Annotated in this window: 74 protein-coding genes and 1 tRNA gene (1 of these 75 running past the window's edge); 39 read left to right on the top strand and 36 right to left on the bottom strand. The window is 60.5% G+C overall.

What is annotated here, in order from left to right; all coding sequences use genetic code 11:
• Positions 1-218: 218 nt before the first annotated feature.
• Positions 219-965: a TVP38/TMEM64 family protein gene (locus BGE01nite_RS00005; RefSeq protein ID WP_146848204.1), complete on the bottom strand. Its 747-nt coding sequence runs from the start codon at positions 963-965 to the stop codon at positions 219-221.
• A gap of 199 nt (positions 966-1,164) precedes the next feature.
• Between BGE01nite_RS00005 and BGE01nite_RS00010 the strand changes: the two genes are divergently transcribed.
• Entirely contained in the window at positions 1,165-2,139 is a 975-nt protein-coding gene (locus tag BGE01nite_RS00010; protein ID WP_146848205.1) for a DUF3500 domain-containing protein, read from the top strand.
• A gap of 144 nt (positions 2,140-2,283) precedes the next feature.
• On the opposite strand, the gene BGE01nite_RS00015 is transcribed toward BGE01nite_RS00010, so the two are convergent.
• Positions 2,284-3,114, bottom strand: a complete 831-nt coding sequence (locus BGE01nite_RS00015; protein ID WP_146848206.1) for a dienelactone hydrolase family protein — start codon at positions 3,112-3,114, stop codon at positions 2,284-2,286.
• 169 nt (positions 3,115-3,283) lie between these two features.
• On the opposite strand from BGE01nite_RS00015, the gene BGE01nite_RS00020 reads away from it, so the two are divergent.
• From BGE01nite_RS00020 to BGE01nite_RS29670, 5 genes are read left to right on the top strand one after another with little or no spacing between them, the layout of a single operon-like run.
• Positions 3,284-3,967, top strand: coding sequence for a GntR family transcriptional regulator (locus BGE01nite_RS00020; RefSeq protein ID WP_146848207.1), 684 nt, complete (start codon positions 3,284-3,286; stop codon positions 3,965-3,967).
• Positions 3,967-6,375 (top strand): PSD1 and planctomycete cytochrome C domain-containing protein, encoded by a 2,409-nt coding sequence (locus BGE01nite_RS00025; RefSeq protein WP_146848208.1) that lies wholly within the window; start codon positions 3,967-3,969, stop codon positions 6,373-6,375. Before BGE01nite_RS00020 ends, BGE01nite_RS00025 begins: the two co-directional genes overlap by 1 nt.
• Before the next feature lie 17 nt (positions 6,376-6,392).
• On the top strand, positions 6,393-7,724 hold the full coding sequence (locus BGE01nite_RS00030) for a DUF1501 domain-containing protein (protein WP_146848209.1): 1,332 nt from the start codon (positions 6,393-6,395) through the stop codon (positions 7,722-7,724).
• Between the two features lie 45 nt (positions 7,725-7,769).
• Positions 7,770-8,744, top strand: coding sequence for a DUF6807 domain-containing protein (locus BGE01nite_RS00035; protein WP_146848210.1), 975 nt, complete (start codon positions 7,770-7,772; stop codon positions 8,742-8,744).
• Between the two features lie 59 nt (positions 8,745-8,803).
• Positions 8,804-12,208: a S8 family serine peptidase gene (locus BGE01nite_RS29670; protein ID WP_146848211.1), complete on the top strand. Its 3,405-nt coding sequence runs from the start codon at positions 8,804-8,806 to the stop codon at positions 12,206-12,208.
• A 247-nt stretch (positions 12,209-12,455) separates the two neighbouring features.
• Here the strand turns inward: BGE01nite_RS29670 and BGE01nite_RS00045 are convergent, their stop codons facing one another.
• On the bottom strand, positions 12,456-13,274 hold the full coding sequence (locus BGE01nite_RS00045; RefSeq protein WP_146848212.1) for a hypothetical protein: 819 nt from the start codon (positions 13,272-13,274) through the stop codon (positions 12,456-12,458).
• A gap of 101 nt (positions 13,275-13,375) precedes the next feature.
• On the bottom strand, positions 13,376-15,967 hold the full coding sequence (locus tag BGE01nite_RS00050) for a TolB-like translocation protein (RefSeq protein WP_146848213.1): 2,592 nt from the start codon (positions 15,965-15,967) through the stop codon (positions 13,376-13,378).
• A 111-nt stretch (positions 15,968-16,078) separates the two neighbouring features.
• Between BGE01nite_RS00050 and BGE01nite_RS00055 the strand changes: the two genes are divergently transcribed.
• Both BGE01nite_RS00055 and BGE01nite_RS00060 read left to right on the top strand, forming a co-directional pair.
• Positions 16,079-16,807 carry an RNA polymerase sigma factor gene (locus BGE01nite_RS00055; RefSeq protein WP_146848214.1) on the top strand — a complete coding sequence of 243 codons (729 nt, stop codon included), beginning with the start codon at positions 16,079-16,081 and terminating at the stop codon, positions 16,805-16,807.
• A 60-nt stretch (positions 16,808-16,867) separates the two neighbouring features.
• Positions 16,868-20,149 carry a bifunctional serine/threonine-protein kinase/formylglycine-generating enzyme family protein gene (locus BGE01nite_RS00060; protein ID WP_146848215.1) on the top strand — a complete coding sequence of 1,094 codons (3,282 nt, stop codon included), beginning with the start codon at positions 16,868-16,870 and terminating at the stop codon, positions 20,147-20,149.
• Positions 20,150-20,176: 27 nt separating this feature from the next.
• Here BGE01nite_RS00060 and BGE01nite_RS00065 read toward each other — a convergent pair whose 3' ends face one another.
• The 3 genes from BGE01nite_RS00065 to BGE01nite_RS00075 all read right to left on the bottom strand — a co-directional run bounded on the left by BGE01nite_RS00065 (position 20,177) and on the right by BGE01nite_RS00075 (position 32,184).
• Entirely contained in the window at positions 20,177-20,758 is a 582-nt protein-coding gene (locus BGE01nite_RS00065; protein WP_146848216.1) for a hypothetical protein, read from the bottom strand.
• 113 nt (positions 20,759-20,871) lie between these two features.
• Complete coding sequence (locus tag BGE01nite_RS00070) at positions 20,872-22,584, bottom strand: DUF1501 domain-containing protein (protein ID WP_146848217.1); 1,713 nt, start codon at positions 22,582-22,584, stop codon at positions 20,872-20,874.
• A gap of 42 nt (positions 22,585-22,626) precedes the next feature.
• The gene (locus BGE01nite_RS00075; RefSeq protein WP_146848218.1) at positions 22,627-32,184 is read right to left on the bottom strand and encodes a DUF1800 family protein; all 9,558 of its coding nucleotides are present in this window, start codon (positions 32,182-32,184) and stop codon (positions 22,627-22,629) included.
• Between the two features lie 208 nt (positions 32,185-32,392).
• Between BGE01nite_RS00075 and BGE01nite_RS00080 the strand changes: the two genes are divergently transcribed.
• The 4 genes from BGE01nite_RS00080 to BGE01nite_RS00095 all read left to right on the top strand — a co-directional run bounded on the left by BGE01nite_RS00080 (position 32,393) and on the right by BGE01nite_RS00095 (position 37,826).
• A complete protein-coding gene (locus BGE01nite_RS00080) occupies positions 32,393-34,471 on the top strand; it encodes an FAD-dependent oxidoreductase (protein WP_146848219.1) in 2,079 nt (692 codons plus the stop codon).
• 67 nt (positions 34,472-34,538) lie between these two features.
• Positions 34,539-34,793 carry an antitoxin gene (locus tag BGE01nite_RS00085; RefSeq protein ID WP_146848220.1) on the top strand — a complete coding sequence of 85 codons (255 nt, stop codon included), beginning with the start codon at positions 34,539-34,541 and terminating at the stop codon, positions 34,791-34,793.
• A 3-nt stretch (positions 34,794-34,796) separates the two neighbouring features.
• A complete protein-coding gene (locus BGE01nite_RS00090; RefSeq protein WP_146848221.1) occupies positions 34,797-35,204 on the top strand; it encodes a type II toxin-antitoxin system VapC family toxin in 408 nt (135 codons plus the stop codon).
• 69 nt (positions 35,205-35,273) lie between these two features.
• Positions 35,274-37,826: a protein kinase domain-containing protein gene (locus BGE01nite_RS00095; RefSeq protein WP_146848222.1), complete on the top strand. Its 2,553-nt coding sequence runs from the start codon at positions 35,274-35,276 to the stop codon at positions 37,824-37,826.
• A 21-nt stretch (positions 37,827-37,847) separates the two neighbouring features.
• Here BGE01nite_RS00095 and BGE01nite_RS00100 read toward each other — a convergent pair whose 3' ends face one another.
• On the bottom strand, positions 37,848-38,945 hold the full coding sequence (locus BGE01nite_RS00100; protein WP_146848223.1) for a hypothetical protein: 1,098 nt from the start codon (positions 38,943-38,945) through the stop codon (positions 37,848-37,850).
• Between the two features lie 9 nt (positions 38,946-38,954).
• On the bottom strand, positions 38,955-40,064 hold the full coding sequence (locus tag BGE01nite_RS00105; RefSeq protein WP_146848224.1) for a hypothetical protein: 1,110 nt from the start codon (positions 40,062-40,064) through the stop codon (positions 38,955-38,957).
• A 146-nt stretch (positions 40,065-40,210) separates the two neighbouring features.
• Between BGE01nite_RS00105 and BGE01nite_RS00110 the strand changes: the two genes are divergently transcribed.
• The 5 genes from BGE01nite_RS00110 (at position 40,211) to BGE01nite_RS00130 (ending at position 47,634) form a co-directional block, all read left to right on the top strand.
• The gene (locus BGE01nite_RS00110; protein WP_146848225.1) at positions 40,211-41,398 is read left to right on the top strand and encodes a DUF3570 domain-containing protein; all 1,188 of its coding nucleotides are present in this window, start codon (positions 40,211-40,213) and stop codon (positions 41,396-41,398) included.
• 9 nt (positions 41,399-41,407) lie between these two features.
• Entirely contained in the window at positions 41,408-42,379 is a 972-nt protein-coding gene (locus BGE01nite_RS00115) for an FAD:protein FMN transferase (protein ID WP_146848226.1), read from the top strand.
• A 97-nt stretch (positions 42,380-42,476) separates the two neighbouring features.
• Positions 42,477-42,695 (top strand): DUF4266 domain-containing protein, encoded by a 219-nt coding sequence (locus tag BGE01nite_RS00120; RefSeq protein WP_218032853.1) that lies wholly within the window; start codon positions 42,477-42,479, stop codon positions 42,693-42,695.
• 58 nt (positions 42,696-42,753) lie between these two features.
• Positions 42,754-45,969 (top strand): putative Ig domain-containing protein, encoded by a 3,216-nt coding sequence (locus BGE01nite_RS00125; protein WP_146848227.1) that lies wholly within the window; start codon positions 42,754-42,756, stop codon positions 45,967-45,969.
• 186 nt (positions 45,970-46,155) lie between these two features.
• Positions 46,156-47,634 carry a glycosyltransferase family 39 protein gene (locus BGE01nite_RS00130; RefSeq protein WP_146848228.1) on the top strand — a complete coding sequence of 493 codons (1,479 nt, stop codon included), beginning with the start codon at positions 46,156-46,158 and terminating at the stop codon, positions 47,632-47,634.
• Positions 47,635-47,651: 17 nt separating this feature from the next.
• On the opposite strand, the gene BGE01nite_RS00135 is transcribed toward BGE01nite_RS00130, so the two are convergent.
• Complete coding sequence (locus tag BGE01nite_RS00135; RefSeq protein ID WP_146848229.1) at positions 47,652-48,356, bottom strand: pseudouridine synthase; 705 nt, start codon at positions 48,354-48,356, stop codon at positions 47,652-47,654.
• Positions 48,353-49,078: a pseudouridine synthase gene (locus tag BGE01nite_RS00140; RefSeq protein WP_246145622.1), complete on the bottom strand. Its 726-nt coding sequence runs from the start codon at positions 49,076-49,078 to the stop codon at positions 48,353-48,355. Before BGE01nite_RS00140 ends, BGE01nite_RS00135 begins: the two co-directional genes overlap by 4 nt.
• A 94-nt stretch (positions 49,079-49,172) precedes the next feature.
• Between BGE01nite_RS00140 and BGE01nite_RS00145 the strand changes: the two genes are divergently transcribed.
• Positions 49,173-50,150, top strand: coding sequence for a prenyltransferase/squalene oxidase repeat-containing protein (locus BGE01nite_RS00145; RefSeq protein ID WP_146848230.1), 978 nt, complete (start codon positions 49,173-49,175; stop codon positions 50,148-50,150).
• Positions 50,147-50,887: a 3-keto-disaccharide hydrolase gene (locus BGE01nite_RS00150; protein ID WP_146848231.1), complete on the top strand. Its 741-nt coding sequence runs from the start codon at positions 50,147-50,149 to the stop codon at positions 50,885-50,887. Before BGE01nite_RS00145 ends, BGE01nite_RS00150 begins: the two co-directional genes overlap by 4 nt.
• A gap of 116 nt (positions 50,888-51,003) precedes the next feature.
• On the opposite strand, the gene BGE01nite_RS29855 is transcribed toward BGE01nite_RS00150, so the two are convergent.
• The 3 genes from BGE01nite_RS29855 to BGE01nite_RS00165 all read right to left on the bottom strand — a co-directional run bounded on the left by BGE01nite_RS29855 (position 51,004) and on the right by BGE01nite_RS00165 (position 53,663).
• Entirely contained in the window at positions 51,004-51,564 is a 561-nt protein-coding gene (locus BGE01nite_RS29855) for a DUF4262 domain-containing protein (protein ID WP_146848232.1), read from the bottom strand.
• 108 nt (positions 51,565-51,672) lie between these two features.
• On the bottom strand, positions 51,673-51,993 hold the full coding sequence (locus tag BGE01nite_RS00160) for a hypothetical protein (RefSeq protein ID WP_146848233.1): 321 nt from the start codon (positions 51,991-51,993) through the stop codon (positions 51,673-51,675).
• A gap of 212 nt (positions 51,994-52,205) precedes the next feature.
• Positions 52,206-53,663: a DUF1501 domain-containing protein gene (locus BGE01nite_RS00165; protein ID WP_246145624.1), complete on the bottom strand. Its 1,458-nt coding sequence runs from the start codon at positions 53,661-53,663 to the stop codon at positions 52,206-52,208.
• Positions 53,664-53,931: 268 nt separating this feature from the next.
• On the opposite strand from BGE01nite_RS00165, the gene BGE01nite_RS00170 reads away from it, so the two are divergent.
• Positions 53,932-54,408, top strand: coding sequence for a cupin domain-containing protein (locus BGE01nite_RS00170; protein WP_170266488.1), 477 nt, complete (start codon positions 53,932-53,934; stop codon positions 54,406-54,408).
• Here BGE01nite_RS00170 and BGE01nite_RS00175 read toward each other — a convergent pair.
• Positions 54,387-55,409, bottom strand: coding sequence for an archaemetzincin (locus BGE01nite_RS00175; RefSeq protein WP_146848235.1), 1,023 nt, complete (start codon positions 55,407-55,409; stop codon positions 54,387-54,389). The two genes, BGE01nite_RS00170 and BGE01nite_RS00175, sit on opposite strands and share 22 nt — an antisense overlap.
• A 79-nt stretch (positions 55,410-55,488) precedes the next feature.
• Between BGE01nite_RS00175 and BGE01nite_RS00180 the strand changes: the two genes are divergently transcribed.
• The gene (locus BGE01nite_RS00180; protein WP_218032854.1) at positions 55,489-56,688 is read left to right on the top strand and encodes an FAD-dependent oxidoreductase; all 1,200 of its coding nucleotides are present in this window, start codon (positions 55,489-55,491) and stop codon (positions 56,686-56,688) included.
• 111 nt (positions 56,689-56,799) lie between these two features.
• Entirely contained in the window at positions 56,800-57,264 is a 465-nt protein-coding gene (locus BGE01nite_RS00185; protein ID WP_146848237.1) for a dihydrofolate reductase, read from the top strand.
• Between the two features lie 110 nt (positions 57,265-57,374).
• Here the strand turns inward: BGE01nite_RS00185 and BGE01nite_RS00190 are convergent, their stop codons facing one another.
• Positions 57,375-59,165, bottom strand: a complete 1,791-nt coding sequence (locus BGE01nite_RS00190) for a vWA domain-containing protein (protein ID WP_170266490.1) — start codon at positions 59,163-59,165, stop codon at positions 57,375-57,377.
• Positions 59,166-59,401: 236 nt separating this feature from the next.
• On the opposite strand from BGE01nite_RS00190, the gene argH reads away from it, so the two are divergent.
• From argH to BGE01nite_RS00220, 6 genes are all read left to right on the top strand, one after another.
• Positions 59,402-60,766 (top strand): argininosuccinate lyase, encoded by a 1,365-nt coding sequence (argH, locus tag BGE01nite_RS00195; RefSeq protein ID WP_146848239.1) that lies wholly within the window; start codon positions 59,402-59,404, stop codon positions 60,764-60,766.
• Positions 60,766-61,422, top strand: coding sequence for an NUDIX hydrolase (locus BGE01nite_RS00200; protein ID WP_146848240.1), 657 nt, complete (start codon positions 60,766-60,768; stop codon positions 61,420-61,422). Before argH ends, BGE01nite_RS00200 begins: the two co-directional genes overlap by 1 nt.
• A gap of 40 nt (positions 61,423-61,462) precedes the next feature.
• Positions 61,463-62,635, top strand: a complete 1,173-nt coding sequence (tatC, locus tag BGE01nite_RS00205; RefSeq protein ID WP_146848241.1) for a twin-arginine translocase subunit TatC — start codon at positions 61,463-61,465, stop codon at positions 62,633-62,635.
• Positions 62,636-62,819: 184 nt separating this feature from the next.
• Positions 62,820-63,299: a Fur family transcriptional regulator gene (locus tag BGE01nite_RS00210; protein WP_146848242.1), complete on the top strand. Its 480-nt coding sequence runs from the start codon at positions 62,820-62,822 to the stop codon at positions 63,297-63,299.
• Positions 63,300-63,358: 59 nt separating this feature from the next.
• A complete protein-coding gene (locus BGE01nite_RS00215) occupies positions 63,359-64,744 on the top strand; it encodes an APC family permease (protein ID WP_146848243.1) in 1,386 nt (461 codons plus the stop codon).
• Between the two features lie 24 nt (positions 64,745-64,768).
• Positions 64,769-65,947: a glycosyltransferase family 4 protein gene (locus BGE01nite_RS00220; protein ID WP_146848244.1), complete on the top strand. Its 1,179-nt coding sequence runs from the start codon at positions 64,769-64,771 to the stop codon at positions 65,945-65,947.
• 233 nt (positions 65,948-66,180) lie between these two features.
• Here BGE01nite_RS00220 and BGE01nite_RS00225 read toward each other — a convergent pair whose 3' ends face one another.
• From BGE01nite_RS00225 to BGE01nite_RS00255, 7 genes are all read right to left on the bottom strand, one after another.
• Complete coding sequence (locus tag BGE01nite_RS00225) at positions 66,181-67,638, bottom strand: DUF1501 domain-containing protein (protein ID WP_146848245.1); 1,458 nt, start codon at positions 67,636-67,638, stop codon at positions 66,181-66,183.
• Between the two features lie 248 nt (positions 67,639-67,886).
• Positions 67,887-68,750, bottom strand: a complete 864-nt coding sequence (locus BGE01nite_RS00230; protein WP_146848246.1) for an ABC transporter ATP-binding protein — start codon at positions 68,748-68,750, stop codon at positions 67,887-67,889.
• A 56-nt stretch (positions 68,751-68,806) separates the two neighbouring features.
• Positions 68,807-70,027, bottom strand: coding sequence for a M14-type cytosolic carboxypeptidase (locus tag BGE01nite_RS00235; RefSeq protein ID WP_170266491.1), 1,221 nt, complete (start codon positions 70,025-70,027; stop codon positions 68,807-68,809).
• 35 nt (positions 70,028-70,062) lie between these two features.
• Positions 70,063-71,397 carry a carboxypeptidase-like regulatory domain-containing protein gene (locus BGE01nite_RS00240; protein ID WP_146848248.1) on the bottom strand — a complete coding sequence of 445 codons (1,335 nt, stop codon included), beginning with the start codon at positions 71,395-71,397 and terminating at the stop codon, positions 70,063-70,065.
• A 69-nt stretch (positions 71,398-71,466) separates the two neighbouring features.
• Positions 71,467-72,417 carry an SMP-30/gluconolactonase/LRE family protein gene (locus BGE01nite_RS00245; RefSeq protein WP_146848249.1) on the bottom strand — a complete coding sequence of 317 codons (951 nt, stop codon included), beginning with the start codon at positions 72,415-72,417 and terminating at the stop codon, positions 71,467-71,469.
• 74 nt (positions 72,418-72,491) lie between these two features.
• The gene (locus BGE01nite_RS00250) at positions 72,492-74,735 is read right to left on the bottom strand and encodes a hypothetical protein (RefSeq protein WP_146848250.1); all 2,244 of its coding nucleotides are present in this window, start codon (positions 74,733-74,735) and stop codon (positions 72,492-72,494) included.
• A gap of 169 nt (positions 74,736-74,904) precedes the next feature.
• Positions 74,905-74,976 (bottom strand) — tRNA-Leu (locus BGE01nite_RS00255).
• Positions 74,977-75,076: 100 nt separating this feature from the next.
• Here BGE01nite_RS00255 and BGE01nite_RS00260 point away from each other — a divergent pair.
• From BGE01nite_RS00260 to BGE01nite_RS00280, 5 genes are all read left to right on the top strand, one after another.
• Positions 75,077-76,483, top strand: coding sequence for an outer membrane protein assembly factor BamB family protein (locus BGE01nite_RS00260; RefSeq protein WP_146848251.1), 1,407 nt, complete (start codon positions 75,077-75,079; stop codon positions 76,481-76,483).
• A gap of 64 nt (positions 76,484-76,547) precedes the next feature.
• Positions 76,548-78,119 carry a long-chain-fatty-acid--CoA ligase gene (locus BGE01nite_RS00265; RefSeq protein ID WP_146848252.1) on the top strand — a complete coding sequence of 524 codons (1,572 nt, stop codon included), beginning with the start codon at positions 76,548-76,550 and terminating at the stop codon, positions 78,117-78,119.
• 167 nt (positions 78,120-78,286) lie between these two features.
• Positions 78,287-79,870, top strand: a complete 1,584-nt coding sequence (locus BGE01nite_RS00270) for a TolC family protein (protein ID WP_146848253.1) — start codon at positions 78,287-78,289, stop codon at positions 79,868-79,870.
• A 77-nt stretch (positions 79,871-79,947) separates the two neighbouring features.
• Positions 79,948-80,700, top strand: coding sequence for a glycosyltransferase family 2 protein (locus tag BGE01nite_RS00275; protein WP_146848254.1), 753 nt, complete (start codon positions 79,948-79,950; stop codon positions 80,698-80,700).
• On the top strand, positions 80,697-81,368 hold the full coding sequence (locus tag BGE01nite_RS00280) for a class I SAM-dependent methyltransferase (RefSeq protein WP_146848255.1): 672 nt from the start codon (positions 80,697-80,699) through the stop codon (positions 81,366-81,368). The genes BGE01nite_RS00275 and BGE01nite_RS00280 overlap by 4 nt, the downstream gene beginning before the upstream one ends.
• A 123-nt stretch (positions 81,369-81,491) precedes the next feature.
• Here BGE01nite_RS00280 and BGE01nite_RS00285 read toward each other — a convergent pair whose 3' ends face one another.
• Entirely contained in the window at positions 81,492-81,875 is a 384-nt protein-coding gene (locus tag BGE01nite_RS00285; protein ID WP_146848256.1) for a hypothetical protein, read from the bottom strand.
• A 109-nt stretch (positions 81,876-81,984) separates the two neighbouring features.
• Positions 81,985-85,557, bottom strand: a complete 3,573-nt coding sequence (gene dnaE, locus BGE01nite_RS00290) for a DNA polymerase III subunit alpha (protein ID WP_146848257.1) — start codon at positions 85,555-85,557, stop codon at positions 81,985-81,987.
• Between the two features lie 661 nt (positions 85,558-86,218).
• On the opposite strand from dnaE, the gene BGE01nite_RS00295 reads away from it, so the two are divergent.
• The 3 genes from BGE01nite_RS00295 to BGE01nite_RS00305 all read left to right on the top strand — a co-directional run bounded on the left by BGE01nite_RS00295 (position 86,219) and on the right by BGE01nite_RS00305 (position 88,792).
• Positions 86,219-86,731, top strand: coding sequence for an RNA polymerase sigma factor (locus BGE01nite_RS00295; protein WP_146848258.1), 513 nt, complete (start codon positions 86,219-86,221; stop codon positions 86,729-86,731).
• On the top strand, positions 86,728-87,051 hold the full coding sequence (locus tag BGE01nite_RS00300; protein WP_146848259.1) for a hypothetical protein: 324 nt from the start codon (positions 86,728-86,730) through the stop codon (positions 87,049-87,051). Before BGE01nite_RS00295 ends, BGE01nite_RS00300 begins: the two co-directional genes overlap by 4 nt.
• 166 nt (positions 87,052-87,217) lie before the next feature.
• A complete protein-coding gene (locus BGE01nite_RS00305) occupies positions 87,218-88,792 on the top strand; it encodes a hypothetical protein (protein ID WP_146848260.1) in 1,575 nt (524 codons plus the stop codon).
• Positions 88,793-89,101: 309 nt separating this feature from the next.
• Here BGE01nite_RS00305 and BGE01nite_RS00310 read toward each other — a convergent pair whose 3' ends face one another.
• From BGE01nite_RS00310 to BGE01nite_RS00320, 3 genes are all read right to left on the bottom strand, one after another.
• A complete protein-coding gene (locus BGE01nite_RS00310; RefSeq protein ID WP_146848261.1) occupies positions 89,102-90,193 on the bottom strand; it encodes an acyltransferase family protein in 1,092 nt (363 codons plus the stop codon).
• Positions 90,194-90,290: 97 nt separating this feature from the next.
• The gene (locus BGE01nite_RS00315) at positions 90,291-90,965 is read right to left on the bottom strand and encodes an SDR family oxidoreductase (RefSeq protein ID WP_146848262.1); all 675 of its coding nucleotides are present in this window, start codon (positions 90,963-90,965) and stop codon (positions 90,291-90,293) included.
• Positions 90,962-92,320: an MFS transporter gene (locus BGE01nite_RS00320; protein ID WP_146848263.1), complete on the bottom strand. Its 1,359-nt coding sequence runs from the start codon at positions 92,318-92,320 to the stop codon at positions 90,962-90,964. The genes BGE01nite_RS00315 and BGE01nite_RS00320 overlap by 4 nt, the downstream gene beginning before the upstream one ends.
• Positions 92,321-92,447: 127 nt before the next feature.
• On the opposite strand from BGE01nite_RS00320, the gene BGE01nite_RS00325 reads away from it, so the two are divergent.
• Entirely contained in the window at positions 92,448-93,002 is a 555-nt protein-coding gene (locus tag BGE01nite_RS00325) for a YqgE/AlgH family protein (RefSeq protein ID WP_146848264.1), read from the top strand.
• Positions 93,003-93,250: 248 nt separating this feature from the next.
• On the opposite strand, the gene BGE01nite_RS00330 is transcribed toward BGE01nite_RS00325, so the two are convergent.
• From BGE01nite_RS00330 to BGE01nite_RS00340, 3 genes are all read right to left on the bottom strand, one after another.
• On the bottom strand, positions 93,251-94,063 hold the full coding sequence (locus BGE01nite_RS00330) for a TatD family hydrolase (protein WP_146848265.1): 813 nt from the start codon (positions 94,061-94,063) through the stop codon (positions 93,251-93,253).
• 168 nt (positions 94,064-94,231) lie between these two features.
• Positions 94,232-95,833, bottom strand: coding sequence for a hypothetical protein (locus BGE01nite_RS00335; protein ID WP_170266492.1), 1,602 nt, complete (start codon positions 95,831-95,833; stop codon positions 94,232-94,234).
• A gap of 48 nt (positions 95,834-95,881) precedes the next feature.
• The gene (locus BGE01nite_RS00340; protein WP_146848267.1) at positions 95,882-97,312 is read right to left on the bottom strand and encodes a DUF1501 domain-containing protein; all 1,431 of its coding nucleotides are present in this window, start codon (positions 97,310-97,312) and stop codon (positions 95,882-95,884) included.
• Positions 97,313-97,421: 109 nt separating this feature from the next.
• Between BGE01nite_RS00340 and BGE01nite_RS00345 the strand changes: the two genes are divergently transcribed.
• A complete protein-coding gene (locus tag BGE01nite_RS00345) occupies positions 97,422-100,622 on the top strand; it encodes a PVC-type heme-binding CxxCH protein (protein ID WP_246145625.1) in 3,201 nt (1,066 codons plus the stop codon).
• Between the two features lie 448 nt (positions 100,623-101,070).
• Here the strand turns inward: BGE01nite_RS00345 and BGE01nite_RS00350 are convergent, their stop codons facing one another.
• The 3 genes from BGE01nite_RS00350 to BGE01nite_RS00360 form a co-directional block, all read right to left on the bottom strand.
• Positions 101,071-101,745, bottom strand: a complete 675-nt coding sequence (locus BGE01nite_RS00350; protein WP_146848269.1) for a hypothetical protein — start codon at positions 101,743-101,745, stop codon at positions 101,071-101,073.
• Positions 101,746-101,774: 29 nt separating this feature from the next.
• Positions 101,775-105,413: a WD40 domain-containing protein gene (locus BGE01nite_RS00355; protein WP_146848270.1), complete on the bottom strand. Its 3,639-nt coding sequence runs from the start codon at positions 105,411-105,413 to the stop codon at positions 101,775-101,777.
• 454 nt (positions 105,414-105,867) lie between these two features.
• Positions 105,868-108,066 (bottom strand): DUF1549 domain-containing protein, encoded by a 2,199-nt coding sequence (locus tag BGE01nite_RS00360; RefSeq protein WP_146848271.1) that lies wholly within the window; start codon positions 108,064-108,066, stop codon positions 105,868-105,870.
• A 112-nt stretch (positions 108,067-108,178) separates the two neighbouring features.
• Here BGE01nite_RS00360 and BGE01nite_RS00365 point away from each other — a divergent pair, with 112 nt between their 5' ends.
• Positions 108,179-108,652 carry a GxxExxY protein gene (locus BGE01nite_RS00365; RefSeq protein ID WP_146848272.1) on the top strand — a complete coding sequence of 158 codons (474 nt, stop codon included), beginning with the start codon at positions 108,179-108,181 and terminating at the stop codon, positions 108,650-108,652.
• A gap of 108 nt (positions 108,653-108,760) precedes the next feature.
• Here the strand turns inward: BGE01nite_RS00365 and BGE01nite_RS00370 are convergent, their stop codons facing one another.
• Together BGE01nite_RS00370 and BGE01nite_RS00375 are read right to left on the bottom strand one after the other, a co-directional pair.
• Positions 108,761-110,140, bottom strand: coding sequence for a DUF1501 domain-containing protein (locus BGE01nite_RS00370; protein ID WP_146848273.1), 1,380 nt, complete (start codon positions 110,138-110,140; stop codon positions 108,761-108,763).
• 229 nt (positions 110,141-110,369) lie between these two features.
• Positions 110,370-115,343, bottom strand: the 3' portion of a protein-coding gene (locus BGE01nite_RS00375; RefSeq protein ID WP_170266493.1) for a carboxypeptidase regulatory-like domain-containing protein. The gene runs 384 nt beyond the window's last position; only the last 4,974 of its 5,358 coding nucleotides appear in the window; its start codon lies beyond the right edge, outside the window; it ends in the stop codon at positions 110,370-110,372.

Raw genomic sequence — 115,343 nt, forward strand, 5'->3', positions numbered from 1 at the left:
CGACCATCTTACATGGTCTCCCCGACCCCGCAAATGCTTTCTGCTCTTTTTTGAATGTTTTTTCACTCTTCAGGGGTTGCCGGGGTCTTCCGGGCTGTGGGCGACCCACCCCTCCTCATGCGCCTCCAGGCCTTATGGATACTTGGTTCCAGCGTATCGAAGTTGGTTATTCCTGGCATTGCATAATTGGTTACGCCAGTCCAGGGTGCTGCGATTCTTTACCGCACTTTAAGTTGGCGCGTTTTGCGCCAGACGAGCCATCCCACAATGTTGATTAGGGCAAGCGCGGCGCACAGCTGCACCAGTGTCTTCACCAGGCTGTCCTTGCCGATGCCGCTGCCCACCAGACTGAGGGCAATGTTCAGCGGCAGGTAGCCCAGCAAAGTGCCCAACAAAAAGGTGCGATGCCTCACCGTTGTCACGCCCAACAAAACATTGAGTACAAGTCCTGGGAGCATCAGCTGCCTGACCCAGAACACCCGGAGCCAGGAAGGACGCTCCAGCAACGGTGACAGCCAGGACCACTGCGAGACCCGGCTGAGCACAGCGCGACGTCCACCCCGGCGGGCGACCAGAAAGGCGCCGTAGGATCCCAAGGTGGAGCCAAGGAGGGAAAGTGTGAGTCCCTCAGCAAAGCCAAAGATGAGCCCGGCGGCGCCACAAAGGGCGAGGCGGGGGATGCCAACCATGACACTGATGGTGACCACGAGTCCAAAACCGAGATGGGCCACCCAGCCGAGCTGATCCACATAACCCTTCCAGGTTTGCACATTCGTGATCCAACCGCGCAGCGGGGTGAAGTGGGAGATGAGCATGAAGGCGGCGACGCCGAGGACGAGGACGAGGATCTTCCGGTTCTCCTTCTGCCAGGACTTGCCGGCTTCCTCGCCAAGACGTGTCTCTTCCGATGCTGGTGGGAGTGTGGTGAGTTCGGGATGCGCGTCTTCCGTGTCAGGCTTGGACATGGAAGTACCTCTGACTGCCGTCGCCGCTTTCTCAACCCGGGTTCCGTGTATTTTCAGTCATCTATATAGAAAGGCTGATATTTAACCGTCGCGAGTGGTGGCTCGGGATCTGTCGATTCGTTTCGAGCTCGAAGCTTCGGCTCTAAAATGAGCTTCCCTTCGGACGTATGTTTTTGGTAGCCTCTTCAGTCTATCCACCATGAACACGCCACTTCCTTCACGCCGTCGGTTTCTTCAACAAAGCAGCCAGGCTCTGGCCGCTGGCTTGCTCGGCTCCAGCTTCGCTGAGGAGGGCGGTGCGAAGATGCCTGCCTCCGAGACGCTGGTGCAGCAGCTCTATGGAAGTCTCGATGAGGGTCAGCGCTCTGCCATCTGCCTGCCATGGGAGGATCCGCTGCGCCTGAAGGTGGACAACAACTGGCACATCCGCCCGAAACGGCTGCGTGATGTGCTGAAGCCAGACCAGCAGGACATCGTGCGGCAGATCTTCGATAAGCTGCACAGCGATGAGTACAAGAAGGAGGTCTGGCGCCAGTTCGATCACGACAACCAGGGCGACGGTGGTTTCGCGAGCGCTTCTGTGGCCATCTTTGGCACTCCGGGCAGCGGCAAGTTTGAGTTCGTGCTGACCGGCCGTCACTGCACACGCCGTTGCGATGGTGACAGCGAAGCGGGCACGGCTTTTGGCGGTCCCATCTTCTACGGTCACGCGGCGAAGAGCTTCAATGAGAAGCCAGACCATGAGGGCAACGCCTATTGGTTCCAGGCAAAACGGGCGAACGAACTCTTCCAAGCCCTGGACGGCAAGCAGCGTGAACTCGCGCTTTGTGACACAAGTCGTGACGAAGAGGGCAATGATACGGTGAAGCTCACCGGCAAGACCCGAGGCCTGGATGGCATTCCGGTGGCGGACCTGACGGCTGATCAGAAAGGTCTGGTCCGTGGCGTGCTGAAGGATCTTCTGGCGCCCTTCCGTGCGGAGGACGCGACGGAGTCCATGAAGTACATCGAGGCAGGTGGCTTCGACAATCTGCACCTCGCCTATTATAAGAACCAGGATCTCGGCAAGGACAGCGTCTGGGATGTCTGGCAGGTCGAAGGGCCGAACATGGTATGGTTCTTCCGTGGTGAGCCGCATGTGCACTGCTGGGCGCACATCAAGCAGACGGCGTGATTTCCTTCTTGGTAGAGTGACCTCTCGTTCACCGAGAGGTCGACCCTGAAACTTCCGCGTCCACAGCTCATCTCTCGGAGAGAGATGGCTACTTTGCTGGCGCCTGATCGTAGGCGAATGGGTCTACTATATATAGAGAGAGCCTCACTTCTTTCCCTCATCCAGGAAGTCGAGGGCCTTCTCGAGCCACTCTTTGGCGGGGGCGCCGTGGCCTTGGCCGGGGATGTCGAAGAGTTTGACGTGCTTGAACTCGTTCGCCTGGAAGCCCTGCTCGTAGATGGCCTTGGTGTTGTCCTGGTTGAAGTCCTTGTCGCCAGTCACCAGCACGATGCGTGATTCCGTCTGCGCCTGAGTAGCAATCTCGGGGTGCGGGATATAACGGGCCTCATACATGGTACCGTCCCTGCCCTTCGTGGGGAAAAAGAAATTCACGCCCATGAAGCAGACTGCGCCGCTAAACATGTCCGCATAGGCCACGGCCAGCATGGAGGCCACGCGGGAGCCGCCGGAGTGGCCGCTGACATAGACGCGGGCGGGGTCGATGTCGTAGAGCTGGCGCATCTGGTCGTTCGCAGTGATGGCGAGCTGCATACGGCTGAAGACCTCACGGTTATTCCCCCCCTTCAGGGCTCCGACAAAGATGAGTTTGTGATCGGCCAGCACTTTTTCCCAGTCCGCTGGCAGGGCGCACTTATCATTGGGGCTGATCCAGATGAAGAGGCCATGAGGGGTTCCTTTCTTGTAGGACTTTGGAATCAGAACCTCATAGCCTTCCTTGGCCAGGTCCAGGGCCCCGGGTGCCTCCACAGAGCGAAGCCGCATTTTGAGCTGATCCGCCCCGGCCATGGGAGTGCCCTCTTTAAAGGAGACAGGAGCTCGCTCACCTGGTTTGATCTTGGCGTCGGCGCCCGCGGGCTGGGCGGTAGCAGCGGCGGTCAGGGCCAGGCAGATCGGCAAAAGGGCGAAGAGTTTCATGTGGGAGGGGTATCGAAGCGGCTGCGTAGGCGTGTGTCGATGGTGTTCCTATCGCAACGGTCACAAAAGGGGCGGCTTTGAACTTTTCACTGGCATGCCAGTAAGATTCCAGTGGCATTTCGCGTTTTGACTCCAGTTCCAGCGCTTCTCATTCCCTTTTTAAAAGACCATGGCCTCCATTCTTGATCCTGTTTCACCCCCAATCTCCCCTTCCCGGCTGCAATCCAGGGCTTATCAGGAACTGAAACGGCTGATTGTGTCCGGCGAGTTTCCTCCGGGGACCTTTCTCTCCGAGCGCCAGCTCGCGCAGCAGCTCTCGATGAGCAAGACGCCGGTGCATGTGGCTCTGGAACGCTTGGAGGCGGAAGGCTTCGTCACCATCTCCGCCCAGCAGGGTATCGTGGTCCGCGGCATGTCGCTGGATGACATTTTGGATCATTATGAGCTGCGTGAAGCGCTGGAGTCCTGGGTGGTGCGCCGCCTGGCAGGCAAGCTGAGCGCGGAACAATGCCAGGCGCTGGAGACCAATCTGGCGGGCCAGCACCAGGCCCTGGCTGAAAATGATCTCCGCCAGCTCATACTCCTGGATGAGCAGATGCATTTCCTGCTCTGCAGCTACCTGAACAACCGCGAAATCATCGCCACCATGGAGCGTCTGCGGGACAAGGTGCACCAGGTGATTCTGCGTGTGACGGACACCGACCGCACGCGCCCTCTCGAAAGCACGAACGAGCATGTGGCGATCATTCAGGCTGTCATTGCCGGCGATGGCGACCGCGCCGCGCAGCTCATGATCGACCACCTTGAGGCTGGCAAGCACCGGATCCTGAACCCTGAGCGCTTTGCCCGCTGATGCGCCGCTGGTTTCCAGTTCTGCCTCTGATCACGCTGTCCATCGCGACAGCGGAGACACCTGACTTTGTTCGCGATGTGCGGCCGATCTTTGAAGCGCATTGCCTGAAGTGCCATGGACCCGAGGAGCAAAATGGCAGCCTGCGCTATGATCAAAAGGCCGCCGTGTTTAGCCAAGCTGACTCGGGCAAGCATACCGTGGTCGCAGGCCAGCCGGAGCAAAGCGAGCTCCTGAAGCGGATCACCTCATCACATAAAGACGAGCAGATGCCGCCGAAAGGCAGCCGCTTGAGCGCAGCGGAGATCGAAACCCTCCGCCAATGGATCGTGGGTGGCGCACCATGGCCGGAAAGCGCATCGCCTGTCGCTCAAACCAAGCCCACGAGCACTCATTGGGCTTTCCAACCTCTTCGCGAGCATCCTTTGCCAGCCGTGAAGGATGCTTCGTGGGCCCGAAACCCTATCGACCACTTCATTCAGGCCAAGCGAGAAGGCGTAGGGCTGACGGTATCTCCCGATGCATCGCCGCAAACCTTGATGCGCCGGCTGGCTTATGACCTCACAGGCCTGCCGCCCAAGGTCGAAGAGCTGTCCGAGCAATCAGACATCCCCTCCTACATCGAGAAGCTGCTTTCCTCTCGTGCCTATGGCGAGCGCTGGGGCCGGCACTGGATGGACTGGGTGCGCTATGCGGACACCGCGGGGGACAATTCAGACTATCCCATTCCGCAGGCTTATCTGTACCGGAACTACATCATCCAGTCACTCAATGATGATGTGCCCTATGACCGCTTCATCACGGAGCAGCTCGCCGGTGATCTGCTGCCTTCCTCATCGCAGGAGCAGCGCAACCGCCAAGTCATCGCCACCGGTTATCTCGCCATGGCACGGCGCTTTGGCTCATTGGTGGAGCGCTACCCCTGGCATCTGACGATTGAGGACACCATCGACAACCTCGGACGCACGGTCATGGGCCTAACTCTAAGTTGTGCACGCTGTCATGATCACAAATTCGATCCCGTCTCCGCCCGCGACTACTACGGCATCTATGGCATCTTCGCGAGCACTCGCTATCCCCAGCCCGGTCTCGAGCTCTTCCAAACCCAGCACAATTTCGTGCCACTGATCCCCGAGCATGAACGGGCGGAGAAGATGAAGCCTTTTGAAAAGGACACGACCAAGCTCACTGCGGATCTGGAGAAGATCCTGGCCGAATGCGAGACCAAGAAGCTCGACAACGCCGCGCGTGACCGCACCGCCACGCTCGACGAACAGCGCCAGATGAAGGACGAGCTCGACCGAATGCTGCGTCGTGCGCGTGATGTGGGTGAGAGGCTCGCCGATCATCTCAAGAAAACCCCCGTGTTGCCTGCCGCTTATGCCGTGAGGGATGACAAACCTGTCAGTGCCCGCATTCAGATGAAGGGCGAGCCTGATCGCCTCGGCGCTGAGGTGCCGCGCAAGTTTATCGATGTTCTTGGCGGCCAGCTTTTACCGGCGGAAGCTCAGAAGGGCAGTGGCCGTCTCGAGCTCGCTCATTGGGTCACCAGCTCGCGGAATCCGCTCACCGCCCGAGTGATTGTGAATCGTGTGTGGCAGCGCCATTTCGGACGAGGCCTCGTCTCCAGCACCAATGACTTCGGCCTGCGGGGCGAGAGGCCCACGCATCCCGAGTTGCTCGACTGGCTCGCGCTCGACTTCATCCAGCACGGCTGGTCCTTGAAGCATCTGCATCGCCGCATCGTCAGCTCGCGCACCTATCAAATGGCGTCAGATGCGATGCCTGATTCTGCAAACGGCGATGCTTCGGAGCAGCTTGAGAAAGCGCAAGCCATCGATCCAGCGAATGCGCACTACTGGAAGTTCAACCGCCAGCGCCTCGATGCTGAATCTCTGCGTGACACACTGCTCGTCATCAGCGGCGCCTTGGATCCCAAGCCGCAGACCGAGCCCTATCCCATTCCGCCAAGCAAAGAGTGGACCTACACCCAGCATCACCCATTCAAAGAGGACTATCCGAGCAACAAGCGCAGTGTCTATCTCATGACCAAGCGCCTCACCGCGAAGCCCTATCTGCAAACCTTCGATGGCGCGGATCCCAATGTCTGCACCGGCACACGCGATAGCTCTGTCACCGCTCTGCAAGCACTCTACTTTGTGAATGACACCTTCCTGCATGATCAGGCGGAACTCTTCGCGAAGAAGCTCGTGCAGCAGTCCAGTGATGGCTCCCAACGTCTCGATCAAGCCTTCCGCTCCACACTGGCAAGGTCTCCGACCACCGATGAGAGCGCTCTGATGCTCCAGCATCTTCAATCCGTGCGCGGCAAATCGAAAGACGACACCGCCGCCTGGGCCAGCCTCACCCGCAGTCTCTTCCGGGTAAATGAGTTCATGTATCTCGACTGACACCTTTCCATTTCCCCATGAATCTCACCCGTCGCTCCCTCATCGCCCGCAGCTCGCTGCTCATGCCGGGATTGCTTTCCGAGTTGATGGCTGCGGAGGATCCGCTCGCGGCACATCGCTCGCACACGAAGGCCAAGGCGAAGCGCATGATCATGATCTATGCGACCGGCGGTGTCTCGCACATCGACACCTTTGATCCGAAGCCGATGGCGAAAGGGCGCGATGGCACAGGCAAGGAGCGCCTCATGGGCAATCTCTTTGGTTCCGAGCCGAACAAAAATTGCGGAGCCGAGGTGAGCGGCATCTTCCCGCATGTGCGCGGTGTCATGGATGACATCTGCCTCATCCGCGGCATGAAGGCCTCCCACTTTGATCATAGCGAGGCCACGCTGGGCATGCACACAGGATCGCCCACTTTTGCGCGGCCCAGCATGGGCTCGTGGATCAGCTACGGCCTTGGCACCTTCAATCAGAACCTGCCAAGCTTCATCGTCATCTGCCCGCACCTGCCCTATGGCGGCACGCAGGTTTATGGCAGCGACTTCCTGCCTGCCTGCCACCAGGGCACACGCGTGATTCCTGGTGACACACCGATCGCCAATTTGCGCACGCCATCGTCTTCCAAGGATCTTCAACCCATGGAGCTGGATCTGGTGAGCAAGCTGAACCAAAAGCATTTCAGAGAGCGCCCGCATGACACGGCCCTCGCCGCGCGCATCAAGTCTTTCGAAACCGCCTTCCAGATGCAGCAGGCGGCTCCGGAAGCCTTTGATATCTCCCAGGAGCCCGAGCACATCCGCAAGCTCTATGGTCTGGATCGTAAACTCAAAGGTGCGGGCGCGGACTTCGGCTGGCAATGCCTGGTGGCACGTCGTCTCGCGGAGCGCGGGGTGCGCTTCATCGAGCTCATCGATACCGGCTCACGACCCAACTGGGATTCTCACGGTGAGATGAACGAGCATGCGGATCTCGCCCGCAATGTGGACCAACCGACAGCAGCGCTGCTGATTGATCTCAAGCAACGCGGCATGCTGGATGACACCATCATCTTCTGGGCCACGGAGTTTGGCCGCACACCGACTCGTGAAGGCAAGAACGGTCGCGGCCATCATCGTGACTGCTTCAGTGTGTGGCTCGCCGGTGGTGGCTTCAAGCCCGGCCACGTCCACGGCAAGACGGATGACATTGGCAAGTACACCATCGAGAACCCCGTGGAGGTTCATGATCTGCACGCCACCATCCTCCACCAGCTCGGCATGGACCATGAGAAGCTCACCTTCCGCCATGCGGGCCGTGATTTCCGTCTCACGGACGTGCATGGGCGAATCGTGACTGACTTGCTGGTGTAGCCTGACCTCGGAGAAATCCGGGCCTCTCAGTGCGTTGGTTGAATCATGCGATTTCTCCCTGCCTTCCTCGCGCTGCTCCCGCTCGCCGTCTCCGCGCAGCTTCCCACGGCCAAGCCCATCCCGCGTGTGCAGGCGGTGCCGATGCCGCATCACATCACCTCTTTTCAGCTCGATGGCCGCGAGCTGACGGCCATGCACTTTGATCCGCAGGACATGCGGCCTTTCTGGCATCCGATCCATGCTTCCAAGGATGTGAGTCTCACACGCATGGGGCACCCGCATGATCCGCTGACCCACAGTCATCACAACAGTGTCTGGATCACCCACAACACGGTGAACGATCTCGACTTCTGGGGCGACTACGCGAAGAAGCAGGGCCGCATCATCAATGTGGAAGTCTCCCGCGAAGGCTATGAGGACACGGACGAGTTCGCCTCCATGCGCATGGTGAACCACTGGATCAGCGAGGCGGACAAAAGCATCCAGCTCATCGAGGTACGCCGCACGGAGATCCGTCCCATCGAAGGAGCGAAGAGCTGGTTCATGATCGTGGACCTCGAGTTCACCCCCCCGAAGGGCAAGATCACCACCTTTGGCGCCACCGGCTTCGGCTTGATGGCCGTGCGCGTGGCGAAGAGCATTGGCGTGCATGATGGCGGAGGCCGCATCCTGAACTCCGAAGGCCTCGTCAATGAAGAGCCGATGTTCCGCAAACCCGCCCGCTGGTGTGACTACAGCGGCCGCATCACCAATGATGCGGACGGCTTCGGCGGCATCACGCTCATGAACCATCCCATGAACCCGCATAACCCCACCGCCTTTCATGTGCGCAATGACGGCTGGATGGGTGCCTGCCTGAGCCTGGATACCCCGGTCGAGGTCACCGAGGAGAAGAAGCTCCGCGTCCGCTACGGCCTCTGGGTGCATGATGGCGTCAGCAGCCTGGAGCAGAGCGAGGCGCACTGGAAAAGGTTCACCGAGCTGCCCGTGGTGGATTTGAACCCGCCGAAGAAGAAGTAGTCTACTTCCCTCCTGGCAAGCCTGCGGAGATTCGGGCAGACTTCGCTTCCCCCATTCTCATGCATCTGCGCTGGCTTCTCACGACCTTTCTCTTTCTGCTGCCTGCGGCACACGGGCAGATCGTGGTCAGCGGGAAGACCTTTGTCCGCTCTCCGAACGAAACCGGCAGCCGTGGCGAGTGGGTGGTCTATGAAAAGAATGCGCCTCATGATGATGCCAACCGCCGCTGGCTGACCCAGAAGGTGCTGGTGGAGCTATCCGGGGCCTCCTTGCAAAGCCTGCGCCAGCTTCCGGAAGTGGCCCAGGCGGAGCAACGTGGACGTTATGCGGTGGTGACTCTGACGGGAGATGCAGGCATCGCCATTTCAGGCGCGAAGAAGCTGCGCCGTGTGCCAGGTGTGAGCTCTGCAGAACCTATGCTGGCCCGGCAGCTTCATGCGAAGCTGATTCCCGACGATCCCTTCTTTGCCTACAATGCCACCAACGGGGGTTATCAGTGGCATCTGCGAAACACCGGTCAGAATGGCGGAGTCAGCGGCGTGGATCTTCAGGTCACCAATGTCTGGGACACCTGGCTCGGTCGTGGCATCCGCATCGGCATCCTGGATGACGGACTGCAGACAACACACCCTGACCTAACCACGAATGCGGACACGGTGAATGATCGCGACTTCAATGATCTCGATGATGATCCCTCACCCACCTCCAGCGATCCTCACGGCACCTCCTGCGCCGGCTTGGCTGCGGCCAGAGGTAACAATGGTCTCGGTGGCAGTGGTGTCGCGCCAGAGGCGCAGCTCGTGGGAATGCGCTTGATCGCTGGCCCCACCACGGATGCGGACGAGGCGGATGCCTTTGCCTGGCACAATGACATCATCCAGGTCAAGAGCAGCAGCTGGGGTCCGTTTGACTCTGCCTTTGGTGCCTATGGGCCGGGACCTCTGAGCCAGGCCGCTTTGGTCGATGCCACAACGAATGGTCGCGGCGGCCGAGGCACGGTCTTCCTCTGGGCTGGTGGCAATGGCGGGGCCAATGGCGATGACTCGAACTATGATGGCTGGTCAGCCTCGCCCTATGCCATCGCGGTGGGTGCGGTGGGCGATGATGGTGAATCCGTGTGGTATGGCGAGCCAGGAGCGAACCTGCTGGTCTGCGCTCCTTCCAATGGCGGCTCGCAAAGCATTACCACGACGGACCTGATAGGGGCCAGCGGCTATGCCAGCACGGAATACAACCACACCTTCGGTGGCACGTCCGCAGCCACGCCTGCCGTGGCCGGTGTGGTGGCGCTGATGCTGGAGGCCAATCCCAATCTCGGCTACCGCGATGTGCAGGAGATCCTCATGCGCACTGCGGTGAAGAATGATGAGAACGATGGCGGCTGGGCCAGAAATGGTGCGGGCTTTAGTTTCCATCTCAACTATGGTGCAGGTCTGGTGAGCGCACAGGCCGCAGTGAATCTGGCCACCAGCTGGACGAATCTTCCTGCGGTGCAAACACGTACGCAGAGTGCCAGCGCGCTCCATCTGGATATCCCTGATGGCGGCAGTGCCGGTCTCACGCAGAGTTTCACGGTGTCTTCCGGAGACAACCTCCGCCTGGAACATGTGACCGTGAAAGTGAAGGCCACGCATCCGTATCGCGGCCAGCTCGAGTGGTGGCTGGTCTCTCCCAGTGGCATGCGCTCAAGACTCGCCAGGGCCAGAACCAATGACACCGGCGCGGATCTCGACTGGACCTTCATGAGCACTCAGTTCTGGGGAGAGCGCTCCGAGGGCACGTGGAAGGTGCAGGTCTATGACACGGATCTCGCCGAGGCTGGCACACTGGAGGAAGCCGCGATCACTTTCTATGGCACGCCGGTGACCACGCCGCTGCCAGCACCGGTCATCACGTCGAACCTCATCGTCGTGGGTCGTGAAGGCGCGGTGATGGATCACCAAATCACGGCTTCCAACTTCGCGACTGGGTTTTTCTACTTCGGTTCGCTACCTGCGGGTGTGACCATGAGCACCAGCGGTCACTTCAGTGGCATGCCGACGGAGACCGGCCCCTTTTATCTGACCATGCTGGCCTCGAACAGCACGGGCACCTCCTTTGAAAACATGGTGGTGTACATCCTGCCCGCGGACCCGGCGCTTTCAGCGGCGGTGGAGCAGCCGGAGACGCTTCAGATCGTTCCTTTTGGTTATGGGAACTGGTTCAGCCAGACGGCGGTCACTCATGATGGTGTGGACGCTGCGCAGAGTGACCCCATCGATCATGAGGAGTATGCTGTCATGGAATTCACGGTGACTGGACCCACGCGCCTGTCCTATCACTGGAGGGTGTCCTCCGAGCAGGGCTATGATTATCTTGTGCTAACCGTCGACGGTTATGTGAAGGCCTTCATCACCGGTGAGGTGGACTGGACCCAGGTGACTCAGGACATCGGTCCGGGTGATCACAACGTGGACATCTATTACTTGAAGGACGAAGCCACCGTGGCCGGCCAGGATGCAGGCTGGGTGGACGAGCTGACGCTGACACCCATCACCTCCGCGCCGGTGGTGACGGGTGGGACCATTCATGCCTATGAAGACACGCTTTTGAAATACCAGATGAAGGCCACGAATGCCCCCACCGCCTACAGCGCCACGGGACTGCCAGCCGGCCTAACGATATCTCCGACCACGGGGCTCATCTATGGCACCACGAATGTGACCGGGATTCATGCAGTGACACTTCAGGCAGAGAATCCGTTTGGCATGGGCACAGCCACACTCAGCCTGGAAGTCGGCAGCACTTCTCAAGGACTCGCTGCCGCACTGGATGCACCTTCCCAGAGCATTCAATCAACGGGCACTCTTGGCTGGCGTCCGCAGAGCCTTTACTCGTCTGATGGCATTGATGCGGCGCGCAGCGGTGCGATTCAAGACATGCAGGACAGCCGCATGAGCACGCAAATCTCCGGTCCGGCGAAGATCGCCTTCACCTGGGGCATTTCTTCCGAGGCGGACTACGACTACCTGCGCTTCCACATCGACGGCATCCAGCAGGAGGCCATCAGTGGTGAGGTAGGCTGGACGAAGAAGACGTTCACCGTTCCCGAGGGTGTGCACACGCTGCAGTGGTCCTACATCAAGGACGAGTTCGTCCGCGGTGGACTGGACTCCGGCTTCGTCGACCAGCTCGGTGTGTATGGCGATGCGGATCAGGATGGTTTCTGGTCGGATGAGGAGATGGCCTTTGGCACCAGCGATCTTGATCCCGGCCTGCTGCCACGCGTCTCCATCGTTCCCTCGGGCGCAAACACGGTCATCACCTTCCCTTCCGTGGCCGGTCGTGCCTACCAGGTTCAATACAGCACGGATCTGCAAACTTGGACAACGGTCAATGTCACAGCCACCAGTAGCAGCACGACATGGACGGATTCCAATGTCACCGGACAGGCCCGGCGCTTCTACAGGGTGTCACTGCCCTAGTTCATACCTTGTTATAAAGAACGTTAGGCGCGCTTATCACAGCTATGCATCTCTAACCGCCGCTCTTAACATGAGAGGCATACGAGGGCAATGCTGACCTCTGGGCTCTTGCGTTAGTCCTTCCTCTTGCGGTGGCTCTTTATGAACACCGCGAGAGAAAGGAGTAACGCAAGAGACAGAAACCTTGACCGAAGACTCTGAGGATCACGCGCTGGCATGCACACCAGCGCTTCAGGATCTATGCCTCTCAGATCCGCACCATGTCCTTCACCATCTGGAACCAGAGGAAGAAGCAGCCGCGCCAGGAGTAGCGGAACTCACCGTCACCAATGAGCTCGATGAGGCCGACGTTGATGTTGTGGTCGATCTGCGCGCTCATGTCGCGCTCGATGTAGGCGGGAAGCTGCTCGGCTTCCACCCCCGCAAAATCCTCGTCCTTCAGGTTCAGGCCGGTGAGATAATCAGCGTGCGAGTTCAGCAGCTCGTCCATCGATTCCGCATGATGGAACCGGTTCAGATGCTGCCGCGGTGGCGGTTGCATCGTCGGCGGGAAAGGATAGTTCGTGGTCGTGTAAGTCGCGCCGTCTTGGGTCCGTGAGGTCACGCTCACATAGGAGAAGATAAAACCCTCCTGTTGCGCCATGCCGATGGCGGCCTGCGCCTTGCGGCGCGGATGATAAAACAGGCGCATAAAGTGGTCTGTGTCACTCCACTTCCAGCCGGTGTCTTCCACGCGCTCAAAGCCGTGGTTCTCGATCTCTTCCGTGACTTCCGAAAGCTCCGGAAACAGGTCTGTGGAAGGCGGGAAGCGACCCTTGATCTCGCTCTTCACCGGGAAGCGCAGATGCCGCACATGCACCACGATCTCCACCCAGGGCAGCATGAACCACAGGGCGATGCCGCAGGCTCCTGCGGCATGGCTGCCGGTCAGGAAATAACCCAGCATGTAGGAGGCCGCCAGAAGGGCCAGCCAGCCCACCTTGCGCAGGTAACGGTTGTTGAACGTCCGGCATGCGAACGCGAACACCACCGTGGCGGCAAGGTAAAGAAACTGCTGAAGATCCATTGTCTGAGGGCTAACACCTTATCATACGAAAGCCCGCCTCCAAGTCCACGAAAGGTTTGCAGTGCTTAACCTTACTTCAGCGGTTTTCCTGACGCCCGGAGCTACTTCACCTGCGCCCACACGGGAGATGACCAGGCCATGTTGCCGTCCGTCTGCTCCACCCGGAGGTAATAACGGTTTTCCCCCGGGAGCGGGGCCTCGTCAGTGAAGGTTTCAGCGGCCTTCAGGGTGTTCGGCTCCCACTGGTGGTAGTTCTGCTCGTTCCGCACCAGGGTCACGCGCTTGATACTGGCGGTGCCGTCGATACTGAACTTCAGGACGGGCTTGCCGGTGACGGCGATCTCGGTGCCGAGCAGTTTGCCACTGCAGGTGAACTCCACGAAAATCTTGTCCGTGGCGGCGATGGTGCGGCGGGCGTTCAGACCCTCGATGATGCCTTCCCGGGTAAAGTCCTTCACATACACCCCGCCGTAGCTGGTGTGCGTGCTGATGTGGTCACTGTCCGCCCAGACACCGAGCTTGTGACCGAGTTCGAGAGCATGCTGATACACGCCGTTGTTCTTCTCCGTGAAGCTGCGGATCGGCTCGCCGACCACGGGCTTGCCGATGACGGTCGAGGCGTGGTTGTAGGGCTCGCCCTCGCGCATGCCGACGGTTGGCTGCGGCGCATTCAGGCCTTCATAACTCACACGCGCTCCCTGGAAGATCTCCAGTACGTTCTCGACCCGATGATCAATCGGCGGGATCTGGTCCCAGTCCGTGCCCATGCTCGTGGCACCGGTGTGGGAGATGGCGGTCACTGGCTTGCCATAGCGGGTCAGCACATCCCACAGCTCGGTGGGGTGCAGTTCAGGCGTGCCCTCCGTTTTCACCGGGAAAAGCTGCTGCCAGGGTGAGGCGAGGTAGTTCTTCCGCTGGATGTAGACGATCGGGCCGCCGCGCTGCGCGAAGACGATGTTGCGGTGACCATAGGGCCACTTCTGCTCGCGCTCATAGGCGTACATGCTCATAAAAAAGCCAGGCGAGTAAAACACATCGACCAACTTTTGGTTCAGCCACCATTCATAGGGCGTGTAGATCTTCGCGATGTCCGTGTGGTCGCTTGTGCCAAGGGTGTCAAGCTTGCCCATGTCCCAGGCATAGCGAAACTGCTCCAGCACGCAGCCATCATTCGCGGTGATGCAGTTCGAGACGTCGGTATGGCGATGGTAGTCACCCCAGTAGAGCTTGTAGGTCACGCCGTCATGAGTCCAGGTGTGGCGGTCATCCTGGGCACGTTCCGGAGTCACGGCATTGATGTAGGCGGGGAAAGGAACGCGCGGCTTGCTCTCAGATGCAGCGACCAAGGGAACCTCCAAATCCGTGGCGACCTTCGCGAGATGAATGCCCGTGTTGAGCTGTAGCTTCGAGGTGCGCCCATCACTCGGCCAGGCGATCCACAAGCTGCCATCTTTTCCCAGCACATGCGCGGTCTGACGGTCTTGGGAGTAGACACTGTCCGGAATCGCATAGGGCTTCGTCCACTGCTTTGTGGCAGCATCATAACGCGTCAGCGCGAGACGCCAGGCATAACTCTTGAAGTAGCGTACGGTGAGCCAGGGACGGCCCGCAGAGTCTAACATGATATGCGGTACATTCACCGCCGCGACTTCATTCGCTGCTGCTCGGCCGACCTCCTTGTCTTTCGCAGCTTTCGCCTTCGCCTGTTGCTCGGCTTTGGCCTTGGCTTTCGGATTGTTGCCGCGTGGTCCTCCCGGTTGCATCGGCTGCGGTCCGGGAAGCTCGGCGAAGAGCGCATCCGGATTCGGCAGCTCCTCCACCTTGCCGCTCGCGAGATCGAGATAGGCAATGACGGTGTCCTTGCGGCCGTTGAGGCCCTGTGGATGACCATGCGCGCGCATGTCGAGACCCCATTGCTGGTTGCCGCGTTCACAAGCGAGCCAGATGCCCTTGCCATCCTTGGCACCCACCGCGCTCACGCGACCTTCATAGCGATCCGTGGCGATGAGTTGTTTCGTTTCTCCCACCTTCAAATCCGCACTGATGGGCGCGGCGTAGATGTTGAATTCATTCCCGCGTGATGAATCAAACAGCACCCAGGCGGCATCACCCGCAAAGGCCACACACGGCTCCCAATCCCCAGCAGCATCGTGGGTGATCTGGATCTCAGCGGACCATTCACCCTTGGCGGGATCAAAGACACGGCAAAACACATCCGCCAGCTTTCCACGCATGCCCTGCCAGACGAGCCAGACTTTGCCGGAAGCATCCGTCGCCGCCTTGGCAAAGGCATTGCCGCCATTCGGCGAAGTGGCGAGCACGAAGATGTCTCCCAGCACTCCCTCGTGGACGACCGCCGTGTGCAGTTCCATGAGGTTCTTGTCATTCACCTGGGACCAGATGACATGCACATCCCCCTTCCCATCCGTGGCGATGGCCGGCTGGTGAATGATGCCCTGCCCGAGTGATTGCACCATCTGCAAAGCACCCCCCGCGAGCTTCGCCACATAGAGCGAGTCGTCCTTCCCATCCCACTGCACATAAGCCACCCACGGCGTGCCATCCTTCGCCGTCGTGAGCGCCGGGAAGTCAGCCCAGCTTCCCTCCGGCTGAAGATGCACGTGCTGCGGCAGCAGCTCCTGCGAGAACGCCGAAAGGCCGAAGGCGAGCGAAAGTAGGGCGGGTCGGATCATGCCTCCTTTAACAGGGTTCGGGGTGGTTCCTTTCAAGGCGAACAAAAGGTGTCGTCGCCAAAAATATTCTCGGCATAACGGGTGCTGTGATCTGTTATAGAAGAAACAGATATGCCGCCTCGTCCCGTCGCCTGTCATTTCCAAACCACGCACTGGACGCTTGTGCACAAGGCCCGGGGTTCATTGGACACGGAAGCCAGGGAGGCGCTGGCAGCGCTGTGCGCGGCCTATTGGTACCCCATCTATGCCTACATTCGCAGCAGCGGCCGCAGCGCGCATGATGCGGAAGATCTGACGCAGGGCTTCTTTGCCAGGCTGCTGGAGAAGGACATCCTGGCCGCCGCTGATCCGGCCAAGGGCAAGCTGCGCACCTTTCTCCTCACCTGCGTCCATCATCATCTGATCAACGAGCATGCCCGCGCCACCGCCCAGCGGCGCGGTGGCGGGAAGATCGTGGCTCTGGATGCGAATTGGGCGGAGGAACGCTATGCCACCGAGCCGGTGGATGACCTGACACCGGACCGCCTCTATCAGCGCCGCTGGGTGCTGACCATCCTGGAGAGCACACTGCAGCTTCTGGCCGAGGAATACGCAGCAGACGAGAAAGGCCGTTTGTTTGAAGCCCTGCGCCCCTATCTGGGTTTCAGCGCTGAGTCCACCCAGGGCTATGACGAGCTTGCTGCCCGGCTGGGCTGCACGACCGGCGCTGTCAGGACCCAGGTGTCGCGGCTTCGCCAGCGCTGGCGGGAGCTGCTTTTCAAACAAGTCAGCATCACGCTGGCAGATCCCACCTCGGATGAGATCCGGGCGGAGCTGGCGGAATTGATGAGCTGCATCTGATTTGCCGTAACACCGCTTTCTCCCGCCTGTACAGACCCGCAGACATTCTACTCCCGCTTCATGAGTTCACCTGATGAGTCCTCACCTCCCGAGCTAGCAGGGCTCCATCCCCACGATCTGCTCCGCATGGGGCTGGAACCGTCTGCGGAACCCGCAGGTGATTCCGTGGACCCGGAGGCCACCGTCAAGCTTTCGCCCTCTCAGGCTTCCATCTCCGCCCGCGGTCAGCCAGACCTGCCGCTGCCAGAGGAGCTGACCACCATGCTGCCGGGCGGTGCCTACAAGGTGGAAAGCTTCCTCGGCCAGGGTGGCATGGGCGCCGTTTACAAAGGCGCGCAGGTTCGTCTGAAGCGGCCCGTGGCCATCAAGATCATGCGGCGTGATCTGGGCAGGGATTACGACTTCGAAGCCCGCTTCGAGCGCGAGGCGCAGGCCATGGCCAAGCTCAGCCATCCGAACATCGTCAGCGTGATTGATTTCGGCGAGGCGGGCCCGGACTACCTCTACATCGTCATGGAGCTGGTGGATGGCGCGGACCTCATGGACGTGATCCGCGGCGGCCAGATGACCCAGGAGATGGCGCTCACGCTGCTGCCGCAGATCTGTGATGCGCTGCAGTTCGCGCATGACCACGGTATCGTTCATCGTGACATCAAGCCCAGCAACATCATGCTCACCCGTGATGGCCGCATCAAGATGGCGGACTTCGGTCTCGCGAAGCGCCTGGACACCGAGTCCACCATGCACACGAAGACTGGTACCGGCATGGGTACGCCTGACTACGCAGCGCCGGAGCAGTTTGATCCGAACGGGCATATCGACCATCGCGCAGACATCTATGCGCTCGGTGTGATGATCTACCAGATGATCACCGGCACACTGCCGCGCGGTGCATGGAAGTCTCCCTCCGAGCGCGCCGCCGTGGCCCCGCAGTGGGACGATATCGTCTCCCGCGCCATGCAGAGTGATCCTGCAGACCGCTACCAGCAGGCCAGCGAGGTGAAGACAGATGTGACCAGCATCCCGCTGGCGAGCACCGCCCGGCAGGACCGGCAGCCAGAGGCCAAAGCTTCTCCACGGGCAGTGTCAGCCGCGCCCACCAAGACGAAGTCCCGCATGCCGCTCATCCTTGGCTTGGCCGCCTGCGCCGTGGTTGCCAGCGTCGGTGCGTTGTTGATGACCAAGAAGCCGGGGGTGAATGCCGCCGCGCAGACGTCTCAGGCGCCATCTTCCGCCCCCGCCAGGGAGAACTGGGAAGATCTGCTGCGCGAGCCCACCCAGTTCGCTTTCACCGGCGGGGCAAAACGGACCTCGGATGGGATTCGTATCGAACGTGGAGGCACAGCGCGCCTCGACATCCAAAAACTGGCCGTCAGGGACGGCGCATTGCGAATGCATGCCGTCTTTGGCAGCAAGATCCAGCTGCGTCTGCGTGAGAAGGATAACCAGGGGCAGTACTGGCTGCATGTCAGCAATTCCAATCAGGCGATCCTGGGCAGGCGCGACATGCTAGCTAGAAAAGATACCCCGTTGACGGTTTTCACCCTACCTCGCACCCTGAAGGACGGCGACGAGTATGAGATGGAGCTGCGCGTCGTGGGGCCTTGCATCACCGCCAAATTCGATGGCGAACCCATGGGCTCAGTCCTCGATGAACTCTATGCTGACGGCAGCTTGTCGGTGGGAACATTTCCTGACAACAGCCGGCCCGCCATCATCAAGTCCCTCGAATTTCTCGATCTCGACAACACGGCTTCCAAGGCTCGCATCAAATCATCTCCCCAGGCCGCTCCTTTCACCAACAGCCTCGGCATGAAGTTTGTGCCTGTACCGGGAACGAAGGTGCTCTTCAGCATCTGGGAAACGCGGGTTCAAGACTACGCCGCCTTCGCGAATGACACGAAGCGTGAATGGAAAGATCCGAGTGTCTCGAGCCGCCCTCCTGCCACCCCTGTCACCAAAGTGGACATCACGGATGCCCGTGCCTTTGCCGCGTGGCTGACGGATCGCGAGCGCAGTGAAGGGCGCATCGGCGCCCAAGACCTCTATCGCCTTCCGCGTGACCATGAATGGAGTTGCGCCATGGGCATCGGTGACCGCGAAGACCCGGCCAAAACGCCTGCGGAGCTCTCCCAATTGCTGCCAGATGTTTATCCTTGGGGTACTGCCTGGCCTCCACCGCCGGGAGCTGGAAACTATGCTGGCGAAGAAGCTGCAGTGCAGCTGCCGGATGGGAAACCCTTCAGCAGGAGTCAGATCACTGGTTATCGCGATCCCTTCGCCACCAGTCATGCTCCAGTCGGCTCCTTCGCTCCAAACGCGCTTGGTCTGCATGACCTCGGCGGCAATGTCTGGGAGTGGTGTGACGACCTGATGGCAACCGCCGGCCAGGAATACGTCAAACGCGGTGGATGCTACGACAACTCGGATCCAGATGCGTTGCGCTCGGCGAGCCGTCGTGCTGGCTTTTTGAACTCGGTAGGGTTCTCCACGGGTTTCCGTCTCGTGCTGGAGTCGGCATCACCTGGACTAACTAAAAATGATATCGTGGCTCCGACCTTCCCTGCCAAGGGCGCACCCTTCACCAACAGCCTCGGCATGAAGTTCGTCCCCGTGCCGGGCACAAAGGTGCTCTTCAGCATCTGGGACACGCGCGTGCAGGACTACGCGGCTTATGCTGCGGCGAGGCCGGGCATGGACGACTTATGGAAGAAGCAGGAGAAGGAAGGTGTGCCTGTCGGACGGGAGGCGGATCATCCCGTCGTGCGAATGACCTGGGAGGATGCTCAGGCGTTCTGCGCGTGGCTCACGGAAAAGGAAACCGCCGAGGGCAAGCTCACGAAGGGCGCGAAGTATCGCCTGCCCACCGACGCCGAGTGGAGCACTGCCGTCGGCATGCCTCCCGAGCAGGGCGCGACGCCGCAGGAGCGGCATTTCAAGAACGAGGTGGATTTCCCGTGGGGCAAAGACTGGCCGCCGAAGGGAAAGGCGGGCAACTACGCCGATGAATCATTCCATAAGAAGTTCCCCAAGCCCGACGTGAGGGACCCGGAGAAAACGACAAACGCCTGGATCGCTGGCTACGATGACGGCTATGCGACGACTTCGCCCGTGGGGGCGTTCCCAGCGAACACGCAGGGCCTCTACGACATGGGAGGAAACGTGTGGCAGTGGTGTGAGGACTGGTTTGACGACTCGCACAAGCACCGTGTGTTACGGGGCGGCTCCTGGAACCACGATGCACGCGGCAATCTGCTGTCATCGAATCGCGCTTACGCCCCACCTGCGTCTCGCAATCTTAACTACGGCTTCCGTTGTGTGCTGGCACAGCCTGCGGATTGACTTCCTTGGCAATACCCATCGAGTCTTTCACTGCCCCTCCAGTGGCGTGACCCCCAGACCACCGGGGCTGGGATTCACGACCACATCATCAGGGGTGAAGAGGTTTTTGTCAGGGCCGGCGGAGCGGACTTCCAGGCTGGAGCCGGAGCTGGGATGCAGCCAGTAGGGGCTGCCCCAGCGGTCCACGAGCTGGCCTTTGACGATCATGGGACTGTCCGGCGGAAAGAGGACACCCTTCTTCGGGTTCTGGCCGGTGATGATGGCGGTGAAGTCCTCATTCGAACCGACGGGAAGACTGCTGAAGCTTTTGCGATACAGGTCGACGAACTCACCGACGGTCTCGAGATCATTCAGCGGTGTCTGAGTCTGCTCGACGAGACGATCAGCGAGCTTCTGGATCTCAGGGTCGATGGTGCGCGGGTCTGTCTTGGGAACTGAGAAAACCGGAGCGCCGCCCGAGGAGGGGCTGGTGGGAGCAGTGCTCTTGACCTGCTTCTGAGGCAGCGGACCGAAGTTCAGATCATCGGACGGCGCGGTCATCATCCAGGTGATGATGAAGGCGGCCGCGACGACCAGAACGATGGCGATGGCGAGGATGCGAGGCTTCACGGTAATGTGAAAAAAGCACGGGGTTTGCAGGGGGCAGGCAGGTGGTGATGTCCAGCCGGTGCCGGACATCACCACACTTTAACACAACGCCTACCCGGCAACACAATCTCAAATCAAACGGTGTAGTCGATGAAGTCGAGGTTGGCGCCAGCGCCGAAGCGGCTGAGGTTCGGGAAGATGGCGTCAATCTGGCCGGCGGGGACGCCGATCCACTGCGCGATCTTCGCTGCATACTGGTCCACAGACGTGCTGGGGATCCAGCGTCCGCGTGAGCCTGTGCAGTCGATGCCGCCATCCACGGTGAGATCGGGGAAGGTGCCGTAGAGCTTCTTGCCCTTCACCGCGCCGCCGACGACGAAGGCGTGACCGCCCCAGCCATGGTCAGAACCACCAGTACTATCTGTTTTGTTAGGCGTGAAGGTGCGGTTGAAGTCAGAGCAGGTGAAGCCCACGACCTTGTCCCACAGGGCAGCACCACCACGTGGATGGTTGATGATGGAATCGTAGAAGCCCTTGATGGAGCGTGCCAGCACGGCCAGCAGCGCATACTGGCCGACCGCTGTGTTCACGGCGTTGGCCGCGTTCACCGCGATCTGCGAGGCGTGCGTGTCATAGCCGCCCTGCTGGATGAAGAAGGTCTGGCGGTTGTTCCCCTTGCCGGTGTCCGTCAGGAGGGCGGCATTGCCGATGATGAGGCGCGCGGCCATCTTGATCTGGTTGGTGAAGTCGTTCGCCACGTTCACCGGACTGCCCGTGAAGGCGGTGTTGAACCAGCCGTCGAGGTTGATGTTGTTGCCAGTGGTCTGGCTGGTGTAGGCCAGCGTGTCCGCCACGACACCCTCGGTGACACGGGCATTCTTGGCCGTGGCCTGGAAGGAGGTGTCAAAGAGATTGGCGTGGTTCATGGCCATCAGGCGCTCGAGAGCGCGCAGACGCCAGCCCTGCTGGGTGGTCTTGTAGTTGGTGGTGCTCAGCGGATCGTAGCCGTTCACCCCGGCCAGGAAGGGCTTCAGCGAGGTGTTCACAAGCGCGTCAGAATAACCAACATTGCTCGGACCAAAGCCATCGAAGTCGAGCGCGCCCGCCGTGCTCATGACGAAGGGCTGCTCGTTGATGCCGACCTGGTAGCTGTTCACACCCGCGATGGAGACGCCCATGGCGAGACCGGCGGTGTTGATGTTGTTCGCCGGATCCAGCAGGTCCGCGATGCGTCCGCCCCAGCCGCTGGTGAAGGGCTGGTCGGCGATGGAGGACTGCCACTGCAGCACCTGGTCGGAGTGGGAGAAGAGCTGCGGCGGCTTCGTCGGCGAGGCGAGGCCGAAGTTGGCACGCGAGACACCGGGCTGGGTCAGCGTGCCCACGTTCGTGACGAAGGCGAGGTCCTGCGAATCAAAGAGGCCCTTCAGCGCCGCGCACGCAGGGTGCAGACCGAAGCTGTTGTTGGTATAACCAGCTGAGTGTTCATAGGCACCGGGGTTGTCCGGAGTGATGGCCGTGGCAGCCAGCTCTCCCAGCGGCACGGCGATGCCGCCGGCCCCGCCCGAGTAGTTGGGCAGGCCGCGGAAGTCCTCATAGTGAGTGCGCGCGGCGCTGCTGCCATTCGGGATGAGCAGGTTGTTGGAGTCATTGCCACCAGCCAGGAAGATGCAGAGCAGCGCCTTGACGTCCGTGGGCCCTCCCGAGGCAGCCGCCGTGCCGGCGAGCTGCAATTGGGAGAGCGTGTTTACCATGCTGGTGATGCCCAGGCTGGCGCAGGTGCTCTGCACGAAGAAGTCACGGCGGTTAGGCTTGCTGCGATCCGTAGTCTTGCGAAGGAAGATATTCATAAGGATGTGTGTTTGAATGTTTCGAATGACGCGGACCGGGGATCAGTGGCTGGTCGTGGCTGTGGGCGAGATGGACATGAGATGCGCGGCGAACCGGCAGCGGTCGCGAACCTCATTGGGGAAGTTCGTGGTGTCCGTGGACAGGCGTGTCAGCGAGTAGCAGTTGTGGATGGCTTCGATGATGACGAGACGCGGGTTGTCCGTGGCGCTGGAGCCGTCAGGCCACTTGGCCTTGTATCGGCCGCCGCCCCAGAGCATGTCGAGTTTGTCGAGCATCGCCTTGGTGCCGGCCAGATGGCCGTTTGGAGCCGTGGTGGTGGTCTCCGGCGCAGCTCCACGATCCGCATGATAGGCGGCGGTGTAGATGGAACTGAGCTCCGTCCAGTCGAAGAGCATGTTGTCCTTCTGCAGGTTGCTGCCCGTGGCTCCGTTCGAGTAGTAGCCATATTGGATGGTGTGCGCGGAGTGCGGCACCACATGCTTCTGGGTGACCACCGTCACGGTGACCTGGGAAGTCGGAGCGGCGGAGAGCTGCACGGTGTAAGTCGTGCTGCCACCTTCGACCACGCTGGTGCTCGTCGGTGTGACGACGAGCTGGCCTGTGGAGTCGTTGTCATTCACCGTGACCGCCATCGTGCCCACGTTCGTCACGGCATAGGTGCCGGTGGCGCTCGGCGTGCAGGTCAGGTTGGCTGTCTGCACGGGCTCGGCCGTGGTGTCGTTCACCGCAGTCAGGGTGAGGATCTGCGGACGGTTCCAGTTGGCCGTGGTGAAGGTCAGCGTGGCCGGGCTGAAGGTCATCTGGTTCGCGATGGCGAAGCTTGGTGTGACCACCACATCCGCCGTGGGCGGCTTGCGCAGGAACACATAGACCGTGTCAGTATTGCCAGGCGTGCCTTCATAGATGCTGGTGCCTGCGCCAGTCGGCACGATGTAGACCTCAGCCGTGGTTTCGTTCGCATCCGAGATGATCACGTTCACGCCTGGTGCGGGGAACTCCTTGTAGGAGGCATCCGTGGTGGTCGTGGTGTGACCCACGAACACCGCGCGGCGTCCATTGTTCACCGTGCTTGTGGCAAGGTTCACCGTCACAGTCTGCGGCGTGTTCCAGTTGCTGGAGTTGAAAGTCACCGAGGCAGGCGAGAAGGTCACCAGGTTCGTGCCACCGATCGCGTTGGAGGCGAAGGGGGTCAGCGTCACATCCGCGGAAGGCTGGAAGCCCAGCACAAGGGTGTAGGTGTCGCTGGTCTGGTTGGTCTCGGCGAGGAAGGTGTAGCCGCCGCTCTCATTGACGGTGATCATGGAGGCGCCAACGGTTTCATTGTCGCTGATGGTCACGCCATTGGCGAGAGCCACGTTGTCGGAGGTCAGGTAACCACCGCTTTCGCTGGCGATGTAGTTGATGCCGGACGTGTGGACGTTTTCCAGATCGAGGTCATCCACCGCGCTCACCGTGACATTCTGCGGAATGTTCCAGTTGGACGGAGTGAAGGTGAGGTTGGTCGGTGTCAGCAGGAGCTGGGCTGTGTTATAGCTGCCAGTGAGTGTGACGTTGGCACTTGGAGCGCGGCGCAGGGCCACCTGGATGACGTCCGTGGCACCACCTTCAGCGACGCGGGTGTTTGTCCCGGTGTGGCTGATGTTGATGAGCGTGCGGCCGAGGTCATCACTGTCCAGGATGCGCACCGGCAGGCTGGCACTGAGGCTGGTGTAGCCAGTCGGGCCGGTGCCAGGTGTGGAGGCCAGCATGTTGTCGACCTCTGGAGCTTCCGAGCCGGTGTCAGGCACTACGATGAGCGTCACGGTTTGTGCGACGGTGTAGTTCGCCGGAGTGAAGGTGAGCACCGCCGTGTCCACGGCACTGCCGTTCACATAGTAACGGAAGTCAGTGCCTGTCAGGCCCTGGCGGCTGAGGTTAACCGTCACATCGGCCGAAGGTGCGGGACCCACGAGGGACACCTGCACGGTTTCAAAGCCAGCGTCTTCCAGCAGCACCGTGGAACCGCTCGTGTGAGCAATGTTGATTCGGCCGGTGGTGGTGTCGTCGTCATTGATGGTGAGGGCGATGTCATTCGCCACCAGGCCATTGTAGCGGGTGTCGGCGGTGCCGGTGACCGTGGTGGCATTCTGCACCGTGGCGGAGAGAGTGGCCTCAGGCACCGTGTCGTTCGCCGCCGTGATCGTGAAGGTCTGCGGTGTGGCGAAGTTGGTGCTGTTGAAGGTCAGCGTGGTGGGGCTGAAGGTGGCCTGCGTACTCGTGCTGTTCAGCAGATACAGCGTGGGTGTGACCACCACGTTGGAACCTGCGTTGGGCGCGATGGAGAGGTTGACGTTGTAGGTCTGCGTGGCGCCGCCTTCCGTGACGCTGCCGGTGGTGGTGCTGGTGATCACCGCAGCTCCTGTGGCCTCGTTGTCACCCACGTTCACCGTGAGCGCGGCTGTGTCGAGCGCGATGTACCCGCCCGTGGCGCTGGCCGTGTAGGTCACCACCACGTTCTGCGCATTTTCCAGCGTGGTGTCATCGATGGCGCTGACAGAAACCGTCTGCGGGATGTTCCAGTTGGACGGGGTGTAGGTGAGCGTGGCAGGGCTGAGGTTCAGATGGCCGTTGGTCACCTGGGTCGGAGTCAGCGTCACGTTGGCGGTCGGCGCACGGCGGAGAACCACGTCATAGGTGTCTGTGGTTCCGCCTTCGACGACGCGGGTGGCACCGTTGGTGACCACGAAGCTGATGGCACCGTTGTTGTTCACCTCATCGTTGTCGAAGATGGTGGCGGTGACATTCGCGGCCAGGGCGGTGAAGGCCGTGTCCGTGCTGGTGGAGGTGGCGTTGAGGGTGTCTGTGAAGACGACCTCCGCAGTGGCATCATTGATGGCTGTGACCGTGATCGGTTGAACGGTGGTCCAGTTGGCGCTGGTGAAGGTCAGCGTGTTACTGGAGAAGCTCGTCTGCGCCGTGTTCGGCAGGTTCACCGTCACGTTCTGCGTGGGAGCGACCGGGCCGGAGAGGCTCACGTTCAGGATGTCCGTGGCGCCGCCTTCCGTGGCTTCTGTGGTGCCGGAGGTATGGGCCAGCACGATGCGCGGACCGGTATCATTGTCTGTGACTGCCACGCTCACATCCGGGATCGTGCTGTTATTGTAGCGCACATCCGTGCTGCCGACGGTGGAGACAATCACGGAGGTGACGGCTGGCTCGGCTGCGGTGTCATTGGCGGCCGTCACCGTCACGGTCTGGGTGGTGCCCCAGTTCTGCGGGGTGAAGGTCAGTGCGGTGGAGGACAGCGTGAGCTGGGAGTTCGCCGTGAGGGTGATGACGACATCATTGTTAGGCGCGCCATTCAGCTTGTAATCCAGCGTGTCGGTTGCACCGCCTTCGGTCACAGCGGTGGTGCCGCCGGACTGGGTCATGGTGATGCTGGCCGCGGAGTTCAGGTCGTCATCACCGATGACCGGGCTGACGATGGTGAAGATGTCCGTGGTGCCGCCGGAGGCGATGTTGTAGCCACCACCGGAAGCGCTGTACCGGATCGGGCTGGCTTTCGTGGTCTCGACACGGAAGTCATTGCGACCCGTGACGGTGATGGTTTGCGGCTGGTACCAGTTGCTCGTGGTGAAGGTCAGGTTGCCGATGCCGGAGACATCACCGTCGTTGCCGGTCCAGTTGAGCGCCACGTTGGCCGTGGGTGCTTTGTTGAGGGCCACGAGGTAGATGTCGGTCATGCCGCCTTCGACCGCCGTGGTGCTGCCCCAGGTCTGGACGATGGTCACGCCGTTCGTGGCAGCGCTGTCGTTGTCATTGATGCGCACATTCAGCGGAGCACAGGGCAGGCCGCTGTAGGTGGCGTCCGTGCTCGTGGTGGTGTGCGTGATCTGGCGGAACACGATGCCCTGACGGATCGCATCATCCACCGGAGTGATATTGATGGTGCGGGCGGTGGTGTAATTCGCCGGAGTGAAGGTCAGCGAGGCTGTGCCACCCGTGGTGGTGAAGGTGCCGTCCGTGCAGGAGAGCGCCAGACGGGTGTTATCAAAGGCAAAGTTCAGCGTGACGTTCTGCGTCGGTGCCGTGCCGGAGGCGAAGGCGACTGTGTAGGTGTCCGGATTGGAGGCGGTGGTGAGACCTTCCGTCACGAGCGCGATGCCAGCAGTGCTATTCGTCGTGGTCGTGCCTTTGCTTGGGACAAAGCGGCGTGTCGGAGTGTCGTTGTCCGTGATGGCGCAGTTGAACTCGTTCGTCTGGCTGCCGTTGTAGCCGGCGTCCGTGCTGGTGATGCCGTGACGGATCACCACCGTGCGGACGTTCAGCGGTGCCGCAGCGACCACGAAGCTATTCACCACGGTGTCGTTGTTGGCGGTGACGGTCACGGTCTGTGCCGTGCCCCAGTTGGTGTCGTTGAAGACCACCGAGGTGGGTGAGAAGGTCACGTCACTGGAGGCTGTGAGGGTGTCTGTGAGCCAGGGCAGAACCGCGCTGGGGGTGACCGTCACCGTGGTGCCGGCGGCCGGAGCGGAGGTCAGCACGATCTTGTAGGTGTCTGTGGTGCCGCCTTCGGTGACCGCTGTGCTGCCAGCCGTCTGGGTGATGGCCACCAGCTTCGCGGAGGTAGTGTCATTGTCATTCACCGTGAAGTCCAGCGGTGCCGAGTAGGTGTTCACATAGCTCGGATCCACCGTCGAGATCTGGTGAAGGATGGAGGTCGTGCGAGTGCCGTCATCCATCAGATTTTCCAGGCCGTGGATGGTGACCGTCTGCGGCTGGTTCCAGTTGGTGGCATCAAAGATCAACGTGGTGACACCCGTGCCAGGATTGGCAACGTTCGGGCCGGCCGTCATGATCTGCGGCGCCATGCTGGAGGAGTTCGTGGAGAAGTCATCGAGACCGAAACCTGGGAAACCACCGGTGAGGCCCATCAGGGCGATCGCCCAGTGACGGTTCACGCGGTTCACCAGCATGGACTCCGTGTTGATCTGAAGCTCAGGACCGTAAAGACCATTCGTGGCCATGAGACCTGGCTGCACATAGTCTGGCAGGAACCAGTTGAACACGCTCGGCGCTTTCTGCGGTGACTGGCCGATGAAGCCTGTCTGGTCGTTGAAGCGGATACGGGTCGGCGTGCCGCTGAACTTCGCCACTTCGCTGGCAGGATATGGCGTGAGCATGGGGCTGTCAGAGCCGCTGAAGGGAATGCTCATGGTGCTCAACGTGGCCAGCGGCGCGCCGGTGGAGGGCTTCAGCGCACGCAGGAAGGAGGCGAACTGGATGAGCGGCTCCTTCAGCTTGCCAGCGCTGACGATGGTGTCGGCGACGTTGAGAGAGCGGGCTTCATAGTCTAGCAGGATGGCCTTCAACGTCTCGCCCAGGTTGCCGTTCGAGTTGCGATAGGCGTTGCTGGCGCGGTAGACATAGCCGGCGCTCGGGTTCGAAGTCACCAGGCGCTGGATGAGCTGACGGGTGATAAAGACCGGGGTGTTCTGGTGGCCGTTGTAAGAGCCGGCGGTGGGATCACCCGCAAGGGCGTTGTGAGCCAGGCGGATGTCGGTGTCTGCCAGAGCGTGGGTCTTCAGGTCGATCAGCGCGGTGATGTCCTGGGCAGGAATGACCGTGCCACCTTCCGCTGGACCCGTGCCGTCTGGATCCAGATAGGTGTGGAGGATGCGCTTGGCACCGAAGTCATGCAGGAAGGCGCCATTGTAGCGGCCCAGAGCCTTCATCGGGTAGAGCCAGGGAGCCTGGAAGTAACCTTCACCAGCACCGGAGGAGAAGTCCGTGAAGTGCACACCCTGGAACTCGATCTGCGGACCGACCTGCGCGGTGGTGGGCACGTTGTTATAACCCTGGGTGCTCAGACGGGTCACCGGCACGGTGGCGTGCCGGGCACCATGGCAGAGGCCGGTGAGAACGCGTGCCAGTTCCGTGATGTCACCCTGGTCATAGGTGGCAATCGGCAGGCCGTTGGCTCCGAGGACCAGACCGCCGTCAGGATGACGCATCACGAGACCGATGGTGAAGAGCTGCATGATTTCACGGGCATAGTTTTCATCCGGGAAGATGTCCACACCGCCGCTGGTGTATTGGGCGCGGTTGCGCAGGTGGGAGAGGTAGATGCCCATCATCGGGCTGTAGGTCACACCCTCGAGCAGGTCGCGATACTTGCCGAAGGCGCCATTGGCCAGCATGTCCCAGTAGTTGGCAGCGCCATAGTGGCGGGAGGCCACCGTGCTGTCGTTTTCCGAAATGATGACGATCTCACTCAGGGCTGCGGCCATGCGCTGGCGGACCTGGGCCTTGGCCTGCAGGGCCATCGTCCACCATTCACGGCGGCGGTTGGCACCGCCATTGCCGGCTCCGTTCGGTGAGTTGAAGCTGGAGATGTTGCTGCTGGTGGTGGTGTAAGGGTTGGTGACGTTGCCGTAAGTGTCGTAGGTGGCGGTGAAGCCGTTGCCCGCGAACTGCTGGTCATTACCGGAGTAGAGCGGCTTCGTGTTACGCATGACGAACTCTTCGTTATCCGCCGCCATGACGAGCGTCAGGAAGCTCGGGTTCGGATTGAGCGTCGTGTTCATCTGGTCGTTCAGCCAGTTGGTGTAACCCGTCTTCATGTTCGCCGGAGTCACACCGTCGCTGATCGCATCGATCGCATCAATCTTGGCCTTCACGGCATTGTAGAGGTCCGTGGTGGCACCGAAGGTGCACTGGTCGAGGAAGCGGTGGATGTCACGCTCAGCCTCCGCTGCGGTCAGAGAGCCAGGAAGCGCGGGTTCGACGAGGTCAGCACGACCTGGATCAAAGGTGGTGCTGCCAGTGGTGAAGTTGAAGTAACCGAGGATTTCACCGGAGGTGTAGTTGACCGTGTTGATGTCACAGTAAATCTGGCCGGCCTCCAGGGAGTTCAGCATCGCCTGGTCAGTGGTGGCGGTGGCGGCGGCGCGCACGTTCCACTGGACGTCCATTAGCTGGCCGACACCCAGGTTGTTGCGGATGTCCTGGTCATTGTTCATGCGCAGATACGTCGTGTTCTGCGCGGAGCTCAGACCGCTGACGGTCACGCTGACCTTGGCATTGTCATTGTCACCTTCGAGCTGCGCCACGGCGATGCCGGAGCCGTTGGAGATCACTCCTGATCCACGGGCCAGATAGGCCACATAGAGGCGGCGGTTTTGCGTGAGGGCGGGGTTCGACTCACAGACTCTCACGGTGCCCTCCACACTGACGATCTGCGGATTCGCGCCGGAAGGCACAGGGCCAAAGGTGACCTTCAGGAACTCAGGCACTTCCAGTGTCGCATCCTGCACGGGAGTGATGTTCACCGTGTGCGTGCTGGCACCGGCTGGGAAGGTGATGTTGCCGCCGGAGACTCCGGAGATCGCATAGTCGCCTGCAGCTGCATTGGACTTCGTCGGATCTGCGCTGCCATTGCTTGGCAGGGCTCTCAGCGTGAGCGCCATCGTGCCATTGCTGCGGCTGAGAAGGATGGACGCATTCGAGGTAACCGGGCTGGCGATCGTCTTGTCCACGCGCTCATAACCGACGGCGGAGGTCACCGAGGCGGTAAGGGACTGCAGGCTCAACAGAGTTTCCCAGTCCGGAGCAGTGCCGCCAGAGGCGTTCGTGGCGCTGGTGGCACTGGTGATGCTGGTCCCCATCTGAGTTTCGATCGCGTCACTCACGCCATCACCGTCTGTATCAGCGACACCCTGGAAAACCAGCCAAGCGCCGACTTCGGCAGCGTGGGTATTGTTGGCCGCGCCAGGAGAGGCGTCTTCTTCCAGTGCCCAGGTCACACCCACAGCATTCAGGCCGCTCTGGCGGGTGGACACGGGATCCAGATCCGCTGGCTGCAGGGTTTCATGATAACCATCGTTCGCCAGCGTGGCACCGAGTTCACCCTGCGGAGCGGCAAAGAAGGAGGGCTGCGCATGGCGGTTCGGGAAGGTGAGGACGCTGTTGGAAGTGCTCAGCGTGTTCGAGACACCGGCATGGAAGCGGAAGTTCGTGTTCGCGCTCATGAACTGGCCGCCACCGCCAGGCATGACGATGTAATGCACCGTCTCACCCGCATGGGTCTGGTCAGCATTTTCAGCCTCCGTCAGACGCAGGCGGAAGTTCATCGGGTAATCCAAAAGTGTGTCCACGGTGTCCACCCGGGCGATCGCTGCTGAAGCCTCCGCAGCGGTCACACATTGGGCGAAGATGGCGGGTTCACGCTCGAAATAAATGTCCGCAGCCCAGTAGCTGTCATTCACATACTGGGTGGTGCCGGTATTCGTCACACCGGTGACGGCACCTGCCTGGACGATCTGGCCGCCGATGGCATACACGCCCTGCTCCATGACCATGTAGCTCACGGTTTCAGCACCGTGGATGCCGTCCTGGAAGTCCCACTCGTCCACCTGATACTCAAAGCTCGCGCGATTGGAGTTGGCGGCGTCCACGTTCAGCACGTTGCGCACGCGGATGTGGGCGGCTGTGCCATCAGCGCGGCTCAGCGGACCAAACACCACGGCGGCGGCGGTGTAGGCAGTGCCCAGGTTCACCTTCGTCCAGTTGCCAGCTCCGGCCTGGGTGATGCTGGCGTTGGCGTAGATCAGCTTGGCCTGGGTTTCACCCGGCATGTCACCGATGAAGATGCCCGAAACCGTTTCCGCCGCGTGGGTCAGGTCGGCATTGGCGGAGATTTCCTCCTGGAAACGGAGTTGCACGCGTGTGGCGCCATTCACAAGGCTCGGCACCGTGCTAAGACGCAGTTCACCAGGCTCGGTGTCGTTCTTGGTCTGGGTCTGGGCGATCGTCACCGGATTGGTGAACGGACCCATGTAGAAAGTCTTGATCGTGTGGCCGACCGTGCCCGGGCTGTAGGCCCAGAGCACCTTGCCATCCAGGTAGCCGATGCCCTCGGAGACAGCCACATAACCCACGCTCTCAGCGGAGATTGCCGTGGTGTAGCTTTGCTGGGTTTCCAGGTTCACATTGAAGCCCGTGGCGGTGACACCGGAGATGCGGCTCTTCAGCGAGCGTGGGTTGTTCGTGGCGATGTTGTTGTTGGTCGTGTAGACCTGCGCCACAACGTGCGGAGGAGCGGTGAAGCCCGTCAGCGAGATCGCGGTGTCGGTGCGGTTCACATTCGTGTTCTTGCCGACCACCCAGCGCTGGCTCCCGAAGACATGCGTGCCTTCCGTGATGGCGAAGAAGTCCACCGTGATGGTGCCCGCGTGGACGCCAGCCAGATAGTCCCACTCGTCGATCTGCCACTGGAAGCCAGTGGCGGTGACACTGCGCACCCGCACCACATGCGGCTCACCGTCCGCGCTGTAGGCCGGCCCCATGATCACGATCGGTGTCAGGCCGTTGAAGTTGCGCGTGAAGGTCACACTCTGCCATGTCGTGTTGTTCGCCTGCCCCGAAATCGTGATCTTGCGCGATTCGAAGTTCACTTTGACCGGCGCGGTCTGCGCGGAGGCGCCGGTGGTGACACCCAGCCACAGCAAAGCGGCTAGGAGGAATGCCCAGCAATGCCGGGCGGGTTGAAGGGCCGAAGGGAGACGGCCCATGACGGAGGTTTGGTTGGCTTCCTGCATAGGTGAAACCAAGGCTGCCATGGGTGCCCGAAATTTTTATACACTCCTCTTGTCCCCCGTTCGGGTGACAGGTCAGGGGGTTTGTATTCACCTTGTCCCCACAACATCCATCAAGTGTGAATCTGACGCGGCAAACGCCACACATCCGATCTCAATTTTCGAAAAATTAAAATGCTCTTCATCAGCAGAGCGATTGAAACCCTGATTCACACGCGTTTGCTGCGGCCCTGTGAAAACAACCTTCCTATCTCTTTCCCTCCTCGTCAGCATCGCCGCGCAGGCTGCTGAGCACGATGTCGTCATCTATGGAGGCACCTGCGCTGCCGTCACCTCTGCCGTGCAGGTGAAAAAGATGGGCAAAAGCGTCATCATTGTCAGTCCGGACAAGCATCTGGGCGGCCTCAGCAGTGGAGGTCTCGGCTTCACAGACACCGGCAACAAGGCCGTGATCGGTGGTCTGGCGCGTGATTTTTATCACCGCATCTACATGCACTACGAGAAGGATGCCTCCTGGGTGCAGCAGAAGAAATCCGAATACGGCAACAAGGGCCAGGGCACTCCGGCCATGGATGGTGAAAACCGCACCATGTGGATCTTCGAGCCGCATGCCGCGGAGCAGGTCTTTGAAGATTACGTCAAAGAATTCGGCATCGAGGTCGTGCGCGATGAATGGCTCGACCGCGCCAAAGGCGTGAAAAAAGACGGCGAAAAGATCACCGCCATCACCACGCTCAGCGGCAAGACTTACGAGGGCAAAATGTTCATCGATGCCACCTATGAGGGCGACCTCATGGCCGCTGCCGGCGCTGACTATCACGTCGGCCGCGAGGCGAACAGCGTGTATGGCGAGGAGCACAACGGCATCCAGGTCGGCGTGCTGCATCATCGCCACCACTTCGGTGCGGTGAAGGAAAAGATCAGCCCCTACAAAGTCCCAGGCGATCCCAAGAGCGGCGTGCTTGCGCGCGTGAGCACTGAAGATCCCGGCAAGCTCGGCGAAGGTGACAAGCGCGTGCAGGCTTATTGCTTCCGCGCCTGCTACACCACCGTCCCTGAGAACCGCATCCCCTTCCCCAAGCCTGAAGGTTATGATGCCAGCCAGTATGAACTACTTCTGCGTGTGCTGAACACCGGCTGGGGTGAGTTCTTTGAGAAGTTCGATCCCATCCCGAATCACAAGACCGACACCAACAACCACGGTCCCTTCAGTTTCGACAATATTGGTTATAACTACGACTACCCCGAGGCCAGCTACGAGAAGAGAAAAGAAATCATTGCCGAGCATCGCACCTACCAGCAGGGCCTGCTCTGGTTCGTGGCCAATGACCCCCGCGTACCAAAAAAAGTCCAGGACGAGCTGAAGACCTGGGGCCTGCCCAAAGATGAGTTCAAGGACAACGGCAACTGGTCCCACCAGCTCTACATCCGCGAGGCCCGCCGTATGATCGGCGCCTTCGTCATGACCGAAAACGAGCTGCGCAAAAAGAAGCCCACACCTGACTCCGTCGGCATGGGCAGCTACACCATCGACAGCCACAACACCCAGCGCCACATCACCGCTGAAGGCTACGTGCAGAACGAAGGCGACATCGGCGTGAGCACCAACGGCCCTTACGAGATCGCTTACGGCTCCCTCGTTCCGAAGAAAGGCCAGGGCAGCAACCTGCTCGTGCCTGTGGCCATGTCCGCCACTCACATCGCCTACGGTTCCATCCGCATGGAGCCCGTGTTCATGATCCTCGGCCAGTCCGCCGCCACCGCCGCCGTCCTCGCCATCGATGACAAGCTGCCCGTGCAAAGCGTCCCCTATGAGAAGCTCAAAGCACAGCTCCTCAAAGACGGCCAGATCCTGCAGTACAGCGGCCCCAAAACCTCCCGCGGTCTCGATCCCAAAAAGCTCAAAGGCATCGTCATGGACGACACCCAGGCCAAGGTCACCGGCCACTGGCAGGAAAGCGCCGCCGCCAAGTCCTTCATCCTCGATGGCTACAGCCACGACGGCAACGCCAAGGACGGCCAGAGCAGCCTGCGTTTCGAGCCCAAGCTCGAGAAGCCCGGCAAGTTCCGCCTCCAGCTCGCCGCCCCGCCTAACAACAATCGTGCCAGCAATGCCCAGGTCGAGGTCCAGTACGCCGAGGGCGTGAAGAAGCTCACCGTCAACCTCAAGTCCCCGAAAGAAGAGGAAGGCGTCTCCTGGATCGACCTCGGCACCTTCACCTGCGCCAACGACACCGCCATCACCATCAGCAACGTCGGCGCGGATGGGTATGTGGTCGTGGATGGTGCGCGCTGGGTTCCGGTGGAGTGAGTCATGTTGCCGGCAGCTGGAAAAGCTTGCTTTTCGTCCGTTTTATCTATAGATACAAAATATAGCTATGACGACAGCCAAGATTTTCCAGCACGGCGGCAGTCAGGCCGTGCGATTGCCCAAAGCGTTCCGCTTTTCCAGTTCGGAAGTGCTCATTGAGAAGCATGGTGACGAGGTCATCCTCCGGCCCGTCACCAACACACAGTTCAGGTCGTTTACCGAGATCGCCCGGCACTTGGCGGAAAATTTCCCCGATGCCGGAGAGTTTCCCGAACCGCCAGCGCGTCCAGCCAAGCATGAGCGCCCAATTTTGGAATTCTGAGTCATGTCCGCAGTTCCTGCCTACCTGCTCGACTCAAGCGCTTGCATTCCTATTCTGAGGAATAAAGCAGGCCTCAGTAAGCTGCCTCATCCAAGCAAAAGCGGAATTCCGGTAATCGTGGCCGCTGAACTATGGACTGGCGTGAAGAAGAACATGGCCACGCATCCTCATCAGGCTGACAAATTACAGGCCTTTCTTGATCTGTTCGTCATTCCGCCTTTCGACATGGGCGCCGCCCTCCATTACGCCGAAATCCGCGCCGAGCTGGAATCCACAGGCAAAACCATCGGCCCTTTGGACATGCTGATCGCTGCTCAAGCCCGCAGCCTTGGTGCCACCCTTGTGACGGGGAATGCTGCTGAATTCAAGAGGGTCAAAGGACTCAAGGTCCTGGCATGGCAGGCCACGTGATGTCGCGTTGTCCTCCGAACAACAACATCAGCCCTTGAAACAATCTCCGTCTAGAAGCGAAATTGAAGGATGTCTTCGACCTCTAAGTCCTCGGCCAGCAGCCAGCCTCCGGTGGGGTTGTTTGATCTGGCGTTGGCGGGGGAGGAGGATTTTCCGGAGGAGGTGAAGGCCGAGGTGCCTGCGGTGGCGGATGAGCCGGGACAGGTGATTGCGGGGCGGTATGTGCTGAAGTCGGTGCTGGGGGAAGGTGGCACGGGACATGTGTGGTGGGCAGAGCAGACGCAGCCGGTGAAGCGGGAGGTGGCGCTGAAGATCATTCGGCCGGGGTTGGTGACGCAGCCGGTGTCGGTGCGGTTCAATCGCGAGCATCAGGTGCTCGCACGGATGGAGCACCCGAACATCGCGGCGGTGCTGGATGCGGGCGAACTGCCGGACGGGCGGACGTATTTTGTCATGGAATTGGTTCACGGATCACCCGTGACCACCTGGTGCAGGAAGCACCAGACACCGGTGCCGGAGCGGCTGGAGATCTTTCTCCAGGCCTGCCTGGCGGTACAGCATGCGCACCAGAAAGGCATCCTGCACCGGGACATCAAACCCTCGAACGTGATGGTCACGCAGGTCGATGACAGGCCGCTGGTGAAGGTCATTGATTTCGGCATCTCGAAGGCACTGGAAGGGGATCTGGCCGCAGGTTCGGACATGACGCTGCGCGGCATGGTGCTGGGCACACCGCGCTACATGAGCCCGGAGCAGGCCGGTCTCACAGGCCAGGATGTGGACACACGCGCGGATGTGTATGCGCTGGGTGTGCTGCTGTATGAGCTGCTCACGGGCAGTACACCGATCGATGAAGCGCATGAGAAAGACACTTCCCTTCAGGATCTGCTACACCGGGTGCGGCACGCGGAGACGGAGCTGCCCAGCCGGCGCGTGACCCATGACAACGCGAAGCAGGCAGTGGAAACAAAGTTTTTGGTTAGGCAACTCCGTGGTGACCTGGACTGGATCGTGATGCGGGCTTTGCAAAAAGATCGCGAGCAGCGCTATCCCACGGTTCTCAGTCTCGCGGACGATGTGCGCCGGCATCTGCGCCATGAGCCGGTGTCCGCAGGACCGCCGGGCATGGGCTATCGCCTGAAGAAGTGGTATGCGCGCAATCATGTGGCCATCACCTCCGCGGCTGCGGTGGTGATCTCGCTGGCCGGCGGCATTGCTGCGACCTCCATGGCCATGAAGCGTGAGGCGGAGCAGCGCCAGGAGGCTTTGAAACAGCGTGAGACCGCCCAGAGCCAGGCTGATCTGGCACGGCAAGTGAGCGACCAGCTTACGGAGCTCCTTTCCAATGCCAGCAAGCATGCAGAAGCCGGCATGAACACGCAGATGCTGCGCAAACTGGCAGATGAATGCGCGGAAGGCATGTCACGCTTCCGAGGCCAGCCGGTGATCGAGGCGCAGCTCGCGGAGCAGCTGGCCCAGCTCTACAACGCGCTGGAGGAGCGGCCACGCGCCCTCCCCTGGTATCAGCGCCGCTGGGATCTGCTGCGGCAGACGGAGGGTGATGACTCGCGAAACACCCTGAAGGCTCGTTTTGAACTGGGCTGGCGTAGTCTGGCGATGAATGCCCGCAATGAGGCGGTCACGCATCTCCGCGGTGCCGCCGCCGGTTTTGCGAAGCTGCCTGATCCAGATGATGACAGCCACCGCCACGCTCTGATGGCGCGCAAGGATCTGGCGCGCGCGCTTTCCGCAGATGGCCAGCATGAGGAAGCGCTGAAACTCTTTGAGGACGTGATGCGCGAGAAGGGCCAGGACGATCCGAGGGAGACAGCGGCCTGGCTGAAGGAACTGGCGGACTGCTTCCGCGCTGCAGACAAACTGGCGGAGTCAGCTGCCGCTCTTCAACGTGCGCTGAGCCTGCTGCCGCAGGATGATGATTATGCGGGCATGCGGGCTTTCATCATGGGCGGCATGGCGACGACCAGCCACCAACAGAAGCACTATGATGAGGCACTGGAGGCTTCCGCGGAACGCCTGCGGCTGTTTGAGGTGGAGCTGGGGCCAAACCATCCGCGGGTGCTGGGCGCGCTGCTCGATCATGCCTTCCTGGCCTGCAAGTGTCCGGGTTGTCCGGGTGGTGAGGAGGCAGCACGCCGCGCTCTGCAGATGGCGAGGACAGCGGGGCATGAGACCCGCCTCTCCGATGCCTGGACAGCCGTGTGCGAGGTGCTGCGCATAAGCCACCGCATGGACGAGTCCGAGCAGGCCGTGCGTGATGCGATCGAAGAAGTCAGCCACACGAAGGCCGAGCACTGGCGGGTGCTGGAGTTTCATCGTCGGTTAGGCGATCTGCTTGTGGCGCGTCGTGATTTTGAAGCTGCGTGGAAGGAGTACGAGACCGCAGCCACGGGGTGGTTTGAGCCGTCCACAGGACGTGCGATCGAGAAGGAGCGCCTGATCTTTGAAAGCATCATGGTGTTCTGGGAACAGGCGAAGCGGGCAGAGTCACCCTTGGCGAGTGATGCGAAGATGGCCGAGTGGCGCGGCAAGCTGGCGGCATGGGAAGCCGCGCAACCTGCGGGGCCCGCAGCCCGTGAACAGAACATGACGCGGGCGCAGTGAGAGCGGACACGCTCCGCGACTTCAATGCGTTTCGAAATTTCGAACAATCATTGGTTGGGCCAGGTTTTTCGTCTCAGACACATCCACCTCAAAGAGCTTCTCAAGGCTGTTTCCCGCGAGATCCTCAAGCGTAGGTTCCGCATGAAGCTCGAACGTCGCGCTTGGCCAAGGTTGTTGAGGTGTCGCGCTCCATTGCAGTCCATCAGCGCTGACTCGAGAATCAGCAAGCACCACATCACTCGCGCCACTCTTCACACGCAGGGCTCCTGTGATCACCGCTGTGTCCAGAGGTTCATCAAAGTGCACCACGAGCGACTCACGAGTGCCGGATTTCGGCGCAGAGATCTCCCAGCGCTTCATGTGAGGTTGGGCATGATCCGCATCCCCAACCTGGAAATCAAAACGCACATCCTTGCCCAAGGCGACTCCATGAGTGCTTCGCCATGAGCCAAGGACCACGAGTGTGTGCTTCATCTTGGCATACAGCACCGGGCCTTCATCTTCATTGAGGTTCACGCCGGTCTTCTGCCGACCGGGATGGAACCACACGGTCAGACGCTTTCCATCAGGGGACCAGAGCTCAGTCTCACGAAAGGGACCGATCACTTCTTTTCCATCCCCATCCAGCAGACGCAACCGATCGAGGAAGATGCCCTGCTCCATCGGCTCGGAGAAGTGCAGGTAGAACTTGAGCGCGTTCGCCGGCAGCACGGCCTGCGGAGCCAGGCGCACGGTGGGATGCTCCTGGGGAGTTGGTTTGATCAGGAACTCCGCCTGTTGCGCAGCCCCGGAGGCATCGACCCATTTCACCACGTATTTCTGGCCCGGAGTGAAGGGCAGCGATGGCACGAAGATGAAGCGGTCCGCCAGGGTCTCGACACGGCCAAGCAAAGGGACATTGCTGGAAGGCAGCATCACTTGCAATTTTGGTTCGGCGATGACTGGGGTAACCAGCTCAACACGTGCGCCATCCTCCGGAAAGATGAGACCGATGGAGACGGGCTGCTGCGCCCCGCCTCCATCAACGAGCTCAGCGAGCAGCGATGCCACCCCCATGCCCACCAGCGGAAGCGCCAGCCAGACCAGCAGCTTGCGCATGTCAGCAGCCTTGTGGTGCATGAGGATGCCTCACGGCAGCTCAACGGCCTCGAGCGAGAGTTTGCCATCCGTATCACGCAGCACCACGGCGCTTTGATCACCCAGCTTGTCGACCTGCACAGCACCAAAAAGAGCATCCACGATCTCGATGCCTTCAGGGCCGGTCTTGGCCTTCACGTCACGCCAAGTGGCCTTCTCATTGGTCTTCTCCGAGTCGCTGGCATTGATGTGGTCCAGGCTCACGCGGGCACCCCAGAACTTGCTCGGGCCAAAGGCGTTGTCCTTGAAGCGCTGCGTGTGCACCACCACCCAGTCCTTGCCGCTCTTGTCCGTGTATTCGAAGAGGTCCAGCGGACGGTTGCCGCTGCCGAGCTCCACCATGCTCACGCCCTTCACCTTCGCGCCACTTTCGATGTCATCGACACGGAACTTCGCCACCGGCGTGCAGGCAAAGGCACCGACGACGTAATCTTCATCACCCTTGTGATAAGGGATGAAGCTCTGGATTGGAGCCTTGGTCTCCCATTTGCGATGCGCCACGTGATAGGTCTCCGCGCTGATCACGCTGGCGGTGCTGCCGTTCTTGATGGGCACTGGAATGGTGAAGATGCGGCTGGCGAACTCCTCATTGCAGGAGCCGGTGGCAAACACGCGCTCACCATCAAAAGCCACGTCCGTGATGTTCGTCACCTTGCTGGCGGTGCCGCCGGGCAGGGTCACGCTGGAGTAGGAGAGCTTGCTGGCATCAAACGGTGTCACCTTGCCTGCAGAATCCACCACGAGGATGAGGGAGGCATTGTCCGGACGACGCTGCACCGCGAGGTACACCTTTCCGCTGGCCGGATTCACCGCCATGTCCTTGATCGTGATGTTCTCCGCCGTGGTGCCCAGACCGGCGGCGATGGTGGCGGCGAGATCCGCCACCTTGCCAGGAGCGGCTTTCGGGCCGGCATCCTTCGTCTCAATAGCGATGACGCTCTGCGATGCCGGATCTGCCACGAGCAGGAGGCCGTCTTTGCCAAAGCTAATGGAGCTAATGCTCTTCAGGCTCAAACCGCCGTTTTGAGGAGAGTCGAGCAACGCGGCGGAGAGCGGAAGCGCGAGGGAACAGGCGGCAAGGAGGAAGGCGGGTGTTTTCATGGCGGCTAGGTACTATCAAACGGCCATCCGCATGACCAGCTATCCTTTTGGGTGCGGTGGTCCGCGAGTGTTCCATCCGCGATTTGAAACGAAAAATTCATCGTCAATCCGCACGCCTTTGGCTAGTGAGGGAGGATATCTTCTTCATGCGCGCACGCCCCAAGCTCTCTCCATCCGCCCTCTCCCTGGGGCCGGGGGCTGTGCTGACACCGCTACTGCTTCCAGCGGTCGCCCTGCCTGCGGCAGAGCAGTTCCGCTTCGACACGAGCTTCCAGACTTATGATGAGTCGGCAGGGCGCATGTACGTCGGGTCCTACTATTATCGGGGCGAGATGTTTCTTTCCGAGGACACAAGCTTCCGCTTTCAGCTTCTACGAGATGCCATCAGCGGCAGCACCCCCATCGGCGCGCTGCCAGGCGGCACGCAGCCTTTTCTGGTGGAAATCGATGACGTGCGCACAGGTGTGCTGGCAGCGCTCTCCCAGCAGATGGGCGATCATCGCGTGGAGCTGGAGGTGTCCAACAGCCAGGAGAGGGACTACCTTTCCCAAGGCATCGCCCTGAGTGACAAGTGGGAGCTGAACCAGAAGAACACCACGCTGAACCTCGGCCTGAACTTCCTGAATGACACCATCGTGGTGCGCGGCACGGATGATCAGAACAAAAAGAGCTACGATGCCTTCCTCGGCTTCTCCCAGCTCCTGGACAAGAACACCATCCTAAGTGCCAACCTCACTGTTGGTTATGCCGAGGGATTTCTGAACGACCAGTACAAGGTCATCCAGCGTAACGAGCTGGTCACGCCACAGCAAGGCCAGCCATACATATCGAACAGAATCTACCGCGAAAACCGTCCCTCCAGTCGTCTCCGTGGCATCCTGCAGTTCCAGGGCACGCACTACTTCCGCAAGACGAACTCGGCGCTGGATGCCGTGCTGCGCTTTGGCGAGGACGACTTCGGCATTTCCTCGCAGACAGTGCAGGTCGAGTGGCGGCAGGGCTTGTTTAAGAAGCGCGTGGAGGTCACGCCCTTCTTCCGCTACTACCAGCAGACCGCCGCAGACTTCTTCCACAACACGCTGAACGAGGTGGACATCGGCACCCCAGCGCTCCACCCCGATGGCAGCGGGCCGAACTACTCCGCCGACTACCGATTGTCCTCCATGGCGACCATGAGCGTCGGCTTGAAGACGCGTCTTCGCCTGACGAAGAACCTCAATGCCTCCCTCACCTATGAGCACTACGACATGAGCGGCATCGGCTCGGATCAGGCTCCTGACCAAGCTTATCCCACCGCAAGCATGTGGACCCTGGGCCTGAACTTCCTCTTCTAAAACTTAGCGATGTCCGGGCCTGTCATTCCCCTGCATGTGGAGCCGGATGCACGCGGGGTGCGCAAGGTGGCCTTTCGCGCCATGGGCACGAACTGCTTCATCCAGTTTCGCTGCGAGGACTCGAAGAAGGCGCTGCAGTTCGTGGCAGATGCGCTGGGCTGGCTGAGCGCCTTTGAGGCGAAGTTTTCCCGTTTCAAACCTGACTCCCTGGTGTCACGCATCAACCAGGCGGCAGGCCAGGACTGGGTGAAGGTGGATGCCGACATGGAAACCATGCTCGACCTCGCAGATGCCATGCACCGCCTCACGGATGGCGTGCTGGACGCGGCCATGCTGCCACTGATCAAGGTGTGGGACTGGAAGGTGGTGCATGAGCGCCTGCCGAGTGAGGAGGAGATCTCGCGTGCGATGTCGCTCTCAAACTGGAAGGACGTGCAGCGAAAGCGGGGGAAGGTCTTTCTGCCGCGTGAGGGCATGGGGCTGGACTTCGGCGGTTTCGGCAAGGAGTACGCCGTGGACCAGGTCATCGGTATCGCGAAGAAGCAGGGCATTCAAGACGTGCTGGTGGATCTGGGGCGGGACATCTTTGCCATTGGCGGGAATGGCGTGCATCCCTTCTGGCACGTGGGCATTCAGGACGGCATCCAGACCGACAAATGCGTGGGCGGGCTGGCCGTCTCAGGCTTCGCCGTCTGTGCCTCGGGCGACTACGCGCGGCGCTTTGAGCACAAAGGGGTGCGTTATGGCCACATCCTGGACCGCCGTACCGGCTGGCCGGTACGGCATGGTCTGCGTGCGGTGACGGTGCTGGCGCCCTCCTGCCTGCTGGCGGGCATTTACTCCACCACCGTCTTCGTGCTGGGTCTGCGGGACGGGCTGCGCTTTGCGGACAATGCCAAGGGCATCGAAGCCTGTGTCCAGGATGACGGCGGGGTGCACGTGACACGGGAGTTCCGGCGGTTTCAGGTGCAGGCCGGGTGAGGGGCTCCTGCTGGAAACGCATCTTTGCCACAAAACAGGTCTGTTCTGTTTCCGCCAGATGAGGTAAAATCCCAGGTTCTACCGACCAATGATGAAAATGCTCCGCTTCCTCGTCATTCCCGCCGTGCTGCTGCTCAGCAGCTGCGCCGAACATCTCACTCGCGTGAAGCAGTATGAGCGGGGCAACCTGGCCAATCCGATCATGGATCCCGCCCGTGACCCGCTCTTCATGGCCATGAGCCAGCATGCCTACTTTTCCCGTGAGGGAACCTTTGGCGGCGGCGGCCTAGGCGGTGGTGGCTGCGGCTGCAACTGACGCGACCTGACCTGTTTTTGATTTTCGCCCTTCACCCCCCTTCTGCAAAAGCCCCTTCATGAATGCCCCTCGTCTCCTCCAGCGCCTGAAGCACCTCTGCAGGCGCGCCAGCTCGCTGCTCATGCTCTTTCAGCGCACGCCTGCCGCCCAGCTCCTGATCCCGGCGGAGTTCAATCTGGCCTCCTCTGCGGCCCTTCTGGACACGACCACAAAGATCGCCATCACCACCGTGGCGGGCTTGAGCGCCTATGACAGCGTGTCCGGGGCCACGACAATTACCCAGGTCAACGGATCATTGAACGTCATCGCGGGCCAGCCAATGTTGGTCAGGTTTGAGATCACGGGCACGCCGGAGCCGCCCAAGTCCTGGCAGATCGTGGGCACCCTGCCTGCCGGGCTGAGCCTGCCTAACGTGCAGGGCAATCCAGCTACTCTGTCGGGCACCACGACGGAAGTCGGAAGCAAGACGGTCTCACTCAGGGCCTACAAGGATCTGGACTTTGGGGGGGATCAGTTTCAGAAAAACATCACGATCAATGTCACCGCTCCCTCAATGGCGGCGGTCATCGACAGCCCGGCCTCCGTGACGATCAACAGCGGCCAGTCAACGACTCTCACAGTGGTGGCAGCAGGCGAAGGGCAGTTGACCTACCAGTGGTACCAAGGAAACAGCGGGGTCACCACCACCCCGGTGGGCACCAATTCAGCCTCCTTTACCACGCCGGTCCTCACCAACACGACGCGTTACTGGGTGAAGGTGACGAATGCTGGCAATCCCGGCGGCGCCAACTCTGACACTGCCATTGTCACCGTGCGGCAGCCGGCGGCCATTCTCACCCAACCGGTACCCATCACCATCTTCACCGGCGAGACCACCACCCTGTCCGTCACAGGCACAGGTGATGCACCGCTGTTCTATCAATGGTATCAAGGTGCGAGTGGTAACACCAGCACGCCGGTGGGCACGAACTCCCGCTTCTTCACCACGCCTTCACTGCAGACCACGACGAGCTACTGGGTGAAGGTGAGCAACGCCGCCAATGTCCTGGGTGCCTTCTCAAACACCACCACGGTCACGGTCGAGGTAGCGTCTGATCCCATCATCCGGACGGATCCCACCCTGCCGCCAGCGCGGACAAGCCTGCCCTACACCACCACTCTGAGAGCGGTGGGCGGCCGGCAGCCGTATACCTGGACGATCCTGGAGGGAGACCTGCCGGAGAACATGACCTTGAGTGAAGGCGGCGTCATCTCCGGCACCAGCACCAGCATCGGCACCAGCATGGTCAATGTGCAGCTCACGGATGGTGATGCCAAGACGGACACGCGCACCTTCACTCTGGAAATCAGCGACCTCGACGTCACCACGGCAAGCCTGCCTGCGGCTACCCATGGGAAGCCCTACACGACCACGCTGGCCGCCACTGGCGGCGGCGAGCCCTACACCTGGTCCTTTCCCGAGGAGACACTCCCCCCGCTGGGCCTCACGCTCAGCCCTGAAGGCCTGCTCTCTGGCACCCCCAATGCTGCGGGGGACGTCAACGTCACCGTGGTGGTGACAGATGCCAATGGGTTCACTGTTTCCAAAATCCTCCCGCTGCATGCAGAGGTGAGTGACCTGAGCATCGTCTCCACGACGCTGCCGATCGCCGTGAAAGGCATGCCCTACTCCGGCACGCTGACGGCCTCCGGAGGAGATGGCAGCTACACCTGGCACGTTCTGTCCGGGCCTCTGCCGACGGGCGTCAGTGCCAGCACGACCGGATTGCTCACCGGCACACCCACCGTCGCCGGCGGAGCGACCGTCACCGTGCAAGTCACGGATGGTGCTGGCGTCATCGTTTCCAAAGCCGTGTCGATCTCCTTCTCTGACAAGGCGGTGAAGCCGATCATGAACACCGTGGAGTTCCCCGTCACCACGGTGGGCACCACCTTCAACCACACAGTGACGGCGCAGTACCACCCGAAGACTTTTGCCATCACCGGACTGCCGAAAGGCCTGAAGGCCGCGCCTAACGGAGCCATCACCGGCATCCCGGACGTGTCTGGCATCTTCAACGTGCAGATCCGTGCCACGAACAGCGCCGGCAGCAGCGCGCTGGTCACGGCCAGGCTCACCGTGAAGGCTTTGCCGAAGAATTGGGTAGGCACGTTTGGCGGCACCCTGGCGCGCCACAGCACCACCAACCGCAATCTCGGCGGCCAGTTCTCGCTCACCATCACCACCAGCGGTCAGTTCACCCTGAAGGTCACCGGCGCCCTGCCTAGCACCAAGGTGGCTCAGGGTGCGCTCGCGGTCACGAGCACGACCGGACGTGTGGTCGCCGGCGCTCCGTCCATCATCACCGTCCCCTCTTTGGCAGGAGCTGCGGTGAACCTGAACATCGACAGCGTCGATGGTGATGTCAGCGGCACCGTGGGTGCTGCTGCCGTGACAGGCTGGCGCTCTTCCTGGAATGCGGTCACCGAGCCTGCGGAGAATCTGGCCGGCTACTACAGCATGGCGCTGGATCTGGCAGATCCCGAAGATGACGGTGTGTCCACGATCCCGCAGGGCAGCGGCTTTGCCACCTTCACCATCAGCTCCGGCGGCACCTATACCATCACAGGAAAAGCGGCCGATGGCGAGGGCATCACCAGCGCTGGTTTTGTCAGCAAAGGAGGCGATCTCTGGCTCTGTGCATCCCTGAACAAGGGTCTGGGCTCCGTTCAAGGCACACCCGTGCTTCATGAGGACGAGGAGGGACTCTTTGCGGGGAATGTGATCGAAGGCGCGCTGACCTGGCTGCGCCCCGCTACGACCACCACGCTCTATCCAGATGGCTTCGGCCCTCTGAACCTGAAGGTCGAGGGCGCCTACCTGGCTCCGTCTAACAAAGGTTTTGTCATTGTGGGTCTGCCTGATGAAGGCACCACGCAGCTGAACTTCACGGATGCCGGCCTGGCGCTCTCCAACACCGATCCGGACATTCTCTTCACCTACACGGATGACAACAAGATCGTGCTGCCGGGCGCCTCGGCCAATCCAGGCAAGGTCACCGTGACTCTCAGCGCCACCACCGGAGCCCTGGCGGGGACCTTCAGCCTTATGGAACCTTCCGGCTTTGCGCGCAACAAGGTGCCCTTTGTGGGGCAGGTCGTGAGAAGGGCGGGCGGCAATATGCGCGCCGCAGGCTACTTCCTGCTCCCGCAGATCCCGGTCGGCAGCCAGAAACCGACAGCAGCGCCCGTGCTCTCCGGAGGTGTGCAAATCTACAACGGCCCACCCGCGTAGCAGGGGAACGTTGTGATCTTGACCTAACGAAAAGAAAGGTAATGCGATCATTGCCTGATCGCTTCAGCAACTATTTTTGAGCATCTTTGAATGTCCGGCTGTCGTGCGGCAGGGCCTCGATAATGACCGCTTTGTCATTGGGCTTTGCCGCTTGTCGCTGCTCTTACGGGCTGTCCGCAGCCCGTCATGGTCGTCACTAACAATCTTCGCTTCAAAACATCTCCGCGCTGGCCCATTCGCGATCTTCTGCGCCTCTGGCCCTGGGTGCTGCCCTTCATGCTGCTGTTTCTGCTCGGCACTCGCGGCCTGAACGAGCCTGATGAAGGCCGCTATGCGGAGATCGCCCGTGAGATGATTGAGGACGGAGACTGGCTGGTGCCGCATCTGAACGGCTTTGCCCACATGCAGAAGCCGCCGCTCATCTACTGGTTCACGGCGGCCAGCTTCCGCTGCTTCGGTCTGAACGAATGGGCCGCCCGCCTGCCCTCAGCGCTCGCGGCCATGGGCAGTGTCTGGATGACCTTCTTCATCACCCGGAGGTTGTGGGGGCATCATCGTGCTCATGTGGCGGCCATCATGCTCATGTCCTCGCTTGGGCTCTTCGCCCTCGGACGGTTGCTGACGCCGGACATGGTCATGTGCTTCTGGATCCTGGCCTCCATCGCCGCGCTGGTGCATGGGCGTGCCTGGCTGTTTTTCATCGCCATGGGGCTGGGCTTTCTGACCAAGGGGCCGATGGCCCTGGTGGTGCCGCTTTCTGCCGCGCTGGGCTGGCGCTTCGCAGGTGGGTTGCGGCCGGGCTGGCCATGGTTTCGCGGCCTGCTGCTGACCCTTGGCCTCGGACTCTCCTGGTTCGTGGTGGTGTGCCTGCGGGATCCCCAGCTGCTGCACTACTATCTGCATGACGAGCTGCTCAAGCGCGTGGCCTCGCATTCGCACGGGCGCAAGCAGCCCTGGTGGTTCTTCATCCCGGTGCTGCTGGTGGCGCTGATGCCGTGGACCTTCTGCAGTCCGCGTGTCATCCGCCAGGCATGGCGCAGGCTGCGCACCGGCACATGGCTGGCGCGTCATGGTCTCCTGGCGGGCTGGGTGCTGCCCCCTCTGCTGGTCCTGTCCATGAGCGGCTCGAAGCTGCCCACCTATGCCCTGCCGCTGCTGCCCGCGCTGGTGATCCTTTTCTGCCCGCCCTTGGTGGATGTCTACCGGCTTTGGAAGATCGGCTCCACAGCGGTAGCGCTCTGGATCACCGTCCTGCTGGCCAGCACGCTGATGAATGATCTTCTCGGCCGGCAGGCCAGTGTGCGGGATCTGGCTCTGAATCTAGAGCAGCGTCTCGAAGCAAAACCCGGTGAGGTCTTTCTATGCGGCACGCGCGCGCACGGCATCGAGTTCTACCTTCGCCAGCGCGTCGGCATCACACTTGGCGAGGCGGACATGATGCTGCCGCCTTCCACTCCGGCCAGCGCGCTGCTTCATGACCATCCCCAGGATTGTCTTCACGACTATGCAGACAAGCAGGCTTACGGGCTGATGCTGGATGACTGCTTTAAAAAACACTTTGCTCCAGCGGGCTGGGTGGCCTCGGAACGCGTCGGTGATTATGTGCTCGCAGTTCATGAGCGGCCGGTGATGACGGCCTCGGCCAAGAGTCCGCCGACACGCTGAAGGTGTCGGCACGTCGTTCACACCCCTTCCAGCGTGGCTTCACGCTCTTCGGGAGTCATCTCGCGCCACTGGCCCGCTTCGAGATCCGCAGGCAGAATTAAACCGCCGATGCTCTCGCGATGCAGCGCTGTCACCAGACAGCCCACGCGCCCAAACATGCGCTTAATCTGATGATGACGGCCTTCGTGAAGGGTCACGCGAGCGCTCTTTTCACCGAGCAAGGCGAGCTCCGCAGGGAGGGTGATGATGTCCTCCGCAGCGAAATGAAAACCTTCCGCAAACGCAGACACGGCCTCAGCGGGAATGGGCACATCCGTCTGCACGAGATAGGTCTTGGGCACCTTGGAGCCTGCATCCATAAACCTCTTCGACCATTTGCCATCATTGGTTAGGATCAGAAGTCCGGTGGACCACCGGTCCAGACGTCCGGCGATGTGCAGGGTATGCCTGTCCGGGTCATCGATGAGATCAATCACGGTGCGGTGCTCCGCATCCACCGTGGCGCTGACCACGCCGCCGGGCTTGTGCATCATGAGGTAAAGAGCGCGCTCTGCCTGCTGCACCACCTCGTCATCCAGCAGCACGCTCATGAAGCGGTCGACCTCGTGCTGGTTGCCCAGGCTGACCTCTCCATCCACGAACACGCGGCCTGCGGCGATGAGGCGATGGGCCTCGCTCCGGCCTAACGAACGATGTTTGGCAATGACACGGTCCAGCTTCATAACTTCACGTTGGCCGGAAGCTCCAGCATCTGCCATTCACCTTCGGCCAGATCACCCAGCGTGTGCGATCCAAAAGTCTCGCGATGCAGCTTTTCCACATGCCAGCCCTGGCTGGCAAACATGCGGCGAACCTGATGATAACGGCCTTCGGTGATGGTGAGACGTGCAGTCCTCGCGCTCACGATCTCCAGCTTCGCAGGCAGGCAGGGCCTTTCCTCGCCGCGCAGCATGAGATCACCCTTCGCAAAGGCCTCGACGAGCGGCGGCTCCAGGTTGCGATCCAGTTCCGCAAAGTAGGTCTTCTCCACATCCGCCTTCGGCGAGGTGTAGCGCTGCACCAGCGTGCCGATGTCCGTGATCAGCAGCAGACCGCTGGTGTCCTTGTCGAGCCGGCCGATGCTTGTCACTGCGGGATTGCGGTCCAGCCACTGCGCGGGCAGCAGCTCATAGATCGTCGGGCCCTCGCCATCGCTGTGCGTGCAGACATAGCCCACAGGTTTGTGAAGCATGGCCAGCAGGCCGTCCGGTGCTTCTAGAGCCTCGCCATCCAGCGTGATCGTGTGCGGATCCACCCGCACGTCATGCTTCGTCAAAGGCACGCCATTCAACTTCACTCGGCCTGCTTTGACCAAGCCGACGACTTCCTTGCGCGAGCAGTAGCCGAGGGAGGAGAGAAGCTGGTCGAGACGGCGCATGAAGAGGCGGTTAACTGCGCATGCCATGCGCGCGGCAGGATGTCATGCAGGATTTGCGGGTCCCGCCTTCAGATAGACCCACCATAGCGCGAACGTTCCTATTCCTAACCAACCCCACGTCATGAAAATGCGTCTGCTTCTCTGCCTGCTGGCCGCCGCCACGGCCGCCAGCGGTGAGGAAGCTGTGGAGATCGCCAAACGCAGTCTGCCCTTCATCAAGGAAAAGGGCCTCGCCTGGATCGAGGACCGCCAGTGCGCGAGCTGCCATCAGATCCCGTCCATGCTTTGGAGCCTGAACAGCGCCGTGAGGGCTGGCCTTGATGAAGGCAAGGAAACCCGTGAATGGACTCCGTGGGCCGCCGACTGGAAGCACTGGAACCAGACTGGCGAGAAGGATGGCGTGGACAAAGTCTCCTCCTTCAATGTCGAGACTATGGCTTGGCTGTTGCTGGGTCGAGATGCCGCTTCACCGGCACCTGCATGGACCACAGACTTCCGCGCGCAGATCCTGAAGAACCAGCAAGCGGACGGTTCCTGGAAGGCACAGGGACAACTGCCGCTCGGAAAACGTCCGACTCGCGAGATCAACGAGGTGACGACCATGTGGACTCTGCTCGCGCTGCAAAGCTACGCGGATCAGGAGATGCCTGCCGATGTGCTGAGGAAGGCGGAGGAGTATCTGGCCAAAGCCGTGCTAGGTCAGAGCACCGAATGGCATGCGGTGAGACTGCTTTTGAAGCGTGGTGATGCAGCTTTGCGCGAGGCCTTGCTGAAGCTCCAGCACGAGGATGGAGGCTGGGGCTGGCTGGCCCAGGAACCGAGTGATGCTTTTGGCACCGGTATGGCGCTTTATGTCCTCGCTCACGATGGCCTGCCTGCCGATCATGCAGCCCGGACAAAAGCCGTGCAGTTTTTGCAGAACACGCAGAAACCCAATGGTTCATGGGCTGTGCCGAGCACTCGCGCACGTGACAAAAACAAGGTGAACAACACCGCGACCTACTGGGGCACGGCCTGGGCCGTGATCGGTCTGCTGGAGACGCCGGGAAAGAACGTGGCTTCTGCCGCCGAATCAGTGTCATCATCCGCATCGCCATGAAACTCAGCCTGACCCTCGCCACCCTTTTTGTTAGCTCCCTCCTCCACGCTGCCGATCCGCAACCTCCGGAAGGCTTCAAGGCCATCTTCAATGGCAAGGATCTCACCGGCTGGTATGGTCTGAATCCGCACAGCACCGTGAAGCTCACCGGCGAGAAAAAGGAAGCCACGCTGAAAACCATGCGTGATGAGTTCGCCTCCAACTGGAAGGTCGAAAATGGCGAGCTCGTCAATGACGGCCACGGCCCCTACGCCACCACCGATGCCGAGTATGGCGATATCGAGTTCCTCATCGAGTACAAGACCGTGGCGAAGGCTGACAGCGGCATCTACCTGCGCGGCACACCGCAGGTGCAGATCTGGGACAAGACCCAGGTCTTTGATCCGAAGAAGCCTGACCGCAAACCACACCTCGGCTCCGGTGGCCTCTTCAACAACACCCCTGGCAAGCCCGGCCGTGACCCTCTGGTGCTCGCTGACAAAGAGTTCGGCGAATGGAACGCCTTCCGCATCCGCCAGATCGGCGACCGCACCTGGGTGTGGCTGAACGACAAGCTCGTCGTCGACGGAGCCGTCATGGAAAACTACTGGGACGTGAAGCGCGAAACCCCACTCCCGGCCAAAGGCCCCATCATGCTGCAAACCCACGGCGGCGAGATCCGCTGGCGCAACCTCTTCGTCCGCGAGATCGGTGCGGAAGAGGCGAAGAAGATTCTGGCGGAAGCAGAAAAGAAGTGAGCCGCCGCTGTCTTCACTCGCCTGCTTGACTCAAAAGCGCATCCACAATTCGGGCAGACGGCCAAGAGCCGTTTTCACCGGCGTTTTGTTCGCCTTCGTTGGCTCGGTGAACTTGGTCATGGCTGGGTTGTCAGTGTGTGGATTGCCGAGAAACGTGCGTCACACTGCATATCATCTGGATAGTATCCATCATGATCAGGCCAGATGATTTGCAGCACGGGAAATCCGAAATCGTGCAGATCACTCCCTTTTCCGAAGAGGCTGAAATAGAAGTTACAGTTACGGCCAAGGTAATCGAGGTATCTCTCGTGCGAGACGACTCGGAAGCGAACTGGTCTGTGATCATCGAACAAATCCTGCCGCACCGAATCAGGTGTGACCGAGGCTCCCTGGGCAGCTTCATCGCGGAGCTTCGTGATGAGGCTGTGAGCAGTGCTGGGATGAAGCCCCATCACAAGGATCTCAGGGTGCAGGAAGTTGAGGAAGAGCCCGACAGAGTATGTGAACTCCGGGCCAGTGGGACAACTCCCAAAAGACAAAATGGAGCAACCAGCAGTCACAACCTCACGATATATACGTTCGTCCAACTCATCTTGTGGAGAAACCAGTCTGAAGCCTTCAATCTTCGGGTGACGCAATGACTGAATGTAGGGTGGCTCCAGATCGCTCGTTTGCATCACGCTGGATTCCGTAGGTTAGGCGAACGACTCCAGCTCAGCGACCCGGCCTGCGGCACGCCACGATGGCAACCGCAGCGCGAGGACCGGGTTCGCTGCAGCGCATGGTTACGCGGCTCGTCGTGATAAAACATACTGGTAAATCAGCAGGCCGATGAAAACTGCAGTGAGGATATACGAAACCTCGCGCTTGAAGAATCCACAATCGCCGCGAGTCGCGCTCACCGTCCATGCCGGATGAACAAGCATGAGCAAGCCGGCAACTGGAAGTGTGAACCTCACGCGACGTGTCCGCACGAAGGCATAGGCGAGAGCAAGCGTGGCGACACCACCAAAAGCTGCGCAGAAATATCCGATGGTAATGCTCTGCTGAATCGCGGCCATCGCTCCCGGGCCGCTGCAAGCGAAGATGAATGCGCTGGTATTCACAGTGTGCGTAGTGCCGCTTAACTATTCAGCATTATGGGCAACAGCTTTGTCGAGTACCGACGGGTTTGAAATTTCATGGTTGTCGACTTCAGCACGAATGGCGTTGATAGGGAACAAAGATGTTGGTTTGGAATCGTAGGCGCGTCATATTTTACTGTTAAATACGATCGGAAAAGTCTCTTCTTGGAAGACGGATTCCGCGCCTTCACCCATCACGCCAGCAACGGCTTCACCACGTGCCCGTGCACATCGGTGAGGCGGTAGTTGCGGCCTTGGAAGCGGTAGGTGAAGCGCTCGTGGTCGAATCCGAGGAGATGCATCACGGTGGCCTGGAAGTCGTGCACGTGGACTTTGTTTTCGGCGACGTGGAAGCCGAGGTCGTCGCTGCTGCCGTAGTCAAAACCGGCCTTGGCGCCGCCACCGGCCATGAAGAGGGTGAAGCAGTCGGGATAATGGTCGCGACCGAGCACCTTGCTCGCGGCGGTGCGGCCTTCGCGGAAGGGGGTGCGGCCAAACTCTCCTCCCCAGATGACGAGGGTGTCCTCCAACAGGCCGCGCTGCTTGAGATCTTTGATGAGGGCGGAGACGGGCTTGTCCGTGGCGGCCATTTTTTTGGTTAAGCCATCCGTGATGCCGGAGTCGGCGCTGGTGCCGTGGAAGTCCCAGCCCCAGTCGAAGAGCTGCACGAAGCGCACGCCTTGCTCGACGAGTCGACGTGCAAGCAGACAGTTGTTGGCAAAGCTGGCCTCGCCGGGCTTGGCACCATAGGCCTCGAGCGTGGCGGCGTTCTCCTTGGAGATGTCCATCACCTCCGGCACGCTGGTCTGCATGCGATAGGCGAGCTCATACTGGGCAATGCGTGTGACAGTTTCCGCATGGCCAAGCTCGGCTGCCTGCAGTTCATTGAGCTCGCGCAGGGCATCGAGAGTCTTGCGGCGCAGGTCGCGGCTCATGCCAGCAGGGTTGCTGGCAAAGAGTACGGGGTCACCCTTGCTGCGGCACTGCACGCCCTGATACACGCTGGGGATGAAGCCGCTGCCCCACAGGCCCTGGCCGCCGCTGGGCTGGGTGCCGCTGGAGATGAGGGTCACGAAGCCGGGCAGGTCCTGGTTTTCCGTGCCAAGACCGTAGGTGACCCAGGAGCCGAGCGATGGCCGCCCCTGGCGCGTATGACCGGTGAAGAGCAGCAGCTCGGCAGGCGCGTGGTTGAACTGGTCCGTGAACATGGACCGCACCATGGTGATCTCATCGGCGATGCCGTGGAAGTTTGGGCAGGCATCGCTCATCCACATGCCAGCCTTGCCGTAGCGCTTAAACGTGCGCGGGGTGCCCATGAGCTTTGGCACGCCGCTGGTGAAGGCAAAGGTGCGCCCCTTGAGCTCGCTGTCCGGGCAGTTCTGGCCGTCGCGCTTCACCAGCTCCGGTTTGTAATCAAAGAGGTCCAGGTGCGGCGGTGCGCCGGACATGTGCAGGTAAATGACGCGCTTGGCCTTGCCGCCTTGGGGTGCGCGCTTCGGAGCCAGGGGATTGTCCGCCTTGGGCAGTGCCGAGGCCTCCTGCTCCAGCGCATGCATGGCGATGGCTCCCAGGCTGAACTGGCCCGCATTGCCCAAAAACTGGCGGCGGGTGCGAAGCTGGAGCTGATCGTGAAACACAGGGGACATCGTCATGCGGGGAGTACGGACCTCTGGCGGGGTTTTATGCTGAATTGCACGAAGTGGGCGGGATTGTGCAAAGGACTGTGGGCTGGCTTCCAGCCACCTCTTGCGGAAATTCCTTTCTCTTGCGGTGCTCTTGATCGGAACCGCCGAAGCTGCCGAACCATTCACCGCGAGAGGAAGGATTCACGCAAGAGGCCCAGAATCGATGAGATGGCACCCGCCTTGCATTTTTCACCTGCACGGATGGGTGGGCCGCTTCATGGTCGCTCACCCTACCATGACCCGCACTCAAGCTGACGACCTTCCCTGGACCACGCAAAACTCTCCCCAAGGCAAATACGGTGTGAGCCGGCGTGCCCTGAGCCAGGCGGCGGGAGGTCAGAAGGACATCGGCACCTGGGGTGGTGGGCATCCGTTTGATGTGGAGATCCACCGCGTGCCGCCAGGGAAGATCAATTTCCCGTTTCACGAGCATGCGGCGCAGTGGGAGGCCTACTACATCCTCAGCGGCAGCGGCGAGATGCGCACGCCGAAGGGGAATGAAGCCGTGAAGCCGGGTGATTACCTCGTGTGCCCTCCAGGCGAGGCGCATCAGCTCATCAACAGCGGCTCGGAAGATCTCACGTTCCTCGTGATTGCGGATCATCCGGTGGCGGACATCATCCACTATCCAGATTCGAACAAGTGGCTGGCAAAGCCGCAAAAGAAGGTCTTTGAGATGCAGGAAGCGGATTACTTCAAAGGCGAGGAGTGAGGCCGCAGCTTGCCGAGGAACTTGCGTGACCAGTCGGCCTCGTTGGTGAAGCTCTGCTCCTCATAGAAGCGCAGCAGGGATTCCTCACGCTTCAGGAGGTCAAAGCGCACATGCAGGTGCAGTTTGCGCAGGCAGACCGGGCAGAGGCGCATGGGCTGGGCGTCGGCTTCATCCAGATGGTTGGAGCCGTTCATGAGGCACTCAAAGAACACGCAGTGCTTGATGCCAAACATGTGACCCATCTCATGTGTGAGCACCTTGCAGCTGCGCTTGAAAATGAGCGTGCTCAGATCAGTGGCGGAGGTATCGCCATAGAAGCTGGGATCATAGCGCGCGAAGCTGAACACACCTGCACCGCCCTGGAGCATGGCCTGGCCAAAGACAAAATTCCAGCTCTCGTCTGGATACAAGTCCTCCATGGTCACGGCGATCACGGCATAAGCCACAGCAGGCTTTTGGTTAGGCAGCCAGCCGAGGATGTCCGTGGTGAGAAGCTGGCGCTTGTTCGTGTTGCTATTGATGCGGGTCTTCGCGGGCACCTTGTCCACCGGCACGGCACGCAGGATGCTGGTGGGCATGGCAAAGAACAGCTCGCAGTATCGGCGCAGCTTTTCCAATGAAGGTGCCTTGGGACCAAACTCGCCGATGGGCAGGATGGCGAGGGCACGCAGATCCGTGCGCGGTTTCACGCGAGGAAGAATGAGCCGATAAGCATCAAAGGTCTGGCCCTTCTCATCATGCTGCGCCAGCCAGTCACCAGGTCCGGCTTCTTTGATGGGCGCATGCAACGCGGCATCATCTTCAAACGCAGCGCGCTCAAGAGGCGTGGCAGTCAGCAAAGAGCCGATGGCATCGCCACGCGAAGGCCACGCGGATTTGCTGGAAGCGGTCTGTGCCTCTGCGTGAAGCAGGGTGAGGCCGAGAAAGATGCCCGCGAGGAACGGGGGGATGTTCCGGGAGGCATGGGAGCGAAAGCGGGGGGAAGGAATCGCTGGGTCCATGACAGGAAGATGTTTTCAGAAGTGGCTTCGCTTGCCAAGCTTCCTCATTACTCCCGTTTCAAATCATCCATCCGCCTCTTTGCGCATCGGCATCGTCGGTTCCGGCACGGCTGGGCCTGCGGCGGCGATCTTTCTGGCACGTAGCGGGCATGAGGTGACACTGCTGGAGAGGGCACCACTGAAGCTGCCGGTCGGCGCAGGTTTCCTGCTGCAACCCACGGGTCTCAGCGTGCTAAAACAGCTAGGGCTTGAGGAGGCTCTGCTGCCGCACACGGCGCACATCACCAAGCTCTGGTGCCGCACACGCTCGGGTCGTGTGCTGCTGGATCTGCCCTACGCGGAGCTAAGCGCGGATCTCTTTGGGGCAGGCACGCATCGCGCGACTTTGCTGGATCTCCTTTTAGATGCTGCGGCACATTCAGGCGTGCGTATTTTGTGGGATGCAGCAGTCACGCACATGAGTCGTGATGCCAATGGTCGACCGATTTTGCAGGACCATCACGGCATCTCGCATGGCCCCTTTGATCTCGTGCTGATCTGTGATGGCGCGCATTCGATGCTGCGGGATCAGTCCGGCGTACGCAGTCGTGTGAGTCGTTATCCTTGGGGTGCGCTTTGGTTCATCGGCAAGCGCACGGCGGAGTTTGATCCGCAGGTGCTGTGGCAATCCGTCGGATCCACGCGGGAGCTCACAGGCTTTCTGCCCACCGGCACGCGTGAAGATCTGCTGAGCATGTTCTGGAGTATCCGGCTGGATCAGATGGAGGCCTGGCGTCACACGCCGCTGGATGTGTGGAAGCAGCAGATCCTTTCGCTGGCGCCGCAGGCGGAGGGTTTTCTGAAGCAGATCGAATCCCACGCGCAGGTCGCCACGGCGGTGTATCACGATGTGCGCCTGCCATGCTGGCACGGCGACCGCGTGGCGATCCTGGGAGATGCCGCGCATGCCCTGAGTCCGCAGCTCGGCCAGGGTGTGAATCTGGCGCTCATGGATGCCGCCACACTGGCCTCGGCGGTGTCACGTCTGCCTTTGAGTGAAGCGCTGGCCGCCTACTCACGCGAGCGTCGTGCGCATCTGCGATTCTACCAGTTCGCAACTCGCTGGACCACGCCGTTTTTCCAATCGGATCTTTTGCCGCTCGGGTGGATGCGGGATCTGGTGTTTCCCATCATTCAAAGAGTGCCGATGCTACGCCGCGAGATGACCGCGACGATGGCGGGCGGGAAGACAGGGCCGTTTTCGAGTTTGAAGAAATTGGCAAATGTTGATCCCACCTAGTTCAGGTCTGTTGTTACAGGATTAACAGGATGGACAAGATTAACATGATTGATTCCTTTCCTGTTAATCCTGTTCATCTTGTGAATCCTGTCGAATAAGCCTGCTTTCCTCATGCCTCGCCTCATCGCCATCGTCGCCATGTCCTCGAACCGTGTCATCGGCCGTGATGGCACGCTGCCGTGGCATTTTCCGGAAGACCTGAAGTTCTTCAAACGCACGACCATCGGGCATCCGATCCTCATGGGACGAACAACGTTTGAATCCATCGGTCGCCCTCTGCCTGGAAGGCAGAACGTGGTGCTAAGCCGCACGATGGAACCGCGCGAAGGCATCACCGTGATTCGTGATGTGTCCGAGCTCGCGCAGGTGTGTCCGGACGCGGAGACCGTGTTCGTCATCGGCGGCGCGCAGGTGTATGCGGAGCTGCTGCCGAAGTGTGGTGGGCTTTACCTCACCTGGATCGAGCAAGCGTATGAGGGCGATACCTTTCTGCCAGCCTTTGAGCATCTCTTCGAACTCAAGGAAGTGCTCGAGAAGACCGAGGCCCTCGAGTTCCGATACTACGAGAAGAAGTGACGAGGCTTTTTTACCACTGATAGACACTGATGAGCACTGATGTCCAAGCCATCAGAGGGCTTGGTCAGTATCAGTGTCAATTAGTGCCCATTAGTGGTTAGCATTCTTGGTTACGCCGATTGAACCTTCGGAACAGGAGCATTGCTTCGTGTCCACCACCAAGATCCAAGGAGAGCCGCGAGCAGAACCAGGATCCAGAGAGAGGAGTGTGGGTCGGACTCCATGGTGGTCTCGACCTGGGTGACTTTGAGTTTGGAGAGGTCCTGAAAGGGTTTGGCGCCGCTGAGATCAGCTTCACGAGCATCGGCGAAGTGCGCGGCGCCGGTGAGGAGAAGGGTGTCGGCCTGTTTAACCTCCAAGAAGCCTGGATGAGCAGGCGCACGCAGCAGATGAGCTTGAGCGACGGGAACGCTGATCTGGCTGGCCGGTGAGCGTGTGGCGAGCACGAGCGGAGCGGCCTTGGCATCCGAGAGATGCGCGAGCACGAGACGCTGGCGGAGATCGAAGTTCGCGGACTCGGGAGCGATCTTCTCATCACGCACGCTTTGCAGGAAGCGATGCAGCAACACAGCGAGCGCGGGGAGCTTGCGCGCATTGCTGCTGAGCAGATCAAAATGACATATGAGCTGCTGCGCTCCGAGCGGGGTGCGGCGCAGACTGATGAGCGGCCGCTCACCCTGCCAGAGCAGCACGCGATCACGCTGATCACGCGGGACGATCATGCCTTCACGCACGAGCAGCGACTGCCAGTTGAGCCCATCAATGAGCGGATGCGACTCCGCGACGATGCTGTCACGCAGCCACGCGACTTTATCTCCCTTCGCCGGTGAGGCAAAAACCACCGCATGTTGATCCTGCCCCAGGGCGGTGCTCGGCGGCCAGACAAGGCCGCGCACATCCGCCTCGTCACTGGACATAACCAAACGTGTGTCAGAGAATTTGCCGAAGAGATCTCGCAGTTCAACACTGCCGTCCTGCACGGGCAGCGCAGGCACCTGCAGGCCGAGGATTTTGGGTTTGGGACGAAGCACGGGCAGCGTGTCGTCTAGCGTGAAAGCATCTGCCGTGAGTTGAAGGGTCAGCTCATCCTCCGTCGGGAAAGGTCCGCTGAGGGTGCGCGTTTCCTGCGCGGCGAGGGTGACCTTCGTGGGTGCAGAAGTCTTGCCACCACTGATCGCGAGCCACTCGCGATCTTGCGGCGAGGCGCTGTAGTTGCGCAAAAGGGCACGCCAGAAGAGCTGGCCGTCCTTTTCCTCCACGGTGATGCCGGCCCAACCAACATTAGGTGTTTCATGCCCGGTGGAGACGACCGCAGCTTCATAAGGCAGTTGATCCGCCAGCACGTGATCACTGATCAAAATCACGCTGCCCTCCGCACCCACGAGTCCACGAGCCGTGCGCAGCGCCGGGGTAAAATCATGCACGCCGAGCAAGGGCTGCCATTTTGAGATGGCGGCTTTCAGATCGGCAGCGGAGGCTCCGTGATAGAGAGCTGGCTCCTCAGGATCCGAGGAGAGTAGGGTTAGTTCTACACGGGCCAGGGGTGAGAGAAGCGTCTCCAGAGTGTCACGCACCGCTGTTTCGGTGTCTTTGCGAAAGGCGGACATGGAGGCGGAGCTGTCCATGACCAGGGCGATGCGCTGCACGGCATCACTTTTCAGCCAGCGTGGTCCGGCGAGCAGCCAGGTGAGCACCAGCACCATCATGAGCTGCAGCCAGAGCGGGATGGAGGGACGCAGGCGCTCAAAACGATTGCCCGTCTCCGACTCGCGCCGCATCTGCTGCAGCAGGAAAAGCGTGGTCACTACCTCCTTGCGGCTACGCCTTTGCAGAAAGTGGATGGCCAGCACCACCGGCAGGCCGAGCAGGCACCAGAGAGCGGCGGGATGGGCGAGGAGCATGGGTTCTTCCACAATGAATCGCGAGAGGCGGGGAGGTAAATGACGAAATCCAAATGTCGAATGACGAAGGGGTCGATCCTTGGAAGGGGTTCGGAAAGAGGGCCTACAGAATACACGGAAGACGCAGAAAAGGGGCACGGAGGGAGGACCTGAACCACGCCTCATGCCTGCGGGATGCGCTTGCCTGAGGACAAACGCGGCCTACTCTCCACGCCCGTTTTCTCCTTCTAAATCCCATGTGGAAAGGCCGTTTCTCCCAGCCCACCAGCCAGCTCGTGCAGAGTTATGGCGAATCCGTGTCCTTTGACTGGAGGCTTTTCGCGCATGACATCCGCGGCTCCATCGCCCATTCCAAGGGCCTCGTGAAGGCCGGGATCATCACGGCGGACGAGCAGGCGCAGATCGAAAAAGGCCTGCTCACCATCCAGCACGAGATCGAAACCGGGAACTTCGAGTGGAAGGAATCCCTCGAGGACGTGCACATGAACATCGAGGCCGAGCTGACGAAGCGCATCGGCCCCGCTGGTGCGAAGCTGCACACGGCCCGCAGCCGCAATGACCAGGTGGCCACGGATGTGCGCCTCTACACGAGAGATGCGGTGGATGCCGTCGTGATGTTGATTCAGAGCCTTCAGCGCGCTCTTGTGGAAGCCTCCGAGCGCAGCGGCGGTGCCGTGGTGCCGGGTTACACGCATCTTCAGCGCGGCCAGCCCGTGCTCTTCGCCCATCATTTGCTGGCCTATGTGGAGATGCTCTCCCGCGACATTGCCCGCCTTCAGGATGCCCGAAAGCGCATCGATGTGATGCCACTCGGCTCGGGTGCTCTCGCCGGATCCACGATCATTCTGGATCGCGAGTATGTGGCCAAAGAGCTCGGCTTCGCCGCCGTGACGCAGAACAGCATGGATGCGGTGAGCGATCGCGATTTTGCCACGGAGGTGCTTTTTGCCATCGCGCTCTGCGGCGTGCATCTCTCGCGCTTGAGCGAGGACGTAATCCTCTGGTGCAGCGCCGAGTTCGGCTTCATCACCCTGAGTGATGCGCACACCACCGGCTCTTCCTTGATGCCGCAGAAAAAGAACCCGGATGTGGCCGAGCTTACCCGTGGGAAGTCTGGCCGCCTTGTGGGCAATCTCATGGCCATGCTGACCCTGTTGAAGGGCCTGCCGATGACCTACAACCGCGACATGCAGGAGGACAAGGAGCCGCTCTTTGACAGCCTGGACACCATCAAGGCCGCCCTGGCGGTGTTTGCGGAGATGATCGCCGGCATGGAGGTGAATGAAACCCGCACCCGTGCGGCCACCAGCGACCCCATGCTGCTCGCCACCGACCTCGCCGACTATCTGGTGAACCATGGTGTGCCCTTCCGCTCCGCCCATGAGGTAATTGGAAAGCTGGTCGCGCACAGCATCTCGGAGAAGGTGGCTTTTGCCGACATTCCACTGGCGAAGTATCAGGAGTTCTCACCGGCCTTTGAGGCAGATCTTTTTGCCTGCCTGAACCTGGAAACCGCCCTCGCCGCGCGCAAGGGCATCGGAGCGCCCTCGCCGCAGAATGTGGCCGCCCAGATCGCCCGCTGGAAGGAGGCGCTTTCGTGATGAGCGAAGGTGGAAAGGATCTTCAAACTTCCGAGGGCAAGCAGGATGCTTGCCCCACCTTCCCGCTCGTCCATGAGCAGCCGCATCCCGGCTGGCAGACCGTCAAAGACGAGCGTGTTTTCGACAATCCGCACATCTCCGTGGACCGTGTGGAGGTGACCACCCCGAACCGCCAGGAGAAGCCCGTGCCCTGGATGGTGGTGAAGCGAAAAGCCGCCGTGGCCATCGCTCCCATCACAGCGGAGGGCCAGCTGGTGATGATCCACCAGGAGCGCATTCCCGTGGCGGAGGAGTGCCTGGAGTTCCCGGCCGGGCAGATCGACTGCCCGGTGCCCGAGGTCACCTGTGATCTCGTGACAGAGACAGCTTTGCGTGAACTGGCGGAGGAGACGGGCTACGGCCTGGCCCCCGGCGGCACGCTGGAACCGCTCGGCTGGTTTTTTCCTTCGCAAGGATTTACCGACGAGCACGTTTATTTATTCAAGGCGGAGCCCGTGTGTGTCGTCAGCCATCCCTCACCGGATGGAAGCGAACACATCAGCCCCGTGCGACTTGTGAGCGCAGGAGAACTGCGGAGGATGATCGCTGCCAATGAGATCACCACCGCCCTGACGCTGGCACTTTACGCGCGGATGGCGGCGAAGGGATCGATCTAAACCCCCTTACATTACCGCACCCTCATCCCTTCACCCCGTTATGTGGCAAGGCCTCCTCAACAAAGCTTTCAAAGCCCGCGAAAAAATCGCCCTGAACCTCAACCCCTCGGATGAGGAAAAGCCGTTCCTGGATCACCTGGATGATCTGCGGACGATGCTCATGCGGATGATCACCACGCTGCTGGTCTCCACCATCGGCACCTTCATCTTCTACAAGGAGTTGTTCCGCATCATCCTGTACCCACTCGTGCTGGCTGGTTTCGCGCCGACGATCGAGGATGCCCAAGGCCTGCTGATCAACACGGACATCGCCGGTCCCTTCATGATGGCGGTGAACGTGGCCCTCATCGCCGGGGTCATCATTGCCTTCCCACTTCTCTTCATCTTCCTGCTGCAGTTCGTGCTGCCGGGCCTGCATAACAAAGAGAAGAAACTGCTCTTCCCCGCCATCGCTGTGGGCACCGGCCTCTTTGTGGGCGGCTGCCTCTTTGCGTATTGGATGGTGCTTCCGCGCGCCCTCATCTTCTTCGCCGAGTTCGCCGGCACCATGGGTGCGAAGCAGATGTGGGAGATCGGTGCCTATGTCACTTTCACCACGCGGTTCATCCTGGTCTTCGGCATCGCCTTTGAACTGCCGGTGGTGGTCATGGCGCTGGTGAAGCTGGACATCCTCACCTTCAAGATCATGAAGAACACCTGGCGGCATGCCTTGGTGGCCATCACGCTCTTCGCGGCGGTGATCACGCCGACTCCGGACGTGCTGACGCTCATGCTCATGTCTGGCCCGCTCTATGTGCTCTACGGCATCTGCGTGGTGATGGCCTACTTCCTGGAGAAGAAGGACCGCGAGGCCTTCCCCGAGTACTACGCGCAGCTCGAGAAGGACGAGAAGGAGCTCGAGAAGCCGCCGGAGAAAGACGAGTGGGACAACGAGAACTACAACCCATGGTTCTCCGAGGACGATCAGGACAAGGACATCGACGACGAATACCAAAAGCCGCGTCCGTCCGCGCCTCCACCGTCCGTGGAAAAGGCCTCGAACATCGTCCCAATGAGCGATGAGCCTGTGCAGGAGGAACAAGGTGAAGACCAGGGTTCCGTGATGCCGGATGAGGATGAAAAGCCTGCCGACACCTCCAAGCCTGCCTCCGAAAAGACCACCGAGGAACTCGCCCGTGAGGACGAGGAGCGCAGCGGCAATCCGCCTGCGTGAGGTGAAAACACGGCCTATTTACCACGAATAGGCACTGATTAGCACTGATGACCAAGCCCTCTGGGGCTTGGTCATTTGCTTTCATCAGTGGCCATCAGCGGGAGAAGGGTTTGGTTAGGGAAGACGTGGCCAATCACATCTTTCCTTGCTATCAGTCTCAATAAGATCTAAGGCTGGTCTCAATATGGATCCCCGAATCAAAGAGCGGCTCGAAGCCCATCTGGTCACCGCCGGCCTCCGCCGCACCAAGCAGCGTGAGGTCATCGTCGAAGCCGCTTTTGCCACGGATGACCATTTCAATGCCGAGGAACTGCTGGAAAAGACCCGCAAGCTCGACCGCACCATCTCCCGTGCCACCATCTATCGCACCCTCCAGCTTCTGGTGGAGTGCGGCCTGCTGCGTGAGGTGGACCTGGGCCGCGACCAGACCTACTACGACCCGAACTTCCTCGACAAGCCGCAGCACAACCACCTCATCTGCCTGGACTGCGACCGCGTGGTCGAGTTTGAGGACGACAACGCCGCGCTGCTCCATGACTGCATCACCCGCCGTCTGGGCTTCCAGCCGAGCATGAAGGCCATGCGCATCGAGGCCAAGTGTGATGAGTTTGCCCGCAGCGGCTCATGCCAGTTCAAGACGGCACGCGAGGCGGCTCACGCCTGATCACAGGCTGTTGAGGATTCCCCTTCCCTCCCGGCGCGCTTTCCGCTAGCAAAGCGGGGATGAGTGACCCCAAGGAGACCCAAAGCCCCGCCCTCGCCCAGTCCATCGGAGGCTGGCAGATCATGTTTTACGGCCTCGGCTCCATGCTCGGAGCCGGCATCTATGCGCTGATTGGCAAGGCGGCCGGAGGCCTCGGCAATGCGGTCTGGCTGGCCTTCCTCATGGCGATGATCGGAGCCATGCTCACCGGTCTCTCCTATGCCTGTGTCGGCGGACGTTATGCCAAGGCAGGCGGCGCGGCCTATGTGACCCATCGCGGGCTTGGCAGGCCACTGCTCAGCTATGTCATCGGCATCGCCGTGATGATGAGCGGACTCACCAGCATGGCCACGGGCTCGCAGGCGATCATTGACCAGATCCAGAAGCTCATGGCGTGGAACCTGGACGAGAACACCATGAAGCTGTGCAGTATCGGGGTGGTGTTTCTGGTCGGTTGCGTCATCTACCGCGGCATCCGCGAAAGCATGTGGCTGAACATTCTTTGCACGGTCATCGAGGCCAGCGGCCTGCTCTTCATCATCGCCGTCGGTGTGAAATACTGGGGCAGTGTGAACTATCTGGAATCCCCCGGAGACACGGCCGCTGGCGGTGCGGGTTCGGGCATCACGCTGATGCTGGTCATGCAGGGCGCGGTCCTAACCTTTTATTCGTTCATCGGCTTCGAGGACATTTTGAATGTGAGCGAGGAGGTGAAGGACCCGGCGAAAAACGTGCCCTTTGGTTTGATTGGCGCCATGGTGCTGGCGACGTGCATTTACATGGCGGTGGCCATCACCGCAGTGTCCGTGGTGCCCTGGCAGGAACTGGCGAAGAGCGGCACTCCGCTGATGGATGTGGCCAGCCGTGCCGCGCCCTGGTTCAAAGGCATCGGGCCTGTGTATGCTGCCATCACCATCTTCGCCATCGGCAATACCGCGCTGCTGAACTACCTCATGGGTTCACGTCTGCTGTATGGCATGAGCCATCAGGGACTGCTGCCCTCCATCCTTCAGAAGGTGCATCCGGTGCGCAAAAGCCCGCACATCGCGGTCTTCGTGCTCTTCATCATCGTCTCCATCCTCATCCTCAGCGGCGGCGTGAAGGCACTGGCGGAATCCACCGTGCTGCTGCTGCTGACCGTCTTCACCACGGTGAACATTTCCCTGGTCGTGTTGAAGCGCCGTCCGGACGAGCCACGCAGCGGCTTCGAACCTCCGGTCGTTGTGCCCATTCTCGGGGCGCTGGTCTGTGCCTCGCTGATCATCGTGCGCCTGCAGACGGCTATCACTAGTGGAGATGAAGCCCAGCGCACCGCGCCGCTCATCGCCGGAGCCATCGTGGTGATCAGCCTCGTGCTCTATAAGGTGCTGAAGCCGAGGAACGTGGTGGCGAAGATCGAGGACTGAGTGAGACCCGAAGTCGCGCGCGGCATGAAAGTCCTGATCATTGTCGAGAACCTGCCCGTGCCGCTGGACCGCCGCGTCTGGCAGGAGGCCTGCGCTTTGCGGGATGCCGGGCATGAGGTGACCGTCATCTGCCCGAAGATGCGCGGCTATGTGGAGGCGGAGGAAGTGCTGGATGGCATCCAGATCTACCGTCACTGGATCAGTGATGAGGCACGCGGCATCCGTGGGTTCATCTTTGAGTATGCCAGCGCCCTCTGGGGCGAGATGCGCTGCGCCTGGAAGGCGTGGAGACGCGGTGGCTTCGATGTCATCCACCTCTGCAATCCGCCGGACCTGCTCTTCCTGGTGGCCTTGCCATACAAGTTGTTCGGCGGTGTGAAGGTCATTTTTGATGTGCATGATCTCTGGCCGGAGATGTTTGAGGCCAAGTTCGGCAGGCGCGGTCCGCTCTACTGGGCTGTGAGACTCGCTGAGCGCTGCACCCTGGCCCTCGCAGATGCCGTGATGGCCACGAATCAAAGCGTGCTGACCGCCGTGAAGCAGCGCGGTTACAAGAAGGATGATGAAGTCTTCATCGTGCGCACCGCGCCGAGCAGCAGCATGAACACGGACGCCCCGGTGGATGATGCGCTGAAGAACGGCAAAAAGTATCTCGTCGGCTACATCGGCGTGATGGGCAATGCGGACGGTGTGAACTACCTCATCGAGGCCGCGCGGCACATCGTGAAGACCCGCAGCCGTGACGATGTGCACTTCCTGCTCATGGGCAGCGGCCCGGAACATGCGGAGCTCGTGAAGCTGCGCGACTTGCTCGGCCTAACGAACTGCATCGACATGCCGGGCCGTGTCTCGAACGAGTATCTTTTCACCGGCCTGCAGACCATGGACCTCGGCGTGGCCTGTGATCCGATCAACGACTACAACGATCACTGCACCATGAACAAGACGCTGGAGTACATGGCCTTCAGCAAAGCGCAGGTGCTCTTCGGCACGCGTGAGGGCCGCTTCTCCGCCGGTGATGCCGCGCTCTACGTCATGGAAAACAGCGCCGAAAAGCTCGGCGATGCCATTTTGGAACTGCTGGATGATCCCGCGCGCCGTGAGCAGATGGGCAGGCTCGGCCGAGAACGTCTCACTCACGAACTGAGCTGGGAACGCAGCGTGCAGGAGCTGCTGAAGACCTACGCGAAGGCCACGAGGTAGGCTTCGTCGTCCCGCCACAGAACTCCCAACCCTGGAGTGTTGGAATGAACATCGTTTCCAAGTCACTTCGCATGCTTTTGGGTGCCCACAAAGTGGGACAGGTTTTCAACCTGTCTGGTGGAAAGGCCCACAAATGCCTAACTAAAAAAAGATCATTCAGACTTCTGCCGCCGTATGGCTTCATAGGATCGTTCAGACTTCCCAGAGACAGGTTGAAAACCTGTCCCACTTTATCAGATCACCTGCTTGATCACATGCTGCTTCTCCACGCCGGTGAGACGGGCATCGAGACCCTGGAACTTGAAGTTCAAGCGCTCGTGATCAATGCCGCATTGATGCATGATCGTGGCATTGATGTCATTCAAGTGCGCGGGATCGGTGGCGATGTTATAGCTGAAGTCATCGCTCTCACCAAAGCTGATGCCGCCCTTCACACCGCCGCCGGCCATCCACATGCAGAAGTTCCGGGGATGATGATCGCGGCCATAATTCTCTTTGGTTAGGCCGCCCTGCGAATAAACGGTGCGGCCAAACTCACCGCCCCAGATGACCAGTGTGCTGTCCAGCAGACCGCGCTGCTTGAGGTCCGTCAAAAGCGCGCCGATGGGCTGGTCGGTATCGCCGCACTGCAGGCGGATGTCACTCGGCAGATTGCCGTGCTGGTCCCAGCCGCGATGCAGCACCTGCACCACACGCGTTCCGCGCTCGACGAGACGTCGTGCAAGGATGGCACTGGCCGCAAACGATCCTGGCTGCAGTACCTCCGGGCCATACATGTCGAGCGTGGCCTGGCTTTCGCTTTTCAGATCCACCAGCTCCGGCACGCTGGTCTGCATGCGGAAGGCCATCTCATACTGCGAGATGCGGGTCTGGATCTCCGGATCACCCAACTTCGCAAAACTGTGCGCATTCATCTGCGCCAGCGTGTCCAGCATGGCCCGGCGATGCGTGCCAGACACACCATCCGGATTCTGAATGTAGAGCACCGGATCTCCCACCGCGCGCAACGCCACGCCGCTGAATTTTCCGGGCAGGAAGCCGCTGCTCCACATGCGGGTAAACAAAGCCTGCGCGGGTGCCTTGGCGCTCCACTTCGGCGTCAGCACCACAAAAGAAGGCAGGTCATTGCTCTCGCTACCGAGACCATAGCTGAGCCATGAGCCGATGCTCGCAAAGCCCGGCACTTCACGCCCCGTCATCACAAAGGTGCAGGCCGGGTCATGGTTGATCGCGTTCGTGTGCACCGTCTTGATCAGCGCGATGTCATCCACATGCTTCGCGGTATGTGGCAGCAGTTCGCTCACCCAGCGCCCGCACTTGCCGTACTGCGCGAACTTGAAAAGGCTCGGCGCGATGGGGAAGCGTGCCTGCTTGCTGGTCATACCGGTGAGGCGCTGACCGCCCTGCACACTCGGCGGCAGATCCTTGTCGTACCACTCCTGAAGCTGCGGCTTGTAGTCCCAGGTATCGAGCTGCGACGGCCCGCCATTCATGTGCAGATAGATGACCGCCTTCGCCTTCGCCGCGAAGTGCGGAAGACCCGGCAATGGCTGATACACCTGCGGGCTGGGTGCCGCAAAAGCATCGCGCCCCATCGCATAAGTCAAACCCAGCCCGCCGAGACGAAGTCCGCTGTGTCCGAAGAACTGGCGGCGCGTCTGAAGGAGGTTCGATTCAAAGATGGGATCCATGCAGGGAGAGAAACGCTCGTTGGTGAGGTGGTGTTTTCAAAAGCCCGGAGGCATTTGGTAGAAACATTAAGGGTAGAAAGATTTCAGAAGGGTTTTTGATGGGAGAGACGATGCAACGCAGCCCTCGAGCGCTCCTGAGAATCTCCACTTCTGCCGATCTCATCCATCAAAGATCAAAGCCAAAGGTCCCCTAATTTTTCTACCCTTAATCTTTCTACCAAAATTAGGGCTCATTGCCCCCAACAACCTCACTTCTCCGCGACTTCAAGGAAGAGCTTCTCCAGCGTCGTGCGCGGATGCCCGGACCTCACCACTTTCGCTCCCTGCCCTTTGCTCTCCACCAGTGCCCGGATCTCCGCCAGCAACTCCGGTGAGGCATCGGCCAGCACCAGCTCCGTCTCGTTTTCGACCGCGATCAGCTCATCCAGATGCCCCTCACGCACCATCTGGCCATGCGCCATGATGCCGATACGATCACACACCTCCTGCATCTGCTCCAGCAAGTGACTCGTGACCAGCACTGTGATGCCCTGCTCTTTAAAACCCAGGATCAAATCACGGATCTTCCGTGAGCCTGCGGGGTCCACACCTGCCGTCGGTTCATCCAACACCACAAGCCGCGGCCGATGCAATAGCGCCTGCGCAAGACCCAGGCGCTGCAGCATGCCCTTCGAGTAACCGGACACGCGTCGATCCGCCGCATCCTCGAGGCCTGTGATGGCCAGCATCTCTTTCGCGCGATCCTTCAACACCGCACCGCTCATGCTGCACAAACGGCCATAAAACAGCAGGGTTTCGAAACCATTGAGGTGCTTGTAGAAATACGGGTTCTCCGGCAGGAAGCCCACATCGCGGCGGCTTTCCACCTCCGTGCTGGACTTGCCAAACACCGTGGTGCGTCCACTCGTCGGTGTGACCAGTCCAAGGATGGCCTTCATCGTCGTGGATTTACCGCAGCCGTTCGGACCGATGAGGCCATACACCTCGCCATCATTCACCGTGAGCGAGAGATCACGCACCGCCGTGAACGGTGCCTTGCCAAGCCCCGCCTTGAAAACCTTCGTCAGGTTTTCCACAGTCACAGCAGGCGTTGTCGAGGCGGGGGGCGGCATCTCTACGATTCAAGGAAAGACCGACTCCCGTGTCAATCCAAGCGTTCAAGAAGGTTTCACTCCCGGCGCGGATTTTCATCGATGTAAGCCCCGAGAGTGCGCCCAAGCCCGGCACCGATCTGGCCATAACCTTCCACGGACATGACCGGGTAGTTCCAGCCCGTCTCGAGCGTCACAGAGATGGTGAAAGGTCCGCCATTTTGCCGCACCCAGCCGCTGCTCATCCGGCCGCGCTCCTCATCCGTGGTCACATACGTGGCGAAGCGATACTTCGGCACGACCTTCAGCGGCTCCGTGATGCTCGTGGCGGCGAGATCCATCCAGCGCTGGTAGTTGCGCTGCTGCATCCCCGTCATGCGCTCAAAGCCAAAGGGCCCGTAAAAATACACGGGATCTGTGGCTCCCGGGTTATGCAGATCAATGAACACATCCAGACCACGCGTGGTGTGGATCTCGCGGATCATGCGCTGCGCCGCCGCCACCTCCGGATAGATCGGCTCCGCAGCCCAGTCGCGATTGTGATCACGCGGGATCGATTCCTTCCCACCGGCACCGACGGCGACGTTATCTACATCCATGATGGGAATGAAATGCAGGCAGGTCTTCTCACGCACGGCCTTCGCTTCATCGCTCGCAAACCAGCGGATAAAACCGCGCCCCACCTGGCTGCCACCGGCTTCCCAAGCATGCTGACGAGCACCGACCCAGACCTGATGCGGGGCCGTGACCTTACCGATGCGGATGCCATTCACCGAACGCCCGCCCTTGGTCTTCGCCAGCTCAAATCGTTTCGCCTCCGGCAGCTTCGCTGCGATCTCCGCGAGCAGCGCCTCCGCATCCGAGGGCACAAACGGCGGCCCCCAGGCAAAGCTCATCTGCGCCGCAGTGGCCTTGACCTTGTAACTCATCGCCTTGTCCTCCGTGCGCGTGCCCGCATCACTCGGCGTCCAGGTTTTGCCATCGCTGCTGATCCACGCCTGCTTTGGCTGGCACCAGGCAGCGGCAAGCACATTCGCTTCGCGAAACGGCTTCGTCTGCGCCTGCACCTCCAGCGTGACTTCATCACCCACCGTCAATCCATCCAGCTTAAAGAACCACCAGCACGGCCAGCCGCGGCCTTCACGGATCGCCGGCATGATGCGCAGGGTTTTCGTGGCCTCATCCAGCTTCACCACCTCCGCATTCCCGCCTTCGAAATCCGTGAGCACACGCAGCTCGGCATGCAGAGGCAGCGCCAGCGCGCCGAGGAGGAGAAGAAGTGGGAAAGGTGATTTCATGACTTCCTGTATACGTTTCAAAACGAGCCGCTTCTCTAAGGCACACCGCGCAGCGGCTGTTCTTTGATGGCGGTTTGGCTCCATTGGGTCTTCTGAAGCTCGGCAAAAGTCTTCCGGCGGGCGGAGGGCGTGCCGTCCTTCGCCATCAGCACGCGTAGGTCCGGGATGTCTCCTTGGATCCGGCCGACCAACTGATTGTTGTAGAGATCCAGGCTGGCATTTTCGTTGGCAAAACTCCAGCCATTGAGGGTGACCGAGAGCCAGTGGATCTCCGCAGACAATCCGGTGAAAGTAAACCTTCCGTCCGCAGGCAGCTCGAGCAACTGATGATCCCAGGCGTCCTCACGCCCGAGCATGATCTTGATGCCCGGAGGAACTTTCTCACCCTCCGGCAGGATCACCCGACCCTTCAAGGTGTAAGCCTGGATCACAGGCAGATCACCGACATCCAAAGTGCTGCCAGTCTTGCCCGGCTGAATCACACGCGCTGGCACCGCGCCCTTGTCCTTGAGGCTGTCCATCATGCCATAAACAAAATACGGCTGCTCTCCGTGCACATTGTAAAACGTGAAGCGTCCCTGCTCATCACAAGCGATGGATTGATCCCCGAAGAACTGCGTGGCATCGCGGTTGTCCTGCACCAGCCCGACCTGGGCACGAGGCACCGGCTTGCCATCCTTCACCACACGACCGGTGATAGTGGCCCCGACCTCCATCGAGATATCACGAAGCTCTTCGTCAGGCTTCAGCTTCTCCGCCACGCGGGGAGCGAGGCCGCGTGACCTAACCATGAGTGAGACAAACTCTAGTGGATCCTTCGCCGTGATCGTGAACTTTCCCTCGTCATCCGACACCGCCAGTGAATCCACATCGTGAAAGCCCAGGCCTTCCCGCTTGTCCGTTTTAAACCATCGCGGGCTGATGACCGCGCCCGTCAACGGCTTGCCTTTGTTATCGAGCACACGCCCCTGCACATAGCGCTGACGCCCCAGCTTCGCGAGATCCAGTGGCTCCAGCGTGGCCCGCATCTCGCCCTTCGCCGGGTCCACTTTCTCCACCTGCACCGGGCGGTGATGCGGCGCCGTAACGAGCACATTGAAGACCAGCTCGGGATCTAATGAGGCAATACGAAAACGCCCCTCTTTGTCCGTGCGCCCGCTCTTGGCGCAGTCCGCATAGCAGCTCGGACACAGCGGGCTGTGACCATGCTTCACCCTCGCCGTGTCCATCATCACCGTGGCTCCCGCGATGGGTGCTCCATCCGCCCCCTTCACCACACCCACCAGATCCGGTCGCGTCGGTTCAGCAGCGAAAACGACCATGCACGGAACAAAAGCGAGCAGAGGCAAAAGCGAGCGGAGATGACGCATGAGATCATGCCATCATAAATCCTGAGGAACGGCAATTTAATCTCTGCGCTGGCGTCTACTTGGCGACGCTTACTTCAAAGGCACGCTCCACAAGTGCTTGCCGGAAGTGATGAAAAGGGTCTTGCCATCCTTTCCGCCAAAGGCGCAGTTGCAGCATTCATCCGGGGAGGTGGGGATGAAGTCGATGAGCTTGCCGGAGGGCGAGAGAATGTAGCAACCGGCCTTGAAGCGCGTGGTCTCGTAGTCGTTCGCGGTGTTCGTGCCAGCCGCGACATAGAGGCGGCCTTCCTTGTCCATCTTCATGCCATCAGGGCCGCGGCCGTCTTTCCAGTCGAAGAGAACCTTGCGTGTATCGTAGATCACGCTGCCCTTTTCATCGAGCTCATAGCGCAGCAGTTTGCGGGAGCCACCGTGGCTGTTGTTATTGTTGTCGGCGATGTAGAGATAGCGGTCATCAGGCGAGATGAGGATGCCGTTCGGACGCTCGGCGCCATAGGTGTTCAGCATCTGCACCTCACCAGACTTCTCGATGCGATACACACCCTCGATGGCATGCCGGGGCACGCCGGCCTTCATGCTCGGCACCGACCAGATCTCCATGCCTTCCCTCGGACCATAACGCGGATCGGTGAAGTGGATGCGGCCTTTCGAGTCCATGCAAAGATCGTTAGGCGAGTTGAAGCGCTTACCATTAAAACGATCCGCCAGCACCGTGACACCTCCATCCTTCTCCGTGCGGGTCACACGACGCAGCCCCGATTCACAAGCCACGAGACGGCCTTCGCGGTCAAACAGCAGGCCGTTGGAGGCATTGTGCCGGAACACCGTGATACGGCCCTTCGGGTCCATGCGGTTGATATGCTTGCCATCGGTGAAGTAAAGCGAGCCATCCTTCCACGCAGGCCCCTCCCCTGCCCCGATGAGACCATGGTCCGTCGGCTTCGCCCCGGGAACAATTGGCGACGGCATGGTGGAGCATGAAGCGAGAACGAGCGGGACAAGCAGCAGGAGGGATTTCATGAGTGGCGCAGAACAGAATGGAATAGAACGCGCATCCAACCGCGTTCTCTGCCTGATGAAAAGCCTGCTTTTCCTCACTCGGTCTTCTGCCGTTCTGTCTCGGCAATGATTCGGCCGATCAGCCAATGGCGGCCGGTTGTCCAACCAAGGAGCAAGTGAGAGTCTGGCGGCGACTCCGGACACTGGCCTTTCATGGCACGCTGCAGTCCAGCAATCAGGGGCTGGAGCACCTCTTGCAGGCTATTTGGCTCAAACGACAAAAATAGCCCTGCGCGGTAAAGAAACTCCCGCTGCGCATTCTGAGTCAGCCCGGACAAGAAATAGATCATCTGGCGCCAGGCGTAGGCGGCGTTTTTGACCATGATCAGGCGCGCATGGTGATTGCCGCTCCTTTGCCTCAGCCGCCGGATGATCCAGAGCCAGCAACGAATGGCCGCTGCTTCGCGATCAACAGGCAGGTTCAGTGTCTCTATCAACACAGAGAGGTTTTGGGTGGTGAGGATCTGTTGTTGCTCGATCACCATGCCATTGGCCGCGGGATGTCCGGCCTTGGAGTTGTCGATCTTCGCACGCTTCCAGCAAAGCTGGCTGAATGGATCTTGTGACGTTCCCATGGCGAGATTCCACCACGAGCGTCGCGCTGTCTCAGGGCTCGGAACTTCCATGGCGAGGACATTGTCGAAATCAGCATTGTAGTAGAAATGATACAGCGTGCCCTGCAGCTCGCCTGCCGCAGCTTTGGCCGCGTGAAGAAACTTGGGCCCGAACTCGCCCATGAAGATGTCGCTGGCAATTTCCTCGACCAGAGGCAGATCCAGTCCAGCCTGCCTGGCAAGGCCACTGAATTCTCGAACAAGGCGATTGGGGAGAATCGCCTGCGGAAAGGCTGTCAGGGCCGTGGACGCAATATCCCTCAAGGCAGAGACGGCAGCCTGACGTGTGTCTTCAGTCTTGGACCGCCACGGTTCAATCACGGCCACCCAAGGAAGTTCTTCGATGCGGATCTGGCTTTCCAGATTGAGCAGCAGCAACGAGCGTCTCTTGCGAAAGGCACGATACACATCTGCCTGCACGCGGCGCAACGCGTCATCCTTGATCTCCGCGGCATGGATCTCAGCAGTCACTTTCGGAAGCACCAAGGCCAGAGAATCTCCAGACGTGAGCACACGTTTAGACACAAGATTGTCGAGGGTGTCACACCGAGCACGCCCCACTTTCCAGACAATGGATTCCGGAAGAGAGCTGCCCTGGACAACATCAGGAAGCTCTTCCGGAGTTACTGGTGCCATCAACGATGAAGTGTCGGTGAGGCCTGCATCTTGGGGGAAGTCTGCCAACCTGCGAGCGATCACTTTGGCCAGATCAGAATGAAGCGACAGTGCCACTGACTGGGCTTGTTCTCGACGTAGCCGCAAACGCTGTGCGGAGCCTGGCTGGCCATGCTTGGCCAGATAGCGCGCCACGATCAGGCGTATGAGACCAAGCTCACGTCTTGGAAGGTTGCCGATGTCGGGAAGGGCACGACGCAGCAGTTCACGGAGTTGGTAGAAGTTGTCGTCACGTCTGTCCGGCTTGGCACATTTTTGATGCGCTCGGCGAAGAACTTCATAGTCCTCCAACAACTCAGATACCCTGGTTTCCCAACGCTGTGGAATGGACTGGAGCGGCCAGCCTCCGACCACAGGAAAACGGCCGTCAGCATTCACGGGCACCGGAAGACCATCACCACCCCTGGCCAGGTCAGGTGCCTCACCTTGAACCGTTTCTAAGACCAGGCCTACCAAACGATCCATCATGGGAATCCAGACAGTGATCATCTCACGCTGCACCATGTATCCTTTATGCTCGCTCATCCCATTGAGCGCGGTCACCAGCTCACCAGTCGTCTGGACTGAGACCTCCGCGCTTGAGCTTCGCGCCTTGTCCGAAGGGACAGGATAGAATCTCAACCGGTCAAAGAAAGGCGAGATCTCATGGAGCACCTTGGCGGCTGCATCAGGCTGGTCCTGCTGCATCAACCAAACGACCACAAGCAGGGCGCCCTCTTCCGGCACTGTGATTTCATAGCGGCCATTCCACAGCCACTCCGAGAGCATGGTCAGGCCATGAACGCTCAAGAAGAACTCGTTGATGATCGCCCGTCCGCTGTCTGGAGCCAGTTCCAGGGCTTTGAGAATGGCCTGCTCATGTTCGAGCATCGGACCTCCGGCCAGCAGGTTTCCGGTGACAAATCCTCCGGTGACAACTTCCGGAGTCGCCCACACTGGCACGCCCTTCGCAGGCTGGCGTGATCCCACCTCAAACGCACCTGCGGCCATGCCCTGAAGCACTGCCCGCCACTGCCCAGCCTTGGCCATGGCACGCTCACGAACGGCCAGATCAGCGTGACTCTCCACAGCCTTCAGCGCCTTGCCCAACTGACCTGCCGCATAACCAGAATTTGCCTGCATCGTGGAAATGGATGGAACTGAACTCATGAAGAAGAGGATCCAGGGGCTGGAGTTGAACCAGCTCCCTCCCGGTCCTGAGCCGAGCGCTCTCACGTTGAGCTTCCCTGGAGTGATGAAATTTCGCTGAGAACTGTGGCTGCGGTGCCACACTTCGCAAGTCTACATACGAGCGATGCATGGATCTCCATGTCTGACGCGTTCTCTGCCTGATGAAAAGCCTGCTTTTTCCTGCTCTGCTTTTGAGCTCCACCTGCCTCGCGGATTCCAACTGGCCGCAGTTTCGCGGGGACGGCGGGCTCGGGCTTGGATCGGGCAAACCGCCCGTGGAGTTTTCAGCGGAGAAGAATCTGAAGTGGAAGGTGGAGGTGCCGCTGGGACATTCATCGCCCTGCATCTGGGGAGACAAGGTCGCGCTCACAGGCCTGGATGGCGGCAAGCTGGTGACCTTTTGCCTGAGCCGCACGGATGGCCATGAGCTATGGCGCGTGGCCGTTCCAACAGAGAAGATCGAGAACGCGCACCGCATCGGCAGTCCGGCAGCGCCGACCTGCTGCACGGATGGCGAGCGTGTGATCTCCTACTTCGGCTCTTATGGCGTGCTGGCTTATGATTGGAGTGGCAAGGAGCTGTGGAAGAAGCCGCTGCCTGCTCCGGTGGTGGAGTTTGGAACGAGTGCTTCGCCCGTCATCGCGGATGGAAAAGTGATCATCGTGGCGGACCAGGACATCGGCAGTTACATGATCGCGCTGGATGTGAAGACGGGCGCGGAAGTGTGGAAGGTGGATCGCACCGAGTTCAGGCGCGGCTTCTCCTCGCCCTTCATCTGGAAGCATGATGGCATCGAAGAGCTCATCGTCTGCGGCTCGCTGTGGACACGCAGTTATGATCTGAAGGATGGCAAGCAGCGCTGGAGCGTGCGTGGCATGGCGCGTGTCTCCAATGCCAGCCCGATCGCCGCGGATGGCGTGCTGCTTTTGGTAAGCTGGAATGTCGGCGGTGATGAAGATGACCGCGTGCTCATGGAGCCGCATGATGTCTTCCTGGCCGCGAACGATGCCGACAAGGATGGCCTGCTGACGCTGGAGGAGTTCCCCAAGAGCAAAATCAAAGATCGTTATTCTCAGATCGATGCGAACAAGGACGGCAAAGTGACCAAAGAGGAGTATGAAGTGCTGCGCGGCATGTTTGCAGACGCCGTGAACCAGCTCTTTGCCATCAAACCCGGCGGCAGCGGTGACATCACAGACACGCATGTCGTCTGGCAGCAGAGCAAGCACCTGCCGTATGTGTCATCGCCCGTCGTGGCGAACGGTCGTGTCTTCACCATGAAGAGCGGCGGCCTCGCCAGCGCCTACGATGCCCAAAACGGCAGCCCCATTTATCAGGCGGAGCGCGTGGATGCCTCCGGTGACTACTATGCCTCCGCCGTGACCGCCGATGGCCGGATCTATCTCGTCTCCCAACGCGGCACCGTGGTGGTGCTGGATGCCAAGAGCGAGACGCTGAACGTCCTCGCCCGCAATGAGCTCAAAGCCCCGGTGTTTGCCTCACCGGCGATTCTTGATGGCGTGATCTACGTCCGCACAGACAAGCACTTGATGGCGTTTGGGATGTGAGACGGCCTACCTTTCTTTGCGCTTCACAACCGGGAAGCGACCTTGTTAGGATCATGCATTCGCCATGGAAACTCCCCTCTCGCCTCTTGATTTCGCGCGTCGTGCACGTCGTCTCTATGCAAACCGGGGGGCGGTGGTGGATGGGGGCCGACGCTTCACCTATCAGGAGTTCTTTGAGCGCTGTGATCGATGGTCAGCGGCGCTTCAAAAACTCGGGCTGAAAGCGGGAGATCGGATCGCGAGCATCGCGCCGAACACGCATGCGCATCTGGAGTCTTTTTATGCCGTGCCTCAGATCGGAGCCGTGGTGGTGCCGATCAATTTCCGCCTAACTGCGGATGATTTCGCCTACATCCTCAATCACAGCGGCGCGCGCATGGTGTGTGTGCATGAGGACTATCTGGACACGGTGGACAAGATCCGCGACCGCGTGCCGGGTGTGGAATACTTCGTGGCCTTCACCGGCAAGCGCGAGGGCTGGCTGGACTATGAAAGCACCCTGGCGGCCAGCGAGCCGCAGTTTGAGCCTGCGGAGATCGATGAGACGGAGATGATCGCGCTGAACTACACCAGCGGCACCACGGCGAATCCGAAAGGCGTGATGGTGACGCATCGCAACACGGCGATGAACATCATGGGCCACCTCATGCACACGCGCATCAGCAGCGCCGACAGCTATCTGTGGGTGCTGCCGATGTTTCATGCGAACGGCTGGACCTTTGTGTGGACGATGACGGCGGTGGGCGGACTGCATGTCTGTCTTCCGAAAGCGGATCCGAAGCTGATTTTTGAAACCATCAAGCACCACGAGATCACGCTCATGTGTGCCGCGCCGACAGTGCTCATCAGCATCGCCAATGCACCTGGGGAATGCCGCAGGCAGGCACCACGTGGCGTTCGTGTTTTCACCGCCGGTGCGCCACCTGCAGCCGCGACCATCGAGAAGGTGGAAGGCGAGCTCGGCTGGGAGATCACACATGTGTATGGCCTAACCGAAGTTTCTCCCATTGTCACCATCAGCGAGGTGAGGCCGGAGCATGCGTTGCTGGATGCACGCACGCGGGCCAGCATCAAGGCACGGCAAGGCGTGGAGTATCTGGCCAATGCCGAAGTGCGGGTGATCGATGATCAAGGCGCCGAGGTTCCCAAGGATGGCGCGACGATGGGTGAGATCGTCATCCGTGGGAATGCGGTGATGAAAGGTTACTACAATGATCCCGAGGCCACCGCGAAGGCCATCCGCAACGGCTGGTTTCACAGCGGCGACGCGGCCGTGGTGCACCGGGATGGCTACATCGAGATCCGTGATCGTTGGAAAGACATCATCATCAGTGGTGGTGAGAACATCTCCTCCGTTGAGGTCGAGGGCACGCTGCTGCGTCACCCCGAAGTCCAGGAAGTGGCCGTGGTGGGCATGCCGCACAAGAAGTGGGGCGAGACACCGCAGGCCTTCATCGTGCCACGGGCAGGTGCATCTCCAGCCGAGGCTGATCTGCGCACTTTCTGCCGCGAGCATCTCGCGCATTTCAAAGTGCCGCACGGTTTCACCCTGGTGAAGGAGCTCCCCAAAACAGCCACCGGCAAAATCCAAAAGTACGTGCTGCGCGGCGGTCGGGCAAACATCACGAAGCAATAGACCAAGGAACTTTGGCAGAAAAATGAGGGCAGAAAGATTTCAGCAAATCTTTCTACCAAAACGGGATGGAGGCGCTTCCACCCAACCCAGGAACTCCCATGAGTTCCTCCGCACGACCCCTTTTCCTTGAATGTTAGACAGGATGCTGAGAGCATGAGCGCTACGGCATGCTGTTTCTTCGACGTCTCACCTTTCTCGCTCTTGGCTTCGCAGCCATTGGCGCACGGGGGCAGTCGTTTGAGGACACCCTCGGACTGCAGCCGGTGCACATCACCCTGGATGAAGCCGTGCGCGGGGTCATGGAAAAGAGCTTGGACGTGCGCATCGAGTGGCTGAACTGGGCCGTGGCCGATGAGCAGACAGACGTGGCCCTCGGGAAGTTCGAGCCGTCTTACTTCCTGACCTCGAACTGGCGTGAGTCGAACCTGCCGCAGAACTCGCTCGACTACGTGCAGACGGGCGGGATCATCATTCCGCTCACTGAGCCGCGCCTCTTCATGCAGCAGAGCCTGCTCACGCAAACCGGCATCCAGGGCAAGCTGCCGCTGGGCACAGAATACCAGATCTACGCCAGCACGGGCGTGTTTCGAAACGATCTCAACCGCCAGCGTCCTCCAGCCATCTTCTACCCCGAGTATGCCGCGGCGGTCGGCTTCAGCTTGAAGCAACCCTTGTTACGCGATTTCGGCCCGTCCGTGAACCTCGCGGAGCTGCGCGTGAGCCGGAAAAACGCCGTGATTGCCGATGCGAAGTGGGAGCTGCAGTTCCAGCGCTCGCTGGGGCAGGTCATCGTGCAGTACTTCCAGCTCATCTTCGCCGTGGAGAATGTGGAGGTGAAGCGCGAGGTCGCGGCCTTTGCCCGCACCCTGGTGGCGGAGAACAAGAAGCGCCTCGAGCTCGGGCTGCTCTCCCCTGCCGATGTACAGGAGGCAGAGGTGGCCGTGGCCGTGGCACGTGAGGAGGTGATCACCGCTCTCGGGCAGGTGGTGGAGAGACAAACCACCTTGAAGACACAGATCCTCGGCACGGTGGATGAAGGCGCTGGCGTGGTGTTTCTGCCCAAAGACTCGCTGCCCATCATCTCGCCCCAGCTGGACCGTGCAAAGCATCTGCAGAGTGCTCTTCAGCGCCGGCCGGATCATCGCGGCGCTTTGGAGGAGGCGGAGAAGCAGGCCATCGTGGTCAAATACATGCGCAACCAGCTCCTGCCGCGCCTGGACCTGCAGGCCACTTTGACCGCGAACGGACTCAGCGGCAGCTATGGCAGCGCCTTTGAGCGGGCTTTCGAGCGCCAGGGCTATGACACGCAGGTCGGGTTCCAGTTCAGCATCCCGCTGGGGAACCGCACGGCGAAGGCGAACCGCAACGCCGCCGAGCACCGCCAGCAGCAGGCCATCCTGAACATCGCCCGAAGTGAGCTGACCATCTCCACGGAGCTGGACACCGTGCTGGCCCAGGTGCGCACGGCCCGCGCCAAGATGGAGTCCACCCGCGAGAGCGAGCGGCTCGCAGGTCAGCTTCTGGAGACGGAGCAAAAGCGGCTGGAGCAGGGCCTGGCACGCACCTTTGACGTCCTCCGTGCCCGCGCTGCCCTGGCCGAGGCCCGCACCCGGCGCCTGGCCGCTCACGCGGACTACAATCAGGCCGCCACCAACCTGCATCTGGTGGCAGGCACCCTGCTGGAGCGTCATGGCATCCGGATCGACCGCGGCAGTTCCCAGCCCAAGGCCGTCCGGACATCCACCAAATAGCGACTCCCCTGACCCGGGATCGGGATGGACAGCGGGCGATTTCTCCCCACCATGCGCGGCCCTTCGCCCGTCCGCTTTTGAAAGTCCTCGTCCTCATCCCCAGCTACAATACCGGCCGCATCCTGCCCCAGACCGTGGCAAACGTCCTGGCGCAGTGGCCGGAGGTCTGGGTGGTCATCGACGGCAGCACGGACGGCAGCACCGCCCTGCTGGACCCGCTGAAGCAAAACCACCCTGGCCTGCGCGTGATCGTGATCGAGAAGAACGGTGGCAAAGGCGCCGCCGTGCTCCACGGCATCAAGCTCGCCGATGAAGCTGGCTACACCCATGTCCTCACCATTGATGCCGACGGCCAGCACCCGGCGGAGGACATCCCCCACTTCCTAAAACTCTCCAAAGAGCACCCCGAGGCCGCGCTCATGGGCTGCCCGGTCTTCGGACCCGAGGCACCGCAGCTCCGCGTGCAGGGTCGCAAGCTCTCCAATGGCTGGACGAATATCGAGACCCTGAACTGGGGCATCCCCGACTCGCTTTTCGGCATGCGCCTCTATCCCATCCCGGCCCTGATCAAAGCCTTCCGCGGCACCCTCTGGGCGCGGCGCTTTGACTACGATACCGAGATCGCCGTGCGTCTGGCCTGGCAGGGCGTGCCCATGAAAGCCGTGCCCACGAAGGTGCGCTACCTCACCGCCGAGGAAGGCGGCGTGTCCCAGTTCCGCTACTTCCGGGACAACACCCTCCTCACCTGGATGCACGCGCGCTTGCTGATTGGCTTCTTCTGGCGCCTACCGTATCTTTTGCTGCGCGGCCGCAATCCGCTCAAGTCATGACACCCGCTCCCGTCGTCGCCAGCTCCCAGGCCCTGGAAGACATCGCCTCCCTGTGTGATGCACGCTGGGACCATTTCTACACCAAGGCAAAGCTCGGCAGCGATCCCGTCTACTCCGCTGTGGTGCGCGAGGTGCATGCCACTCTGCTGCCCGTGCTGGACATCGGCTGCGGCATCGGCCTGCTGGCGCATTACCTGCGCGCCTGCGGCCTCAGCAGCCCTGTCACCGGCTTCGACTACGACCCGCGCAAGATCCACTCCGCCCGCCAGATGGCCACGAAGGCCGGCCATGGCGACATGTCCTTTGCCTCCGGCGATGCGCGCACCGGCCTGCCCGAATTCAGCGGCCACGTGGTCATCCTGGACATCCTCCAGTTCTTCACTGAGGCCGAGCAAGACGCGCTGCTCACCATCGCCGCCAGCCGTGTGGCCCCTGGCGGCAAGCTCATCATCCGCTCGGGCCTGCGCGATGAATCCTGGCGCTTCCGCGTGACCGTGCTCGGAGACTACCTCGCCAAAGTCACCTTCTGGATGAAAGCCGCGCCCACCCGCTATCCCGAGGCCGACCAGTTCCGCCGCGTGCTCAATGCCGCCGGCCTGAACGTGCGCCTCGAGCCCATGTGGGGCGGCACTCCGTTTAACAACTACCTGATCGTCGGAGAGAGGTGAGGCATGCGCCAGATCCCAACGCGGGATCCGCTGGCAGACGAATGGGGACAAACGAATGACAACCAGTCAGGGCCAACTATTCGCCTGTCCCCATTCGTCTGCCAATAAATCTTTACGAGGAGCTCACTTCACAGAGACCCTCGGCCCCACCAGCGCCGCGCGCTCATTCAGCGTGGCAAAGATGTGCTTGGCCTTCGTCGGACCATTGAACATCGTGCCTTCATGCTGCACCTCGAAACCGTAAGCATTTAGCCGCGGCACAGCCACCGCGGTAGCCGTGTAAGTCTGCGTGTCCGTCATCGCACGATCATACCCCGAGGCCACCAGCTTGCTGCCCGGAAGCATGCGGTCATTGACGATGTTCGAGCGAATCACCGTGTCTACCAGTGTGCCCGCCTGGTCCTCGGTCATCTGATACGCATAACCATCACGAATCGTGGAGTGAGTGCCGGAGCAGGAGCAAAGCAACAGACTGGCGAGAGCGAGGAGCGGGAGTGACTTCATCATGAGAGAAGACACAAGAACAAGATCACTCACTCATCGCAAGCGCGGAATGAGAGCACTCCGCAAAACAACTCACGCCCCCAAATCAAAAATCATAAATGGCTCCACCCGCTCACATCCAGATCATCAGCTTCTGCACCAGATCCTTCGTCTGCGTGACCCGGTACTGCTCGCCCACTTCCATTCGCACTCGGCTCCCACCATTGTAGGCAAACTCAAAGATCACCGGCAGCTCACCCGGATGCTGCACCAGCACCTCATGAATGCGCTCAAGATCGATCTCGCTATGCCGGCGTGAGTCAAGCCGCAGTAGCAGCGGCTTCGGGGGTGCGGGAGGCACCACAGGCTTTTCAATCACCTCCGTCGCGGCATTCGGATTGCGCGCCTTCTTCGGCTGCAGCTCCTTGGCATCACTCATCGTCACGCGGTTGCCCTCGCTGCGCTGATCCTTCATGCAGCGGCAGCGCAGACCCAGCACTTTGCCAGGCTGGAGGAACTCTTTAAACTTCTCGTACTCCTCGCTCCAGGCCATCATCTCGATCTGGCCGGTGAAGTCTTCAAAGGTGAAGGTGGCGAAGGGTCGATTGTCCTTCTTCGAATACTTCACCGCGCAGGTGTTGATGATGCCGACGAGGTAAATCGTCTGCGGCTTCTGCGAGGTGTCCACCTCATGGATGGCCATGATCTTGGTGATCTTCGATGAATCAAAGTGTCCGCGGAAGGAATCAAGCGGATGACCGCTGACATAGAAGCCGAGCAGCTCCTTTTCATTATCCAAAGTCTCCGTGGCCGTCCACGGGGTCACGGCCACTTCCTGGGCCTTGGCACTGCGGCGCTTCGGCGCCATCTCGAAGGTATCAAAGAGCCCGCCCTGCCCTGACTTGAGGTCCTTCTGCATCGAGGCAGCGCTGGAGAGCGCCTGGTCGATCCGCGAAAACATAGTGGCGCGGTCTTCCTTCGTGAAATCGAAGGCGCCGGCCTTCACCAGAGACTCCAGGGTCTTCTTGTTCACGGACTTGGTGTCGATGCGTGAGCAGAAGTCTTCGAGGCTTTTGAACTCGCCGTTCTTACGCTCCTCAATGGCGGAGGCCATGGCGCCCTCACCCACGTTCTTAATAGCCGCGAGACCATAGCGGATGGCATTCGGCACGCCCTCAGGCGTCTCGGCGTCCTTGGTGCGCTCCGGAGCGAAGACGAGCAAACTCTTGTTCACGTCCGGCGGCAGGATGGTGATGCCCATGCGCTGACATTCGCTGACAAAGTTGGCGATCTTCTCCGTGTTGCTGACTTCCAGACTGAGCACGCCGGTCATGAACTCGACCGGGAAATTCGCCTTCAGATAAGCTGTCCGATAAGTGACAATCCCGTACGCGGCGGAGTGGGACTTGTTGAAGCCGTATTGAGCGAACTTCTCCAGCAAGTCGAAGATTTCGTTAGCCTGTTTGGGTGGAATTTCGTTGGTCTTCTCACAACCTGCCACGAACACGAGACGCTGCTTCGCCATCTCCTGCATGTCCTTCTTACCCATCGCTCGGCGGAGCAAGTCAGCCTGACCCAGGCTGAATCCGGCGAGCAAGTTCGCCGCCTGCTGCACCTGCTCCTGATAGACCAAGATGCCGTACGTTTCCTTCGCGATCCTTTCCAGCAAAGGGTGCGGATACTCGACCTTCTCCAGACCCTTTTTACGCGCGATGAAGTCCGGGATGAACTGCATGGGCCCTGGTCGATACAGGGCCAGAATAGCGATAATCTCTTCGATCTTGTCCGGCCCGAGCTGCTTGCAGGTATTGACCATGCCACCAGACTCCATCTGGAAGACAGCGGTGGTCTCGCCGCGCTGGATCATCTCAAAGGTCTTCACGTCATCCAGCGGTGCCTCGGATGATCTGAAACCATAGATGCGCTTCTGAATCCAATGCTCGGCTTCGTGAATGACGGTGAGCGTCTTCAGCCCCAGGAAGTCCATCTTCAGCATGCCCAGCTCAGTGAGCGGCTTCATGGCAAACTGGGTGACGATTTCCTCTTCCTTGCCTCGCGTGAGGGCAATGAAAGTGGAGAGCGGCTTGTCACCAATAACGATGCCGGCCGCGTGAATGCCAGTGCCGCGTGTGCAGCCTTCCAGGAAGGTGGCGTGCCGCCAGAGCTCCTGGGTTTGGCTGTCTTCGTCGATGAGCTTTTTGAGCTCGGGATTCTTTTCGACCGCGCCTTTGAGATCGATGTTCAGCTCGTCCGGGATCATCTTCGAAAGACGATCCGCGTCATTGTAACCCCAGCCCAGCACGCGGCCCACGTCACGGATCACGCTCTTCGCGCCCATGGTGCCGAAGGTGATGATATGGCTCACGCTGAGCTCACCGTATTTTTGCCTAACATACTCAATGACCTCAGGCCGGCGCGTCTGGCAGAAGTCGATGTCGATATCGGGCGGGCTGACACGCTCAGGATTCAGGAATCGCTCAAACACCAGCTCGAAGCGCAGCGGGTCGATGTCCGTGATCTCCAGCACAAAGGCGACGAGCGAGCCCGCCGCCGAACCACGGCCTGGACCGACAGGGATGCCATGCTCCTTGGCCCAGTTGATGAAGTCCCAGACGATGAGGAAGTAGCTGGTGAAGTTTTTTTCGTTCAGCAGCGCCAGCTCATAGTCCATGCGCTTGCGCAGGTTTTCATCATTGAGCGCACGATCACGACCATAGCGCTTGATCAGACCTTCTTCACATAGATGGCGCAGATAGCCGGCGCGGTCGCTGCCATCCTCAGGATTGTACAGCGGGTAGCGGTCAATGCTCGTCGCATCGAGCCGGATGTTCAGATTGCATTTGTCCGCGATCTCCAGCGTGGCATCACAGGCCTCCGGAAGTTCGGAGAAGAGCGCGCGCATCTCCTCGGCTGTTTTGAAATACACCTCGGGTGAGTACGTGACGCGGTTCTGGTCATGCACGCTCGCACCCGTGCCGATGCAGATGAGCAGATCATGGCTTTCATGATCCTCTCGGTTCATGAAGTGCACATCATTCGTGGCCACCGTTTTGAGCCCGTAGCTCTTGCCCCATTGGAGCAATTGCTTCGTCACCGTCCGCTGCTGCTCCATGCCGTGATTTTGCAGCTCGAGATAGAAATTCTCCGTCCCAAAGATGTCCACGAACTCACGCAGGCTCCGCTCCGCCTCATCAGGCCGCTCGGTGAGGAGAAGCTGGTTGATCTCCCCATTCATGTCCCCGCTCAGGCAGATCAGCCCCTTGCTGTACTGACGCAGCAGATCCTTGTCCATGCGCGGGTGATCCCACTGGCCGAAGAGATGCGCCTCCGTGACGATCTTGGAGAGGTTCTCATAACCCTCGTTGTTCGCCGCCAGAAGGGTGAGATGCGACGAGCGCTTGCGGCCCGTGATGTCCTTCATCTCCCGCATGGATCCCGGCGCCAGATACACCTCGCAGCCCAGGATCGGCTTCACGATCTTCTCCAGCTGCTCCGGCGTCGCCACCTCATCCTTCTTCAGCTTCGGCTTCGTCTTCAGCGCCGACATGTAGAAGTCGATCGCCGCATAAAGGTTCCCATGGTCCGTGATCGCCACCGCAGGCATTTTGAGCTTCTGCGCCCGCTTCACGAGATCATCCACCCGGCACGCTCCATCAAGAAGCGAGTAATCGGAATGGACGTGAAGATGAACGAATGAGTCTGCCATGTGCCTGGATGTTGGGCGGTTCAGTTTAGGCAGCCAAAGGTCCGCATCAAGACAGCGTCGTCCCTCCCCTCACTAAAAACTCCACACCCCCTCTGCCTCCAACAAAAATCCAGCCTGGATCCACCTTGATCAACCTGGACCGCCCCCGAGTTCCCGAAGACTGCCCTCTCGGACGTACAACCCCATTCCAATGGGGTTTGCCCCGATCAACGCAAGAGCCCCGCACCCTCCCACCACCCACGAACAGGTCGGATCCAGTCGGATCAGCTCGAATCGCCTCACGCGAAGCGCGCCAGCAAAGTAGCCATCTCGCTCCCGCGAGATGAGCCTACGACTCCGCCACCACCACCCGCACCTCTTGTTCCATGAGGTCGGATCCAGTCGGATTGACCCAGATCGGCCTACCGTCTGAAACCACCGTAAACAGCCCCCAGTCCGGCTCCCATCCCTTTCGGGTGATTGTCTCCCCATCTCCAAATCTCCTGTGAAAAAAGCACTCATAGCCCCGCAACTTCCACCCGCCCCCGCATCCTGAAAAGTGACCCAAGCGGACCCTTTGGACACCGCGCTTCCGCCCCTTGAATCAGGAATCAGGATTCAAAGATCAAGAATTCTAGACAAACCTCCCCCGCACATCCGTCCTCCCAGGTAACACCCCCTCATGCTCACCCCTCGCCAGATCGAACAGCTCTACGATGCCCACGCGGCGGGCCTGTTCCATTACATCTCCAGCATCGTCCGCTGTGAGACCCAGGCGAAGGACCTCCTCCACGATCTCTTCCTCAAGCTCCAGCACCAGGGCCTCCCCAACCTGGAGAGCGAGCGCGCCTGGCTCACCCGCTTGGCCCACCATCTCTGCATCGACTGGATGCGCCACCACGGCACCCGCCGCCAGGCCGAGGAGCGCAGCGCCTCCGAGCCCCGCCCCCTCTTCCAGCCCCAGCCCGACCCCGACGCCGCCGAATTCGCCCAGCGGGTCGAAAAAGCCCTCGCCGACCTGCCCCCGGAACAGCGCAGCGTCGCCCACCTAAAACTCTGGCAAGGCCTCACCTTTGAGGAGATCGCCACCGTCCAGGCCATCCCTCTGAACACCGCCGCCAGCCGCTACCGCTACGCGCTCGAAAAACTGCGTTCCCTGCTCCGGCCCCTTTACGACGAAATCCAGCCGCCATGAAACACGACGACCCCACCGATCTCGAATCACGGCTCAGCTCCCTCCCCCTGAGCCCCCTGCCTCCCGAATGGAAGGCGGAGCTCCTCGTCCGCCTCTCCCAAACCACGGCCACGCCAGCATCTGTCTCCATCGCCCCCCGCATCCGCCGCACGCCACCCCGTTGGCTCGCCATCGGCTGGGGCCTCGCCTGGGCCGCCGTCATCGTCCTGCACCTCAGCACCCCTGCCACCCCGGACAGCAAGTCCCTCACCGACCCCGCCACCGCCCAGTCCCTGAAGCAGCGAACCGAGCTCCTCCAGTCCCTCCTCGCCTTCAAGTGAGCCCCCAAACCCTCACGGGTGGGCCCCAACCCACCCCCAAGGCTCCATCGTGCCCATTTCTCAATACTCCACCACTCCCCTCCTTCTCCGCGTCTCCCCTCTCCGAGTCTCCGCGTCTTCCTCATTCCGCCCATCGCTCACTGCCAACCGTCCACCGCTTACCCCCATGTCCCTCCCCACCCGCCTCTGGAGCCGTCGCTGGCTCCGCGTCCTCACCTGGATCCTCATCACCCTCGTCACCCTGTGGGTCCTGCTTGCCGTCGTCCTGAAATGGACCGGCCAGCGCCGCTGGCAGCGCCTCACCCAGGAGCTCGAGTCCAAAAATGAAACTCTCGACTTCGTCAAACTCCAGCCCCCTCCCGTCCCCAACGATCAAAACCTCGCCGCCATCGACGCCCTGAACGGCATCCGCCTCGGCCCCGGTGACACCCCCGAAGCCAAAGCCGCCGAGACCAAGCGCAAGCGCATCGAGGACGCCGAGAGCCTCTTTAGATCCGCCGCCAGCCAGGCGACGCAGACCATCGTTCCTCGCGGTGACCCCCTCGGCAAAGCTCTGCCACCCTCCATACCTGACATCATCGGCCAGCTAGAGGTCTCCAAGCTCCAGCTCACCAAAGAGTCCGATGCCGCGGCCCTGCGTCAGGCCATCGAGAAACACGCCCCCTTCATCACCGAGATCACCCAGGCCGCGCTGACCCGCACGGAGGTGGACTACCTCCCGCGCTGGGACCAGACCCCGTTGCCACAACCTCTTTTCGCCCTCCCCATCCCTTACTGCACCACCACCAATGCCCTGGGCCGTCTCCTGCAACTGCACGGCATCGCCTGCGCAGAATCCGGCGATCCTGAGGCAGCCACGGCCGATGTCGTGACCCTCCTGCGCCTGGCGGAAGGTCATCTCAAAGAGCCGCTCCTCATCTGCCATCTCGTCGGCATGGTCCTTCATCAAAACGCCGCCAGTCTCACCTGGCTGCTCCTGCAAAAACGCGCCCTCAGCGATACCCAGCTCCGTTCCCTCCAAACCGCTTTTTCCCGCCTGGAGATGCCAGCCAGCCTCCTCCAGGCCATGCGTGGCGAGATGGCCTTCGGCGCAGACATGGCCGCACATCTGGAAAAGAATGCCGCCGCCTATGCCATGCTCAAAAACATGACGGAGAACTTTAGGCAATCGCCTTTCGAGGCCGTTTTTGTGAAGATGATCCCCTCCGGCTTCTTCACCCACGCCAAGGTCAGCCTCGTGCAGGCAGAGTGGGACCACCTCGTCCACCCGCTTCAGCACCAGTCCTTCAAAACAGCCCTGCAGTCTCCCGGCCAAGCCGAAGACTGGCTGAAAAGCATCAGCCTCCTCAAGCGCCCCGATCTCCTCCTGGCTAAAATGGCCCTGCCAGCCGTCAGCCAGGTTAAACTCTCCTCCGCCCTCGCCGAGAACACCCGCCGCCAAGCCCTCCTCGCCTGCGCCCTCGAGCGCCACTTCATCCAGCACGGCATTTATCCCGCTAGCCTGGATGCCCTTGAACCCGTCACCCTCGCCGGAGCCACCAAGACCGCCTTCGACGAATCCCCCATGCACTACCTCGCCAGCACCGACGGCCGCTACCGCCTCTGGCACAACGGCCCCGACGGCAAAGACGACGGCGGCGCAGTCGCCAAAGAAAAGAAATCCCCCGGCTCCAGCCCCAGCCCCCGCGACCCCCAATACCTCGGCGACTGGACCTGGCGCTACGAGCCCCTGAAAGAGTAACCCTGCACGCCCCCAACGTACCACCCCATTCCAATGGGGTGGCACCTCGAAAACCTAACAAGAAAGAAGATAAATAAGAACCCCGCTCACCAAAATCCTTTCCGTCCTTCTCTCCACACCACACATTCCCCCCTCTCCCACACCCGAAACCCAAAGGGCTTCCGTCTTACAGCCCAGGGGTGCCGAGCTTTAGCGAGTGCTCCCCTGGGTTATCGACACGGCATTCTCCTTTCATGCCGAACCCCAAAGGGGTTCCGTCCTTTTCCGTGAACGTCGGCACCCACCGCCAATCCACCCCACCACCCGGTGTCACACCTTGATAAAAATCCCGCGCTTGTACAACCACCGTGCCAACAACAACAACAGGCCAAAACTCACACAAGACACCACCCATGCCCATTCCTTCCCCGGATGCCCCACAATGCGCTCGGTCACCGTCCGGAAAAACCCCAGCCCCGCGCAAACATACAGCGTGATCGGATTCGCCCCCACCCACATGAACGGCGTCGTCCAGCCCTTCCACCCGCGCACATCCACGATCCCGTAAAACACGCTTAACAACACCGCGCTCCATCCCCCGGCCACCAGCACAAAGCTCGACGACCAGATCTTCTTGATCACTGGAAAAAACGGATGCCACACCCACCCCAGCGCGATCATCACCACGCCTGCGCCGATCAAGCCGAGCACCCTCTTCGAAGCCGTCGTCGAATTCACCAGCCACTTGCCCGCGAGAATCCCGATCAAAGCCGTCGCGATCGCCGGCAGCGTGCTCAGCAGCCCCTCCGGATCATGATCGCCATCATACTTCCGCCCCGGCAGCCAGATCGAATCCAGATAGTTTGTTAGGTTGTGCCCTTCCGCATAATCCCCGGCGCCAAACCCCGGCACCGGCACAAAGGCCAGCAGTGCATGATACCCCACCAGCAGACCGATCACCGTCGCCACCAGCCCGCGCCAGCCTAACCAAAGAGAGATCATCCCCGCCGCCGCTGAGGCCAGGCCAATGCGCTGCAACACCCCCAGCCACCGGATCTTCTCCCAGCCGTCTCGCAGGCCTCCCGAGAAGAGCACCCCGATCACCACCAGGATCAATGCACGGGCCAAAAGATGCTTCACTGCACTCGCACGCCCCTCCTTCTGCAACCGACGCGGCAGCGCAATCGCCATCGACACACCCGCGATGAACAGGAACAGCGGAAAGATCAGATCATAAAACCGGAACCCCTCCCAGGCCACATGATCCAGCTGCGTGTCCACCATCGTGGTGAACCCACTTCCAGGCGCAAACCGGTTCAGCACCCCCTGCAGCACCCCGCCCATCCCCAGAATCCAGCACATGTCAAAACCGCGCAAAGCATCCAGGGAGACAAGACGTGACGAAGAAGAGTTCTGAGACATGCTGCCCAGGAGACGCGCCCATTCACAGAAATCTCTCAGCCCTCTTCCAGAGGCGCACGAACACTCGTGCCCGCTGTTTGGCTTCCCGCCTCCGATCTTACGTCCACCTCGAAACCCGGCTATCCAGCTGAAACACCTGCCCGCTCACGTTCTCCAGGCTGTGCAGAAACGCGATGAACCTCGCAGCATCAGCCACCGTGTTCAGTCTCCCTAAAGTATGCGCTGAAAGGATGCGCGCACGATGCGCCTCGTCCGCCAGCAGATGCTTCGTCATCTTCGTGTCCAGAAAGCCCGGCAGCACACAGTTCGCTCGCACGCCACGCGCGCCATACTCCGCCGCCGTGGACTGCGTCAGTCCGATCAACCCCGCCTTCGCTGCCGCATAATTAGTTTGGCCAATCGGCCCGCTCAGCGCGCTGAAGGAGCCAATGTTCACGATGTGCCCCGCACGCTGCTTCACCATCAGCTTCAAAGCTGCCTGCGTGCATAGAAACGCGCCTTTGAGATTTACCTCCAGCACTTCGGAGAACTCTTCCTCGCTCATATTCACCATCCGCCGGTCACGCGTGATGCCCGCATTGTGCACCAGCAGATCCAACCGCGGCAAAGCGCTTATCACACGCTGCACCTGCGCCTTGTCCGTGACATCCATCTCACCATGCGATGGCGCATGCACCACCCAGCCCTGTGCCTCCAGCTCAGCACGGACGGCCACGGCCAGGTCACCTTCCCCGCCGGTGATGAGTACGACTGCTGGAGATGCATCACTCATTCAGGGATCATCACGGGAGTCTCCTTGGCCTTCCGGATGCCCAGGCCGAGAAAGTAAACAATCGCGGAAGCAATGAACATGGAAGACGCCAGGAAGTAAAAACCATTGGCATAAGACCCGGTCGCATCCTTGATCTGGCCTAGGATCCACGGCCCGGTCGCACCTCCGAGATTCCCCACGGAATTGATGAGTCCGATGCTGCCCGCCGCCGCCGCTTCAGCCAGGAACAAGCTCGGCAGCGACCAGAAGGCCGGCATGTAGGTCTTGAACCCCGCGAAGGCCACCATGAGGCAGGCCATGGTCAGCACCAGATTGCCCTTCGTCAGCGGTGCAAACAGCATCGCCAGTGCCCCGATGAAGATCGGCACACAGGCATGCAGCCGACGCTCCTGCATCCGGTCCGAGCTCCAGCCGCCAAAGAGCTGCCCAAACAGCGCCAGCAGCGGTGGCAGCACGATGAGCATGGTGAAGTCCTTGGTGCTCAAGGCATACCAGTCCTGGATCACGCTGGGCATGAAGAGCTCCATGCTGTGGCTGCAGGTGGTGATGAAAAAGTACGCTGCACAGAGCAGCAAAACCTTCGGATGAGAAAAGGCTTCCATCAGCGTCATGCGCTTGCCCTTGGTCTTCAGCAGTCTCTCACGCTCAAGCTCCGTCTCCAGCGCTTCGGCCTCTTCAGGCGTGAGCCACTTGGCCTGCTTCGGCCGGTCCGTGAGCAGCCACAGCACGCCAATGCCCAATAACACTGCCGGGATGGCCCAGAAGATATACACCCATTGCCAGCCCACGAGCCCTAGCAGCTTCGGATGGAAGATCACCTCACCCGACTGCAAAGTCTCCGAGCTGCCGAACTTGAGAAACCAGTTGGAGATCGGGCTGAGCATCTGCGCAAACGGTGTCGCGATGAGGAAGTAAGACAGCGCCTTCGCGCGATCACGCGCGGTGAACCAGTGGGTGAGATAGATGATCACCCCGGGGAAGAACCCCGCCTCGGCCAGCCCCAGCAGGAAGCGCACGACATAAAATTGGTTCGGCGTGGTCACAAAGGCCGTCAGAGCGGCCATCATCCCCCAGCTCACCATGATGCGGCAGATCCATTTCCGCGCGCTCCAGCGCTCCACCATCAGCGAACCCGGGATCTCCAGGAGGAAGTAGCCGATGAAGAAAAGCGTGCTGCCAAACCCGATCACCGCATTGGTGAACTCAGGCATGTCCTTCACCATCGTCAGCTTCGCCACCGCCACGTTCACCCGGTCCACGTACGCGATCATGTAGCTCACAAAGAGCACCGGCAGCAGGCGGAAAAAGGCTTTGCGCCGGGCGCGATCAAGCGGGGAGGTGGATTCTTCGGGCATGGGAGAGGTTGGAACGCCCGATGCTAGCGACCTCCATCACGAACACCACATCAAAAGCCATTTCCAAAAAACCGTGCAAACAAAAGCCCCGTGTCGTATGTCTAGTACTGTACTGTAACCGACCGTCATGCCTGAATCCGCTGACTCCAAATCGTTGACCGGCAACCTGCTTCTCGCCGTTCCGTCCATGCGTGATCCCAATTTTTCGCGCACCGTGGTCTTCATGGCCGCCCACACCACCAAGGAAGGCGCCTTCGGCTACGTGCTGAACCGCCCGCTGGATCAGCGCGTGTCAGACCTGCTGCCTGATCAAAGCCTCGGCGCCCTCGGTCAGGTGCGCGTCTACGTCGGCGGCCCCGTCGCGACCGATAAACTCGCCTTCGCCTCCCTGCACTGGAACCGCAAGGAAGGCACCCTCCGCTGCCAGACCCATCTTTCCGTGAACGATGCCCTGCACGAGCTCAGCATGGGCCACGATGTGCGCGGCTTCGTCGGCTACTCCGGCTGGTCCAAAGGCCAGATCGAAAACGAGATCAAGCACCGCTCCTGGATCGTCACCCCCTCCCGCAAGACCATCCTCACCACCCAGCCCGTCACTAAGATGTGGACGGCGGTTCTCGAAGAAATGGGCCCCGTCTACCAGCTCATGGCCCACACGCCCGAGAAGGTGGAGCTGAATTAGATTCAACACCGCGAAACGCTATCAGACGTGTCTTTCGGGCCAACAGCCCGATACTCCTCAGCCCTGGGCAACGCCCAGGGTTTCAAAAGTGCATGCGTCGTCTGTCACCCAGAGCACTGAAAGTGCGACACTCGACTCCTCGGGCATTTCATCTCTGTGACCCTGGACATAGATCGCGGCATTCCAGTACTCAAAACATTCGTCTGCCCCTATTCGCCTGCCAATCGAGATGCGAAGGGCACTTACCACTAACTAAACCGCCCGCTCTTGGCCTCGCCAAACAACCGCCGGTAATTCTCCTCAATCCGCGCCTCCAGCTCCTCCACGCTCATCCCGCGCACCTTCGCCAGCAGCTCATAGCTCACGCGCAGATTCGCCGGATGATTGATCGCCTGCCCCTCATGCATCAGCGGATGCGGATTCAGCTCATCCGGCGGCCGCATGTCCGGCGCATCCGTCTCTGCTAATAACCGGTCCAGCGGCACCGCTGCAAAGGTCGCGAGCTGCTGCGCCTTCCGCGCATGCCCGAAATACGGCGACAGCGAGAAGTAGGCCCCCATCTTCACAAACCCCGGCACCATCTCCACCGGGCCGCCATACGAGTGCAGCAAAAAGCCACGCTCTGGTAGCCGAGCCGCACGCAACTGCTCCTCCAGCAAACCCCAGGCGCGCAGACAATGGATGCTCGCCGCGCGATCCAGCTCCACCGCCAGCTCAAGCTGCGCGCGAAAGCACTCCACCTGCGCCTCGATGTCCGGATTCTCAATCCATCGATCCAGCCCGATCTCACCCACCGGTGCCTTCGGAAACTCTGTGAGATAGTCCCGCAGCTTCTCCAGCCACTGCGCCCCCCGCTCCTTCACATACCACGGATGCAGGCCAAACGAAGGCCGCACCCACGCATGCTCACGCGCCAGCTGCGCCACCTCCTCCCAGTCATCTTCCCCCGACCCATCCACTACCACCTCACCCACACCCAGCCCTGGCAGCATGCGCATCACCTCCCCTCTCACCGCATCCAGCCGTTGATCCTGAAAATGATTGTGCGCATCGTAGAGCATGAGGCTGCCATCTTAGCATGGACACACCGTCGATGCATTCAAACTCACCGATTCATCGCAAACGAAACCCCATTGGAATGGGGTTCAACGCCAGCCCCATCGTACCACCCCATTCCAATGGGGTGGATCGTTGGAGTCCAATCAAGATCGAACTCCTCACCAGACCTCTCACCGATCCGTCGCAATCAACCTCAGCGCCTTCTCTTTCTCCGGATCCTTCCTCAGCATCGCCGTCTGCAGCATGGCCAGCGCCAGCGTGTCACACCTCGATGCCGCCGAATAGATGTTCTCCTTCACTGAAGCCCTCGGCAGCGGATGCTCATCCGGCCAGAACTTCTTCACCGCCCACGCCGCATACCACTCCGCACGTGCGAGGTACTTCTCCTCCTTCGTCAGCTTGTGCACCTCATTCAAAAGCACAATCACATTGCCAATCGACCCCGCCTCGATGTCCGGCCCGCGCTCACCCTTCTTGGAAGGTTGTCCCAGCCCTGATTCCGGATCCGCCGTGAGATAGTTGTCCGCACAGGCCACCAGCAGTTTCTTGTAACCCTCTTTGTTAGTCTGTTGATACCTCGCGATGAGCGTCGGCACCACCCACGTGTGTGGATGCTCGCCCGAATAGGCCGAGCGCCATCCACCCGTGTATGGCACCCGCCTTGGCGGCTTGCCGCTGTCCAGATCCTCCTTCGTCATCCAGTACTCCGCAGGCTCCAGCGTCGTCGGATCACAGAAAAGCACGAAGCCCTTGCCACCCGGACCCGGATCATGCGGTGTCGCGAGGAAGCAGGTATCAATGCCATCCGCCAGCGCCAGCATGCGCTTCTTTAGATCCTCCGGCATTGCATCCGCCGCATACCCAAGCTCGATCGCCAGCGCCACCGGACTCTGCGTGTACACATAGTCCGTCTTCTTCCCACTCTTATCGATGGCAAAATCCCCCGAGCCATGCGGAATCGCACCGGACTTCGCATTCCTGCGCCCTTCATAAAACGCCACCAGCTTGTCCACCGCCTCCAGGATCTCCGCATCCTTCGTGTGCCGGTAATCCGCACCCCAGGTGCCGATATAGAATCCACCATGACGCGGAAAATCATGCCCGCGACGGCTCGTCGACTTGCTCAAGATCATCGCATGTCGTGAGAACGAGATCGTCCCGCCATCATGATTGATCTGGTTCCGCCACAGCGCCTGCGCGAAGCGATGACAAGCCTCCGGCGCCAGCTTCCATGACCTCTCCCAAAAGATCCACGGCCGGTAAAACTCGTGGATCATGCTGTCCTTCGGTTTGTCTAGCAGATAGCCGCCTGGATCATTCCTCAGCAGATCCCAGCCCAGATGCTCACCCCAGCAAAAGAAGCCGTACTGCGGCTCCTGGCAGTGCTTCAAGAACCAGCCGATCACCTTCTCAGACTCCGCCGCATACTTCGGATCACCGGTGATCACGCTAAGCGCATCAAAGATCTGATACAGGTTCAGATCGTGGTGAATGTTCGCCGTCGTCTTGAACTCCTGCGGCACGCGTGCATTGACGAGATTACCCACCTTGATGCGCGGGATCTGGTAGCTGTCCCGCAGCAGCGTCAGCGGAAACAGCGGAACCTCCTTGTGTGGCAGGTTCTCTCGGCTGTGATCAATCATCGCATCCGCAAAGCGCTTCACGATTGCCATCGAATCCGGTGCAGCGGCCTGAGCATTGGCATTTCCACCCAAAGCGAGAGCAGAGATCAGCACCAGAAGCCCGCCAAAGCTCTGGCGACGGGAGGACATGGATTCCATCAAGGACGTCATCATCATAAAAAGATACCTAACGAATTTTCAAACAATCTCCCGGATCACCTCGCCAAAATCCACCTCCAGCCGCTTGCGTCCCGGGTACTCCAGCCGGTGTGAATCCATGCCGAGCTGCCTCAGCAGCGTCGCGTGAATGTCCGTCACATAGTGCGGATGCTCCACCGCATGAAAGCCCAGCTCATCTGTGCTGCCATGCACCACGCCGCCCTTGATGCCACCACCGGCCATCCACACACTGAAGCCATACGGATGATGATCCCGCCCATCCGCGCCTTGAGATCCCGGCGTGCGCCCAAACTCCGTCGCAAACACCACGATGGTCTCCTCAAACAACCCGCGCTGCTTGAGATCCGCGATCAGTCCCGCGATCGGCTTGTCCACCTGCGCCGCCAGCTTGCTGTGGTTCTCCCGCAGCTTCGAGTGGCTGTCCCACGCACCTGCCGCGCCATCGCCATGCATGATCTGGATGAAGCGCACCCCGCGCTCCGTGAACCTTCTCGCCGCCAGCAGTTGCTGGCCAAAGGGCCGCGTCACCTCATGATCCAGGCCGTACATCTTCTTCGTCGCCTCGCTCTCGCGGTCAAAGTTCACCACGTCCGGCACATCCTTCTGCATGTGAAAGGCCAGCTCATAACTCTTGATGCGCGCCGCCAGCGTCGGGTCATCTGGATACCTGAGCGCACTCAGCCGGTTCAGCTTCCCGGCGAGTGAAAAGCGTGCTGCCTGCTCCATCTCGCTCATCGGGATCTCCGGCCTAGCAAAGGCCAGCGGATTCTTCGGATCGATCTTGAGGTTCACCGCATCATACGCTGGCCCCAGATAATGCCCGTCCTTCAGGTCAAAGAAGCGCGGCCCGATGTTGATAAACTGCGGCAGATTGTCATTCAGCGATCCCAGCCCGTAGTTCACCCACGCGCCGATCGTCGGATGCCGGCCATCCAGCATGTGCTTGCCGGAGTGAAACTGCACCTGCGCACCGTGATTGTCATCCGTGGTCCACATGCTGCGCACGATCGCCAGATCATCCACGCTATCTCGCAGATGCGGAAACCAGTCACTCACCTCGATGCCGCTCTGGCCACCTTTGCGGAAGCCGATCTGCAAAGGGTACACCTTGTTCCGCTGCTGCCCGTTCGCATCATTCACCACCACCACGCGCACCTTCTTCCGCCGCTCCGGATCCAGCACATGTTTATAGGGCGTGTCCGCGATGCTCTGCCCCGCATACTTGTTCAGCAGCGGCTTCGGGTCAAAACTCTCCATGTGGCTCACACCACCGCGCATAAAAAGCCAGATCACACTCTTCGCCCTCGGCCGGAAGTGCGCCTTCCCGTCTGGAAACTCCGGCAGCTCCGTCCCGCGCGCCTCGCGCTGCAGCATCGCCTGCAGCGCCACACCCGCAAATCCCAGCCCCGTGTGAGACATGAACGTGCGGCGTGGAAAAACAGAGGGCATGGGAGACTCATACGTTCACTGGCTGCACCCCCTTTTCTCCCTTCCACAGAGATTTCTTGTCCGGTTCCCGCTTTTGCGGTGGACTAGCATCTCCACCCCCAACCCCTTCATGATCCGCCCCTGCCTTCTAACCCTCGCGCTGGCTGTCTCAACGGCCCAGGCCGCTGACAACACCGCCCCGGCAAACGCGCCGCATGCCATCATGCCCGTGCCGGAGGCTGCCACTGCCAAGCGTGATCAAGCCGTGGCCGCTCCATCCAAGGGCGAGCGCATCATCTTCATCGGCAATGGTCTCGCTGAGCGTGATGTGCACTACAGCCGCCTCGAGACCGAGCTGCATCTGCGCTATCCAGACAGCGACCTCTTTGTGCGCAACATGGGTCACGTGGGTGACACCCCCGGCTTCCGTCCGCATCCCTCCCGCAAGACCCAGTGGGCCTTCCCCGGCGCGGAGAAGTTTCATCCGGACAAGAACGTGCACAATGGCAAGGGCTTCTTCCCCATGCCGGACGAGTGGCTTGCCCACCTGAAGGCGGACACCATTGTCGCCTTCTTCGGCTTCAACGAGTCCTTCGACGGGCCTAACAAAGTGAAGAATTTTGAGGACGAGCTGGATGCCTGGGTACAGCACACCCTCAGCAAGGCCTACAATGGCAAGACCGCCCCGCGCGTGGTGCTCGTCAGCCCCATCGCCTATGAAAACCAGTCCGCGAAGCGTGACCTGCCGGATGGCGAGAAGGAAAATGCCAACCTCATCCTGTATTCCGCCGCCGTGGAGACCGTGGCGAAGAAGCATGGCCTAACCTTCATCGATCTCTTCTCACCCACCAAGGCGCTTTACTCGAAAGCCGAGAAGCCGCTCACCACCATGGGCTTTGTGCCTAACGAAGAAGGCTACCAAAAGATTGGCGAGATCCTCGCCACCGGCCTCTTCGGTCATCAAAGCCGCGAATCCAAAGCCGATCCGAAGCTTGTGCATGACGCTGTGAAGCAGAAGGACTGGTTCTGGAACAACGACTACAACCTCCTCAACGGCGTGCACTCCCACGGCCAGCGTTACGAGCCCTTTGGCCCGCAGAACTATCCGGATGAAGTGAAGAAGACCCGCGAGCTGGCTGCGCTCCGTGATCAGCTCATTCACGATGTCGCTGCCGGCAAGAAGCAGGACCTTACCGTGGATGACAGCAAGACTCACGCGCTGCCAGCAGTGCCCACGAACTACATCCAGAGCCCGAAAAACGGCAGCAAGGAGTACCTCTATGGCGAGGACGCGCTGAAGAGCCTCACCGTGCCCGAAGGCTACAAGGTGGAGATGTTTGCAAGCGAGAAGGAGTTCCCCCATCTGGCGAACCCCATGCAGATGAGCTTTGATGACAAAGGCCGTCTGTGGGTGGCCACCATGCCCACCTATCCGCACTATCGTCCGGGTGATGCCATGCCGGATGACAAGATCCTCATCTATGAGGACACCAATGGCGACGGCAAAGCTGATAAGGAAATCGTCTGGGCTGACAAGCTGCATCTCCCCATCGGTCTCGAGTTCGCACCTGAAGGTGTTTACGTCTCCCAGGAGCCGAACCTCATCCTCATGCGTGACACAGATGGTGATGACAAGGCCGACAGCCGCGAGGTCTTGCTCGGTGGCTTTGACACGCATGACACGCACCATGCCATCAGCGCCTTCACCGCCGATCCCAGCGGCGCCATCATCATGTGCGAAGGCGTCTTTCTTCACTCGAATGTCGAGACACCCTATGGCCCCGTGCGCTGTGTCGATGGCGGCTTCTTCCGCTACAGCCCACAGCGCGGCCACCTGGAGCGCACCATTCAGATGGGCATCCCAAATCCCTGGGGTTATGTCTATGACCAGTGGGGCCAGGACTTCCTCCTCCACACCTCCGGCACCACTATGAACTGGGCCCTGCCCGTGCAGGTCAAACCCACCTTTGGCAGCAAGACCCCATCCACACCTGACCTCGTGCCTGATGGTCATAAAGTGCGCCCCACCAGCGGTCTCGAGATCGTCAGCAGCCGTCACTTCCCGGACGATGTGCAGGGTGACCTCATCTACTGCAACGCCATCGGCTTCCTCGGCATCAAGCAGGTCCAGATTCAGGACAATGACGCCAAGACCGGCTGGAAGACCAGCCACCGCCATGACCTCTTGAAGAGTACGGATGGCAATTTCCGCCCCGTCGATCTCGAATTCGCACCTGATGGTTCCCTCTACGTCATTGACTGGCACAACGTGCTCGTCGGCCACATGCAGCACAATGCCCGCGATCCCCTGCGTGACCATGTCCACGGCCGCATCTACCGCATCACCTATCCGTCACGCCCTCTTGTGAAACCCGACAAGGTGGCCGGAGCTGACGTGAACACACTTTTGGATAACCTGAAGGAGCCCGAGCTGCGCACCCGCTACCGCAGCCGCCGCGCCCTGCGCGCTCTTCCGAGCGATGAAGTCCTCGCCGCCACCAAGGCCTGGGCCGCGAAACAGAGTGACACACATGCCAAGCTCGAAGCCCTCTGGACCACCTGGGGCCTCAACAAAACGGATGAAGGTCTCCTTCGCGAGATGCTCGCCTCCACCGACTTCCACGCCCGTGCTGCCGCCGTCCGCGTGCTGCGCTATAACACGCACAAGATCGCCGATCACGCCGCGCTGCTTGAGAAAGCCGCCAACGATGAAAACGGCCGCGTGCGCCTCGAAGCCGTCGTCGCCGCGTCTTGGATCAAAGACACCGCTGCCGCGAAGAAGATCGTCGCTGCCGCCAGTGCCAAGCCTCTCGATGAGTGGACCAAAAACGCTGCGAAGACCGCTGCCGACCGTCTTGCGGGCATCGCCGAGAAACCCTTGATCGAGTATGTCGTCGCTCCCGCGCCGAAGCATCTCGATGCCGCCGCGCAGAAGCAGTTCCTCGCCGGTCAGGAGATCTACCACCGCGAAGGCAGCTGCATGACCTGCCATCGTGGCGATGGCAACGGCCTCGCCCCGGCCTTCCCGCCCATCGCCAACAGCGCTTGGTTGAACGACAAAGAGCGTTCCATCAAGATCGTCCTCTACGGTCTCATGGGCCCCATCGAGGTCGACGGCAAAAAGTTCGACGGGCAGGTCCCCATGACCCCCTTCGCCGGCATGTTGAAGGATGACGAAGTCGCCAACGTCCTCACCTTCGTCCGCAACCACTTCGGCAACAAACACGGCACCACCACCACGGAGGACGTGAAGAAAGTCCGCGCCGAGCAGCCCGGCCGCATGTCCTTCTACATGGCCGACCAGCTCCTCAAAGAGCATCCCTTGAAGTAACCGCCACCTAGCTCAACTTCAGCAAATCTCATGGCCTGCGGTGGTCCTCCACTCGCAGGCCATTTGATTTTCAGATGTCGAAGTCGCGATAGCGTCTCGGAGTGCGGTGGCAGAGAGGCACGGGCCACCCTGCCTCGGCGACACCGCTTAGGACGAACGGTGCATCAAGCACACGGCCTAACAAAAATAGCGCCAGCGTCCAAACCCCCGGTAAGGCCGCGCCTCGTTCTCCGTAGCAAGACTGCGAAGGATGAATGCGTCGCGGCCGACTTCCTCTCCCACCGCTTTCTCCCGACTCGCTTTCGCCTAACAATCCCGAAGCCGCAAAGCGTCCTGGACTGCGCCGGCCCTCCGGCGCTCTTGAAGTCCACATGATCACCTTCACCTCAAAGCAAATCGAACACCTGACAATGGATGTTCAATCCACCATAGCCTAGGCGCCCCAGTCTCACCCCACCATAAACTCCAGCGTCCTCGCGAGGTGCTCCCCGATGGGAAACGCATAATAAAGTCCATCCGTCTCCACGTACACTTTGCCATTCGCGATGGACAACACATGACCCACAACAGTCTCATCAAATGGAGTCTGCCGACGTGGCAGCTCGAGATAGTGAACCGTCCAGTTCGAAGTAATCGCGTCACGTTCAAACACAATGTGCCGCATGGGATTGCCCGCACCACTTAACGATTCCTCGATCAGCACACATCCGCTGGCAGGGCAATAGACCACCTTGACCATGCCTTGATGAGGTCCTGTCAGAAGGCTCTCTGCCCGACCGAGTTCTCGTCCACCCAAAATCCTGAGCACATATCGTGACTCTGTGCGCCATCGCTCCGGCGCTCTTCGGGCTGCATACGCTTTTCCAAACTTCAAGCTTAGCTGAAGCTCGCCGGAAAGTAACCATGACGGCTTCGGAACATCATCTCCGAGCGTATGGATGTCTGCCCCAGGCACACCATTCTTCTCGCATCGAAAGGCAGCCCATCGGCGAGCATAGTCTTCTCGATGCTTTTCACTGAGCGCTGCTTCGGGAGTCGACTGTGGATGAGATGAAATCTCCGGCGAAGGTGTCCCGCAACTGACGAGACACAGAAGAAGCAGCGAAAGGAGAAGTTTGGTCATGAAGCACGTAGCCTAGCATAGGCAGCCCATCACTTCACCGCCACACCCACCGGCTTCCGAATCTTCATCAGCACCGGAAAGCTCGTCTGCAGTCCCGCGCTGTCATGCTCATTGCGCGCGGAGCTCAGTGCGGCATGACAGAGCTTGTCCTGGTCCTGCACCCACTTCGCGGCACGGAACACAATCGGGCGCTCGTTTTCCTTCTCGCGGATCTGCACGCCGTTGAGGCCGATGTCATCCACGATGACCCCATGCGGAAGGCCATGCACATCGAGGCTGAGAAGACCATCATTGCCCATGCGCACCGCGCGGATCCAGGCCTTCACGGTCTGCCCAGGTGCCAGTGTCAGCTCCAGTGGCGTCGTCTCATCCCTCAGCTCGCGCATCACCGGCTTGCCGCCCATGTCAGGCTCCAGCACGACAACAAACTTCGGTGCCGCACCCAGCGTGACCTTGCCAAAATTCCCGCCATCATGCGCCACATCCTGGCCGCGGATCTTCGCCCTGGCGCTGATCTTCAGCTTGCTCCAGTCGGCATTCGCCGGTGCGTCCGGCAGCGCATGCAAACTGCCGCTGATCAGATCATGCCCGCCTTCAATGATGAGCGGCGAAGTCGTGTGGTAACCCTGCGGCACACCGGTGATCTCAATCTGGATCGGATCATCGAAACCATCCCGGCGCTCAGCACGGAAAGAGAAACCCTCCGAAGCACCCGGCATCACCGTCGGGTTCATGCCCGCCAGCTTCACGCTGAAGTCCGGCTTCGGTTCACGGATGCTCAACGCATACACAAAGCGATCCCCACCCCAGTTCCGCGTATCGGTGACACGCACGACATAGCGGCCATCCGCAGGCGCGGTGAAGGTCAGGCGTGAATCACGGCCCAGCTTCCGATCACCGCTATCATCATTCGCATAGTTCAGCGTGAAAACCGGCAGGCCACTCGGCACCAGCTCCGTGCCCAGCGGCTTCGGCTCCACCACATAGCAAGGTTCATCCAGTGAATGCGCCGTGGCGCTGGTGTCAAAGTAAGCGCGGCGCATGCCGCCATTGATGTAGAAGAAGCAACCACCATCCGGACCACGTGGCATGCGCACGATGCGCATCACATCCCCGTTGAAGTACACATACTCGTTCAGCTCCATCTCCTCCCAGTTTTGCAGACGGATGTCCGGGTTGTTCGCATCCACGCTGCGGAAGTTGTTATAACTGTCACGCACCGCCTGCAGCAGCATGCGCCCCACTGGCTTCCCATCCGTGTGCAGCACCTCGATCTTCGTATCTGCTGGCGATCCTGCCTGCGCCGCCGTGGTCTCGATGATCCACGTCTGACCCTTCTTCGCATCAAACGCGAAATGATCCGCATCACCCGCCTTCAACAGCCGTGCATTCACCGTGGATGGAATGGGCACGACCTGCGCCTTGCTGATGTCATTGCCGCTTTCCACATCTTCCACCTGCGTCATCTGGCTCACCCGAAGCATCGGTACCGAGCGGAAACGCAGCGTCTTGTCATTCACCGGCACGGGCAGCGTGCCTTCCTCGCCCGGCTTCACCGGAATGACAGCCTTGTCACCCAGATGGTGCCCAATGAGCGTGACCTTCGCCTCCTTTCCAACTTGCGCCGCCAGCGGCGACCAGCCGGTGACATAGGGCAGTGTGCCGATGGTGAGGCGATACACATGCTCCGCACTGCCATCCATCGTCGTGTTGCTCACGATCATGACGTAGTCACCCTCGACCGGCGCCTTCCACGCAATGAACGGATCACTACCGCTGTCGAGGCCACGATTCACCGCCAGCACGGTCTGGTTCATGTCCATGATCTCCAGCGTCGGCGCCTTCGCCTTGCTGCCCACCTGGGCGACCGCGAGATCCAGCACCAGCTCTTCACCCGCCTTCGCGTGAATGCGATACGCATCATGCTGGCCAATCTCCGTCAACGTGCCCCAAAGGCTCGCAGGCAATGCCGCGACAGCCACAGGACCCCCTTTGAACTCCATCGCGTTGCTCACAGCAGGCTTGAGATCATCTGCATACACTTTGAGCCGCGCTGACTCACCCGTCGCACCTTTCAGCCAAACATCATAAGCACCCCGCGGCACATCCGCCGTCGCCGTGATCTTCAGTCGAGCGCTCGCAGCCTTGATGGAATGCTTCGCAATCTGCACCTTCAAGCCAGGATGCGAGGCCACGGCCTGCATGTCGTCGGTAAAGCCCTTGCCCGAAAGTGTCACCAGCAGCTCACCGCCAATGTGCGCCGCTCGTGGCGCAATGTTGGTTAGCTCCAGCTTGGCTGGCTTGGCAGCTTTCGCCATCGCCGCAGGCTTCGCTGGGGCCGGAACCATCACCACCTTGCCCGTCGTGGATTCATAGAGCGCCAGACTGCCATCCACACGTCCGGCGATGAGTTGCGCCTTGTCCGTGAAGGCCAGCGCTGAGGACCAGTCCGGCTGTTTCTCGATCAACTGCTTCTCTGTCAGATCCACCGTGTGCCAGATCTTGAGGGACTTGTCCGTCGCCGTGGAGGCCAGCAGCTTGCCATCACCCGACAGCGCCAGATTCAAGATGCCACCCTCATGCGCAAAGCGGCTGGTGACGATGCTGTTCGTGCCTTCCTTGGCCTCCATGCTGATGTTCCAAAGCCGAATGCGATTGTCCGCACCACCCGCGAAGAGAGTCTTGCCATCCGCACTGAAGACCACGCTGGTCTGCTCCTTCGTCGGCTGGGAGAGTGTCTCGAGCCGCTGGCCGCTTGGAATGCTCCAAAGCTTCACCGTGCGATCCGAGCTCGCACTTGCCAGCACCTTGCCATCCGGACGAAACGACAGACCGTTTACCGCGCCGTTGTGACCTTTGAGCAGGGCCAATTCCTTGCCGGTCATCACATCCCAAAGCCGGATCTTCTGATCATAAGCACCGCTGGCAATCATCTTGCCATCCGGCGAAACCGCGAGCGCATACGCCGCATCGAGATGCCCTTCAAAGGACTGCTGCAGCGCACCATCGCTCGTCTTCCAGCGCTTCACTTCACCCACAATGCCTGCTTCACCACCGGCCGCATAGACAAACTCACCATCCGGCGAGAATATCACCGCATTCACCTTGCCTTTGAAGCCTGTGAGCTTTCTCACCACCGCACGTGTGACCGGATTCAGCAGTTCCACCTCACCATAGCGTCCCACCGCGATGAACTGCACCTTCGGCGAAAACGCCACTGCCTGGATCGAACGCTTCAGCGTCACGGTCGGCGTGATCTTCGGCGTGATCACCTCCTTTGGCATCGGCTTCGCATCCGCCACAATCGGTCCTTTCGCTCCTGCATCGATCCACGTCTTGATCAACGCGATCTCCTCCGGCTTCAGCTTCTCACGCTTCCCCGGCGGCATGGACTCATTCTTCCCACCACGTCCCGAGCGGCCTTCCAGAAACTTCACCAGCATGCTGTCACCGCTCTTGCCCGCGACCACCGCCACACCTTCCTCGCCGCCCTTCATGAGCGCCGCAAAAGTATCCAGCGCGAACTCCCCGTCCGGATCATCCGCATTGTGGCAGTCCACACAGTACTGCTCAAACAGCGGCACGATCTGCTTCGTGTAGTCCACGGTTTGAGCGTGGGCAGACACCGTGAGCAATGTGAGAATGAAGATGGAGCGAAGAAGAGTCATGCGACGTGTGAAAAAGGATGAGAACACAGGTGTGAGCCCTGCGAAGAAATGGTGCCGGCATCATGAAGCCCAACGGGCTTGCGGAATTGAGCCCAGGGTTGGAACAACCCTGGGTTAGGCGACACCCCGCGTGCCGCATCGACAACCAACCCTGAAAGGGTTGCGTCCACACGGCGACAACTCGGCGGAATCGTGGACGTTGGCGATCGGCCGTCCATGGACAGAACCCCGTTGGGGTTCGACGAAATTAAAACGTGATGCGTCTCCACCCCCAGGGTTCTGCGAACCCTGGGCTTAATTCCACAAGCCCGTTGGGCTTGGGGCATAGGAGCCGAAGCGGATGGTGGAATCCAACGACGCCAGCCCGCCAACCGGTCGGCGCGGTTGGAAAAGCCTCCGTAATTATAGGGCCGTTGCATCATGGCTTAGAGCGAATGCTATCTTCCCAAACGCATCAGTGATTGAACAAAAACTCCTTCGAGCTCATCAGGCTCCAGAAAAGGTCTTCCAGAGTGACGCGGCGTTCCTCGGGCTTGGCAGTGGCGAGCAGTTCGGTGGCCTTCTGTTTCTCCTTCATACTCGGCGGACGGGTGAGCGTGAGCAGATAAGCTTCTTCGACGACCTTCTCATCGGGCTGTTTGGAGGCGAGCAATACATCGAGACGATTGTTCTTCTCGGAGAGCTTCGCGTTCATCGTGTCACCATTCGCGATGTGCAGGGCCTGGGCCATGCTGGGCTCGTTCGTGCGTTCGCATTCACAGGTCGCCACGCGGTCTGCGCGACCGAAGCTCTTCAGGAAGTAGCTCGCGATGTTCGAGTCCGGAAGCTGCAGCGCGCGGAAGCCCATGGGGTAGCTGTCAGCAGTGCCACGGTTCGCATTACGACGATCAATCTTGAAGGTCGTCGGAGCAGCAGTGGCCTGCGAGATCGTATCCAGCAGCACCTCAGCCTTCAGACGACGTGGCACATAGTGCGAGCCATAGCGAAGGTCGTTGATGTTCTCCGGCACGGTCACGCTGCTGCGCTGATAAGTCTCGCTCTGCAGGATGGTGCGCATGAGCGCCTTCAAATTGAACTTCTGCTGCACCAGATGATCACAAGCTGCTGCGAAGAGCGGCTCGTTGCTTGCCGGATTCGTCACGCGCAGATCATCCACCGGCTCCACAAGGCCTGAACCAAAAAAGTTCGCCCACACCCGGTTCACGATCGCTCGTTGGAACAGTTTGTTATCCGCACCTGTCAGCCACTTCGCCAGGGTGATGCGTCGGTCTTCGGTGGAGGTCATCGACACCGCTGTCACTGAATCAAGCGGACGCGGCTCCTGCGGCTTGCCCGTCAGCGGTGTGACGATATCACCTTGTGTGTCAGAGAACAGCACGCGTTCATCAGCTTGTGCACCGTTCTTGGTACGCACACGGGCGAAAAGATTCGCGAAAGCAAAGTACTGCTCGTGAGTCCATTTCTCGAGCGGATGGTTGTGGCACTTCGCGCAGCCGATGGAGGTGCCCATGAAGGCCACGCTCACGGTTTCCGCACATTTGGTGGGCTCATCATTGAGGATGAAGAAGTTCCCCGCGCCATTCTCCAGCGTGCTGCCGGTGGCTGTGAGAAGATCACGCACCATCGCATCCCACGGTGTGTTCGCGGCCACATGACGGCGGATCCAGTTGTAGTAAGACCACATGGAGGCAGGCATGAGCTTGTCACCATTCACCAGCAGCAAATCACTCCAGCGATGCGCCCAGTAGTCCACAAACTCAGGTCGCTTCAGCAGCGCGTCGATCAAGCGATCCCGCTTGTCCGGCGCGGTGTCGGCAAAGAAAGCGCGCGCTTCTTCTGCCGTCGGTAAGATGCCCAGTGTGTCCACAAACACGCGGCGGATGAACTCATGATCATCAGCGCGTGCAGAGGGCGGAATGTTCAGCTCGCGCAGCTTGGTCAGCGTGTGCTCATCCACAAAGTTACGCGGCTTCAGCGCCGCAAAGCTCGCAGGCTGCACCTGGACTGCATTCGGAATCGTCACCGTGGAGATGGCGAGTCGGCTGAGATACCATGCACTCACTGTGCCTTCACCACTGCCCGTGGTTTTGATCAGACCATTGTCGTCCACCGTGGCCACACTGGCATTCGTGGCAACGTATTTGGACCAGCGGGTCACATCCTCGGTATGACCATCACTGAACTTCGCGGTCACCTTGAGCTGCACCGTCTGCCCCGGCTTGCTCACCACATGCGGATGCGAAACCTCGAGCGAGGTGATGCGCGCATCATCTGCCTTCGGTCCCGGCGCTCCCGCTGCGATCCAGTCCACAATCGCTTTATACTCCGGCGAGTTCGCTTCAAAGCGCTTGTCGCCTTTGTGCGGCACCGCTTTAACGGCCTTCAGCAGAAACAAACTGCGCGCCGGATCCTCCAAAGTGAGACGACGCCCCTTCGCGCTGCGCGTGATGGAAAGCCAGTCCCCCTCATCATCAAACCCTCGCAGCGAAAGACGAAACCCGCCCTGTCCCGCCGCAGCACCATGACACGCCCCCATCGCGCAACCATAGCGCGTGAGGATCGGCTGGATCGTGTTGCGAAACGAAGGCACTTCGGCGGAAGCACTGGCAACCGCTGATAGAATGAAGAGAAAAGTGAAAAGGCTGCTTCGCATGGTTCGAGTGCCTGGATGAATCGGGGAGGTTTTTGAACCGCTAATGGGACGCTGATGAGACGCTAATGGATGAAGATTTGACAGGGAGATCGGAACTTGGTTTGTCTTCATCATGTTGAGCACTGACGACTATGTCACCGAGGAGGAATTCAATCCGCTGGCCGATGAAGGCTTTGAGCTGATGGGGGCCGCGTTTGAGGTTCATCGAGTTGTTCGTGGAGGCTTGTTGGAGGAAGTCTATCAGGAGAGCCTGGAAGAAGAGTTGCGGTTAAGAGGCATCCCGTTTGTGCCGAGGCAGGAGCTCGCAGTCTTTTACAAAGGGCGGGAGCTCAGGCAGCGCTACATCCCGGATCTGTATGTTCACGGCGAGATCGTCGTGGAGTTGAAATCGGTTCGTGCGCTGGCTTCGGAACATGTGGCGCAACTGCTGAACTACCTTCGTCTGGCGCGGAAGCCTGTGGGTTATCTGATCAACTTTGGTCCGCTTGGGAAGGTGGAGTGGAAGCGCTTCGTGTTGCGTGAGTTTGTGCAACCTTGGATGCTGCTGCCAAAAGGGGGCCGCAGGCCTAACAACCAGAATGTTTAACCGTTGATGAGACGCTAATGGGACGCTGATATCAGCAGAATGAACATCATTCCTTTCTGTTTTTATTAGCGTCATATCAGCGTCAAATTAGCGGTTAAAAAACTCTGCTTACGCAAACAGCTCCTTGATCGCCTGCGTGCCAAAGTCGACGACGGGATACGGACGTCCCTGCGGCCCAGGAAGCTCGGTGGTGAGGTCCACACCGAGGGCCTGGTAAATGGTCGCCACAATCTCTTTCGGCGCGACGGGGCGCTCGGTGGGATAACCACCGATGTCGTCGCTCTTGCCGACCACGTGACCGCCCTTCACGCCGCCACCGGCAAAGTTCACGGTCCAGCAGTTTGGCCAGTGATCACGACCACCGGCAGGATTGATCTTCGGCGTGCGGCCAAACTCGGCGAGGCAGGTCACCATCGTATCATCCAGCATGCCGCGCTGGAACAGGTCCTCGATCAGCGCGCTGTAACCCTGGTCATACATCGGCGCGACGATATCGCGCATGCCTTCGATGCTGGTGAAAGGCTTGCTGCCGTGGATGTCCCAGGTGATCTCGCCAAACACGGTGATGAAGGTGTTCACGGTCACAAAGCGCACACCACGCTCTACCAACCGGCGTGCCAGCAGGCAGCTCTGGCCAAAGCGGTTCATGCCATAGCGCTCGCGCACTTTCGTCGGCTCCTTGGTGAGGTCAAAAGCCTCGCGCGCCTGCGTGCTGGTCATGATACGATACGCTGCTTCAAAGTTCGAATCCATGAGCTTCGCCTGCTCGCTGGCTTCAAAGTTCTTCACGCTGCTGTCCACCAGCTCGCGCATTTGACGACGACGATCCAGGCGCACCTCGCTGATCTCCTTCGGCGGCAGCAGATCCGGCACGCGGAAGTCCGCAGCGGACGGATCACTGTTGAGCACGAAAGGGTCATACGACTTGCCCAGGAAGCCCGCATCCTGGCCATGCGGCATGTTGCCACCGGTGGGTCCCATCGTTTCGGGAAGAATAATATGCGCGGGCAGATCACTCCGGCGGCCTTGCAGGAACTCCAGCGCGCTGCCCACATGCGGCGTGTTCACACCACCGGTGAAAAGACGGCCCGTCTGCATCATCTGATGCCCTGTGTCATGCACCGCCGCTGCGGTGTGATAGCAGGAGCGCACGAGAGAAAATTTATCCGCGATCTTCGCATGCAGCGGCAGGATCTCAGAGATCTCAAAGGCATCACTCTTCGTGCGGATCGGTTTGAAAGGACCGCGAATCTCGCTCGGCGCGTCCGGCTTCATGTCCCACAGATCCTGCTGGCTCGGCGCGCCGAGATTGAAGATCATGATGCAGGCCTTGTTGCTCTTCTTCGGGTCCACACGGCCCTCGGCCTTGAGCTTCGCAAAAGCAGGCATGGTTAGGCCGATGGCCCCCAGGGCGCCTGCCTGCAGGAAATCACGACGCGTCACACCATCACAGGTGGTGACAGAGCCTTGGCCAGAGAACTTGAACATGGTGGTTGGGGGCTAACAGTGAATGTGACAAGATCTAGTACGGCCTTCGCGCACTGGATCTGTTTCGGAAACGCGGCTGGAAGGTTCAGGTTTTGCATCACGCAGAACCTCCAACGTCCACAGTATACAGTGCCTCTTTCCACTATAGAATGGACGATCCCGCTTTGTTCGATGTGCGTTCAAATCCCCTTCCCAGGGGGAAGTTTCCTTCGATACTGGAAGATTCAGCTCAGGGAGTGCTCCCAAAAAACTCGACCAGACCGGAGTGCAGCGGGGTGTTGGTCAAGGTCTGGCCGGAAGACACGGGCAGATCGGGCAGGAGGAAGAATCCGTAACCGCGCAGCGCCTGGTCGGTGTCGCGCACGATCTGCCCCTGGAAGGCAGCAGGACGTCTGGCCTCCCCAATAATGTTGTTGGGCTGAACCAGGGTAAAGCTGCCCGCAAAAGTCCCCGTCGCAGGTGTGACGGTCACCTTGGTCCCGGCAGGATTGTTGGCAGCCAGCGGAGCGACAAAGCCGCTGGCCTGTTTCAGCCGGAACGGGATGTCCGGGTTCATGGTACCTAGGTCCGCCCCGGAGAAGACGAGCTCAGCGTTGTTGCTGCTGAGGTCGTCCACGATGCCCATGACAATGCTGGTGGCGGGTGAAGGCGGCACATAGCGCCCCCCGACAGCCGTCAGGTCATAAGGGCCGAGCTTCGTCGGATACAGGCGGCCCGGGATGTCGGGCCGCAGCCAGCTCACCGTCCCGGCCAGGGTGCCGTTCCCAAACGGCGGCACAAACCCCGCCGAGCCCTGGGTGATGACCAGTTTGCCCAGAATGCTGCCTTTGTTGCCATGCAGCGGCTGGAAGATCAGCACCTCGCCATGCGGACCCGCAGAGGTCACGCAGGCAAACGTGGTGCCATCCGCCAGTTTGCCCCCGGCGGTCAGCGTCCCCGTTTTCGCGGCCACGGTGAAGGAGCCGATGCCGCTGCCCTGAGGCACTTCAGGCTGTCCGTCTGGCGCATGCAGCACGAAGGTGTGCAGGCCCAGATACGGCGTGAGGGCCGAGGGATTGGCGGCCCAGATGTTCCGCCAGGCCTCAAAACTGGCATGATCGTTGCCGTCATGGATGTCACCGTTGATCACCAGGTTGTTCGCGCTGTCGATGGTGAAACTCACCTGCAGGGCAGGAAGCGGTGCCGTGCGCGCGATGGTGAACGCAGCGGTGGGCATGTCATTCCCCAGGGTGGCCTGCAGTACGATGTTGGGCGGGAAAGGGTAGCTCTTGGTGGCAAAGATCAGCTTCCCGGTCAGCCCGCCGGCGGAGCTCGTGGTCATCTCAAACCGTCCCCCGAGACCCTTGTTGTCATCCAGATCGAGCTGGCGTGCGATGATGCCGCTGAAGGTTCCGACGGCCCCTGCTGGCAGCGGCAGGATGGTGACCGGGACGACCAGGGTCGTGGAGGCCCCGGCGGTCGTGAGCCCGGTGACGCTCATGTTGAAGGTGCCCGCGGCCTTCGGCTTGCCGCTGATCACCCCGGTGTCCTTATGAATACTGAGCCCGGGCGGCTGACTGCTGAGGGTGAACTTCACTCCAGGCTGCGAGGCAGGAATCGTCAGCTCATAATCCGCGCTCACCCTGCCCTGAGGCACATTTTCGGGCTCCTCCAGGGTGAAGCCCAGGATCCCGGCCTGGAGAATCACGTGGGACCGACCCCCGATCGTCACCACACCGCGGCGGGAGGTCTTGGCAGCGTTTGCCTGGAGGGTGAGGGTCACCTCTCCAGGGCCCGTGCCGGATACTGGCGTGACCGTGACCCATGGCAAGGCCTCGGCCACCACCCATGCCTCCTCCGTCCCGACGGAGACAGGATAGCTGGTCGCGGCCGCGAGCACCGAGGCCGAGTCGGGATCCAGCTCGCAGTCACCCAGGCCGACATTCACCGTGCCCTTGGCGGTTTTGCCAAAGCCATCACTGATCGTGTAGGTGAAGCTGGTGCCGGTAAACCCGGCAGCGGCGGCAAACACGATGTGACCGTTCACGATCTTGGCCCCGCCAGCCTTGGCCGGAGGTGGCGTCACGACGGTGAGAGTCAGGACATCCGCATCGCCGTCCGTGTCATTGTCCAGCACATCCAGAGTCAGCGTTCCGCCGGGCAGGGCGGTGGCGTTATCCGTTCCGGCCACGGGCGCGGTGTCCAGCGTGGTGAAGATCTGGTTGGCCCCATTGGCGGCCCCCATCACTCCGCTGGCCTTGACCCGGAAGTTGTACTTCGTGTGCGGCAGCAGGCTGGTCAGAGCAGCGCTCACCGGCTGCACCGCCGAGCCATTCACCGAGCCAGGCGTGGCCATCACCGTCGTGCCATAGGCCGTCGTCAGGCCGTACTCAAAAACCACATCCCGCGCCGAGCCCTTGGCGTTCACGGTTCCGTTCAGTGTCGCCCCGGTCACGGCCAAGCCGCTCGCGGCCACCGTCGCCACCACCGGCGGCACAGCGGCCACCCCGGAACCTGAGAGCGAGATGTTATAAGGGTTCTCGTCCCCGTCATTGTTGGCGATGGAGAGCGCCGCCGACTTCAAACCGGCGCTGGTGGGGGCAAAGCGCACCGTGAAGTTCGCACTGCCTCCCGCCGCGATGGGTGATACCGGCTGGGCGATCACCGTGAACCGCGCGGCGTCCGCGCCGCTCACGGCCACCTTCGGCGTGCCGGTGAGCTGTAGATTCACCGGGCCGGTGTTTTTGATCGTCAGCTCCACATCCTGGGTGCCGCCCACCAGAGTGGCATCAAAGGTGGCCGATCCCGCGTCTGCGATGCTCGTCAGCCCCTTCTCCACCGCGATCTCAGGCACGCCCAGGCTGCTGCTCGTGGTGAAGCTTCCAGACACGTCGGAAGGCAGCGCATTGCCCGCCACGTCCTTGAAGTTCTGCGCCTGCGCGGTCGGATTCAACGTCCAGTTGATGGTCGCATCAGCAGGCAGGCTGGTGCTGTAGGTGCAGGTCAGTGTCCGGCCGTCCACGCTCCAGGAAAAGGAGAACTGGTTCGCCGTCACGTTCGGGCTCCAGGCGATCGACACGCCCGTTTGCATCCGCTCGCTGAAGGTGAATTTGACGGTGGTATCCCGCACCACACCCGTGGCTCCATTGGCTGGGAGGCTGGAGTCCAGGGACGGAGCCGCCGAATCTGTGGCGACAAAGTTCGCCACGCCATTGCTGCCGGAGATGACCACGTTCTGCGATTCGACGGGGTTGTAACCGTGGTTCGCGAGATCGTCCTGACGCACTGAGACCTCCCAGCTGGCATTGAGCACCCGCAGGGTGTAGGCACCATTCGCATCCGTGGCCACACAACCAGGGAAATAGCGGATGTTGCCGACCACCGCCCCTGCATCCACCTGCACGCCGGCGATGGGGTTGTTGGCCGTATCCTTCACGGTACCGGTGATGACAAAGGTCGAGCGCGGAAAGGTGAGCACCATGCCGTTTTGATCCACACCGTCCGTCACCGCGAAGTTGAGGTCCGCGACATTCACGAAGCTCTTCTCCTGGGATTCCACACACTCCAGCGCGATGTTCCAGGTGCCCGCATAGACTCCCAGGTCAAAATTGCCGTTCGCGTCCGTGCTCGGGTAGCTGGAGCCAGCACCGCTGGGGGTGATGGGAAGCTTCTGCAGAACGAGGGTGATGTTCGGAATGGGCGCTCCCGTGTCGTCACGGATCTGCCCGCGCAGATGCGCCGTGACGGCACTGACCACCAAGTTCGCCTCCAGCGCCTGGCCTGCGATCACCGTCACCTCGGTTCCGGGCCCCGCGCCGGCATAGCCAGCAGGCAGGGTCTCAGGCAGCACTCCCACGGACCAGGTTCCTGCCAGCACACCGGCCGCGTAGCTGCCATTGGGCGCCACGCTCACGCCGAAACCTGTGGCCATCTGATCGTTATCGTTGGCCTCCACCTGCACGCCGTTCACCGCGGTGTTGGACTGGTCTTTGACCGTTCCATAGATCAGCGCGGTGGCCTTGTTCAGGTTGATGTTCACATTCGTGGCCGCAGCGCTGCTGGTATCGGCACTGGCATGTCCCTCGTTGTCGGGAATGACATAACCCAGGCGGCTCAGGGAAGCGTCCGCCGCCTCGAGCTGCCACTGCCCGGGCACCACCTGGGCGGAGTAGTTGCCATTGGCGTTCGTGCTCAGCAGGGTCACCAGCCCCGTCATGGACTGCGCAAACAACTGCACCCCTGGCAGCCCGGTGCTGGTGGCCGCATCCGCCACTTTGCCGGAGATGGATGTCGTCGCGGCTGTCAGCGTCACGTTCTGCGTGGGAGTCGCGCCAGCGGGCAGCGCCACCGTGGGGGCAGCACCCATGTCGCTCACGAAGCCGTTTTTCACCGCCAGAACCTGGTAACTCCCGACTGGCGCATTGATCGAATACTGCCCGCTGGCATTCGCCGCGACCGCCTGAACGAACTCGGCATCGTCATCGCTGTTCTCCAGCAGGACGACGAAGGCAAAAGGCACCGCATTGCTGGCCCCATCCCGCACCGTGCCGGAGATGGACTGGGCATGGTTCGGTTGGGTGAAAGTGAGTGTGCGGTTGATCGTTGTGAAGGCCGCTGTGGGGCTGGAGACACGCACGATCTGTGATCCCGCTCCACGTCCCAGTTCAGGCCCGGATGCCGACCGCAGATGAATCGTCATCTGCCCGTTGGCAGCGAGGTCCTCATCACCGGGGATGTTCGTGTTTCGCACCCCGCCGATGGTCGTCACCTGGCCATCCGTGACGGTGAATCTCTCAATGAGAAACTCACCCGCATCCAATGTGCTGTCACCGTCCACATCCAGGAAGCGCTCGACGATGGCCGATCCACCGGGCGTGAGGTTGGTCACACTCACGACCACGGGCGCGATGTCACCCGCCACCTGCGTGCTGGGAGACAGGGTGGCATCCACAGTGGGAACGACACCAATCGGCGTGCTGGCACCGCTGTTCTTGGTGACCGTGGCAGGCTCGGCGCTCAGGGCATAGTCCGCCGAATTGGACGTGCTGGGAGCGGAGGCCGCCCCCTGGAAAAGCAGCCCCTTCAGCCCGGTGGTGGGCAGTCCCTGGCCAAAAGCCGGCCCGAAATTGCCATCCGCGTCATTGGTGGTGGTACCAGTGACACTCCCGGTGTAGGACGCACCGCCCCAGGCGACCATCCAATAGATGGTTCCGCCATCGTCCTC

It is taken from the genome of Prosthecobacter gellanilyticus (genome assembly GCF_007992435.1).
Lineage (GTDB): Bacteria > Verrucomicrobiota > Verrucomicrobiia > Verrucomicrobiales > Verrucomicrobiaceae > Prosthecobacter > Prosthecobacter gellanilyticus.

Coding starts and splice junctions, on each gene's coding strand:
- BGE01nite_RS00005 (WP_146848204.1), bottom strand. CDS start 965: ATGTCCAAGCCTGACACGGAAGACGCGCATCCCGAACTCACCACACTC.
- BGE01nite_RS00010 (WP_146848205.1), top strand. CDS start 1,165: ATGAACACGCCACTTCCTTCACGCCGTCGGTTTCTTCAACAAAGCAGC.
- BGE01nite_RS00015 (WP_146848206.1), bottom strand. CDS start 3,114: ATGAAACTCTTCGCCCTTTTGCCGATCTGCCTGGCCCTGACCGCCGCT.
- BGE01nite_RS00020 (WP_146848207.1), top strand. CDS start 3,284: ATGGCCTCCATTCTTGATCCTGTTTCACCCCCAATCTCCCCTTCCCGG.
- BGE01nite_RS00025 (WP_146848208.1), top strand. CDS start 3,967: ATGCGCCGCTGGTTTCCAGTTCTGCCTCTGATCACGCTGTCCATCGCG.
- BGE01nite_RS00030 (WP_146848209.1), top strand. CDS start 6,393: ATGAATCTCACCCGTCGCTCCCTCATCGCCCGCAGCTCGCTGCTCATG.
- BGE01nite_RS00035 (WP_146848210.1), top strand. CDS start 7,770: ATGCGATTTCTCCCTGCCTTCCTCGCGCTGCTCCCGCTCGCCGTCTCC.
- BGE01nite_RS29670 (WP_146848211.1), top strand. CDS start 8,804: ATGCATCTGCGCTGGCTTCTCACGACCTTTCTCTTTCTGCTGCCTGCG.
- BGE01nite_RS00045 (WP_146848212.1), bottom strand. CDS start 13,274: ATGGATCTTCAGCAGTTTCTTTACCTTGCCGCCACGGTGGTGTTCGCG.
- BGE01nite_RS00050 (WP_146848213.1), bottom strand. CDS start 15,967: ATGATCCGACCCGCCCTACTTTCGCTCGCCTTCGGCCTTTCGGCGTTC.
- BGE01nite_RS00055 (WP_146848214.1), top strand. CDS start 16,079: ATGCCGCCTCGTCCCGTCGCCTGTCATTTCCAAACCACGCACTGGACG.
- BGE01nite_RS00060 (WP_146848215.1), top strand. CDS start 16,868: ATGAGTTCACCTGATGAGTCCTCACCTCCCGAGCTAGCAGGGCTCCAT.
- BGE01nite_RS00070 (WP_146848217.1), bottom strand. CDS start 22,584: ATGAATATCTTCCTTCGCAAGACTACGGATCGCAGCAAGCCTAACCGC.
- BGE01nite_RS00075 (WP_146848218.1), bottom strand. CDS start 32,184: ATGGCAGCCTTGGTTTCACCTATGCAGGAAGCCAACCAAACCTCCGTC.
- BGE01nite_RS00085 (WP_146848220.1), top strand. CDS start 34,539: ATGACGACAGCCAAGATTTTCCAGCACGGCGGCAGTCAGGCCGTGCGA.
- BGE01nite_RS00090 (WP_146848221.1), top strand. CDS start 34,797: ATGTCCGCAGTTCCTGCCTACCTGCTCGACTCAAGCGCTTGCATTCCT.
- BGE01nite_RS00095 (WP_146848222.1), top strand. CDS start 35,274: ATGTCTTCGACCTCTAAGTCCTCGGCCAGCAGCCAGCCTCCGGTGGGG.
- BGE01nite_RS00100 (WP_146848223.1), bottom strand. CDS start 38,945: ATGCACCACAAGGCTGCTGACATGCGCAAGCTGCTGGTCTGGCTGGCG.
- BGE01nite_RS00105 (WP_146848224.1), bottom strand. CDS start 40,064: ATGAAAACACCCGCCTTCCTCCTTGCCGCCTGTTCCCTCGCGCTTCCG.
- BGE01nite_RS00110 (WP_146848225.1), top strand. CDS start 40,211: ATGCGCGCACGCCCCAAGCTCTCTCCATCCGCCCTCTCCCTGGGGCCG.
- BGE01nite_RS00115 (WP_146848226.1), top strand. CDS start 41,408: ATGTCCGGGCCTGTCATTCCCCTGCATGTGGAGCCGGATGCACGCGGG.
- BGE01nite_RS00120 (WP_218032853.1), top strand. CDS start 42,477: ATGCTCCGCTTCCTCGTCATTCCCGCCGTGCTGCTGCTCAGCAGCTGC.
- BGE01nite_RS00125 (WP_146848227.1), top strand. CDS start 42,754: ATGAATGCCCCTCGTCTCCTCCAGCGCCTGAAGCACCTCTGCAGGCGC.
- BGE01nite_RS00130 (WP_146848228.1), top strand. CDS start 46,156: ATGGTCGTCACTAACAATCTTCGCTTCAAAACATCTCCGCGCTGGCCC.
- BGE01nite_RS00135 (WP_146848229.1), bottom strand. CDS start 48,356: ATGAAGCTGGACCGTGTCATTGCCAAACATCGTTCGTTAGGCCGGAGC.
- BGE01nite_RS00140 (WP_246145622.1), bottom strand. CDS start 49,078: ATGGCATGCGCAGTTAACCGCCTCTTCATGCGCCGTCTCGACCAGCTT.
- BGE01nite_RS00145 (WP_146848230.1), top strand. CDS start 49,173: ATGAAAATGCGTCTGCTTCTCTGCCTGCTGGCCGCCGCCACGGCCGCC.
- BGE01nite_RS00150 (WP_146848231.1), top strand. CDS start 50,147: ATGAAACTCAGCCTGACCCTCGCCACCCTTTTTGTTAGCTCCCTCCTC.
- BGE01nite_RS29855 (WP_146848232.1), bottom strand. CDS start 51,564: ATGCAAACGAGCGATCTGGAGCCACCCTACATTCAGTCATTGCGTCAC.
- BGE01nite_RS00165 (WP_246145624.1), bottom strand. CDS start 53,663: ATGACGATGTCCCCTGTGTTTCACGATCAGCTCCAGCTTCGCACCCGC.
- BGE01nite_RS00170 (WP_170266488.1), top strand. CDS start 53,932: ATGACCCGCACTCAAGCTGACGACCTTCCCTGGACCACGCAAAACTCT.
- BGE01nite_RS00175 (WP_146848235.1), bottom strand. CDS start 55,409: ATGGACCCAGCGATTCCTTCCCCCCGCTTTCGCTCCCATGCCTCCCGG.
- BGE01nite_RS00185 (WP_146848237.1), top strand. CDS start 56,800: ATGCCTCGCCTCATCGCCATCGTCGCCATGTCCTCGAACCGTGTCATC.
- BGE01nite_RS00190 (WP_170266490.1), bottom strand. CDS start 59,165: ATGCTCCTCGCCCATCCCGCCGCTCTCTGGTGCCTGCTCGGCCTGCCG.
- argH (WP_146848239.1), top strand. CDS start 59,402: ATGTGGAAAGGCCGTTTCTCCCAGCCCACCAGCCAGCTCGTGCAGAGT.
- BGE01nite_RS00200 (WP_146848240.1), top strand. CDS start 60,766: ATGAGCGAAGGTGGAAAGGATCTTCAAACTTCCGAGGGCAAGCAGGAT.
- tatC (WP_146848241.1), top strand. CDS start 61,463: ATGTGGCAAGGCCTCCTCAACAAAGCTTTCAAAGCCCGCGAAAAAATC.
- BGE01nite_RS00210 (WP_146848242.1), top strand. CDS start 62,820: ATGGATCCCCGAATCAAAGAGCGGCTCGAAGCCCATCTGGTCACCGCC.
- BGE01nite_RS00215 (WP_146848243.1), top strand. CDS start 63,359: ATGAGTGACCCCAAGGAGACCCAAAGCCCCGCCCTCGCCCAGTCCATC.
- BGE01nite_RS00220 (WP_146848244.1), top strand. CDS start 64,769: ATGAAAGTCCTGATCATTGTCGAGAACCTGCCCGTGCCGCTGGACCGC.
- BGE01nite_RS00225 (WP_146848245.1), bottom strand. CDS start 67,638: ATGGATCCCATCTTTGAATCGAACCTCCTTCAGACGCGCCGCCAGTTC.
- BGE01nite_RS00230 (WP_146848246.1), bottom strand. CDS start 68,750: ATGCCGCCCCCCGCCTCGACAACGCCTGCTGTGACTGTGGAAAACCTG.
- BGE01nite_RS00235 (WP_170266491.1), bottom strand. CDS start 70,027: ATGAAATCACCTTTCCCACTTCTTCTCCTCCTCGGCGCGCTGGCGCTG.
- BGE01nite_RS00240 (WP_146848248.1), bottom strand. CDS start 71,397: ATGCGTCATCTCCGCTCGCTTTTGCCTCTGCTCGCTTTTGTTCCGTGC.
- BGE01nite_RS00245 (WP_146848249.1), bottom strand. CDS start 72,417: ATGAAATCCCTCCTGCTGCTTGTCCCGCTCGTTCTCGCTTCATGCTCC.
- BGE01nite_RS00250 (WP_146848250.1), bottom strand. CDS start 74,735: ATGGCCGCAGGTGCGTTTGAGGTGGGATCACGCCAGCCTGCGAAGGGC.
- BGE01nite_RS00260 (WP_146848251.1), top strand. CDS start 75,077: ATGAAAAGCCTGCTTTTTCCTGCTCTGCTTTTGAGCTCCACCTGCCTC.
- BGE01nite_RS00265 (WP_146848252.1), top strand. CDS start 76,548: ATGGAAACTCCCCTCTCGCCTCTTGATTTCGCGCGTCGTGCACGTCGT.
- BGE01nite_RS00270 (WP_146848253.1), top strand. CDS start 78,287: ATGCTGTTTCTTCGACGTCTCACCTTTCTCGCTCTTGGCTTCGCAGCC.
- BGE01nite_RS00280 (WP_146848255.1), top strand. CDS start 80,697: ATGACACCCGCTCCCGTCGTCGCCAGCTCCCAGGCCCTGGAAGACATC.
- BGE01nite_RS00285 (WP_146848256.1), bottom strand. CDS start 81,875: ATGATGAAGTCACTCCCGCTCCTCGCTCTCGCCAGTCTGTTGCTTTGC.
- dnaE (WP_146848257.1), bottom strand. CDS start 85,557: ATGGCAGACTCATTCGTTCATCTTCACGTCCATTCCGATTACTCGCTT.
- BGE01nite_RS00295 (WP_146848258.1), top strand. CDS start 86,219: ATGCTCACCCCTCGCCAGATCGAACAGCTCTACGATGCCCACGCGGCG.
- BGE01nite_RS00300 (WP_146848259.1), top strand. CDS start 86,728: ATGAAACACGACGACCCCACCGATCTCGAATCACGGCTCAGCTCCCTC.
- BGE01nite_RS00305 (WP_146848260.1), top strand. CDS start 87,218: ATGTCCCTCCCCACCCGCCTCTGGAGCCGTCGCTGGCTCCGCGTCCTC.
- BGE01nite_RS00310 (WP_146848261.1), bottom strand. CDS start 90,193: ATGTCTCAGAACTCTTCTTCGTCACGTCTTGTCTCCCTGGATGCTTTG.
- BGE01nite_RS00315 (WP_146848262.1), bottom strand. CDS start 90,965: ATGAGTGATGCATCTCCAGCAGTCGTACTCATCACCGGCGGGGAAGGT.
- BGE01nite_RS00320 (WP_146848263.1), bottom strand. CDS start 92,320: ATGCCCGAAGAATCCACCTCCCCGCTTGATCGCGCCCGGCGCAAAGCC.
- BGE01nite_RS00325 (WP_146848264.1), top strand. CDS start 92,448: ATGCCTGAATCCGCTGACTCCAAATCGTTGACCGGCAACCTGCTTCTC.
- BGE01nite_RS00330 (WP_146848265.1), bottom strand. CDS start 94,063: ATGCTCTACGATGCGCACAATCATTTTCAGGATCAACGGCTGGATGCG.
- BGE01nite_RS00335 (WP_170266492.1), bottom strand. CDS start 95,833: ATGTCCTCCCGTCGCCAGAGCTTTGGCGGGCTTCTGGTGCTGATCTCT.
- BGE01nite_RS00340 (WP_146848267.1), bottom strand. CDS start 97,312: ATGCCCTCTGTTTTTCCACGCCGCACGTTCATGTCTCACACGGGGCTG.
- BGE01nite_RS00345 (WP_246145625.1), top strand. CDS start 97,422: ATGATCCGCCCCTGCCTTCTAACCCTCGCGCTGGCTGTCTCAACGGCC.
- BGE01nite_RS00350 (WP_146848269.1), bottom strand. CDS start 101,745: ATGACCAAACTTCTCCTTTCGCTGCTTCTTCTGTGTCTCGTCAGTTGC.
- BGE01nite_RS00355 (WP_146848270.1), bottom strand. CDS start 105,413: ATGACTCTTCTTCGCTCCATCTTCATTCTCACATTGCTCACGGTGTCT.
- BGE01nite_RS00360 (WP_146848271.1), bottom strand. CDS start 108,066: ATGCGAAGCAGCCTTTTCACTTTTCTCTTCATTCTATCAGCGGTTGCC.
- BGE01nite_RS00365 (WP_146848272.1), top strand. CDS start 108,179: ATGTTGAGCACTGACGACTATGTCACCGAGGAGGAATTCAATCCGCTG.
- BGE01nite_RS00370 (WP_146848273.1), bottom strand. CDS start 110,140: ATGTTCAAGTTCTCTGGCCAAGGCTCTGTCACCACCTGTGATGGTGTG.